The 115,343-nt window shown below is 35.5% G+C and carries 127 protein-coding genes, 1 tRNA gene, 1 other RNA gene and 1 CRISPR repeat array (1 of these 130 running past the window's edge); of the genes, 50 read left to right on the top strand and 79 right to left on the bottom strand.

What is annotated here, in order from left to right; all coding sequences use genetic code 11:
* From K0A91_RS00645 to cas1, 24 genes are all read left to right on the top strand, one after another.
* On the top strand, positions 1-92 hold the 3' end of the coding sequence (locus K0A91_RS00645) for a conjugal transfer protein TraG N-terminal domain-containing protein (RefSeq protein WP_295007118.1). It extends 3,601 nt beyond the left edge of the window; 92 of the gene's 3,693 nt are visible here — the last part of the coding sequence; its start codon lies beyond the left edge, outside the window; the stop codon is at positions 90-92.
* A 32-nt stretch (positions 93-124) separates the two neighbouring features.
* Positions 125-1,195: a hypothetical protein gene (locus tag K0A91_RS00640; protein WP_295007116.1), complete on the top strand. Its 1,071-nt coding sequence runs from the start codon at positions 125-127 to the stop codon at positions 1,193-1,195.
* Position 1,196: 1 nt separating this feature from the next.
* Positions 1,197-2,972: a conjugal transfer protein TraH gene (locus tag K0A91_RS00635; RefSeq protein WP_295007114.1), complete on the top strand. Its 1,776-nt coding sequence runs from the start codon at positions 1,197-1,199 to the stop codon at positions 2,970-2,972.
* The gene (locus K0A91_RS00630) at positions 2,969-3,673 is read left to right on the top strand and encodes a hypothetical protein (protein ID WP_295007112.1); all 705 of its coding nucleotides are present in this window, start codon (positions 2,969-2,971) and stop codon (positions 3,671-3,673) included. Before K0A91_RS00635 ends, K0A91_RS00630 begins: the two co-directional genes overlap by 4 nt.
* Entirely contained in the window at positions 3,648-4,181 is a 534-nt protein-coding gene (locus tag K0A91_RS00625) for a hypothetical protein (protein ID WP_295007110.1), read from the top strand. The genes K0A91_RS00630 and K0A91_RS00625 overlap by 26 nt, the downstream gene beginning before the upstream one ends.
* Positions 4,178-4,636, top strand: a complete 459-nt coding sequence (locus K0A91_RS00620; protein WP_295007109.1) for a hypothetical protein — start codon at positions 4,178-4,180, stop codon at positions 4,634-4,636. Before K0A91_RS00625 ends, K0A91_RS00620 begins: the two co-directional genes overlap by 4 nt.
* On the top strand, positions 4,633-5,124 hold the full coding sequence (locus tag K0A91_RS00615) for an SH3 domain-containing protein (protein WP_295007107.1): 492 nt from the start codon (positions 4,633-4,635) through the stop codon (positions 5,122-5,124). The genes K0A91_RS00620 and K0A91_RS00615 overlap by 4 nt, the downstream gene beginning before the upstream one ends.
* 40 nt (positions 5,125-5,164) lie before the next feature.
* Positions 5,165-6,328: a thioredoxin fold domain-containing protein gene (locus K0A91_RS00610; RefSeq protein ID WP_295007105.1), complete on the top strand. Its 1,164-nt coding sequence runs from the start codon at positions 5,165-5,167 to the stop codon at positions 6,326-6,328.
* Between the two features lie 47 nt (positions 6,329-6,375).
* On the top strand, positions 6,376-7,110 hold the full coding sequence (locus tag K0A91_RS00605) for an EAL domain-containing protein (RefSeq protein ID WP_295007103.1): 735 nt from the start codon (positions 6,376-6,378) through the stop codon (positions 7,108-7,110).
* 88 nt (positions 7,111-7,198) lie between these two features.
* Entirely contained in the window at positions 7,199-7,804 is a 606-nt protein-coding gene (locus K0A91_RS00600) for a hypothetical protein (protein WP_295007101.1), read from the top strand.
* Position 7,805: 1 nt separating this feature from the next.
* Positions 7,806-8,435, top strand: coding sequence for a hypothetical protein (locus K0A91_RS00595; protein ID WP_295007099.1), 630 nt, complete (start codon positions 7,806-7,808; stop codon positions 8,433-8,435).
* The gene (locus tag K0A91_RS00590; RefSeq protein WP_295007097.1) at positions 8,432-9,412 is read left to right on the top strand and encodes a TraU family protein; all 981 of its coding nucleotides are present in this window, start codon (positions 8,432-8,434) and stop codon (positions 9,410-9,412) included. The genes K0A91_RS00595 and K0A91_RS00590 overlap by 4 nt, the downstream gene beginning before the upstream one ends.
* Entirely contained in the window at positions 9,409-10,176 is a 768-nt protein-coding gene (locus K0A91_RS00585; RefSeq protein ID WP_295007096.1) for a TrbC family F-type conjugative pilus assembly protein, read from the top strand. The genes K0A91_RS00590 and K0A91_RS00585 overlap by 4 nt, the downstream gene beginning before the upstream one ends.
* Positions 10,177-10,179: 3 nt before the next feature.
* The gene (locus tag K0A91_RS00580; RefSeq protein ID WP_295007094.1) at positions 10,180-12,630 is read left to right on the top strand and encodes a hypothetical protein; all 2,451 of its coding nucleotides are present in this window, start codon (positions 10,180-10,182) and stop codon (positions 12,628-12,630) included.
* Between the two features lie 101 nt (positions 12,631-12,731).
* Positions 12,732-14,045, top strand: coding sequence for a hypothetical protein (locus K0A91_RS00575; RefSeq protein ID WP_295007092.1), 1,314 nt, complete (start codon positions 12,732-12,734; stop codon positions 14,043-14,045).
* Complete coding sequence (locus K0A91_RS00570; RefSeq protein WP_295007091.1) at positions 14,035-14,631, top strand: hypothetical protein; 597 nt, start codon at positions 14,035-14,037, stop codon at positions 14,629-14,631. Before K0A91_RS00575 ends, K0A91_RS00570 begins: the two co-directional genes overlap by 11 nt.
* Positions 14,628-16,691 (top strand): hypothetical protein, encoded by a 2,064-nt coding sequence (locus K0A91_RS00565; protein WP_295007089.1) that lies wholly within the window; start codon positions 14,628-14,630, stop codon positions 16,689-16,691. The genes K0A91_RS00570 and K0A91_RS00565 overlap by 4 nt, the downstream gene beginning before the upstream one ends.
* Positions 16,692-16,705: 14 nt before the next feature.
* Positions 16,706-18,841 (top strand): conjugal transfer protein TraN, encoded by a 2,136-nt coding sequence (gene traN, locus K0A91_RS00560; RefSeq protein ID WP_295007087.1) that lies wholly within the window; start codon positions 16,706-16,708, stop codon positions 18,839-18,841.
* 5 nt (positions 18,842-18,846) lie between these two features.
* The gene (locus K0A91_RS00555) at positions 18,847-19,218 is read left to right on the top strand and encodes a hypothetical protein (RefSeq protein WP_295007085.1); all 372 of its coding nucleotides are present in this window, start codon (positions 18,847-18,849) and stop codon (positions 19,216-19,218) included.
* A gap of 152 nt (positions 19,219-19,370) precedes the next feature.
* Entirely contained in the window at positions 19,371-20,129 is a 759-nt protein-coding gene (locus tag K0A91_RS00550; RefSeq protein ID WP_295007083.1) for a hypothetical protein, read from the top strand.
* On the top strand, positions 20,122-21,300 hold the full coding sequence (locus K0A91_RS00545) for a cytochrome b/b6 domain-containing protein (protein WP_295007081.1): 1,179 nt from the start codon (positions 20,122-20,124) through the stop codon (positions 21,298-21,300). Before K0A91_RS00550 ends, K0A91_RS00545 begins: the two co-directional genes overlap by 8 nt.
* A 68-nt stretch (positions 21,301-21,368) precedes the next feature.
* Positions 21,369-22,358, top strand: coding sequence for a hypothetical protein (locus K0A91_RS00540; protein WP_295007079.1), 990 nt, complete (start codon positions 21,369-21,371; stop codon positions 22,356-22,358).
* Between the two features lie 49 nt (positions 22,359-22,407).
* A complete protein-coding gene (gene cas9, locus K0A91_RS00535; protein ID WP_295007077.1) occupies positions 22,408-25,437 on the top strand; it encodes a type II CRISPR RNA-guided endonuclease Cas9 in 3,030 nt (1,009 codons plus the stop codon).
* A gap of 1 nt (position 25,438) precedes the next feature.
* Positions 25,439-26,341 carry a type II CRISPR-associated endonuclease Cas1 gene (gene cas1 / locus K0A91_RS00530; RefSeq protein ID WP_295007075.1) on the top strand — a complete coding sequence of 301 codons (903 nt, stop codon included), beginning with the start codon at positions 25,439-25,441 and terminating at the stop codon, positions 26,339-26,341.
* Positions 26,342-26,354: 13 nt separating this feature from the next.
* Positions 26,355-26,786: direct repeats of the CRISPR family, unit length 36 nt; unit sequence ACTGTATTGACCTGCCACACTTAGATACGGTATAAT.
* Between the two features lie 128 nt (positions 26,787-26,914).
* On the opposite strand, the gene cas2 is transcribed toward cas1, so the two are convergent.
* From cas2 to K0A91_RS00495, 7 genes are all read right to left on the bottom strand, one after another.
* Positions 26,915-27,208, bottom strand: coding sequence for a CRISPR-associated endonuclease Cas2 (gene cas2 / locus K0A91_RS00525; protein WP_295007073.1), 294 nt, complete (start codon positions 27,206-27,208; stop codon positions 26,915-26,917).
* A gap of 8 nt (positions 27,209-27,216) precedes the next feature.
* Positions 27,217-28,164: a tyrosine-type recombinase/integrase gene (locus K0A91_RS00520; RefSeq protein WP_295007071.1), complete on the bottom strand. Its 948-nt coding sequence runs from the start codon at positions 28,162-28,164 to the stop codon at positions 27,217-27,219.
* Positions 28,161-29,321, bottom strand: a complete 1,161-nt coding sequence (locus K0A91_RS00515) for an NYN domain-containing protein (protein WP_295007069.1) — start codon at positions 29,319-29,321, stop codon at positions 28,161-28,163. Before K0A91_RS00515 ends, K0A91_RS00520 begins: the two co-directional genes overlap by 4 nt.
* Positions 29,322-29,464: 143 nt before the next feature.
* A complete protein-coding gene (locus K0A91_RS00510) occupies positions 29,465-30,001 on the bottom strand; it encodes a hypothetical protein (protein ID WP_295007067.1) in 537 nt (178 codons plus the stop codon).
* Positions 30,002-30,016: 15 nt separating this feature from the next.
* The gene (locus K0A91_RS00505) at positions 30,017-30,370 is read right to left on the bottom strand and encodes a hypothetical protein (protein ID WP_295007065.1); all 354 of its coding nucleotides are present in this window, start codon (positions 30,368-30,370) and stop codon (positions 30,017-30,019) included.
* Positions 30,367-30,558, bottom strand: a complete 192-nt coding sequence (locus tag K0A91_RS00500) for a hypothetical protein (protein WP_295007064.1) — start codon at positions 30,556-30,558, stop codon at positions 30,367-30,369. The genes K0A91_RS00505 and K0A91_RS00500 overlap by 4 nt, the downstream gene beginning before the upstream one ends.
* Positions 30,548-30,817 (bottom strand): hypothetical protein, encoded by a 270-nt coding sequence (locus K0A91_RS00495; protein ID WP_295007062.1) that lies wholly within the window; start codon positions 30,815-30,817, stop codon positions 30,548-30,550. The genes K0A91_RS00500 and K0A91_RS00495 overlap by 11 nt, the downstream gene beginning before the upstream one ends.
* A 331-nt stretch (positions 30,818-31,148) precedes the next feature.
* On the opposite strand from K0A91_RS00495, the gene K0A91_RS00490 reads away from it, so the two are divergent.
* The 9 genes from K0A91_RS00490 (at position 31,149) to K0A91_RS00450 (ending at position 35,809) form a co-directional block, all read left to right on the top strand.
* The gene (locus K0A91_RS00490; RefSeq protein ID WP_295007060.1) at positions 31,149-31,394 is read left to right on the top strand and encodes a hypothetical protein; all 246 of its coding nucleotides are present in this window, start codon (positions 31,149-31,151) and stop codon (positions 31,392-31,394) included.
* A 10-nt stretch (positions 31,395-31,404) separates the two neighbouring features.
* Positions 31,405-32,082: a dUTP diphosphatase gene (locus K0A91_RS00485; protein ID WP_295007058.1), complete on the top strand. Its 678-nt coding sequence runs from the start codon at positions 31,405-31,407 to the stop codon at positions 32,080-32,082.
* Between the two features lie 26 nt (positions 32,083-32,108).
* Positions 32,109-32,783 carry a DNA/RNA non-specific endonuclease gene (locus K0A91_RS00480; protein WP_295007056.1) on the top strand — a complete coding sequence of 225 codons (675 nt, stop codon included), beginning with the start codon at positions 32,109-32,111 and terminating at the stop codon, positions 32,781-32,783.
* Positions 32,784-32,835: 52 nt separating this feature from the next.
* Positions 32,836-33,030: a WGR domain-containing protein gene (locus tag K0A91_RS00475; protein WP_295007054.1), complete on the top strand. Its 195-nt coding sequence runs from the start codon at positions 32,836-32,838 to the stop codon at positions 33,028-33,030.
* A gap of 90 nt (positions 33,031-33,120) precedes the next feature.
* Positions 33,121-33,534, top strand: coding sequence for a hypothetical protein (locus tag K0A91_RS00470; RefSeq protein ID WP_295007053.1), 414 nt, complete (start codon positions 33,121-33,123; stop codon positions 33,532-33,534).
* Complete coding sequence (locus K0A91_RS00465; protein ID WP_295007051.1) at positions 33,531-33,728, top strand: hypothetical protein; 198 nt, start codon at positions 33,531-33,533, stop codon at positions 33,726-33,728. Before K0A91_RS00470 ends, K0A91_RS00465 begins: the two co-directional genes overlap by 4 nt.
* 103 nt (positions 33,729-33,831) lie before the next feature.
* Positions 33,832-34,116, top strand: coding sequence for an HU family DNA-binding protein (locus K0A91_RS00460; protein WP_295007049.1), 285 nt, complete (start codon positions 33,832-33,834; stop codon positions 34,114-34,116).
* Between the two features lie 84 nt (positions 34,117-34,200).
* A complete protein-coding gene (locus tag K0A91_RS00455) occupies positions 34,201-34,425 on the top strand; it encodes a hypothetical protein (protein ID WP_295007047.1) in 225 nt (74 codons plus the stop codon).
* Between the two features lie 52 nt (positions 34,426-34,477).
* Positions 34,478-35,809, top strand: coding sequence for an AAA family ATPase (locus tag K0A91_RS00450; RefSeq protein WP_295007045.1), 1,332 nt, complete (start codon positions 34,478-34,480; stop codon positions 35,807-35,809).
* 128 nt (positions 35,810-35,937) lie between these two features.
* Here the strand turns inward: K0A91_RS00450 and K0A91_RS00445 are convergent, their stop codons facing one another.
* The 52 genes from K0A91_RS00445 to K0A91_RS00190 form a co-directional block, all read right to left on the bottom strand.
* On the bottom strand, positions 35,938-36,099 hold the full coding sequence (locus tag K0A91_RS00445; protein WP_295007043.1) for a hypothetical protein: 162 nt from the start codon (positions 36,097-36,099) through the stop codon (positions 35,938-35,940).
* Entirely contained in the window at positions 36,092-36,289 is a 198-nt protein-coding gene (locus K0A91_RS00440) for a hypothetical protein (protein WP_295007042.1), read from the bottom strand. The genes K0A91_RS00445 and K0A91_RS00440 overlap by 8 nt, the downstream gene beginning before the upstream one ends.
* Positions 36,290-36,303: 14 nt before the next feature.
* Positions 36,304-36,435, bottom strand: a complete 132-nt coding sequence (locus K0A91_RS00435) for a hypothetical protein (RefSeq protein WP_295007040.1) — start codon at positions 36,433-36,435, stop codon at positions 36,304-36,306.
* A gap of 180 nt (positions 36,436-36,615) precedes the next feature.
* Complete coding sequence (locus K0A91_RS00430; protein WP_295007038.1) at positions 36,616-37,095, bottom strand: hypothetical protein; 480 nt, start codon at positions 37,093-37,095, stop codon at positions 36,616-36,618.
* Between the two features lie 41 nt (positions 37,096-37,136).
* Positions 37,137-37,397 carry a hypothetical protein gene (locus K0A91_RS00425; protein WP_295007035.1) on the bottom strand — a complete coding sequence of 87 codons (261 nt, stop codon included), beginning with the start codon at positions 37,395-37,397 and terminating at the stop codon, positions 37,137-37,139.
* A gap of 18 nt (positions 37,398-37,415) precedes the next feature.
* Positions 37,416-37,658, bottom strand: coding sequence for a hypothetical protein (locus tag K0A91_RS00420; protein WP_295007034.1), 243 nt, complete (start codon positions 37,656-37,658; stop codon positions 37,416-37,418).
* A 9-nt stretch (positions 37,659-37,667) separates the two neighbouring features.
* Positions 37,668-39,683, bottom strand: coding sequence for an AAA domain-containing protein (locus K0A91_RS00415; RefSeq protein ID WP_295007032.1), 2,016 nt, complete (start codon positions 39,681-39,683; stop codon positions 37,668-37,670).
* On the bottom strand, positions 39,640-39,834 hold the full coding sequence (gene nrdD, locus K0A91_RS00410; RefSeq protein ID WP_295007030.1) for an anaerobic ribonucleoside-triphosphate reductase: 195 nt from the start codon (positions 39,832-39,834) through the stop codon (positions 39,640-39,642). The genes K0A91_RS00415 and nrdD overlap by 44 nt, the downstream gene beginning before the upstream one ends.
* Positions 39,827-39,958, bottom strand: coding sequence for a hypothetical protein (locus K0A91_RS00405; protein WP_295007028.1), 132 nt, complete (start codon positions 39,956-39,958; stop codon positions 39,827-39,829). Before K0A91_RS00405 ends, nrdD begins: the two co-directional genes overlap by 8 nt.
* A 248-nt stretch (positions 39,959-40,206) precedes the next feature.
* Positions 40,207-41,142, bottom strand: a complete 936-nt coding sequence (locus K0A91_RS00400) for a hypothetical protein (protein WP_295007026.1) — start codon at positions 41,140-41,142, stop codon at positions 40,207-40,209.
* A gap of 10 nt (positions 41,143-41,152) precedes the next feature.
* Positions 41,153-41,422 carry a hypothetical protein gene (locus tag K0A91_RS00395; RefSeq protein WP_295007024.1) on the bottom strand — a complete coding sequence of 90 codons (270 nt, stop codon included), beginning with the start codon at positions 41,420-41,422 and terminating at the stop codon, positions 41,153-41,155.
* A gap of 9 nt (positions 41,423-41,431) precedes the next feature.
* Complete coding sequence (locus K0A91_RS00390; RefSeq protein ID WP_295007022.1) at positions 41,432-42,532, bottom strand: hypothetical protein; 1,101 nt, start codon at positions 42,530-42,532, stop codon at positions 41,432-41,434.
* 398 nt (positions 42,533-42,930) lie between these two features.
* Positions 42,931-43,203 carry a hypothetical protein gene (locus K0A91_RS00385; protein WP_295007020.1) on the bottom strand — a complete coding sequence of 91 codons (273 nt, stop codon included), beginning with the start codon at positions 43,201-43,203 and terminating at the stop codon, positions 42,931-42,933.
* Between the two features lie 97 nt (positions 43,204-43,300).
* Positions 43,301-43,501, bottom strand: coding sequence for a hypothetical protein (locus K0A91_RS00380; RefSeq protein ID WP_295007018.1), 201 nt, complete (start codon positions 43,499-43,501; stop codon positions 43,301-43,303).
* A gap of 9 nt (positions 43,502-43,510) precedes the next feature.
* Positions 43,511-44,869, bottom strand: coding sequence for a hypothetical protein (locus K0A91_RS00375; protein ID WP_295007016.1), 1,359 nt, complete (start codon positions 44,867-44,869; stop codon positions 43,511-43,513).
* The gene (locus tag K0A91_RS00370; RefSeq protein ID WP_295007015.1) at positions 44,866-45,423 is read right to left on the bottom strand and encodes a hypothetical protein; all 558 of its coding nucleotides are present in this window, start codon (positions 45,421-45,423) and stop codon (positions 44,866-44,868) included. Before K0A91_RS00370 ends, K0A91_RS00375 begins: the two co-directional genes overlap by 4 nt.
* Entirely contained in the window at positions 45,416-45,670 is a 255-nt protein-coding gene (locus K0A91_RS00365; RefSeq protein ID WP_295007013.1) for a hypothetical protein, read from the bottom strand. Before K0A91_RS00365 ends, K0A91_RS00370 begins: the two co-directional genes overlap by 8 nt.
* Positions 45,667-45,840, bottom strand: coding sequence for a hypothetical protein (locus K0A91_RS00360; RefSeq protein ID WP_295007011.1), 174 nt, complete (start codon positions 45,838-45,840; stop codon positions 45,667-45,669). Before K0A91_RS00360 ends, K0A91_RS00365 begins: the two co-directional genes overlap by 4 nt.
* Positions 45,837-46,136: a hypothetical protein gene (locus tag K0A91_RS00355; protein ID WP_295007009.1), complete on the bottom strand. Its 300-nt coding sequence runs from the start codon at positions 46,134-46,136 to the stop codon at positions 45,837-45,839. Before K0A91_RS00355 ends, K0A91_RS00360 begins: the two co-directional genes overlap by 4 nt.
* 75 nt (positions 46,137-46,211) lie before the next feature.
* The gene (locus K0A91_RS00350; RefSeq protein WP_295007007.1) at positions 46,212-47,228 is read right to left on the bottom strand and encodes a DUF6094 domain-containing protein; all 1,017 of its coding nucleotides are present in this window, start codon (positions 47,226-47,228) and stop codon (positions 46,212-46,214) included.
* A gap of 317 nt (positions 47,229-47,545) precedes the next feature.
* Positions 47,546-48,259, bottom strand: a complete 714-nt coding sequence (locus K0A91_RS00345) for a hypothetical protein (protein WP_295007005.1) — start codon at positions 48,257-48,259, stop codon at positions 47,546-47,548.
* A 284-nt stretch (positions 48,260-48,543) separates the two neighbouring features.
* Entirely contained in the window at positions 48,544-48,798 is a 255-nt protein-coding gene (locus K0A91_RS00340; RefSeq protein ID WP_295007003.1) for a hypothetical protein, read from the bottom strand.
* Between the two features lie 173 nt (positions 48,799-48,971).
* Positions 48,972-49,955, bottom strand: coding sequence for a toprim domain-containing protein (locus tag K0A91_RS00335; RefSeq protein WP_295007001.1), 984 nt, complete (start codon positions 49,953-49,955; stop codon positions 48,972-48,974).
* Positions 49,952-50,119 carry a hypothetical protein gene (locus tag K0A91_RS00330; RefSeq protein ID WP_295007000.1) on the bottom strand — a complete coding sequence of 56 codons (168 nt, stop codon included), beginning with the start codon at positions 50,117-50,119 and terminating at the stop codon, positions 49,952-49,954. The genes K0A91_RS00335 and K0A91_RS00330 overlap by 4 nt, the downstream gene beginning before the upstream one ends.
* Before the next feature lie 107 nt (positions 50,120-50,226).
* Positions 50,227-50,532 (bottom strand): hypothetical protein, encoded by a 306-nt coding sequence (locus tag K0A91_RS00325; RefSeq protein ID WP_295006998.1) that lies wholly within the window; start codon positions 50,530-50,532, stop codon positions 50,227-50,229.
* A gap of 89 nt (positions 50,533-50,621) precedes the next feature.
* Positions 50,622-50,888: a hypothetical protein gene (locus K0A91_RS00320; RefSeq protein ID WP_295006996.1), complete on the bottom strand. Its 267-nt coding sequence runs from the start codon at positions 50,886-50,888 to the stop codon at positions 50,622-50,624.
* The gene (locus tag K0A91_RS00315; protein WP_295006994.1) at positions 50,881-51,276 is read right to left on the bottom strand and encodes a hypothetical protein; all 396 of its coding nucleotides are present in this window, start codon (positions 51,274-51,276) and stop codon (positions 50,881-50,883) included. The genes K0A91_RS00320 and K0A91_RS00315 overlap by 8 nt, the downstream gene beginning before the upstream one ends.
* Positions 51,273-52,862: a hypothetical protein gene (locus K0A91_RS00310; RefSeq protein WP_295006992.1), complete on the bottom strand. Its 1,590-nt coding sequence runs from the start codon at positions 52,860-52,862 to the stop codon at positions 51,273-51,275. Before K0A91_RS00310 ends, K0A91_RS00315 begins: the two co-directional genes overlap by 4 nt.
* A gap of 156 nt (positions 52,863-53,018) precedes the next feature.
* Entirely contained in the window at positions 53,019-53,210 is a 192-nt protein-coding gene (locus K0A91_RS00305; RefSeq protein WP_295006990.1) for a hypothetical protein, read from the bottom strand.
* Positions 53,211-53,233: 23 nt separating this feature from the next.
* On the bottom strand, positions 53,234-53,638 hold the full coding sequence (locus tag K0A91_RS00300; protein ID WP_295006989.1) for a hypothetical protein: 405 nt from the start codon (positions 53,636-53,638) through the stop codon (positions 53,234-53,236).
* Between the two features lies 1 nt (position 53,639).
* The gene (locus K0A91_RS00295) at positions 53,640-53,879 is read right to left on the bottom strand and encodes a hypothetical protein (protein WP_295006987.1); all 240 of its coding nucleotides are present in this window, start codon (positions 53,877-53,879) and stop codon (positions 53,640-53,642) included.
* Entirely contained in the window at positions 53,876-54,358 is a 483-nt protein-coding gene (locus K0A91_RS00290; protein WP_295006985.1) for a hypothetical protein, read from the bottom strand. Before K0A91_RS00290 ends, K0A91_RS00295 begins: the two co-directional genes overlap by 4 nt.
* The gene (locus K0A91_RS00285) at positions 54,355-54,678 is read right to left on the bottom strand and encodes a hypothetical protein (protein WP_295006983.1); all 324 of its coding nucleotides are present in this window, start codon (positions 54,676-54,678) and stop codon (positions 54,355-54,357) included. The genes K0A91_RS00290 and K0A91_RS00285 overlap by 4 nt, the downstream gene beginning before the upstream one ends.
* Positions 54,679-54,984: 306 nt before the next feature.
* Entirely contained in the window at positions 54,985-55,221 is a 237-nt protein-coding gene (locus K0A91_RS00280) for a hypothetical protein (RefSeq protein ID WP_295006982.1), read from the bottom strand.
* Between the two features lie 81 nt (positions 55,222-55,302).
* Positions 55,303-57,753 carry an SNF2-related protein gene (locus tag K0A91_RS00275; protein ID WP_295006980.1) on the bottom strand — a complete coding sequence of 817 codons (2,451 nt, stop codon included), beginning with the start codon at positions 57,751-57,753 and terminating at the stop codon, positions 55,303-55,305.
* 413 nt (positions 57,754-58,166) lie between these two features.
* Positions 58,167-58,517, bottom strand: coding sequence for a hypothetical protein (locus tag K0A91_RS00270; protein WP_295006978.1), 351 nt, complete (start codon positions 58,515-58,517; stop codon positions 58,167-58,169).
* A gap of 15 nt (positions 58,518-58,532) precedes the next feature.
* Positions 58,533-58,676, bottom strand: a complete 144-nt coding sequence (locus tag K0A91_RS00265) for a hypothetical protein (RefSeq protein ID WP_295006977.1) — start codon at positions 58,674-58,676, stop codon at positions 58,533-58,535.
* Between the two features lie 85 nt (positions 58,677-58,761).
* Positions 58,762-59,142, bottom strand: a complete 381-nt coding sequence (locus K0A91_RS00260) for a hypothetical protein (protein ID WP_295006975.1) — start codon at positions 59,140-59,142, stop codon at positions 58,762-58,764.
* Positions 59,142-60,074 (bottom strand): Dna2/Cas4 domain-containing protein, encoded by a 933-nt coding sequence (locus K0A91_RS00255; protein ID WP_295006973.1) that lies wholly within the window; start codon positions 60,072-60,074, stop codon positions 59,142-59,144. The genes K0A91_RS00260 and K0A91_RS00255 overlap by 1 nt, the downstream gene beginning before the upstream one ends.
* 265 nt (positions 60,075-60,339) lie before the next feature.
* Entirely contained in the window at positions 60,340-60,573 is a 234-nt protein-coding gene (locus K0A91_RS00250) for a hypothetical protein (RefSeq protein ID WP_295006971.1), read from the bottom strand.
* Between the two features lie 4 nt (positions 60,574-60,577).
* Positions 60,578-60,712, bottom strand: a complete 135-nt coding sequence (locus K0A91_RS00245; RefSeq protein ID WP_295006969.1) for a hypothetical protein — start codon at positions 60,710-60,712, stop codon at positions 60,578-60,580.
* A gap of 809 nt (positions 60,713-61,521) precedes the next feature.
* Positions 61,522-62,682, bottom strand: coding sequence for a hypothetical protein (locus tag K0A91_RS00240; protein WP_295006967.1), 1,161 nt, complete (start codon positions 62,680-62,682; stop codon positions 61,522-61,524).
* 401 nt (positions 62,683-63,083) lie between these two features.
* On the bottom strand, positions 63,084-63,371 hold the full coding sequence (locus tag K0A91_RS00235; RefSeq protein ID WP_295006965.1) for a hypothetical protein: 288 nt from the start codon (positions 63,369-63,371) through the stop codon (positions 63,084-63,086).
* Between the two features lie 92 nt (positions 63,372-63,463).
* Positions 63,464-63,994, bottom strand: coding sequence for a hypothetical protein (locus K0A91_RS00230; RefSeq protein ID WP_295006963.1), 531 nt, complete (start codon positions 63,992-63,994; stop codon positions 63,464-63,466).
* A gap of 821 nt (positions 63,995-64,815) precedes the next feature.
* Complete coding sequence (locus K0A91_RS00225) at positions 64,816-65,715, bottom strand: hypothetical protein (RefSeq protein WP_295006961.1); 900 nt, start codon at positions 65,713-65,715, stop codon at positions 64,816-64,818.
* A gap of 1,021 nt (positions 65,716-66,736) precedes the next feature.
* On the bottom strand, positions 66,737-67,495 hold the full coding sequence (locus tag K0A91_RS00220; protein ID WP_295006959.1) for a hypothetical protein: 759 nt from the start codon (positions 67,493-67,495) through the stop codon (positions 66,737-66,739).
* A complete protein-coding gene (locus K0A91_RS00215) occupies positions 67,488-69,374 on the bottom strand; it encodes a TraM recognition domain-containing protein (RefSeq protein ID WP_295006957.1) in 1,887 nt (628 codons plus the stop codon). The genes K0A91_RS00220 and K0A91_RS00215 overlap by 8 nt, the downstream gene beginning before the upstream one ends.
* A gap of 2 nt (positions 69,375-69,376) precedes the next feature.
* Positions 69,377-69,556 carry a hypothetical protein gene (locus K0A91_RS00210; RefSeq protein WP_295006955.1) on the bottom strand — a complete coding sequence of 60 codons (180 nt, stop codon included), beginning with the start codon at positions 69,554-69,556 and terminating at the stop codon, positions 69,377-69,379.
* 45 nt (positions 69,557-69,601) lie between these two features.
* Positions 69,602-70,015, bottom strand: a complete 414-nt coding sequence (locus K0A91_RS00205) for a hypothetical protein (protein WP_295006953.1) — start codon at positions 70,013-70,015, stop codon at positions 69,602-69,604.
* Entirely contained in the window at positions 70,015-70,353 is a 339-nt protein-coding gene (locus K0A91_RS00200) for a hypothetical protein (protein ID WP_295006951.1), read from the bottom strand. Before K0A91_RS00200 ends, K0A91_RS00205 begins: the two co-directional genes overlap by 1 nt.
* Before the next feature lie 48 nt (positions 70,354-70,401).
* Complete coding sequence (locus tag K0A91_RS00195) at positions 70,402-71,319, bottom strand: ParB/RepB/Spo0J family partition protein (protein WP_295006949.1); 918 nt, start codon at positions 71,317-71,319, stop codon at positions 70,402-70,404.
* Position 71,320: 1 nt separating this feature from the next.
* The gene (locus tag K0A91_RS00190) at positions 71,321-72,205 is read right to left on the bottom strand and encodes a ParA family protein (protein WP_295006947.1); all 885 of its coding nucleotides are present in this window, start codon (positions 72,203-72,205) and stop codon (positions 71,321-71,323) included.
* 171 nt (positions 72,206-72,376) lie between these two features.
* Here K0A91_RS00190 and K0A91_RS00185 point away from each other — a divergent pair, with 171 nt between their 5' ends.
* The 8 genes from K0A91_RS00185 (at position 72,377) to K0A91_RS00150 (ending at position 80,137) form a co-directional block, all read left to right on the top strand.
* A complete protein-coding gene (locus tag K0A91_RS00185; RefSeq protein WP_295006945.1) occupies positions 72,377-72,712 on the top strand; it encodes a hypothetical protein in 336 nt (111 codons plus the stop codon).
* A 23-nt stretch (positions 72,713-72,735) separates the two neighbouring features.
* A complete protein-coding gene (locus tag K0A91_RS00180; RefSeq protein WP_295006943.1) occupies positions 72,736-73,005 on the top strand; it encodes a hypothetical protein in 270 nt (89 codons plus the stop codon).
* A complete protein-coding gene (locus K0A91_RS00175) occupies positions 72,998-73,897 on the top strand; it encodes a hypothetical protein (RefSeq protein ID WP_295006941.1) in 900 nt (299 codons plus the stop codon). The genes K0A91_RS00180 and K0A91_RS00175 overlap by 8 nt, the downstream gene beginning before the upstream one ends.
* 466 nt (positions 73,898-74,363) lie before the next feature.
* Complete coding sequence (locus tag K0A91_RS00170; protein WP_295006939.1) at positions 74,364-75,992, top strand: hypothetical protein; 1,629 nt, start codon at positions 74,364-74,366, stop codon at positions 75,990-75,992.
* Positions 75,993-76,002: 10 nt separating this feature from the next.
* The gene (locus K0A91_RS00165; protein ID WP_295006937.1) at positions 76,003-76,209 is read left to right on the top strand and encodes a hypothetical protein; all 207 of its coding nucleotides are present in this window, start codon (positions 76,003-76,005) and stop codon (positions 76,207-76,209) included.
* Positions 76,199-78,154 (top strand): DNA topoisomerase, encoded by a 1,956-nt coding sequence (locus tag K0A91_RS00160; RefSeq protein ID WP_295006935.1) that lies wholly within the window; start codon positions 76,199-76,201, stop codon positions 78,152-78,154. The genes K0A91_RS00165 and K0A91_RS00160 overlap by 11 nt, the downstream gene beginning before the upstream one ends.
* Before the next feature lie 9 nt (positions 78,155-78,163).
* Positions 78,164-79,609 (top strand): DUF87 domain-containing protein, encoded by a 1,446-nt coding sequence (locus K0A91_RS00155; protein WP_295006933.1) that lies wholly within the window; start codon positions 78,164-78,166, stop codon positions 79,607-79,609.
* 39 nt (positions 79,610-79,648) lie between these two features.
* Positions 79,649-80,137 carry a hypothetical protein gene (locus K0A91_RS00150; RefSeq protein ID WP_295006931.1) on the top strand — a complete coding sequence of 163 codons (489 nt, stop codon included), beginning with the start codon at positions 79,649-79,651 and terminating at the stop codon, positions 80,135-80,137.
* On the opposite strand, the gene K0A91_RS00145 is transcribed toward K0A91_RS00150, so the two are convergent.
* The 3 genes from K0A91_RS00145 to rnpB all read right to left on the bottom strand — a co-directional run bounded on the left by K0A91_RS00145 (position 80,091) and on the right by rnpB (position 82,287).
* Positions 80,091-81,011 carry a tyrosine-type recombinase/integrase gene (locus K0A91_RS00145; protein ID WP_295007357.1) on the bottom strand — a complete coding sequence of 307 codons (921 nt, stop codon included), beginning with the start codon at positions 81,009-81,011 and terminating at the stop codon, positions 80,091-80,093. The two genes, K0A91_RS00150 and K0A91_RS00145, sit on opposite strands and share 47 nt — an antisense overlap.
* The gene (locus tag K0A91_RS00140; protein ID WP_295006929.1) at positions 81,011-81,364 is read right to left on the bottom strand and encodes a cation-transporting P-type ATPase; all 354 of its coding nucleotides are present in this window, start codon (positions 81,362-81,364) and stop codon (positions 81,011-81,013) included. The genes K0A91_RS00145 and K0A91_RS00140 overlap by 1 nt, the downstream gene beginning before the upstream one ends.
* Before the next feature lie 552 nt (positions 81,365-81,916).
* Positions 81,917-82,287, bottom strand: an RNA gene (gene rnpB / locus K0A91_RS00135) — RNase P RNA component class A.
* 174 nt (positions 82,288-82,461) lie between these two features.
* Between rnpB and K0A91_RS00130 the strand changes: the two genes are divergently transcribed.
* On the top strand, positions 82,462-83,079 hold the full coding sequence (locus tag K0A91_RS00130) for a TetR/AcrR family transcriptional regulator (RefSeq protein WP_295006927.1): 618 nt from the start codon (positions 82,462-82,464) through the stop codon (positions 83,077-83,079).
* Positions 83,080-83,183: 104 nt separating this feature from the next.
* Here the strand turns inward: K0A91_RS00130 and K0A91_RS00125 are convergent, their stop codons facing one another.
* The 10 genes from K0A91_RS00125 to mltG all read right to left on the bottom strand — a co-directional run bounded on the left by K0A91_RS00125 (position 83,184) and on the right by mltG (position 94,166).
* A complete protein-coding gene (locus K0A91_RS00125) occupies positions 83,184-83,738 on the bottom strand; it encodes a 2-oxoacid:acceptor oxidoreductase family protein (protein ID WP_295006926.1) in 555 nt (184 codons plus the stop codon).
* A 9-nt stretch (positions 83,739-83,747) separates the two neighbouring features.
* Entirely contained in the window at positions 83,748-84,605 is an 858-nt protein-coding gene (locus K0A91_RS00120) for a 2-oxoglutarate ferredoxin oxidoreductase subunit beta (RefSeq protein ID WP_295006925.1), read from the bottom strand.
* Positions 84,605-85,759: a 2-oxoglutarate synthase subunit alpha gene (locus K0A91_RS00115; RefSeq protein WP_295006922.1), complete on the bottom strand. Its 1,155-nt coding sequence runs from the start codon at positions 85,757-85,759 to the stop codon at positions 84,605-84,607. Before K0A91_RS00115 ends, K0A91_RS00120 begins: the two co-directional genes overlap by 1 nt.
* Positions 85,759-86,094, bottom strand: coding sequence for a 4Fe-4S dicluster domain-containing protein (locus K0A91_RS00110; RefSeq protein WP_295006920.1), 336 nt, complete (start codon positions 86,092-86,094; stop codon positions 85,759-85,761). The genes K0A91_RS00115 and K0A91_RS00110 overlap by 1 nt, the downstream gene beginning before the upstream one ends.
* A 190-nt stretch (positions 86,095-86,284) precedes the next feature.
* A complete protein-coding gene (gene sucD / locus K0A91_RS00105; RefSeq protein ID WP_295006918.1) occupies positions 86,285-87,160 on the bottom strand; it encodes a succinate--CoA ligase subunit alpha in 876 nt (291 codons plus the stop codon).
* A 17-nt stretch (positions 87,161-87,177) separates the two neighbouring features.
* Positions 87,178-88,353, bottom strand: a complete 1,176-nt coding sequence (gene sucC / locus K0A91_RS00100; protein WP_295006916.1) for an ADP-forming succinate--CoA ligase subunit beta — start codon at positions 88,351-88,353, stop codon at positions 87,178-87,180.
* Between the two features lie 156 nt (positions 88,354-88,509).
* A complete protein-coding gene (fumC, locus tag K0A91_RS00095) occupies positions 88,510-89,901 on the bottom strand; it encodes a class II fumarate hydratase (RefSeq protein ID WP_295006914.1) in 1,392 nt (463 codons plus the stop codon).
* 3 nt (positions 89,902-89,904) lie between these two features.
* Positions 89,905-90,861 carry a malate dehydrogenase gene (gene mdh, locus K0A91_RS00090; protein ID WP_295006912.1) on the bottom strand — a complete coding sequence of 319 codons (957 nt, stop codon included), beginning with the start codon at positions 90,859-90,861 and terminating at the stop codon, positions 89,905-89,907.
* Between the two features lie 81 nt (positions 90,862-90,942).
* Positions 90,943-93,138, bottom strand: a complete 2,196-nt coding sequence (locus K0A91_RS00085) for an NADP-dependent isocitrate dehydrogenase (RefSeq protein WP_295006910.1) — start codon at positions 93,136-93,138, stop codon at positions 90,943-90,945.
* Between the two features lie 140 nt (positions 93,139-93,278).
* Positions 93,279-94,166: an endolytic transglycosylase MltG gene (gene mltG, locus K0A91_RS00080; RefSeq protein WP_295007355.1), complete on the bottom strand. Its 888-nt coding sequence runs from the start codon at positions 94,164-94,166 to the stop codon at positions 93,279-93,281.
* On the opposite strand from mltG, the gene K0A91_RS00075 reads away from it, so the two are divergent.
* Positions 94,153-97,314, top strand: a complete 3,162-nt coding sequence (locus K0A91_RS00075; protein WP_295006908.1) for an AsmA-like C-terminal domain-containing protein — start codon at positions 94,153-94,155, stop codon at positions 97,312-97,314. The genes mltG and K0A91_RS00075 overlap by 14 nt on opposite strands.
* A 2-nt stretch (positions 97,315-97,316) precedes the next feature.
* On the opposite strand, the gene K0A91_RS00070 is transcribed toward K0A91_RS00075, so the two are convergent.
* Positions 97,317-98,519 carry an ABC transporter permease gene (locus K0A91_RS00070; protein WP_295006906.1) on the bottom strand — a complete coding sequence of 401 codons (1,203 nt, stop codon included), beginning with the start codon at positions 98,517-98,519 and terminating at the stop codon, positions 97,317-97,319.
* A complete protein-coding gene (gene secA, locus K0A91_RS00065; RefSeq protein WP_295006904.1) occupies positions 98,516-101,089 on the bottom strand; it encodes a preprotein translocase subunit SecA in 2,574 nt (857 codons plus the stop codon). The genes K0A91_RS00070 and secA overlap by 4 nt, the downstream gene beginning before the upstream one ends.
* A 174-nt stretch (positions 101,090-101,263) precedes the next feature.
* On the opposite strand from secA, the gene lolA reads away from it, so the two are divergent.
* Positions 101,264-101,779 (top strand): LolA-like outer membrane lipoprotein chaperone, encoded by a 516-nt coding sequence (gene lolA / locus K0A91_RS00060; RefSeq protein ID WP_295006902.1) that lies wholly within the window; start codon positions 101,264-101,266, stop codon positions 101,777-101,779.
* On the opposite strand, the gene K0A91_RS00055 is transcribed toward lolA, so the two are convergent.
* The 5 genes from K0A91_RS00055 to K0A91_RS00035 all read right to left on the bottom strand — a co-directional run bounded on the left by K0A91_RS00055 (position 101,769) and on the right by K0A91_RS00035 (position 111,695).
* On the bottom strand, positions 101,769-104,144 hold the full coding sequence (locus K0A91_RS00055) for a diguanylate cyclase (protein ID WP_295006900.1): 2,376 nt from the start codon (positions 104,142-104,144) through the stop codon (positions 101,769-101,771). The two genes, lolA and K0A91_RS00055, sit on opposite strands and share 11 nt — an antisense overlap.
* A gap of 124 nt (positions 104,145-104,268) precedes the next feature.
* Positions 104,269-106,818: a bifunctional aconitate hydratase 2/2-methylisocitrate dehydratase gene (gene acnB, locus K0A91_RS00050; RefSeq protein WP_295006898.1), complete on the bottom strand. Its 2,550-nt coding sequence runs from the start codon at positions 106,816-106,818 to the stop codon at positions 104,269-104,271.
* 121 nt (positions 106,819-106,939) lie between these two features.
* Positions 106,940-107,332: a DUF3820 family protein gene (locus K0A91_RS00045; protein WP_295006896.1), complete on the bottom strand. Its 393-nt coding sequence runs from the start codon at positions 107,330-107,332 to the stop codon at positions 106,940-106,942.
* Positions 107,332-109,527 (bottom strand): DNA translocase FtsK, encoded by a 2,196-nt coding sequence (locus K0A91_RS00040; protein ID WP_295006894.1) that lies wholly within the window; start codon positions 109,525-109,527, stop codon positions 107,332-107,334. Before K0A91_RS00040 ends, K0A91_RS00045 begins: the two co-directional genes overlap by 1 nt.
* Before the next feature lie 71 nt (positions 109,528-109,598).
* Positions 109,599-111,695: a flagellar biosynthesis protein FlgL gene (locus K0A91_RS00035; protein WP_295006892.1), complete on the bottom strand. Its 2,097-nt coding sequence runs from the start codon at positions 111,693-111,695 to the stop codon at positions 109,599-109,601.
* Positions 111,696-111,846: 151 nt separating this feature from the next.
* Here K0A91_RS00035 and K0A91_RS00030 point away from each other — a divergent pair.
* From K0A91_RS00030 to K0A91_RS00005, 6 genes are all read left to right on the top strand, one after another.
* Positions 111,847-111,930: transfer RNA gene (locus tag K0A91_RS00030), tRNA-Leu, on the top strand.
* Between the two features lie 80 nt (positions 111,931-112,010).
* Complete coding sequence (gene flgA, locus K0A91_RS00025) at positions 112,011-112,880, top strand: flagellar basal body P-ring formation chaperone FlgA (protein ID WP_295006890.1); 870 nt, start codon at positions 112,011-112,013, stop codon at positions 112,878-112,880.
* Positions 112,877-113,407: a UbiX family flavin prenyltransferase gene (locus K0A91_RS00020; RefSeq protein ID WP_295006888.1), complete on the top strand. Its 531-nt coding sequence runs from the start codon at positions 112,877-112,879 to the stop codon at positions 113,405-113,407. Before flgA ends, K0A91_RS00020 begins: the two co-directional genes overlap by 4 nt.
* Positions 113,404-113,895, top strand: a complete 492-nt coding sequence (gene coaD, locus K0A91_RS00015) for a pantetheine-phosphate adenylyltransferase (protein WP_295006886.1) — start codon at positions 113,404-113,406, stop codon at positions 113,893-113,895. Before K0A91_RS00020 ends, coaD begins: the two co-directional genes overlap by 4 nt.
* Positions 113,880-114,455: a dTMP kinase gene (tmk, locus tag K0A91_RS00010; RefSeq protein ID WP_295006885.1), complete on the top strand. Its 576-nt coding sequence runs from the start codon at positions 113,880-113,882 to the stop codon at positions 114,453-114,455. The genes coaD and tmk overlap by 16 nt, the downstream gene beginning before the upstream one ends.
* Before the next feature lie 121 nt (positions 114,456-114,576).
* Complete coding sequence (locus tag K0A91_RS00005) at positions 114,577-115,104, top strand: HPP family protein (RefSeq protein WP_295006883.1); 528 nt, start codon at positions 114,577-114,579, stop codon at positions 115,102-115,104.
* Positions 115,105-115,343: the final 239 nt, after the last annotated feature.

Here is a 115,343-nt window from a genome sequence, read left to right as displayed (position 1 = left end):
ATGTGCCTGATGATTTTGATTTGAGTGATCCTGATGTTAAAAAATACAATAATGTTAAATTAAGAAAAGATATTATACTATTTTACACATAGTGATTTTTTTTAAAAGAAAACGAAGGAAGCAAATGCTAAAAAATATTGCGATAGGCATAATATCTTCTACACTTCTGATAGCTGCCCCTCATGATAGACCAAAAGCTAGCACGGCAGAGCGTGGTACACAGTTTTATGAATTTGAAGACACAAACTCAACCAAACAGCCCCAAAATCAAAACAAATCTTCTACAAACGGAATTAATTCAAGTGTGAAAACGGCGGATGTGGCAGGTGTTTTAAAAGAACTTCTTGAAGTTGCAAAAGAGCAAAGAGATATACAGCAGAAGATATTGGACGTTTTAAATGGGGAGTTTAACCCTACTCCGCAAAAAGTAGTTATTAACGGAAAGGAATGTGTTGCCAATTCTAGCGCAGACTGTTTCGTCATGCCCTTAACTAAAGATGCTCAAAAAATCCCCGTTATTAAAAATCTTCTTGTAAATCCAAGTCCCGAAACAGCAAGGGATTATCTGCAATGGCAAGCAAAATATCTAAATTCCGGTCCATTTAAGATAGGACGCTCATTTGAATACGCAATGAACACCTACGGAAATGAAGCGTATCCAATCAATTTGTCTCGCCCTGATGCTAATTCCAACACAAATCTACTATCTAAAAAAAGAGAGAAAGCCAGAACCATTTTATTAAATGAGATGTACAAGGATAAATCTTTGGCATTGTATATATTTTTACAAGCTGATGCATTAGATTATTTTTCAATCAGAGAGCTTTCAGAAATAGTAAGAAATACTGAACCAAAAACTTCACTCTCTTTCGTGTTTAAATCTGAAAAAGATAAAAAAGATTTTTTTGAAGCAACAAAAGGGAATCCTCTTATAGAAGGTGGATTTAATGGCGTGTCATCAATAGTTAATAGCGATTCGTTTGATGTAAATAATATTCATATGACACCGACTTATGTAGCAGCTTACAAAGAAAATGATATCTTAAAAGAAGAAAACCTAAAGAAACAGGCAGTTGCAATCGGAAGAGTCTCAAAAGATTCTTTAAATGAAAAAATATATGAATGGTTAGAGCAAGAAGAGTTTGTAAAAAGAGGTGCTCTAAGTGACTATAAAATTTGGAACATAGAGGAATAAAATGATTACAAATAAAAAAATATTGGCACCTATCAGTCTGTCTCTGTCTCTTATATTGATTACACCATCTGTTATGCAAGCAGCAAACCTAGATGATTTTGTATTAAGCACAAGCACATCAGCGGGAAGTTGGTCTGATCCGCTTGGCGGCGGTACTTATATCTATGGCGGAGATTTTAAGTTTAAACTGAAAAACAGTGTGTCCAATGCCCCCATTTTTCAATACAAACTTCCTTCGGCAAAAAGAGGCTGTAGTGGAATTTCGATAGAGGGGGGCTTTTTATCTTATCTTGGCTTAAGCAATCTGCAAGAGATGCTTAGTAACGCGGGTTCAAGTTTAGTAATGGGCATATTCTTGGGAATTGAGTTTTCACTTCCTGCTGTTGGCGCTGTGTTCGCAAAAATCAGGGCTTGGGCAAACGCTCTTCAAGGATTATTGCAAAATGGATGCAATATCGGAAAAGCAATCGCTGGAGCAAATGGGCTTTCAGAGGCTTTTCATAGTAGTACTTTAAGTGATGCTATAGAGGGACCTTTTAAAGCGATGAATACATACATTTCGGATGGGAATAGCGGACTTGAATGGCTTCAGGAGCTCGCAAATTGTAACGGTAATGAAGACGACCCGAATTGCAAATTAAAAGATTCGGCAAATAAAGCGCTAGGCAAAGAGATAGAGGAAAAGAAGAAAAAAAACAAAGATGTAGCAGCTTCTGCGAGTTCTGTCTCAGCCAACGTAATGCTAACACATGCATCTTCATCAGCGAGTCAAGACATAGCTCTTATCACAAGCCTAAGTTCTCTTTATAGTGGCACTGCCGGGAATGGATGTTCGGGGTTTACTATGGTGCAGCCAAGCAGTGAAATTAAGCTTTTTGAATCCTTAAAATATATATTTTTCGGAGACATAGGAACAAATGATGAAACAATACAAAGTTTTGAAAGTAAAATTGACAATGAAAGCTGTCGCATTAAGTATGATGTTATATCTGCCGACATAGCACAGGCAGTGACAACAGGAAATGATTCCATTTTCCCAACACCTGAATATGCAAAGATAGAGCCTGTTATCTCGGATCCAAAAGATGCAGCACAAATGCTAGTGTTTGGTGGAAGTAAAATTAATGAAAAATATTCACAAGTTACCGGCAATACGATATCTGTTCCTGATAGAAAAATGGTTTATTTAGATATTGCAAACGGAAGAGATGAAAATGGCAATCCGTTAAGTAAAATGCGCACTGTTTTGCTTTCCGAAAAGAAAGAAATATTTCCTGCTGATAATATCGTTTGGAACGGTGCTTTTCTTGAAAGTTTGAAGAACATCAGAGATGGCGTTCAGGCACAAACGAATTTCACTGCAAGCGGTATAAATTATGATGAATATGATACCTCTAGTGTTACGACTAGCAATCTGCCGCTTTTGGTTTCCGGTATTCAAAAATATATAAACGTAATTGTTTTGCTTGAAAAAAGGGCGGGACAATCAACCCCTTTTACAGAAATGCTTAAAGTAAATCTTGCAAAAACAAATGCAATACTTTATTCAAGAGAGCTTATTGGTGGAATGGAGTCCAGAGTTCTTTCTTTAGTGGATGGAACCAAAGGAGAGGTTACTGCCGTGAATGATTTTTCGAAACAGATAAGAACTATTTCAAGCGAGATAAGAAAGCTGCTTAAAGAGATGGAAGAGGAAATTGGAAGAACCGGCTTTATGGAAGAGTTTGAGAAGATTGAAAGAGAACAAAGAATTGAAAGCGTAAAGACAAACAGATGATAAAAAAAACAATATTTACAATAGGAAGTTTACTGTTGTTAAGCACTACTTTGTTTGCAAGCTTTAATTCTTTGAATAATGATGTTTTGACAAATAATAGTTCTGTGACTCAAAAAGAACTCAACACGAAAAAAGACTTTGATAAAATGATTACAGATTTGAAACAAGGGGCATCTCTTGGCGATGTGAACTCTCTTTTTTATCTAGGATTTATATATTTTGAAGGAGTTGAGCTCAAAGATGGCACAAAAACCAAAACGGATAAAGAACAAGCAAAGGAATTGCTAAATAAAGCAATTTCTTTGGGTTCAAAAGAAGCCGCTGCTTTTCTTATGGCAAAAAGCCTTGAACTAAAAGATGTTGAAATGATGACAAAAACGACAAAATCCATTCAGGCTTCCTCAGTGCCGACGATGGAAAAAGATTATTTCTCGATGATGCTCGCAAGCTTTATACTTGATTATAATGTTTCATCCGCAAATTCCATAGAGGTTGCAGCAAAGTGGCTTTATGAGGCAGAAAAAAAGCGCCCTACTCCAAAAATGCAACTTATCTTAGCTTTTATGTATCAAAAGTTACAGAACATGGACGCTGCAAACTTTTATTTAAACAAGAGTTGCACTCATGAGGAAATGAAAGAAACTTGTGAACAAATCAAAAAGCTAGGAAGTCAAGATGAACAAAGCTGCCAAAAGTTTTAGTTTTTCTTTGCTTTTAGCTTCCATGCTTCAAGCTGAATGCTTAGTTGATTATTCGGTAATGTATCTTATAGCGAAAAATGAGATGCACGAAAAAAGAGATATAGGATATCCTTATTTAATATCTTTTAATAATCCGAATGACTCTAAAAAAGCAAAAGAAAAAATATCAGACTTGAATTGGCTAGATGGCAGAACCGTAGACTGCAAAGGTATCGATATCTGTGAAAACACTCTTGCTTCAATTAATTTGCTTGATATTTATAATTTAGACTTAGGAGCATATCAGATAAATCAAAAATGGTATTTTTTTAAAGATAAAAATGAATACTTTAATTTAGAAAAAAGTTATAATAATGCTTGTAGAATTGTTTATGGGCATTACGAAGAGACAGGCACTTGGGATTGGAAAACGATTGCAAGATATCACTCTAAGACACCAGAGCACAACAAACAATATGCTGAGCGACTAAAGGCATCATATATAAAAATAAAAGGAGATCAATCTTGAAGAAAATTTTAAAAGGCACAGTGTTGTTAGCAGGAGCAATGTTCATAAATGGATGTAGTGGCTTAGAGGTAAAACCACAAATTGAAAAAGAAACAATAAGGACGACAAAAGAGGTTTTAATACCTCATGACGACAATATAAAAAAAGCCGTTGCAATTCTTATTAAAAAAACTAAGGATTTAGGAACAGAAGTGTCAAGCAATAGTGATAACGCTGCTCGGATAAATGACAAACTCGAATCAGTCACGCAAGATATAGCGGAACAAAAAAAACAGTCATTGAATATGACTAAAAAAATTGATGATCTAGAAAAAGAGATTAAAAAAGCTGAAGCTCTTCAAGCGCCTTGCTCTTGCGCAGAATCAAACAATGTAAGAACTAAGAACGTTGAGAACACTCCTTCCGAGTATGATGCGATTATAAAAGATTTTGCATACGAGGGTGACTTAAAATGATACTTAAAAAATTATCCGTACTATTGATAACATTTGCCTTTTGTGAGGCATCGGATTCACTTATTTACAATCAAGATGCGGTCGCTAATAATATTGAGATAAAGAGAGCTCTTGGTAAAACAATTTTAAATCAACAAGAGATGAAGGCAAATAATGATTATATACTTTCAGAAATCAAAAAAATGCAAAAGGAAATTAATAAGCTAGAAAAACAAATAAATCCTCAAGTTGCTAACGACATATTGAAACCACTATCAACGTCAGGCAAGAACAGTATAGTGAATTCTGCAATAACTAGATTTCCATATACAAATATAAGAGAGAAACCAAGTACAAACTCCAAGGTTCAACGAATCGTAAGAAAAAATACTATTCTTGAAATTGGAAGTTGTGCTACCAATGAAGAACATGAAGGTTGGTGTAAATTATCAAACACGAAGTCCTCTTACATTAGAGATTATACGCTCTCTTTTGGGCAACAGAAATAAAGTTGCGTGATTAACGCAACTTTTGAAATAAAGGAAAAAAATGAATTTATTAAAAACAGTAACAACACTTTCTCTTCTCGCTTGTGTGGCGCTTTCAGCTAACACGGAACTCGAAAAAATTAAAAAACTAAAGATGTTTGCTAGTCCAAATATAAAAATCGTGGGTATGCAGGAAAATAAAAGTACTTATCAAATTAAAGCTATCGTAAATAATCGAGGGCAAAATAGTTCATTCGAAGCTTTTATAACTAAAGACCTTGAAGAGATTATTATTGGCAAAGGTTTTGATGCTAAAACACAAACACAATTAAAAGTATCTATTGATATGAAAGAGCACTTAAGCAAAGCCGCATATAGCGTAGGCGATGGAAAGGAAGAGTATCTGCTCTTTACCGACCCTGAGTGCCCTTATTGTCAAAAACTAGAGAAGTTATTACCTTCTTTGGCAAAGCATGCAAAATTTCATGTATTTTTATATCCACTTAGTTTTCATAAAAATGCAAAACAGATGAGCTATCATATTCTTAGTCAAAACAGCTTAGGTAAAAAGCAAGAGGCAATGCATCAAATAGCAAATGGTTCTGATAATTATAAAACAAGTAAGTTCTCTGTTAAAGAAATGGCGGATTTGGATAAACAGCTTCAAGAACAAATGCAGGTAGCTTCGCTTCTAGGTGTAAGTGGAACACCCGCTGTATTTAACACTGATGGGCAAGACGTTCAGTGGGTAAGTCTTTTACAAAAATACAACATTCAAGAGGCTATAGATATGCAAGGCATAGATTTTTTAAAGAAAAATAACCTACAAATTGAATTAAGCTCTGCTAATCCACAAAAACCTCTTCATATTTTTGTGTTACCGGATGGCGAAAAAAACTTAAAGCAATTGGATGAGACTATTGAAAAGCTTAAAAAGACAAATTCATTATATCTGTACTTGATTTCAAAAGCAGAAAGTAAAAAGTCTATTGATGTGACTAAGGCGATTTATCATCAAAAAGACAATAAAGAGAGAGTTGCGTTAATCACGCAACTCTTAAAAAACCAACTTCCAGATGAGAAAATATTGCAAGAATCAAGCAAGATGAGTAAAGATGATGAAACAAAATATCTTCCTGTGTATTACATTATGCAGAAAATGAAGATTAAACCAGATGTTGAATTTATAACAATTGATGAAAACGGAAATATTATTGAAAATTAATATCGAAGCATGAAGATAAAATTCTTTTTTATGAAGGTTGAAAAAATATGACAAAAAAATTTATAGCCGACGCAATACGGGAATCAAATGTTTTAGTCTATTATCAACCCATCATCGATAATAAAACAAGCTTAATTCATAAGTATGAAGCTCTTGCTAGACTACAGTATTCAAATAAAATTCTTTTGCCTGATTATTTTTTCCCATACTCAAAAAAAATAGGTTTCTATAATATTATCGCAAAAAAAATACTAATGAAAATTTTCTCAGATTTAAGATTTTTTTCAAAAATGCATGTATCTATCAATATAGGCATGGAAGAGATGCTTGACCTAGAATACATTCGCCTGTTTATGAGCGAATTAAAGACTATTGATAAGGCGAGCCGTGTGACAGTTGAGATGGTTGAGCATGAAAAAATTGATTTTAGTAGAGTAATATTTTTTTTACAAGCATTAAAAGAAGCAGGAGTTAAGATTTCTTTGGATGATTTCGGAAGCGGTTATGCAAACTTTTCTTCTCTTTCCAAAATTAATTTTGATTATATAAAAATTGATGGAAGTATTATTTGCAATTTATTTCACAAAAGCAACATAGCAATTGTTAAGTTTATTACAGAATACTCAAAAGATAATAAGATAAAAACAATTGCAGAATATGTTGAAAATATTGATCTTCACAAAAAAGTTTCAAGAATGGATATTGATTATTCACAAGGTTTTTATGTTGGGGAACCAGAGCCAATGATGAAAGATATAAATAGGAAAAATATTATTTTATGAAATAATACAATAAGTATATTTTAAGTTAATAAAAATTAAACTTAAGATAAAATATCAATAACTGCGGCATTGAGGAGAAAATTAAAAAATGAGAAATCACATGAAGATAAGACAGTTACTAATCTGTATATTAATTATAAGTGAGACAACGGCAAGCGATATCTCTATTGTAGATGCCTACTTTAAGCAACATAAAGCTGGAAAAGCTCCTCAGGAGAATAGAAATTTTCTTCAAGATGAGTGTTTTATAAAAGCAAATGAATTTATATATAACACACAAAAGCAAAAAGATATTGAAATAAACGAAGGAGATCCGCATCAAAAAACAGAGCAGAAAAAAACAACTGTTAAATATCCTGATTACGAGAGTGCACTTAATGCTCTTTATGAATGCGTAAATCAATCGGAAAATCCAATTGCGGCATGGGAGGGTTTGTATATTATTAATACTTTTACCGCAGGCGCACTGGCTTCTAAAAGAATAAACGAATATACAAAATTTAGTAAAGTTTTGTATGAAGATCAGAGTTGCGATGGTTTTATCAACTATGGAGATATTTTTGGAAAAGGAATAGGAATAAAACCTGACTACGGCAGAGCTCTTGCTATATATGAGCAAGGCTCGGAAGTATGCGATGTGGGCTGGTATAAAACAGTACTGCAAATGCGAATTAACAACACAAAAAACAAATAAAATGATTAAAGTTGCATTTTTCGCTTCACTTGTTTTGAGTTCCATTTTTGCCCTAGAAGATCTAGGTACTTATGGCGCTACACATTCAATCAAAGAAGAGAATTTTATAAATAAAGTCGAAAAACATGCCAAAGATTTAAATACATCGTTAATTCAGGATCAGTTTTATTTAAGTCAAAAAGAATTTTTAAATATAAAAAAATTACTTCCTACGTGTACTGAGAGTAAAAAAAGATTTTTTACTCCAACCTTTATAGTTCCTGCTGATATTGTTTTGCCAAATGGAAAAGTTATCGCAAGAGCCGGAGAAGTTATGAATACGCTTGATGTGATGAAGAAAAATAACATTGTCATAAACAAGTATATGATGTTCATTGACGCAGAAGATCCTATTCAAGTGCAGCTTTCATATAGATATAAAAATCAAGGTTTTACATATATTACAAATGGTTCTATCGAAGAGTACGAGAAAATCACAACAACAAAGGCTTTTAAAGCAGACTTTTTGACAATAGGGAAATTTGACGCAAAGTGCGTTCCGTCAATTATTATTCAAGATGGAAATCAAATGGCTGTTTATGAATACAAACCAGATGATTTAGTAGAGTCTGCCACAAAGGATTCTGAATGAAAAAAATATTTATTTCAATATTAATACTCTCTACACTATCTTTCGCAGGTGCCGTAAGACCCGCATATAATCCATTCACAACGATAGATTGGGAATTTTTTGGAGATACATTTGAGTGGAAAACAAAACTATGCAGTTGTCAGCTTGGAGACACTGGATTGCAAAAAGCAGGTTTTGAGCTCTCTTTTTATGAGCCGATTGCGCTGATAGACGTAACGGCAACTCCTTGGAATTTTCCATCAATCGGTTTGAGTTTATCAAACAGTTTAGGAAGAAAACAAGGAACTACTAGAAGCTCTAAGAGTGGTGCGACTGCTTTTAGGTATACGCACTTTATAATTTATCCAATTTTTTCTATAATCAATCTCGCAACAGACTTTGTATGCTTTGAGCGATTATCTGCTTTAACTTTTGGATATATGGCGGAAATCAATCCTGCTCACAACAATGACACTATTGCTTCTTTCTTGAACCCTCATAAATTATTGTTTGCCCTTGCATCTCCCTCTTGTGTTTTAGACTGTGCAGCTTCAACGACGCATGAGTCTATGAACTCTTTATATTTTTGCGCAGGATGTTGGGAACCTTTGAGTACAAATACGGGGTGGACTTCCGGCGATCAACCTGTAACAGAGGCTGGAACACTAGCAACTAGGCTTCTTGACAACATGCATGCTACTTTTGCTCTTACAAAAACTTCAAATGCTTCTTTTAGTTCAACTACCTCTAATGCAATTTTGAAAAATTCCATGTGTAAAGAGACCTATTTTCCACTTGTTTTGAAAACTCAATATAGATTACAACTGGCATACCCCGTAAATTGGGATGCGAAACGAATAGGTGCGATGCGAGTCGATTGGGCTGATTATAAGCTTGGAAAAGACAAATCGGAAGACTTGGTTTTTTGGGTATGGAGAAAAAGAGATCAATGCGCTGGGGCATATGATTGTATGAGTACATTTTCAGGGGTACGATGATGCTTAAAGTTTTGATTGCTTTACTCTTCTTAAATTGCTCAATTTTATTTGCTGATTTCAATTCTTTTATTCAAGATATGAAGCAGCAGGTAAAGAGCTATACGGATATTAATACATCCAAGAAAACAAAAAATGATTTTTTACAAAAAATGGATTTTTCAAGCAACTTGACTGAAATAACCCAACAGCACGAGGAAGTGCTTGATGATTTAAAATATAAAAGTGATAAGGCGATATTAAAATCTCTGCCATGGATAAGTCAAAATATGCTCGACGGCGAATACGACAAAGAGATTCAAAAGGCGGTTGATGCAATAAATAAAAACAACTCACAAAACAATGAAAAAGTAGACACAATATTTTACCTCTTCTCTATGTCTCAAGATGCAACAAATTTATTTAATTTTGTCTCAGATGCTTCAAGCCTTGAAACTGTCGAAAAAGAGATTAAATATTATGGCGTTGTGCAAGGCATTCTAAACAATAAAGAGCTTGAATCTCTTTATAAGCCCTTTAAGTTCGATGAGGAACTTGGTACAAAAGCTATAATCAAGATGCATCCGCTTATTTTTAAAGATTTAGAACTTAACCGAGTACCTGCATATCTGTTTTCAAAATGCTCTTCCGGCGAATTTCAATATAAAAAATGTGAAAATAAATATTTAGTCAGAGGCGATATCCCATTACATGCTGCACTTGAAATTATTATCAGAGAGGATAAGTATTATGAAAAATTCATCAACGTGCTTGAAGGACGGGAGTAGTAGATGTGGCAAAAAACTTTTTTAACCTATTTATTTGTTTTTATAAATATTTTATACGCAGACCAAAACATAACAAACGATATATCTAGCACAAGAGTAACACACAATCTTCCGTCTACATCCGTAGTGGACCCAAACGAGTCTAATTGGAACATTAAAAATTGGGATGAAACGCTTAAGGGTTCAACAAATGGAGCGGTCGGAAACACAATGCTATTTATGAATGATAGCCCATTCCTGAAAAGAGGCATGACATCCGATACGTCAAAACTTACCGTAGAATCTTTTAATTCTGATGCCAATGCATCCGAAGCAGCTTCTGGATATACAGACAACTATAACTCCCAAGTCAAGTCTAACGTGGTATCTAATGCAACATATCAACCAAATCAAACACCTGATCAAAACACATTAAGATGTTTTACTGCAAGAGACCTCCCGTTTAGGTATCGATGTGAAGAGACAAACCTAGTGTATGGAGGTTCTACTGTTGCGCAAGTTGCTAATGGCGAAGTATTGAATATGGACGGAATGTCTGGTAAGGAGGCATTAAATCTTTGTCGTGAAAATTGCAAAAGAGAAGTTGACTGTTTGGAAGTTGAAAACAATCCTGCAAATAGCGTTGTTTTTGAAGACAAAATTTTTAATTTTGATTCTAGTATTACACATACTGAACAATACACACAATTAGACAGCACCAAGAAAATAAAATATCTAAACTTTGAGTTAAATGTGAGTTCAATCAGCAATATAGATAATAGTGATATAGAGAGTCCTAGAATTTACATGGATATCTCATATATAAATATAAAAAATCAAAATATTTTTTTAGTAAAAGATGTCTGGATAGAATTACTCAGAGGGAAAGAACAAATATATGTGGGAGAGGCTATTAATGAATTAACTTTTAGTTTTAAATCTCTTGATAACAATACAACATCAAATATGAAGCTAACAAGCGTGTTAATTGATTACGAAGATGGTTCCAAGTATATTTGTGCAGGACTTCAAGATGTAGCAATGCTTAGAGGCTCTGAAGAATTTGGCGACAGATGCCCCAGCGGAACAATTACAGGGTTTAATGGGTTTGAGATATGCTCAGAGGGCGTTTATGCAGGAGACAATCCTGATGGAACTTATTCAGACCGAAAAAAATGTAAAAGCACTTGCAATATTCCAAAAAAATGTAATGTCGAGTTCGGTTCATTTGATGCAACAATATTTGAACAGTTTAGAGAAGGAAGAATTGGAAGAATTACGAGTGACGGTGAGTATACATCTGCTGATATGAATGCAATAGTCGCAGATGTTGATTGTACAAATGCTAGACTAACTAAGGAAAGAGTTTTGAACGAGATTGTTTTTGATGCAAAAAACACACCTTTTCAAACTGTACTCAATGGTTCATTGGTACCAAATACCGACAGACCGAGAATATCTTCTGCTACAAATCTAAGTTATGAAATACAAAAAAGGGAAGAGTGGAAAGATAGTGCTTATGAAAATATGCTTCATTCTGGAACATATTCATCTAGTGTTGTTGGGTTAGGAGAAGAAACTCCTTCACGCTTCGCATATTATATTAATCTTGCTAACGGTGCGGCATATGGAAACATTACGGCAACATCTAGGCGTGAAATGGTTTGGAGGCTAAAACCAAATGCGCTTTTTTATAATGACGGAAATAACTACAAGCTCTATTCTGTTGTAAAAGTCGATATTGAAAAATATTATTACACTTTTACCGGGAATCAAATGGTTAGAGATCAAGTATGGTACATTAAAACATCTATTACTGATTCATTTAAACCTTTTATGAGAGCAAAAGATTATGCTACTGCATCTGTGGCAGATATTGGGAATGGGAAAATTAATCCAGTGTTAAATTATAATAATGCAACCACATTTAATCTTGAGACATTTAACGGAAATACGTGGATAGAGTTATCTGCATCCGGACTTGCTCCTTCTTTTGCAACAGAAGCTTTTGCCCCCGATAAATATTGGTATGAGTACAAGATATTTGATTCATTAGGGGAAATGCATTATGCACTACCCGGAATTATTAGAAGAAAAGAGTCTGCCGCTGGCGGGTATAATACAAATTATTATATAGGAGAGTTTGATGGCACCGGAGAAGGTGTGGCTTCATTTCAAATATATACTATGTTGTCACCAACAAACTTAACATACACAGATTTAATTAATCAAATAAATGCAATAGATAATAGCAATCCAAAAACCAATCAAGTTAATAACTATGGAGCTAAAATATATGAGATGGTAAACGGGCACAGTTATGATAAATTTATCAAGGGCGATAATGTTGAAACAAATAATGATATAGAAATTTTTCAATATGGACCAGCTAATAATAATAGTTTAAAAGTCAGGATAAAACCAAGAGCGGCTGATATAGGTAAAAACGGATTTATCTATATTTTTATGTACTAAAAGGATATGCAATGTTAAAAAAATCAATCTTTCTTTTTTTATTTTTTGTGTCGATAATACATTCATATACAATTCAGCAGTTGAATAATCCAACCTCCACAGTGTTTGATATAACGAAAGATCCAACTACCATAGAATCCTCTATTCCTATGATTATGATAGAAGTGAAAAAAATAACGGTAGAGATTGATAAGATATTGGCGGTGTACCCAAGAGACACTATCATACATCAATGTAAATCAGATTCTTACAGTAATATATATTGCCCCGAAGCCCTAGCCCCTGCTGACACCTATTGGGATTATAGTGATGCGTATAGTGTGGCGAAGACGGGAACTGTTGTTGATTATACGGCGAAGGTAAGTTATGTAGCAACAGAATATACTCCTCCTCCCACATATACGCTCCTATTGCGGCACATTGTTTATAGTGAAGACGGCATGGATGATGAAATTGGAGATTGGTACATAGGGAGTGTGTGGAAAGCAGGTCGAACTTCTAAAAAAGTATATAGCAGAAGTTGTAGATGCTATGTGACGCAATACACATATACATATAAAAGAATGTTATCGGACAGACAATTCCAAATTAAGAATTCTGATGGAACTTGGAGTGACATCCCGCCCGTAATAAAAAGTGATAATGTGATTACGAAAATTGCATATTGGAGTACCAGCAACAGAAACGGTAGCTGGAGTTCCACTACTCAGGGAAAAGTAATTAAAAATCAAGGAGCATCTACTTACTTATGCCCTAGTGGCGGAACTCTCTCAGGAACTACATGTACAACCTGCCCCACAGGCTACACCGATAACGGCACGAACTGTAAAAAGACAGTAAGTTACACATACTACAACTATCTATGCTCTACAGGAACGGTTATTGACGATGGCGGAGACTGCTTAAAAACAGATCCAAATCTTACACTTGATAATACATCTACTTTAGATGATCCTTGTAACGGCGAAACACCGCCAGATGATAACTGTAAAGCACTTAAATATACATGTAATTCTGATGTAAGAGAGCCTGCTTGGGTTGACAATCAATGGCAATGCAGTCCATATTTGTGTGATGCAAATCAAGAGTGCGGAATTGCACAATGCACAAATGGAGTGGCGCAACCAGGTGGGGTAGATTTTGATAATTCTCCTCTGATTGGAGTGGATTTATCTCAGATTTGTAATGACACTATCTGTGATGCCGCTGTTTTTGAAAAACTTGGAAGGTGTGGAGGAGAGTCTAGGTGTCCTACATCTTTTGGAGTTTATGAAGAAAATGGTAACTGCTATCAAGATGTATGCCCTCCAGAAGCAACTCAAAAAGATATAGGCGGTGGAGAAGTCACATGCCTTCAGCTTCAATGTCCTGATGGATATGTTGAAAATAGAGATGGGGCATGCGATGTTGAGTAGAGTTTATCTTTATATTAGTGTTTTTACACAATTCCTTTTTTATTTGCCGGGGACTTTCTTACATGAAGCAGCGCATTGGATAGTTGCAAAATTAACCTTTTCGCATACTCCGACAAAAGCAATCATCGAGGATGAAGATGAAAACGGTAATAAAATTCACAAAACCGTTTCAGGATTTACCATAATTCCGAAAATTAAAAAGGATCAGGTTGTTTACGGGCATGTTCTATCAATTCCAAAATTTGATATAGCTCTCGTTTTTATATCAGCAGCACCTCTGGTTTGGATTGTGGCTTTATATTATATTCTCTCACATTATGGATATATATCATTGGGCTTTGAAAATGGAAATATATATTTTAGTGCGGATTATTCTAGTTTTTTTTCACTAAGCAACTGGCTCTTAATATACATTGCTCTACAGTTAATTTGGGCAAGCACACTCTCTTCTCAAGATATAAAAATGTTTTTTAAAGGGGTGTTTTCCCCTTCATCTTTTATTTTACTTTCATTTATTCTTTTGATATGTGAGTTAAGATGTAATACAAAAATAATCAACTATCTCCCCATAGGATTTATGAAATGAAAAAAAATATAATTTTTAATTTATTATTTATTTTTACCTTTGCGCTAAGTGCTAATGATGGTGTAGAGTCAGTTGAAAGAGATTCTGCGTATTTTTTAAACTCCAAAGTTACATCAAATACGGCAGAGCCGACAGCATTGCAATATTATGAGTTTAAAGAGAATCTTCCTAATGAAATTTCAATCGATATTTATAAAAACAAAGACATGTCTGCCTTGGAAGGGAAAAAGATATTTGTAGGATATGGATCTATTGATCCCACGGGGGAAGATTGCAAAGTCTTTACTCCTGATGTCACAGGACAAGAGAACAATATATCAGTATGTCTGCCTTGGTGGAGAGTTGAAAGAGAATATGCTATCGAGAAAGATACGGGTGTTCAAGGAGATGATTTTAGAGCTTTTATTGCCACTATGCAAAGACCTAGACCTCCGAAAAACGTATCTGTTTGTAATGCTTGGCAGTCTTCAGCTCAACTCCCTAGCGGAAAAGTAACCTGCACAACATATTATGACAAAACAATCAGCGACGAGTGCTTTAATAATCCTATTCAAGCACAATGCAAAAAAAACAACTGCGGAACTTGGGTTGAAGAAAATTGTGAACGAAGCGGCAGGTCAATTGGATATGAAGTTGAATCGCTTTATAACGTAGAAATATCTTCAGCAACACCACAAACATACGAGAGCAAGGTTGATTTAGTCACAGAACAGTTTGTTTGTCCCGGAGGAAGCTTTACTAATTTTGCTAATTGTATCGATGAAGTTACAGTTGCTATGCATCCTTATGAATGTAAACCTGATGATCCAAGCACTCCACTGGATGATAGCATTATGAAGTATTGTGATGAGAATCAGCCCGTTAGAGATATTACTACCGGCAACATTGTCGGTTTTGTTGGTACATGCCCAGTGGAAGCATCAAACAACGGGCAAGCATTTGAAGTCACATGCAGGGTTGATAGTTTCAGACAAACTAGAAATGTTTGTACCGAGCAAGGAGCAACGATTACAAACACGACAACAGATATAATCGACCAATCTTATGACTTGCATTATACAGTTCATGATGCAAATGTTCTATCCGGTGCCGTTGATGTCTATGCCACAAGAGAAGATTGTGTTAGGTCAAACACGATAGAGGAAAGTAGAGAAGATGTAACATATATTATGGCAAAAGGATCTGGTTATCTTGATGATGATATTTATCTAACTGTACATCATGCGGATGACACTCATAGCGTTGTCTATTGCAATCAACAGCACAACGCAAATCAAGGGAGTAAATTGAATTTTGCTGAAATGGGAGGGGTTGTACAGTGTATACCAAATAGTGGGCATTATAGCTTTAACCAACAAGTAACTATTAACGAAGGAGATATAGTTTCGGTTCAGCAGGCAAGCGAATTCGAAGATAGTGGGTTAAATGGATTTGAAGGTTCTTTTAGTGCGAGAAATCATTATATCTCTTCCAAAGTTGTTATTGATAATATAGAGGCAACCCCATCCGTCTACAAAGAAGACTTCCCATATTATCCAAAATATAGCGAAACATACTTGAAACTATGGGACAATACCCTCGGTTCTCTAGCGATAATGTTTCCATACGTGGGCTATTACAAGCTTTATTTTTATAACAATGATGGAGAGTTGGTTGCACAACAAGATATTGCAGGTAGCGATTTTGATTTATTAACAAACAGTATTAGTTTTAAGCAATTGTTTTTAGCCGATCAATTTGAAACTGCACCAGAATTAAACGCAAACAACGAAGACTCTTTATGCCTTCAAGATAACTTTGTTGATTATGGTGGAGGTGTTTATGGGAATAAAGGTTCTAAAACCGGAGAATATTGCCAAGCGCAGGCAAGTGGCACTTACTCAAAATCAAAAGCAATTAAAAGAGTTATTATAAAAGACATGCTTACCAGTACTTATACAGTCATTCCTCTTGTCTATCCGCTTGGATATCCAAACCGTGTGTTTATTTCAAAATTAAAACTCTATGAGAATAGAGAGTATTTTTGTTATGAAGAGCCTGTTATTTCCGCACCATACTAACAAGGGGAAAATTGATGAAAACAGCCATAAAGTTATTAATATTTTTAACATTGACATTGAACTTAAACGCACAATACATATGTTCAACCGATCAGGCATTTCAAGATTGGCTTATGCAAGAAGAGGTTGATGTTAATGATGATACGGTTTTAACAAAATATGCAGATATAACATCCTGCAAAAGTGCATGCCGTACAACTGAAGTTTGCACAAACAGTGCTGTGGGAGGCTTTACATGCCCTTTGTACGAAGCAAACACTGATTTAGGAGGAGATGTAGATCTTAATGTTTTTTCAAATCAAAGTACCTGTAACACGAAATGTTACTTACAAAAAAACTGTATTCCATGGACGGACAATCCAGATTGTACGCCCGTCTCTTTTGATAAATCAAATCCTGTTTCTGATTGGACTGGTAAAACAGTTTTTACTAGATATAACATCTCTTGGGATTGCAAAAGCACAGAGACTCTCTTTGGAGGATGTTTGGCATATGAGATACAAATAATAGATGACGATACAACATTTGATTTGAGTCAAATTGGATGGGAGAGTAAAGAGTTTAATGGTCATGAGGAGGCAATGGCGGCGGTTGCAGGAATGGAGCAATTTCAGCACATCTGGAGTGGCTGGGATGGTATGTGTGAAGATGGGATTCAGTTCGATAGTTCGTTCTTGTCAGATCCGATGACACTGCTTTCCTTTGCTAGTATGGCTTATACAGGGGCGTTGTCTGGGGCTTATGGTCAAGCGGCAACAGACATGGCAGCTAATGCTACAAATACTGTATTATCAAATTTTGATGCAGCAGCAGCTAGCATTTCTGGAGCCGCTACATCGGCTTCTAATGCGGTAAGCAACGCTGTTTCTGGTGTCGGCGATGCGGTTTCAAACGCAACGGATGCAGTAGGGTTTTCTTCTCAATCTGCCGGACAACTCGTAAGCGATAGTGCCGAAGCTGTTGATACAGCGACAGAGGTTGGGCAGGCTGCGACCGTAGCATATAACGCAACTGAAACAGTATTAAATAGCGAATGGGCAAATATTCAAAATTTTCTCGATACAGAACTTATCGGTGCAACTAGTTATACAACCGCTGTAACATACGGAAGTGCAACAATGGATATCGCTGCTGTTGCTATGGCTGCTTTTAGTAAACCGACTGAAGATGATTTTCAAATCGCAGATGAATATATGCAAGCTCAACTTGGTGCCACAGATGCATCTATTGCAGCAGTGAATTATGCGCAATGTATGGCGGCGGTAGGTCTTAGTTTTCCAAATATGATGGGGCACGCAATAGATAGTGATGGAGCAATGTCTACGGAGCTAAGGGAGCCTTGGAAAAATATAATAACAATGTCTGATAATCAACTTGCATATTTAATGAACGCAACCAGCGAAGCTTTTGTTAGAGCGACCTATATTCAAATAAGTCATAATGGAGATATCGGAAATTATATAGCAATTACATCACTTGGGTATCAACAAGCAGGGCAAGTAATCTGCGGTAACGGTCGTATCGCCTTAGCAATCAATGTTAACAGCCAAATTGCAAACGATAACAGCGGCATAAATGTGGAAGCCATGGCAACTGCTGTACTAAATCAAGCGTTAACATATTTACCACCACCATACAATTTAATGGCAAGTATTGCGTTAAAAATATTTACAGCCATTTCAGATGGAGATGCTTGTCACGACGAAGATATAGCAATGAAATGGGGAATACAACAATATAAAACACAAAAAGCACTCGCTTTTAATCAATGCCACTATACTGATTCGGAGTGTGCTGCTAAGTGGTTTTGGGGTTCATGTATGAGAGATAAGCATTATTACTGTTGCTACGATCAAGAAATGACTAGAATATTTGTCGAAGGAACAAAGGCTCAAATTCCAAGGGGGTGGCGAAGAAACGTATGCTCTGATATAGAGTTAGGAGATCTAAAAAACATCTCTTTTAGAAAATGTCTCAATAACGAAGAACCTGCTAAAGACAAATGTTTTCCTGCTGACAAATGGGAAGAGTTGAATTTAGCGATAATGAAACAAACTACAAAAGGCTTTGATGCACAGTCATTAACAGATATGGCTATAGACTCGATGCCTGTTGGTGATGATCCATGGGGACCAAGAGTTGGAGATTAAAGAAGATGGAAAAAAATTTAAGAGAGATAGGCAGAAGCATACAAAAGGGTGAATATTCTTCTGCCCTCGTTCGCATAAGCAGTGTTTATAGCTCGTTTTATTATAGAAAGGTAGAGCTTTCGAGAATGAATCCAAGAAAAAGTTTTGGTCAAATTGCAAACACAGACTGCCCAAAAGTAAAAGAGTGGCTTAACTTGTTCTATGCTTTTGATAATAGGTGTGAAAATATGATTAAATGCATTGAAAATATTGCAAAAGATGAGAATAGGTTCAAAAGCATAGAGGGTGATGATATTTTTAAAAAAATGATGAGCTATAGAAATCATTGTAAAATGTTTGCAGACAAAAAGAACTTTGAGAAAATAGATATGGATTGATAGAAGGGGTTTGCTTGGTGCTTGTGATTGTTGTATAATACATTAATTAATATATAAGGTTATATATTTTGAATAGAAGATTATTTTTATCATTTGTTTGCACATCGGTACTTTTTGGCAGTAATTTAAAACAGAATAATTTTAAATTAAAAATGCATGGCGATCTTGATGATGATCTGATAGTCATTAAGGCAACCCCGCAAGATGTTCAAATTAAAGATATTTTTCAGATGCACAATCCAAGTAATAAGTTCCAGTACTCTGGAAGATTTTACAATTCAATCCATATTCCCGGCTTTATAGATTTTAAAAAACATTACAACATAACGGACAACGAAATCTATCTTGTAATGCTTGCGAATGAGCGTGAAGAAGCTCATTCTTCAAAACGTATTCGCACCCACTACAAAAGCGAAAGTTTGTATTTTAACAATCAGCTATTTCTCCCTGCTCTAATGCCGGAATACAATTCTGTTCCGAATTATCCGCTATGGTTTGCAGAAGACGAAATCCCTATGGTACAAAGAGAAGATATTAATGGTAGTTTATATAATTACTATCATCTATTTGACAATTCTGTTGTTCAGGCGGGATTGATTTTGCCGAGAGAAGGCGAAGCAACAGTAAGGCTCTATGACAACAATGATAATATCTTATACACATTCAAGCAGTTCTTCAAAAATAACACTCCTATGAGATTAAAGTCAAACGAGGAGTTACAAGGAAGCCTCTCTAGCCATTCTTTTGTCGAAGTTGGTAATATTCTTAATGACACAGAGGGCGAAGAAAAGGAGAATAACAACTATATAGCCAATATCACAATAGACTATAAAGACAGAGTGTATCTCGTTCCTTTGCCCTACCCTATGATGTACCCAAATCTAATATACGGAGTAGCAGCAAATGCATAAAAAAATTTCCACAACTGAAAAAATAATTCATTGGTCTCTATTTTTATCTTTTTTGGGATTGGCAGCAACTGCATTAGCCGCAGAATTCTTTTTTAGCAAAGAAGCAATTATGGATAGCTTTCAGAAATCCTTGCCGTTATTAAATATAGATATCGCTCCCGCTGATCAGTTCTTTATCGCAAGAATCGCAAGACGAGATACATGGGATGTTCACTTTTATTTTGGAGCTGCCTTTGGATCCCTTATTTTTTTATGGGCAATAATCTCTATTTACAAAAAACAATTTGGAAGATATTTCACACGAGCTATTTTTTTCACAAGCGGGATTATTTTAACGGTAACAGGCACAATGATGTTTCTTAGGCTCTATTATCCACTAGAAGAAGAGATTTTTGGCTTATTGAAGAAAATACACCAGTATGGCTACTGGATATTCATTGCTTCTTTGCTTCTCCATATAGTGACAGCAATATATCAAGAAAACAAATCAAGAGGAGTTATATCAAAAATGCTTAACTTTAAAACAAATAACATTCAGGTACTTGCTATTATTTTTTTAATTGCATTGTGCTCACAAGCAGCGTATGCTCAGGAGCAGAAAGAATCAGACTTTACAAGATGGAAAAACGATACAAATCTACTCGAGGGAATTATGTACCTTGAGGGAGAAAAAGGTGCGGAAATTTTAAAAATAGAACTAGCTAATTGTCCTTATGATAAATGCGCAAGCGAAGATACAGACAAATCAAGCGTTGCCATAAAAACTATTGATGTCAAAAAGCCTGACTATAAAAAAGCAATTGAATTATTGAGTATTTCATCGGCAAACGGAAATGCTATTGCATCCGACAAACTTTTAGATTTTCTGTTGAAAAGAACTAATTATAAATCTAAAAAACCTAATTGGTATTTAGTTGATCTTCTTAAAAAAGACACCTCTCTCTCTTATGAAGAGTATAAAAGCACAGTAATCAATGTTTTACAAAATGGAGTAAAAACAAATAAGGCTTGTTATAGTACATATATGATGGCAGAATTTTATAGTAATGGCTATATGGGAGTTCACAAATCAAGAGAAGAAGCAATAAGGCAATATGACCTTGCAAGTGAAATTTGTCCCGAAAATTCTTTTTATAAAATGATGGCGGTTTCAAAAAATAGAAAACAGTGAAAAAGTATTGACAGTTTTGATATAAAATGAAATAATACAGTCAAACAAAAAAAGGAAAAAATATGTTCATGAAAAAAGTTACTTTGTTATTGTTGGCAATTGGTGCGTTGTTTTTTAGTGGTTGTTCAGTTACAAACGGAGTTGTTGATTCAGTTGCATATTCTTACCATTCTATAAAAGGAATCCCTTTTCCGAAAAAAACCGGGAAAATATATTTGGAATCAACAACCGCAAAAGATACGCAAAATGTTACACCTCTAAATTCACTACTGTATGGTTTTGATACGGAGGTTGCTCAAAACATTATGCAGTGTGATTCACTTCCTGAGCTTACTGATGTTTTAACGGAACATGGATGGGAGATTACAAAGAATAAAGAAGAAGCAGACTATCATGTTTATACATCGGTTCTTTATTGTGGATACGCAGAAAAGTGGTTGAAAAAAAGTCACAGGAATATACCTTTAAAAGATAGGGTTTATTACAATGCTTTTATTATTAGTAACGACAAATATGAGCTAAATATTACACCTGAGCAGATAGAAAAAGAAGACGAGGAGTCTTTAAAGAAGCTACAAAAATATTATGATGCAAAAAACATTAAAAACTATTTTAATGTTTTTGAACAAAAATATAAATACAAATATGTACCAGAGCATATAAAAACACTTCTTACCGAAGAAAACCTTGTGGCAACAGATGAAGAAGTTGTCGAAAACAATATCACAAAAAATGAAAGAAAAACAGGAAATCTTAGTTCGCATGGTATACAAACTGGTGCAACAATGTCTCAAACTGGAAATGCAAAAGCAGGAATAGCTCTTGCGACCGTTGGGGTAATGATAGATGTCTTGAGTGGTAGTGGGAGCAAGAAAGCTTCAGAACTTTCAGGATATAAATCAGAGGTAAAAATCTACAATCCTGCAACCAAAGAAACTAAAATTGAATATATTAGTGGTATAACTGGAGTAGATAGTTACTATGTATATGTCGGTGGTGTTTATAAAGATTATAAATATGATGCTGACGTGATGGCAAGCGGGTTGTTTTATAAGTGACATCTTCTAAGTTATTACACTAATGTAAAAAAACTATGGAGACAAAAGTATGACAGAAAGAATCTTAGGATTAGACATCACAAAAAAAAGAATTGGATGGGCTTTAATAGAGCATAATCCAAAAGATACAAGTGAAAATCTAATTGTTGACTGCGGTGGTTTTGATTTTAATGCGGGGGAGATTCCAAAGACCGGCGAATCCCCAAACAAACCACGCAGAGACGCAAGACTTGCACGTCGAACAATTAAGAAAAAACGCAAACGCAAAGCTGCTATGCGTTCCCTTTTTGTTGAATATGATTTACTTAACAAAGACATTGATTTTGAGGTATTTATCTCTCAAAACATCTCTCCTTGGCATCTTAGAGCCAAGGCCCTTGGTGAACTGTTAGATGGTGAAGAACTTGCAAGAATACTATATCATATCGGCGGCAAAAGAGGATATCAATTCACGCGTGCAGAAGAAATAGACATGCATGATGGAGAGAGTGGAAAAATTAAAGAAGCTGGAAGAGCATTGGTTAGTGCCATCGAGGAATCTAGTAGCAAAACAGTTGGGGAATATTTAGCCAAACTGGACAGAAAAAGAAATACACACATAGCTGTTGTTGATAAAAAAGGGAAGACTTCCAAAGAAGCAACCTATGATCGTTCTACTCCTCGTTGGCTACTCAAACAAGAAATTGATGTAATTTTTACAACACAGCAATCACTTGGGAGTAAAATAACAACAAATGAACTTAAAAAAGAATTTAAAGATTTAGCGTTTTTTATGCCTGATCCGCAAAGCACGGAAAGACTGCTTGGCAAATGTACATTTTTTCCCAATGAGACAAGAGCAGTCAAAGCTTCTTTGGATGCCGAAGAGTTTGTTGCTCTTACTCGTTTTATAAATTGTGTACTTGAGATGTCTGGAACAGGTATTGAAAAAAAAATAACAGAGCTAATGCCATTGGATGAGCTAATGACGATGGCAAAAGAAAAAGCTTCAATCTCTCATTCTGACATTAGAAAACGACTATCTCTCGGCGATGAATGGATTTTTAAAGGCGTTAAATATGACACAAAGACTAAAAAAGCTTCAAAAAAAGCTGCTATAGCAAAAACAGGACTGTTCAATGAAGAACCTGAGGACGAGATAGTTTTAGATTATAAATATGAGAAAAAAGCTCTTGTTGAGATGAAAGCATATCACACTCTCAAGAATGCTCTTATGGATGACTTTAAGGCTATTGAGGGTGTTTATAATGATGTGGCATTTGTCCTTACGGTGGAGCGTGGAGAAAATAGCATCAAAACTCGCTTGCAAAAGTTAGGTTTAAAAGAAAGCATTATCGAAAAGCTTATTGAGAAGGCAGACCCTAAAATTTTCAAAGAGACAATAAATCTTTCTCATAAGGCACTTGATGTTGTTTTGCCAAAAATGAGAGAGGGCATGCGTTATGACCAATCAGTTCTCGAACTAGGGGTGACGACATTTGATAAAAGTCATTTTTTACCTGCCTTAATTAATACAAATATTGAAGTTAATAACCCAATAGTCTTACGCGTTGTTGCAAAGCTTCGTACCATCGTGAATGAAGTTATTCGTTTTCACGGCTCATTTCATAAAGTACATATAGAGCTTGGTTCCGATATGAACACCAATGCAGAAAAAAAGATGATTGACGCTGCACAAAGGGAGCGTGAAGCACAAAAGAACATAGCTAAAACCAAAATAAAAGAGCTGTTTGGAGAAAAGATCAATCATGAAAATCGAAGAAATATTGAGAAGATGATGCTCTTCACTCAACAAAACGAAATGGATTTATATACAGGTAAAAAGTTTGAAATTGAGCGTCTCTATGAAGATGGCTATGCAGCAGTTGATTACATACTTCCTAGAAGTCGCAGTTTTGATGAAACATTCGGCAACAAGGTATTAACCTTTGCGGAACAAAAAATTGACAAAGAGGATAAAACTCCTTTTGAGTGGCTTGGTGATAACAGCGACAAGTGGGAATCGTTTAAATCACTTGTCTCCTCGCCTATGTTTTTTGCAAAACTTGGCAGGGGGAAAGTCAATCGCCTATTAAAAGAAAATTTTAATGATCAAAGTGCAGCAGATGCGGCTTCAAAACGACTTGAAAAATCAAGACAATATGCAGCAAGAGTCATTAAACAGCTTTTTGAAGATTATCTTGATATGCCAAAATCTCCACTGGGTGGCAAAATACAAGTATTTACTCGAAATGCTTGGCTTACGGCAGAATTACGCAGACAATGGATTGGATTTGAGACATATCAAGAACATGCCGATAGGATAAGTGTCTTAAACGCTATTCTTGTTGCATTTAGCACTGAGCATATGATTAAAAATTTAACTCAACATTTTAAATGGAAAGAGACAAAATGGACTAAAGAGTGGCTTCAATCAAAAAGAGACAAAGGAGAAGAAGCGGTTAGTTGGGAAAAAGAAAAAAAGCGTTTTGACAAGCCTTATCCTGAATTTAAAACAGATGCTATAAAGCTGCTTCAATACGATAGAAGCGAATATGATCGAAACGGGGTGCTTAGAAAAAGGCTACTTATAGCAAAAACTCCAAGAAAGAGTACGACTGGTCCTGCGCACGATGCGGGAGTTTCTTCGATTAAAGGTTTTGGAGAAAATGCAAAAGGTGTTGTTGTTAGAGATGGAACAGCATTAGCTGCACACAAGTCTATATTCAGATTAGATGTATTCAAAAACGGAAAGAAAAATGCCTTTATTCCAATATATATAGCTGACACAAAAAAGCCTCTTTCTGATGTAGCTTTGATTGATTCAAGAGGCAATACCGACGTTGTTAGCGGCGAGGAATTTAAGTTTACCCTGTATCGAAATGATCTGATAGGGATAATGCAAAAAGGAAACATGAGAATAGGATATTATACAAGTTTCAACAGAGCAACATTGGCTCTTGATATCATAGCGGACACGCCGCTTACTATTGGTGGTGGTACGGCCGAGATTGTAAAATACACAGTTGATCCACTTGGCTTTTACTATCCTGTAAAGTCAGAACCTCGTATGCCAACACTCAAGCAAAAAAGAAAATAGTTTGGGTTGGCGGGTTCTCCTTCTTTCTGAACCAAGCAGAGTTAGCTTGGCGAATAATAGTCTCGTAGTCAAAAAAGAATCCAAAGAACCAATTTTGCTTCCTCTTATTGATATAGATATAGTTGTTATCGAAAATCAACAAATATCTATAACCTCCGCACTGCTTGGTAGGTTGGCATCTCAAAATATAGCTGTAGTAGTGTGCGACAACTACTATCAGCCGTCAGGAATCATCAACCCCATTGGTACAAATATTCGGCATGGTCAATTTGCAAAAGCGCAGCTTCAATTTTCACAAAAGAAAAAAGATGAACTTTGGCAAGCCATATTACATCAAAAAATATTTAATCAGTCTTTTGTATTGGCTACATACAATCACAAAAAAGAATCCCAAGAGCTCATAGAAATTGCAAACAGAATCTATCATGGCGACACAGTAGCGCTCGAAGGATATGCTGCTTCCCTCTACTTCAAGACACTTTTTCCAAATCTGATTCGCAAAAGCAATACCGAAATAGATGCGAGAAACGATGCTCTCAACTACGGCTACGCGATACTAAGAGCCGCGATTCTCCGCTATATTGCTGCAAGTGGACTTCTGCCAGTGGTTGGTATTTGGCACTCAAGCAATCTCAACTCTGGCAATCTCGCAGATGATATAATTGAGCCATTCCGCCCTTTGGTGGATATAATAGTGCAAAATATATTTCATACAAAACCAGACCAACCCACCATCTACAAAAAAGAAAAACTAGAGCTACTTGCCATTTTACAATCAAAAATTTCAATAGATTCAAAAACCCACACAACCTCCGATGCCATCGGCATTTGCGTTGATTCACTTAGGAAAAGTTTTTTAAGCGGTGAAAATATGCTGAAACAGCCCATTTTGGGCGATTTATAGCTGAAATTTGGCTACTGTATTGACCTGCCACACTTAGATACGGTATAATTAAAAGTCAAAGAAATAAACTAGCTAGCGAACTGTATTGACCTGCCACACTTAGATACGGTATAATCAAACAACCACACACTCATCATAACCATCAACTGTATTGACCTGCCACACTTAGATACGGTATAATAAAAAATAAATTGCCCTTTATTGACATGTTTACTGTATTGACCTGCCACACTTAGATACGGTATAATGGATAGGATCGGTATTCTGTCAAAGTGATAACTGTATTGACCTGCCACACTTAGATACGGTATAATATATTGTGTAAAAGGAATACTCCTCAGTTGCTGCATTGACCTGCCACACTTAGATACGGTATAATCGCATCATGATAAATAATAAAGGTTTCAACACTGTATTGACCTGCCACACTTAGATATTTTTTCGCAAAACTCTTGCTTTTTTCTTTTTCTTTTGCTATGATTTCAGGTATCTAACTGTGGCAGGTCAAATACGACAATGAGTTTTCGGTCTCAGCGGAGCACTAATCCAAGGGTTATCTCCTCAAAACCGATTCTATAAATCTAAAATTCCTCGTTTTCCTATTTTTTTAATTTCCGTTTGTTTCCCAATTATAATATCCATTTTTTCGTAAAAGCTGTTTGGAACTGGCAGAATTCTTACATTCCCTTTTTTTGGCGTGTTTTCTTTGACTCTTCGTTTAAAAGTATCAACACACGCCCTTCCTTTACAAACTCTCATATACACCGAAAATTGAAGCATATCAAAACCATTTTTTATCAGAAAAGAGCGGAATTTTGCTGCATCTTTTCTATTCTTCTTTGTCCTCGTTGGCAAATCAAAAAACACCAAAATCCTCATAAACCGTATAGCTTAACTCCCGACATTTGTTTCTTAACCATATCTTCCGTTGGATTGATGTAGATAGAAGTTGTCTCAATTGAACTATGCCCCAACAAATTTTTTAGCACCTCAAGAGGCACTTGTGTTTTTAGTTTTTTTGCTGCTGTGTGCCTTAATATATGAACGCCAGATATATCAACATCTGCTCTCTTATAAACAGAATTTACCATCTTACTAAGCTGTATTCTATCCATATGCTTGCCGGTAGATGTTTTTGAGATAAACTCATCTTTTGATAACTTGAAAACGTTTACGAACATATTTATTTCATCTTCTATCGCATCAACATCAATATATGTGAATCTGCTTTTATCTCCTTTACCTTTAAAGGTAATTTTGTACAAATCACCCTCTTCCGTTAAATTTATATCAGATAACTTAATAGATACCGCTTCGCTTGCCCTTAATCCTCCAAAGAGCATTAATTTAAAAAGCATAATGTTTCTAAAGTTCGTGAATATTTCTTTTTGTTTTAGACTCTCAAGATATGTCAATATTTTCTTGACTTCTTTTCCATCTATCCCTTTTGGCACTCTTTTTGGTTGCTTTAGTTTTATGTCTTCAAATACCTTATCAAAATTATATGCCTCATCTGTTGCATTTCTCTCGATATGTTTAAATAGTCTTTTTAAATGCGAGATGATGCCGTTGGCTGTACTCGTAGCAATATCGCCCTGTTTGTTCATCGTGGCAGACTTGTACTCTATAAAAGCGTATATATCATCTTCTCTGAGGTTCTGAAAACTTAGCTCTTTGTAGTGCTGTTTACAGAACTCTATAAAGCTCTTGTATGTTTGCATATAAGAAGAAATTGTGTTCTTTGACTTCTTTTCTATCTTTAGCTTTGTTTGTAATGACTTAGCATAAGTTTCGATCTGTTGGCAAAAGGTTGTATTAGTCATTGTATCTCCCATTTTAACATACTGGCAATAGAATATTTATTTATCCCCCTCTTCTCGCCTTTTGAAACGGCGTTAATAAAAGTTGATAAAGTAGCTGACAATATTGATTGGTAATTTTGAAGAGATATAACATCCTTGTCTTTTTCACTCAGAAGCGATATGGTTCTTGCCACTCCTTCGATATATATTGTTTTCCGTTTTCTGTCCTGCGCAAGAAAATCCATAATCTCTGCTATTGATTTATATAAACACTCCTCCTTGTTCAAAATAACCTCTAAAAACAAACCAGCTGATATGGAGTAAGTCGAAAAAGCTAATCCATACTCCTTGCAAATCTCTCTAACCTCCTTGTCTGTAAGAGCTATACCCTCTTGCGCCTCTTCCTCAACTTCCTCGTTTGTTTGACTTTTAGGAAAAATAATCCCATCTTTTTTGCTATATGAAAGTTTGATTTTCCGATCAAGAAATTTTTTGAAGTCTTGTGATAATTCTCTTTGCTTTGGATTGCCATAGCATGTTTTATAGTAGGTCTTTTTAAGATAGGCTATGGATAACCCATGCTCTTGGATACGTGTTTTAATTTCTTTGCTTTTAAAAATATTTGTTACTGCTTCATGCCCGTTTTTGCTACTGCACATGATAGCCCATATAGTTTTTTGATAATGCTCATACTCATTTGTTGTGGGTTGTGCTTCTTGTTCACTAGGTGCTAATTCATCTTCTTTATCAATAATAAAATAGTCATTAACATAGCTGATAATGTTTTTACTCATATTTTTATTTAATGCAACAATACTTACTCTTTTTCCATATTCTCTAAGTTTCATAACCAAAGGTATAAAGCCCCCATCACCACTGACTAAAATAAAATGGTCTATTTTTGCATTTTTAAAAAGAATTTCTATGACATCAACAGTAATTGCAATATCAGAAATATTTTTAATATTTGCATAATACCCTACTCCATTGACTACTTGCTTCATACCTATACCATTAGACACAAATAGCTCTCTTGAAGCATTGTCGAATCTCCCCCACTCCGCATAAGCGAATTGAATAGCTTCCAAATTTGCTACTATTTCTTTAACTTTAGATATTGCTAATTCGTAATTTTTACATTCCATTAGATTTTCAACATCATAATATACCGCTACCATTTATTACTCCTTGTCAGTAGTTTCTGTGTGTGGCAATTAAGCCACTAGTTCTTTGGCTATTGCATCAGACGCAAAGCTTCCAAAGCCCACTAAAGAAACGGTTTCTTTTTCTTTAGCGCTTCTGATATACAATTTCAACTCCTTCATTTAAGTAGATTTCTTTTAAATTTAGGATCAGGTACTCCGACACTCATCTGGAGTATTCTTTGTATCTCTGCTTGCTCCTCTGGAGTGAGTGGTTTATCATCTTTTGGCTTTCTCTCTCCAGAACTGTAATATGTAAGTCGATTTGCAACTATAAAAGCACTTTGAGCCTGCTCAAGATACTTTCTCCAGCTCTCCGTGTAAGCTTCTCGTTGTATCTCTACTTCGATGTACTCATAAGCCGTCAATTCAAAGCCGATTTTTCTTCGTCCTTTTCTTTGAAGATATGAAAAATTCGACTCCTCTTTGATATTTGATACAATTCTAAAAAGTATATCTTTCTCAAATTCGGTTTTATAGTTAAAAAAGTATTTTTTGGTTTCGGTATCGATGAGCATATCTAAAGTCATATCGTGCTTTTCAAGCAGATCCTCTAAGAGCTTTTGAGCATTAATAGCTTCACCACCTACTCCCTGCTTTGCAAGAACATAAAGTTTTTTGAGTCTTGCTTCTAATCTTGGATCTATATTTCTCATCTATTCCCCCTCTTCTTAAGATAGGGCATCTGCCAATAATGGCATAGCTATTACAATAGCACCCCTCATGTGTATATTACTTAGAGACCGTGTTATTCTTTTTAGTAACTGTTGATATGCGAATACGATCCTCTCCATACCTTTTTCTCTGTTCTCAAACATCTCTTTTTTAAACTCTTCGTATTTATGCTTAGAGAGCCAAAAAAGCTCGGTAGCCTTTGCAAGAGCTGCAATCTCATTGATGAGCAATTTATTCTCTTGTAGCAGCTCCACAACTTCTTGATTTGTTGCATTGCTTTTGAGCTTGCTCGTCTCAAAAAAGAACTCATCCATTAAATCCATATAGTTTTTTTGTGTTGAAGTGCTCATTGCTCCTTCTCCCTTCTTTTTAGTTCTTCTGAAAACTTTTTATCTATTTTTCTAAAAGCCCTATTGAATACTTCTTTGCTTTTATAGTTCTGCTTCCACATTGAAAAACCCTCCTTGCTTTTTATTTCGATACATTTATTGGAGAAATCTTGAATAACTTTACCAACTTTTGTAATATCAACTTGCATAGCTGAACTTGTCACTATAGAACTCTTTTTTTTCAAGTTCATCTATTTTTAAAGATATAGACTTTTTTGTTTCTATTGCAACTTTTTTTACATTTTGCAGATATTTTGTGTCTGTAGTGGCATAAGTTTTAATTTCTTCAATTAATTTGACAATTTCTTCTTTTTCTTTATTTAATGCCGAAACATCATAGTCTTTGCAGAAACTAACAATTTCATTGAATGTTTTATGTAGTAGTGTAATTTGAGCTTTTTTTGTCATTTTTGTAATTATCCTTTCCTTGTTGCATATATTGAATTTTTAATATATGAAAAAATACTATATATATCCATTTCTGAATTAGCATTTTAAATATATTATATTGAATGGTACATAATGTATATTATGTACCACTGCTAAAAGCGTTTAACACTAGCATAACTACAGATAAAAAACATAAAATCAATCCTAGAGAAATAATTTTATGTATCATTTAAAATATTAAGTTCAATAAATTGCAAAAAAAGCCTATCTATTGACATTTAATTAAATAAACTGTATTATTGTATCTGAATTTAACTTAAATGTATTTTATAATACAAAAAGGGCAAAAATGGAAGATAAAGATTTAAAACAAAAAAAAATGGCTAACAAGGATGTTGTTTCAAAAAGGTTCCAGATTTCACAAGAATCTTATAAAGCAATAAAAATTAAAGCTATAAAACTTGAGCTTGATGAAGATGGTAAAATTACTCCAAAAATATTAGGAGAGACAATAGATGCAATTATTGCGGAAAATGAGTTTATGAATAAGTTTCGTGAAGAAAGAGAGAAAAATCTTCCTCTTAATGATTTATAGGAAAAAGAGAATGCATATAGAAAATATACAAAAACTTCAAAGAATGCTGGATTTACAGCAAAAACTCAATGATGAAACAAATGGCTTAGATTGGGAAAAAGGTATTACTAAAAATGGTAAAATTATTAACTGGCATCGTTGTATATATATGGAAGCAGTGGAATTTATTGACTCCTTCCCATGGAAACATTGGAAAAATATTGATGCCGAGCCCAATATAGAAAATGCAAAGATAGAGCTTGTTGATATCTGGCACTTTCTTTTGAGTGAAATGCTTAGAGTTGATTATCAAAAGCGTATTGATAATTTATATAAGCATGTCATTGCTGTTTCTTATTCGCAATATAGTTATGATGAAAAACATGAGAATACAATCAAAATGGCTGAGGAGATGCTAAACGAAGCAACAAAAAATTGCCCTAAAATTAATGCGATTGTGTCTCAATTTTTTAACACATGCGCTTTGATCGGGTTAAGTTTTGATGAACTATATATTAAATATTTGGGAAAGAATATCTTAAATAAGTTCCGTCAAGATAATGGTTATAAGGATGGTACGTATATCAAAATATGGAATGAAAAGGAAGATAATGAAGTGATGCTTGAGATTATTCAATCTAATCCAAATTTGTCAAGTGATGAAATTTTAAACAGGTTACAACAAGAATATCCTAATGGAAATACTTGAGTAACTTAGTGTAGAGGAAAAACAAAATGAAAAAAACGCTATTAATATTAATATTTGCTACATCATTAACCTTAGCAACTGATACTTTTTTACATCAATTTTTTAATAATAAAGTATGCGATCAAATCCTTGAAAATAATGGCTATTTCAAGACTTGTTATGACTACAAGGTAAAGGGTGCAAAATATGTTGCTTATACAATAAAGGGCGATTTGGTAAACAAGAATAATATTAAGGAACGTCCTCGCTTTTATTTAGACAAAAACATACCGAACCAATACAGAAGTGAGTATTCCGATTATACGAATAATCGCTACAAAATGGATAGAGGACATATGGCGGAAGATGCGTCGTTTGACTATTCTCAACGAAGCCTAAATGCAATTTATGTTATGAGTAATATTATTCCACAATATTTCACAGTAAACAGAGATAAAAAAGCTTGGGCAGGTTTAGAGCGATTTGGAAGAGTCATGGCAACAAAAATGGGTAAAGTTAATGTTCTTAATGGCGTAATCTACTCTAATAATCCTAAGCGCATAGGACATAATCAGATTGCCATTCCTACTGCTTTTTGGAAAATATATTACAATAAAGAACAGAATTTTCAAAGATGTTTTTATTTTGAGAACAAACCTATTGTAGATTCAAATAAAAATGTTAGCGATTATGAAATTGCATGCAAGAGATTGATGAAATAAAATGCATATCATAAACAACCAAAAAACAATATATCGAAGAATAGGAAACAGAGTGCGTTATTACAGCATTAAAATTCGCCCTACTCTCTTTGGAGATTTTACGCTAACAAGGGAGTACGGAAGTATTAGAAACAGTAAGCCTACTGGCAAAATCGATGAGTACTTTGATGCACTTGATGTTGCTGTTTTGCGGTTAAAAAAGCTTGTAGAGCTTAAATTCAAAAAAGGATATTGGGATGATATTTAATGACAAATGAAAAAAAGAGTTGATGACTATTTGCAAAATGTGTGAAGAGCGCATCATCGAAGAAAATAAAATTATAAAAGGAACAAAATAATGAAAAAAATAATCGTTGGAACATTGATATCTGGTTGTATGCTTTTAGCATCAGATAAAGCGGTAAAGTTTGAAAGCAAATTGTTTGATTTAAACAAAGTAAAAAGTGAAGAGATGAGAGGCTTTTTAGCTGGGTTTGAGAATTTACTTCCATCCGCTGCAAAAGTCGTAAAAGATTATTACGAGGCAAAAACTTGTAATAAAGAGTTTTACAATGAAATTACTATGTATGATGTGCAAGAGTTTGCATCATCAAGCCCTACATACGGTGTTTTAATTGCATTAAGCACTCTAAACAGTGATAAAAAAGAAGATGCAAGAGACAATGGATACAACGAGCTAATTAATACTTATAACTTTGTGAACTGTGGCAAAGGTGCTCTTCCTAGTCCAGAAAGGTACGGTTTAAAATGACGCTAGAAGAAGCGAAAGCTAAGATAAAAATCGAAAAAACAGAAACGCATCCTTATGGCATAATTGATAATGTAGATGAAGTTTTAACAGAGGTATTTGAGCAAAAAGAAAAAACGCTTGATGATTTTTCTATAGAAGAGATTTTAGAACACATAGGAATGAGTGAGTATATTTACAATGAATATCGTAATTAATCTATTGTTCTTAAAAAAATCAATAGAAGCAAACTTGCTCCCTGCCAATGGGTATAGCAAAAAATAAAAAAATCAACTAGAACCCTGACAAGGAGAGATATTAATGACAAAAGATCAGTTCATAGAGCTAGTGCAAGATACAGGCGAATACAAAACAAAAAAGGAAGCGGAAGTTGCTGTTAAAGCTTTTACGGAGGCAGTCACATCTGCACTGGTAAACAAAGAGTCCGTTTCTTTAGTAGGCTTTGGAAGCTTTGAGACAGCATTGCAAAAAGGCAAAAGCGGTAAGGTTCCGGGAACGGACAAAACTTATACGACTCAGGACAAAATTGTACCAAAGTTCAAATCTGGTAAAACACTTAAAGATCGTGTCGCGGCAGGCAAGTAGCGAATTTTCGCTACTTGTTGCAGTGAGTTTTTACCACAGTGCACTTCGGCGCATTGTATAGAAAATTTAAAATTAGGAAAAAAAATGTTGATAATAAAAAAACACAATATGGCGATCAAAAAAGACGAAGAAAACAAACTACTGCTTGCGTATGATTTTAAAGACAATGAAATACAGGAACATACAGAGGGTATTTTAAAAGAAGTCAATCAAGAAATTGGCGATGCAATTCAGCAATATTTTAATGTAAATTTGACGGATTATGGCTTGATTGTTATCAATGAAGATGAATTAACCATGTCTATGTGAACTACCCAATCCTTAAAGAGGATTGGGGCTGAAGCTATTTAGAGGAATAAATATGACAATAAAAGAAAAAACCCAAATAATAATACAAGAGATGAACAACAAGCTCATTGAGAGAGAGCATATTGTACCTATGATTTTACTTACGCTCTACTCTCAGCAACACATGCTGCTTTTGGGACCTCCGGGTGTAGGTAAGACATATGCTATTGAGCTTATTAAGCATTTTGTGGAGGAAGTAAAATATTTTGAATATCTTATTACTCCCACAACAACAATAGAAGAGCTGTTTGGCACAAAAATCACAGAGTCTGACGGTAGTGTCACATATAATATTGAGCAGTCAATGCTTGATTCGCATATAGTTTTTAATGATGAGATTTTTAAAGGACCATCTCAACTTTTAAATTCTCAACTTGGCATTACTCATTCAAGTAGAAGTTTTTTTCAAAGAGGTAGAGGGAAATTAAGATCTCCTATGCTATCAATGTTTGCTGCTTCAAACGAATTGCCTGACAATGATGCTGTTGACGCATTTGACGATAGATTGCTTTTTAGATTTTGGGTTAATGAAATCTCTGATTCTGAAAATTTTAAACGCTTTGCGAAGAGAGAGTTTGATAGAACTCAAGATTTTTCAGCTTCTATGACAATAGAAGAGATTAAAGCCATAAGAGTAAATGCTTCTGAAGTCTTTATTCATGATGACTTTGTGGGACTTTACGCTTTAGTTAAAGAAAAATTGAAAGCTGAAAAGGTAAGAGTTTCTGACAGGAAACTACAAAGTTCCCTAGATATATTTCAGGTATCGGCGTATATTAATGGTAGAGATTATGTTGATTTATCTGATTTGTTTATCTTGCTTGATATCGCATGGAAGCATTACGACGATATCAGCAGAACCAAGAGAGTTATCTTTGATACCATTTTTGGAAATCCATCTGAAGTCGCAGAAGTTCTAAAAGCAAATCAAGATGCATATAAACATGTTGTATCAAAAATGCGTTCTCAGATATCTAATGTTTTGAATTATTCTTATAATTTTTATGGCAACAATGCAGATGAAGAGTTTCAAAAAAGCAGGCAAGCAATAGATGAAATCAAAATATCTATCTTAACAATTAGTCAAAACATCAAATCGCTTAAAGATAATTATCTTTTTGCCAAGAATATTGAAGGGCGAATAGAGCGCAATATTTTTTTACAGAACTACAAAGACCACATATATCATAGAGAAGACACTGTTGGAGAAAAAAAAGTTAGCAAAGACGAAATATTCGAGCTTGATTCTGACATTACATTGGTCTTAAGAAAATTAGAAAAATGGTTGAATGAAACGAACGAGCTTTATGATTACAACAACCAAAGAGCGTTGAAGGGAAATTGAAAAAAAAGAAAAAACCGCTTGGGCGAAAACCGTAAAAACTTTAAGTTTTTTGGTTTTTCTCTAGGTTGATGTGCTTGCTTTTTTCAAGCAAGAACAAAACTGTACTGTTGACAATTTAAAGCTTTGAATCATCTTGATGTCACAATTTGCTCATATTGCTTTTGGCTTAGATTTACTAAGCCCATGCCAAGAAGTGTTTCAATTTCACGTTTAGTAAGAGCGCGATTATTGCCCTCTACAAAGAAATAAAAATCATTTTCAATGATTGTATATTGAACTACTTTAACCATGACATCTTTCCTCTATTGCTTTATTGTTGTCAATAGCAAACATCGCACTATTTTCGTAGTAACAATCTGCTCTCAAAAAACCATCATTTTGCATCAAATCTTGATACTTCAAAAGATCGATTTTCGGAGATTTCAACTTGCTACTATGAGCTAGTGCGTTTTTTACATCTGTATTAATTGCTGCTTTCACAATCTACTCCTTGCCTAGTTAATCAACGCTAGCGCATTATCAATGCGTTCAGCGTGAGCTTTTTTGGTTTCAACAGTTTGCATTAATGCTCCAACTGATGCGTAAGCAAATACAGAAAGTACAATTACCGTGATTAGTGTTTTCATGGGGTATCCCTTTGTGTGGTTTAATATAGTCTGGTAGCCATCCAGACCATTTAGCTAAATGACTCCTTTGACTATATTAAGTGCCACACTTAGGAATACCAGCCACTCTTCTACATTATTGCAAATGCACCTATTTCGAGTGGTTAGTTATGAAATGCCCGCTAGGAGGGCATGGAGTAGTTAATTGCTTGCTAATATACAAGTAGATGTATCAAAATCAGCATCTATAAACTCATGCGGAAGTTCTTCTACCGTATATTTTTCTTTTTCTTCATCAAGAGTTTTTATTGTTACTCTTTTTCCAACAAACTTAATTATCGGATCTCCTTCTGAAAAATCAGCGTCTTTGTTTATTACAACACTATCGCCAACTCTGAAAAACATATTGTTTGCGGAGAGTCTTTGCTGTAGAACATCAGAGAGCTTCTGAAAAGAAGTAGTTTTATTTTCTTCTGCCACCTGCCAATCAGCAAGGTAGTCTTGAATATATTGCTCTACATCAATATCGTCCAATTCTCCGTTAACAGTCAACACTACGGCGTTAAGACTTCCGAGATAAAAAGAGCTTTCATTTGTGTGTTCATTGTAGCTAACACTCATAAGTCCAAGTGTATCGCCCACAAACTCTTCCCCTGTTCTTTTATTGATCCATTTTTTCATTGTTTTTTCCTTTGTTTAATTTGGTCTGCTTTTTCGGCAAACTATTTGCTGTCCTGCTCAACAAAGCTAATTGCTCCATCAACAGCCGTTTTTCCAACTACAAGCGTTCCTACGGCTAATGTCTTTGCCAAGGCTGCTGCCCCAAAAACAACATAAAGCGGTGATAAAACTACATGCTTTGCTACATTACCTGCGGTTGCTTCTGAGCTATTGCTTTCCGGAACTACAGAAACATCGGTATCTGCAAAACAACTTGTTCCAACTAACGATACTACGATTAGCACACTTATTGTTTTTTTCATTGTTTTTTCCTTTTGTTTTTAAAATAATGACAATTGAACACGAGCCTTTTTTTGCTGTTGAAAAAAAGGCTTCGTATTTGCTTGTATGTATTTTTGTGGATTTGTTAATATGTCAATATCAAATAATTCCACTCCTCCTGTTATTATCGATGGTTGCACTCCAGCTTTAATAGCGTTATCCTTATATCGATTTACTTGATGCGATTTAGATAAGCCCAATGCGGCTGCAACTCCTTCTTTGTTATAGATGTAATGATTCATACCATCTCCCTATTTTAATTCATTGATTTCAAAAACCCAATCTTTAAGGACTAGCCCTCTGTTTTTAAGATTTAAAATTCCCTCAACATCTCCCACAACAATAAAAAAGCTTTCTGCTCTTGTCATAGCGACATTAAGCAGTTTCGCGGTATCTGATGCTATGTCTCCATCGTAAGCAGGCGGGATGTAATCGCTTTTTTCAGATGGCGAAAAAGTTAAATCATAAATTATGATTTCAGCTTCTTTGCCTTGAAAAACGTGTACGGTGCCTGCTTGGATATCTGCATCTGGATACTCTTTTTTTAATGGGGATAGTGCCTCGTCTATAAGAGCGGCTTGTTTTTTATAAGGGGTTATTATCCCTATGCTTCTTCTGCCTCTCTCAAGAGCTTTGGTTACTTGCTCCACTACAATTTTCATGTTTCCATGGTTTATAAAGCTACCATTAGAATGGACCATCTTAGATGTGCTTTTTCTAATGTATAGGCTCTTTGTAGCGGAATCCTCTTTACCACTTTTCAGCATGCCCCCGTAAAAGAGTTTTGATGATAAAGACGTGATATGTGGATGGTTGCGAAAATTAATGTCAAGTAGAACAGTGTTTTTTACTGCATTCCCTTTAAACATTTCTTCAATACCATAGAATGAAAAAACGGATTGTTTTAAATCCCATGTTTTTGCTATGGGCTGAAGTTGTTTTGGATCTCCGACGAGAACAAATTTTGATTTTAGAGCCAATGCAACTGCTTTGTTTTGAGCATCATACAACGAAGAGTCATTTGCACATGCAAAATCAATCTGTCGGTCATTTAATGCCTGCGAAGCAGTTATAAGTAAGGGCAATATAGCCATAGAGACTTCATCTACTATAACTATATCAAAATTTCCTTGTTGAATTTTTTGATTTAAAGCAGCACCAAAAAGCGTTGCGCCAACTATTTTAGCTGTTGCAAAAACGTCATTCTTTTTTAGCTGCTCCCTTTTTTTCTTAAGCTCTTGAAGCTGTTTATCAATCATTTGAATAAGCTTGTTTAGCTCTCCAAATTCTTTCATTACAGTATCAACGCTTTTCTTTGTAGTGGAAGTTGTGCTTTCAGTCTCTAAAGCTTTTTGATCAAGAGTGAGAATCTCTTTTTCCACTTCTTTTTTTCTCAATTCTTCTGCCTTTTTTTCACTATCAAGCTCTGTAAGTTTTCTGCCCATAATGGCACTAGCAACGCTCCTTAACATTTCATTTCCCGTCAAAACCTTGATTCTGAAATCTAGGTCAGACAAGATGCTTTTCACACTTTTTAAAGTGTGTTTTTTAGCTTCAATGTCTCTTTTGATGTTGCTTAGCGCAGTATGGTTAGATTCTTGCTCTAACTCAAGAGATCTCAGTTTTGGTTGATAATCTCTTTTTTGTTTTAAGGCATCTTGTTTTGTCTCTTCTAGTATTTGAATCTCATCTTCAATAGGTTGAAGTTTTTTTAGTTTCAAATTTTCAGGCGAAAGTTGCTGAATATCCTTGTGGTCTGTCGTTATGGATACAACAACATCCCCAAGGATCAAATCAAGTGCTTCAAGATCTATTCTCTCAAACACATTTTCAACAGCTTTATTTGTAGGTGAAACCACAAGGACCCTGAGATTATTTTCAACAGTCTTTTCAAGAATTTTTGTGATTACCTTTGTTTTACCTGTTCCAGGGGGACCAACTATAAAAGATGGCTCATGGCAAAAGTTATCGTTTGAAATAACACCCTTAATCGCTTTCAAGATAGCATTCTCATCTTTTGAGAGGAAAGCGTTAATTTGCTCTTCTTCGCTATCCAACTCTATTCTTATCACTCCATCTTCATATTCCAATACAACCGCCTTATCTTTTATAGACGAGCTATTGAGAATATATTCGCCACTTTCTATTTTAAAAGGAAGTAATGACCTGTAAGAGCCGTCTTCTTTTTTTGTTAAAGTGAGATGAATTGGTTTTTTGGTTTTTTTAGGTGCAGAGATTTCCGCATCTATTTTTTTGATTATATCCATAAGATTCCTTGAATTGTTTTCTTTGCTTATGCTCACCGACCTTACCAGTATTAAAACTCTCGGTAGGTCTGTGATAGCCCATAACTCTAGTGTAGACGATACACTTTTGTCTTTTGTCTTGCAGCATAATTAGTGCTTCATTTTTAGACATTAAGCACCTTCCAAGTAACATGAGCACTATCACACGCATCGTTATGCTCTTCTGAATCGTAATAGCCATCATAATGCTCTGTTTCAGAGTCATATTCAACATTTATTTCTTTTGCAATTGCCATAACAATCTCCTTTATGAGAATAAAAAAGACATACCAATCCCTACAGGGATTTAACATGGTATGTCTTGCCCCTGTTTGGGATTAGCTTCTATGAAGCAACTAAACTATTGTGTTCATTACCAAGATAGCTACACAAAAAAATAATGTAATCTCAATTCTTTTCTTATAGTAATCTCTTGTAATACAGATAGCTTATAAAAGCTACTCCCAGTGGGAGTAATAAAAAAATTAAATCCATAATTGTCCTTTTATACCGCCCACACGCCACGTTCTACATTCGTAAAATGTAGTTGTAACTGTTGACGAATTTTTGCTTGCCAGTTTTGATTTTTAGCAATCAAATGAGATGCTACTTTTTCTACTTCGGCATATATCTCTTGTAAAGATGCTTTACCAAGCTTCATCATCGCTATGCGTATAACAGAGCGCCAAGTCTGCCCTACTTTCTTTTGAATTTGTGATGCTGTCTCAAAGCCTATAGCAAAGAGAGAAGCAGCTTTCTTTTTCCAAATTAGTAAGTACTCATGAGTTATGGGAACAAACGAACCACCGTAGCTTCTGCCATTGCTTTGGCAATTATGTTGCATTTTTATTGCAACGCTAATCAACTCGCTTTTTGGCATCATTAATTGGTAGTCTGCTTGAAAGCTCCAAAACTCACCTTTGCGTCTCATATCTCCAATGAGGGTAGCGTATAAACCACCGTCTCTTGTGGCTTCTCTTTGGTTTAAAAGCATTACTTGCGACATTTCTAAAAACTGCTCTTTAGTAAGAGTCGGATTTGAAGTATCAGTTTGTAAGATTTTATTTCCCCATTGAGAGCCACTATACTGAATCATATCTGCATAAGGAGGGTGTGTGAACACCATTTCGACAGGACGGCTTAATTTATTGGTAATACTGTCTTTTGTAAAGTCGTTTTGAATTGTGGGAACCATCCCATGCAAGTCAAGACCTGTATAGATAATTCCTAATTCTTTTGCGACATCTCTACTTGTACCGGAACCCTCGTTTGCATCTACAAAGTAGAAATTTTGAGGAGTTGACTTAGTATTTTCGATTCCAAAAAGCATAACATCACGCATAAAGTTTGCGCCTGCATTACCTCTGTAACTGCTTTTACCGCCATTGCCACGCTCAGAGTGTGATACCACTGAGCTTTTTGAGAAATTAGATGTTTGCATTTTTATCTCCTTATATTATTTTTGTATAAAGAAAGACAATATCTATTGATGCCTCTCTTTTTATTATTTGATACCTAGTCTCTTCCGTACCATTGTCATAGTCGCAGCCATTATAAATCTTTGTAGGCTTTGTGTAGACAATTGATAAAGTATTTTTGAAGAGTTTCCAAGCACTGTTATATGTCCTATATCCGTATTTGGTTTTTCTAAATTTAGGAACAACTCCCTTTTTATTTAGAAAAAAACCAAATATTTTATTTAATTGGTTTTCATCAAACATAACCACTCCTTATGCAGCATCTTCTATTACTTCTTCCTCTTTTGTGTCAGCCATTATAATGGGCATAACCACTTCTCTATATGATGGACTAGCGATCAGCATAACAGGCAGATTTGCACCGTTAAAGCCAATTTGTACATTATCGTCATCAAAAGAGCCGAGGAAGTCAAGAATTGATTTAGCGTTCACCGCAAACATAATGTCCGCATTTTCATCACTAAAAGCATCTTCAACTTTTGTAGCGCCCTCAAAATCTTCTAAAAGAATCGTTGAGTCTTTTATTGTGATCTTGATTTGCTGATCGAAGAGTGAAGCTTCTTTGACAAGCTCTGAGAGTTTCTCTCTTCCCATTGTTATGGTTTGAGAAAAACTTTGTGGCATTATTCTTTGCCACTCTGGAAATTTGCCATTGATTAGTCTTGTTTGGAATGAAACATTTGCTGTATATACAGTAAGTATTGAATCGTCAATCTCCGCTGAAACATCAAAGCCCGCAAACAACTTTACGATGTTGCTAATTGCGCTTTTTGGAACAATAATGCTAGTGTTCTCAATATCTGTTTCAGACGTTATTGCCGCCAATCTTCTAGTGTCTGTACCAACGATATTAAACACACCGTTATTTACTTGCACCAGAACACCGTTTAGCTCAAACTTTGGATTATTTGTATCTACAGAGTGTAAAATCTGCTCAAATTGACCTATTTTGCTACCAAGATTAAAACTGCTTCCGTTCCCGGTAGCTATTTCAATGTTTTGGGTATTGGCTAATGTTTCAATTTTGATTTTACTTCTGCCGCTTTTAACAATAATATGTTCAGCGTGTAGTTCAATCATTGCTTCATCGGTCTTAGCCGCTCTTAACGTAGTTAGAAGCTTTTTGCCATCTATTGACATAGGAGCAAAATCAGCATCCGTTAGATCAGAAGAAACAAAGTCTATCTCCTTAAAGATAATTGCTCTTTCGTAATCAGAAGATTTAACTTCTAGCTTTCCGCTATTTCCAACTAGAACCAACTTACCAACAAAGTCGCCATTTGCTGGCATAAAATTGTTAGCTACTGCAACTGCGTTTAATAATCCGTTTGTGTTTACTGTAATTGTTTTCATCTGTTTTTCCTTTGATTATCCAATTAACCAAAACCACTATTTACCTGTTTAAAAGTGAGCCTACATTATTTCGGTCTCAGCATTATTAAATCGTTATGCTTTTACTTTTGAGGTGTTTGTGGAGGTGTTAAGAGGAAGTTTGATTTTTTTGATTAAGCTATATTAGAGTGTTCTCTAAAATAACTCTTTTATTTTTGGTATAATTCTTCAAAAACACTTAGGTTATTGATGAACTATAATCACTTTGCTTTGTTCGTTATTGCTTTTTGCTTCTTACTTCTTATTGGCTTTCAAGCCTATGGGCATATTCTAGTAGCAATCCTTTTAATAGGCTTCTACTCTATCGTTGTCCGAAGTGGAAAATTTCCAAAGCTTTATACTTTTATTGACGATGCGTTTTAAGACACTATAAGTATCAAATAGATCATCAATCCCGCAAAAACCACGCCTAGAGTTCTAAAGAATATCGTTTTTGATATATCTTTATTTTCCGACTTCATATAAATCCAACTAGCAATCAATACATAAAGTATCGGTGTTGCAAGCGAATATACACTTTGGCTTATGTGTGCAATCACAAACATAAATACAACTGGTATAACTGTTGCATGGATAAATCCTTTTAGCATAGCAATTAATATCAGTTTTTTAGTTTCTTTTTTTGTTGTCATAATTATCTCCTCAGATAATCTAAGAGAGAATACCTCCCATAAGGGAAGTGATTCCCTCATGGGTAAGCTCTTATGAGTAACTTGTTATTTATTAATTCTACACCAAGCTATCTGCAAGTTTTTCAAATTGCTTAATGTCGTGTATGCCACTTTTAATGACCTCAATGCGTACAAAAACTTCATAAGATTTGCTCTTGTTGTCATGGATGACCTTTGTTAGCCTCGCCTGTTGACTTTTGTTTGCAACCGCAACGCTGAACACTCTTCCGTTTTTTGTTTCAAGCTCATATATTTGCATCTCTTCTCCTTATGCTGCCATAAAATCAAACAGTGAAGTTTGTTTTATGGTTTCTTTCTTAAACACCCTAAAGGCTTCTCCATATATCTCATCGCCTTGTAAATTGAATACTTCGACATATCCATAATCGTCAAGCGTTGACTCATCCATAGCTCTGTTTAGAGTAATTCTTAGATCTCTGTTTTGTCTGACTACGATAGAGCCTTTGCTACATAGATCATAACTACTACTAAAGCCATCAATAGAGTAGCCACTTCCTCCGCCGTTGCTTTTATCAATATCTTTTTTCTTCAAAAAAGAAAAAATATCAGATTTGAACTGCTTCCAATCTTTAAAAGTATTGATTTTTGCTTCATAGTCATATTCATCTTTGGCATACCAAAGTATGGAACTAAAAAAGTGGCGAAGGTTTTGTTTAAGAACATGTTCATCACTCACAACGTCTTTATATGAAATGTTGAAATGATTTCTTAGCCAATCTATAAACTCTAAATCATAAAGTTCATAGGACGGTAAATCTTTCTCGCCACTCCAAGAGGAGCCTTGAATTTTTTTACCGTCAAACCAATAGCGATAGCGTGTTTGCTCTTCAAAAATCCAATGAGAGCAAGATAAATCTGTACTCACATGAAAATAGCTTGTATATGGCACAAGATATAGTCTAATTAAAGATTTAACTCTATTTATCAGCTCTATATTGCTTAATGCGCCATCACAAGTCATATAACCATATTCATCATCCCACCAAAAATCATCAAATCTTCCATGACCTTCATCAGTAGTAGTTCCTTTAATAATTGCATCTTTTACAAGCTCAATCATCTCTTTATTTGATTTTGGTAGTTGTTTCCTCCAACTATCAACAACCCAAGGCTCTTTATAGCTATACCAAGCGATAGTAAAGTCGCATAATTCAAAAAAGCTATATTGCTTCATCAAATTTCTTCTCCTTACATTGTAGCAATCCTTGAAATATTTATTCCAATTGCCGCTCTCTCCGCTTGGCATCTCCGGTTCTTTCTCAAACTCTTCTTCTGAATCATCCTCAAACAATGACAACTGTTTGCCTTTATCGGATTTTTCAAAATTTTTGAGTATTTCTACCCAATCGCAGATACTTCCGCACACTCCTTTGAGATAGTCATTGTCTGACCAAGAAGAACCATATCCGCTACTCTTTGAAGCATAGGGTATTTTTACTTCTAGCCACACAATCCAATCGTAATTAGATCTGTTTGCTTTATCTCTAAGCGTTAAGAGTCTATACTCTTGCATATTCTCTAACACTACTTCATCAAATTTTGACTTTAATATATCAAGCTCTTTTATTGACGAAGATATTTCTTTTTTAATTGTGCAACAGCTCATCTTTCGCCTCCGAAAGTCTCATACCAGATGCTCTCCAGCATTGTTTTTAGCTTTTCTGGCTCATATGCTTCTAGCACATATTTTTGAGATATTGGATGAATGTCTTGCTCTAAAGCGAACAACTCCCAATATTCTCTATTTGGCATAAGCCATAATGCTTCTGAAACCATTATGCTTCTGTCAAGATGTTTGATTTCATCGCTCTCCGCAGGATTAACTCCAAACGCTTCTGCGATAATTTTTAAAGCTCTTTTCTCTGCATCTTTATAGTCCGGAAGCATAGCTTTTAAAGGAGATGGCAGATCCACACCTGAGTAGGACTCAAATGCTTCATGGATGAGCCATTGCTTCTTTAAAAGAATGTCTGCCCCTATGTCATTAAGATATCTCCACCCGCCAATCAAATGACTGGCAACAGGATAAGCATAACTTGTTTGCCCCAGAAATCTATTGATTCTAATTGAACCTCTTATTATTACTTCTTTATCAACATCTTCTTTTTGAAGATTGAAGATGTCAGTAATTTTTCCATCATACATCATCAGCTTAGCCATTTTTAGCCTCCTTATTCCTGCTACCAACCCACCCTGTAATAAGATGGATGGTGTTGTTATCATCTACTGAATAAACAATTGTCGAAGTGCCGATACACCACTCATTTGGTTCATTTCTCCTGATAGAATCAAGATTTTTAGAAACAAACTCATAAATAGCGGGTATTGCACTTAACTCAAAAGCTCTCTTTAGACCTTGAACGAAAAAATGTTCTTTTGGTCTAATTTTTAATGGGTTGTTATTCATTTTATTCCTTCTCTTATTATTAAAATTGGTTGTAGTACAAAAAATAAAATTTGCTGCCACCAATTTAGTCTTTTCAATTTTTTATAGTTCGTAATTAATACAGCTATCGCCATTACAAAGGCAACTGCTATGTATACCACTACTAACCAACTAATCATTTCCATCATCATTCTGCATCCTCTTCTTTCTGCCAACAAGTAACCAATTCAAAACCATTTAAGCCTAACTTTTGCCCAACAACCGTAATCCCATAAGCCGGATGTGTGTATCTTATTTTAGATCCACATTCTGCTTGTAGAAATGCCTTTTCAATCGTTCTTTCAAGGCGAGGTAAATCCTCATCTTGAAATCTTTGTAAAAGCCTTTCTTGGAAGTGTTGTGTCGCCATAAAGCGTGGGTTTGTTTTGATTTTAGTTTTAAGGTTATTTGTAGCGGTAGTAAGGATGTCTTTTATTTTATTTAACATACTGTCCTCCAGTTAATAAGCAAGGAACAGTATTCTCCTATACAGGGAAATATGTTCCCTGCTAGGGTGTTTTATTTAAGCATATTTTACAAACTGCCCATGAGTTAAACTTAACCCATATACAACCGTTTTGTAATGATCGACAAGTTTTACTTTGTCAACTATTCCATCGTCGTTTGTCTGAGCACTTTGCGTCTTTTCTTTTGTCGAAGTACCTTTTAAAATTACTTCAGTGCCGTCAGCTAAGGTAAGCTTTTTATTTAGAGCGCCTGATGCGATAAGTATCGCCGCCTGCCCTTCGTTTGGATGTTCTATCGAAGAATTAATCATGCTTGCTTGTCTTAACTCATCAAAGAAAACTTTTTTGAGTTTTGATTTTGCAAGATGCTCTTCAACTTTCCATCTTGGAAGTTCGATCTCCTTAAACAGCTGAGGCTCTGCGCCTGTTTTGATAGAGATTTTTTCAAAATCAATATCATCATTTATGTTTAAAGGATTCTCAAAGAGAGAATAGAACTTCTCCAAACTAGCTCTAAAATTAGGTAGTTGCTGATGCAATACCATAAAAAACTGCCCGTAGTTTTTATAATCCTCATTTTCGGGATCATAAAAAGAAACTACAGGTCTGTACCCTTGCAGTCTAAGCTTTTCTGTCATCTTGTCATCTGCGCTCGATGGATTGATTACAAGAATCAAAGCCCCGCCAATCGAAGTTGTCAATCCCCATCTTTCGATAAAGTCCAACTCTAATCTAGTACCAGATGCACTAACATCATACGGAGGGTTTAAAAAATTCAGACCTACCCAATGATTGCTTTTTCTAACACCACTTAAAGCATCAGCGTTTAGCACCTTGTTAATATGTTTCGCCACTGCAACTTTAGCTCTGTTATCATCCAATTCAACTGCAAAAGTTTTGCAGTTGTAAGTACTTCCGATAAAATCTATCGCCTCACCTTCTCCTGCACAACAATCTAAAGCATAGACAACTTTATCTTCTGGAAAAGATATTGTTTTATCTATAACTTTTTGGATTGTTTTTGTGGAAGTGGGGTAATATCCCATTTTAGTTTCACATGCTAATCTTGCCATTTTAAGCTCCTATCGGACATTTGTAATCCGTATTGTTTACTGGTTGGCTAAGTTTAGCAACTGTTAATAACTCTATATAAGTCATGATAGACTCCTTTTTTATTTTTTATTAATAAATTACAAACTCTTCATCTTCATCAAAATAGACTTCAAAAGAGACCTTTTCAGAAACTTTTGAGACAGCAAATAAAACACAATCACATGTTTCATATACGCTCTAATTTCCACAGTCTCCTATATAATACCAGTGTGAAGTTTTTAGTTTTTTGTAACTTTTATATCTTGTTTTTCAGTCATAGCTCAATCCTTGTTTTGTATTAAGCTACAAAGTCAAATAGAGTTGGTTGCTCTTTTTGCGTTATTGGCTTTGATTGTGTTTTAACACTCTCTTTTACCAATGCAACTTCCGGCACTTTCTCTTTTGACTCTAGCTCTAATTTTTGAGTTTTGATTTTTTCTTGTTCTTCTCTTAGCTCTTGTACCTTTTGACCTGCATTGAATTTATCCCAAGCCTTAATAGCTTTTTTGATCTCTTCTCTCCAGATTTCCATATACTCACTAAAAGCATCTTTTATTGCATCATCTAAGTCTCTGTAGTCACCATAATTCATGTTTCCACAAATCTGGTTGTGAAACGCACCTAAGCTGTACCTGCTTCCGTTTAACTCTTCATAGATCGCATAAAACTGCTCTCCGTGAGATAATGTAGATTTGCTATTCAGATTTCCACCGCACTCGTGCATAGGATTTGTATAGCCATTTACATTAAAATGAAAGTTTGCGGCAGTTTCAAAATACTCTCCATAGAACCCATGAATGTTGTTGTGGGCAATAAAGCCACAATGACAATGGAAATGTTCGTATAGATTTTTCTTAAAGAGAGTGCGTTTAAAATGGTTGTTTAGAAGTTTTACAAAGTTAATGTAAATCTTTTTTTTCTCTAAATCAGTCATAAATTCAACTGATTCAAAACTTAGCGATTTCGCTTTGATGTTGAAGTTCTTTGGCTTCAAAAAGTTTCTTGAATTCATAATAAGTTCCTCCTAACGAAACTAAAAATTTTAGGCATAGGAGTCCATACGGAGTCCTATGCTAGTGCATAAACTCCGCATGGAGTTAAACTTATGTTATAATCCAGATAAAAAAGGATTTTAAATGGAAACCATTGTAATCACTCTCTTATCATCTGTTTTTTTATTGGCAGTTGTGCTCTATCAGGCAAATAGCATTAAGGCTTAATTGTAAAAATAACCTTGCGCCAAGCTGATAGCCAATAGTGTTAATGACACTAAAACGACATTTGCTCCAATTTCCATTACTTTTTCTCCTTCTTCTTTTCTCTTATCATAATTGATAGTTCTTCTATGACAACTCCAAGTATCATCATAAATGCGCCAAGTATAAAAACATTGTCACTTATAACACTCCAAGTTGGGTTTGTGTAAACAGCAGCACCAGAAACTGAAATACCTAATCCCCAAGTAAGTTTTCCAATCAGTTCAGAAACTCTGAGACTAAAAGGATGTTTGAGAATAAATACTGCAAATTTTCTAGTTGTACCGCTTAGCACCAGAAAGATACTCGTGATTATAATAAACTAAGAAGCAGGATCTATTGTAAAATAAATTTTAAAAATGAAATTTATCATAACGGTCCTCCCAGACTAAAAATTAGGCATAGGAGTCCATACGGAGTCCTAGCCACACATATTAAATATGCGGTTGAACTCCTAGTGGAGTTTACTTATTTATTGTTTTTCCATGCGAAGTAGTCGGCTATATCAAATTTCTTGTGCAATTTAAAACCATCCTGCTTTGATTTCTGCTCCCATCTTAAGACGGTTACAGATTTAGCAATAGGCTTTAGTTGCTCAAGAATGTTTTGATTAAACTCGATACCTGCTTTGTCGTAATCTCCTGCTATTATGATTTTTAAACCACTAAATAGACGGAGATATTCATTTTTTATTCTTTTGGAAGCGCCTGCACCGCCTATACAAATAGCTCTTAAGCCGTTGGCATTTGCAATAAGTGCGTCTTTCTCGCCCTCTGTTATTAAAACCGGAATATCAGGAGTTTTTGCAAACTCTATCGAGTCCAATATCGCAAAAGGAGGACGAGGTCTATTTTTTGTGTAGAGGACTTTACGATGTTTAATCACCTTTCCATCTTCTTTAACAAAATCAGCACCGTTTTTCTTATACTTCCAAAATGTTCGTATTTTGCCGTCAATATCTCTAATTGGCATGATTAATCGACCAGACTTTTTGTTAAAGCCTATGTCGTATTTTTTTGCCACTTCGAGAATTTTTTGCCACTCTACCGCTAAAAGTTTTCTACCATCATAATCTCCTAGAAATAGTTGCTTTAACTCCGCAAGATAAACTTGACGATTATTTTGTGCATCTATTCTATGGGGGATCATAAAATCATCGGGTAAAGGTCTTTTGTCAACTTCTCCATTTGATGAATCAAACTTTGTGAAATCAATTTGAACCTCTATCCCTAATAATCTATTGGCTTCATCTTTTGCAGCTTTAAAATCCATATTGTGATACTCTTGAAGAACATCAATAAGATCGCCGTGAAATCCACTTCCAAAGTCGTGAACTCTTCCATCTGTATTTATTTTGGCAGACGGTGTTTGTTCATCCCTTAGCTTGAATTGCCAGGATCTATTGATTTCATAACCAAGAGAAATTAAAGCCGAAGCCATCTGTTCTCTCATGATACTCTCCTCATTTTTCGATTGCCACAAACAAAAGCGTTTAGACCGCACTCCATTTTATAGCTTTGGCTATTTTTCTTTTCACTCACCAAAGGAGCAGAAGTAACCTTTGTTAAATCGCAACCAATTTGTTTATTAGATGCTTTTTTTACAATTTTTAGCATAGTGCCTCCTTTAGTTTTGAAATGCTTCTGTAAAGAGCCAGTTGATTTCATCAATTGCCACTTCGTTCAAGAGCTCGTTTAGTTCTTCATAGTCGGAGTTCATGTAATCATACATTTGAGCCTCCTGTGAACATATACGCAACAACAAGTAATCCAAAAACAAAAAGGTATCTCAAATGCTCGAAATACATTCTGCTTTTTTCCTCTACGAAAGCGTCATCGCTGAAGCTTCTATGGAGGTTTATTGCCGTTGCCAACAATGTGTAGGTAAGTCCTATGATAATAGGATCTGCGCTAACTAGATATGAGAGCATAGCCATAAGTACAGGAGCCACTACTGCATGAAAAAATGCAGTCGCCTCCGCTTTGTCATATTCCACAGAACTGATGTTTAATAATTTCTCTTTTTTCATAATAATAAGTCCTCCCAGACTAAAAATTAGGCATAGGAGTCCATACGGAGTCCTATGCTAGCGCATAAACTCCGTATGGAGTTAAACTATTATTTTGCTACTTGTTCAATCGCCATCTCAATAGCATCTTCGGGAGCACCTTCACAAAGCCCGCCGTCATATTCGACTGCATCTTCGCCCTCAGATTCAAACTCTTCAGTATCAAAAAGGTTATACATATAATTCATATAATCCTCTCCTCTGATGTTTTCGTCTCCTTGGTCCGTTTCCCAAATAGAGATAGTTGTACCGTTGTGCTTAAACACAATCTCTCCTTGCTCATCGAGCTGTTTTTCCAACATTTCTAAATCAAGCACCTGAAACCTCCTCAAAATACAAAGCCTCAATCTTGCATCCATCATCTGTAAAAAACAGATGTTGTTTTGGTGTTTTTACACACAACAAAGTTTTGCTGTTAAGAGTGCCCCAACCAACTTTTTCAACATTTGGTATCTGCATAGAGTTTATAATCTCTTGAATCGCATAACCTTGTGAAAAAGGTAGATCAGAGAAAGGAGGTGTTCTCCATTCGTCTATTGACTTTTCTAAATAAAACAAAGATGGCTCTTTGGTCAAAGTAATATCACCAAGAGTGCAAGAAATGCAAATTTTTTCTCCTATTTCGATGTATCCCATCTCATTATTAAGATAATCTTGCGCATGTTCTTTGTCATAAAACTCTTGAGTTGTTACTACCGTAGTCATGCTGCCTCCTTAGCTAATTCTTCTAGTCTGCCGATAGTTTTGCCTTTGATATACATATCATCAAAGTACAAATCCATTTCAGCACCAACCGAAATAACATCTTCTATATTTATGTAACCCCATTCACTACACCATTCGTCAGCTTCATTTTTAACATATCCGAAAGCTTGTGGATGCAAACCTGTAAACTCATCATCCTCACTACCCTTATCCGCCTCAACAACGTACCAAGTCATTCCGCTTGTGAATAACTTTAATCCAATAGGCTTGATTGCCGTATCTTCTGTTTCTTTTGTCTTTGGCATTTTTGAGAGGGTTTCATAAATCAACTCTACTTGCTTTTCAGAAAGTATCGGAGATTTAGGAAGAGGAGCTTTTTGTTTCATTGGTTCTGCATTTGGGTCAATCAATCCGTTTGTTTTACATACCTCCAAGATAACCTCTTGCAAATCATGATACTCATCTTCTAGGATAGACAAATCAATCTTAACAGCCTCGATATTGAATGTTGTAAGCTCGATTAGTTTTTCTTTGTTTTGAAGAGAAACAAAAATTTGAGAGGTTAGTTCTTTCGGGTATGGCAACGGTTGACTCTTTTCCATCCATGTAGAAAAAGAAACCATTATCTCATCTTTATCTCTACCTATAAGAACACTAAAATTTGTATCTTGTATTGACGGAGAGTGATAAAGTATTGCATGAGCAACACCATCTTCAAGAGAGACTATTTTTCTTCTGTTTCCGGCTTTGTTAATGGAAAAATATCCAAAACTTGCATCAACCGTGTGGTTGTTCATTTGCATACGACCTTGCATCAAAACAGAGGTAACAGATTTAACCATTGACTCCTGACCTACACATTCTACATAAAGCAAAGTGCCATTGTCTAATATATAGGCTTCCATGTCTGCAACTGCGCCGTTGTATCTAATCTTAGGTACATGTTTTTTGAAGTCTTGTATCTCTTCTATATCTTCAATAGGTATAGTGTTATACACTATTTGAATACAGAGACCTTTCCAACTATCTTTAACGGTGTACCATACTCCCTCTACTTTTATCTCGTCCTTCTCTTCGACAATCGACATATCAAACGTCTCCGCCTCCGGTTGAGATAATAGAGAATAGTATTTATTATATAGTTCGATCACATGCTCTTTTGAACTTGTTTTGCCGCTTAGAAGCTTGCCGTCTTGAGTAATGCGCTTCATTTGCTCGATAGAGAAATAATGCCCATCTTCACTAAAAGCGCAAGAGTGAGCGTAATACTTCATTTCAAATCGCTTGTTCAGCTCCTCGAAAATCTGCGTCCACATCTCAAGCAGTTTTTCTTCATCATAACCTGCTTCATCTGCTTTGAAAGAGATGCCGCCAGAGGTTTTTAAATCTCCAGTTCCGAATTTTTGCGCTTCAAAATCCAAAAGATCAGGTCTGTTTTCTTTTACCCATTCAAGATGTTTTCCATCTACAACAAATATGCCCTGCTCATCCAATTCAGATAACTTTTTTTGAATAACATTTGTTTCCAAATAATCATTAACCTCGTCTGGATTAGAAGTTGTTTTAAAATATAAATAAGCACCCATAGTTTCTCCTTATGTGCTAAAAAATAATGTAAATTTATTGCTAAATTAAATATTGATAGCCACAAAAAAAAGAGCACTATAGTAGGCATTAGCCACTATAGATTTAACTCTAAGTTTGCGGCTAAATGCCTAATGTGAAGTTTTATACAAGCAGATTTATAAAATCATATCGTAGTAAACCTCTGCCATATTTCTTGTTTTTGCCTCTGTAGCGATATACATAAATTTTTGTATTTCATTAACAGAAGAAACTTTGTCTATTCTAGGCTTCTGCCCTTCAATTTCGACTTTAAATACAAGCGTAGGAAAAAATTCACTGCCACTATCTCTAAGTCGAGTAATTTTCATACCGTTTCTTTCATAGTAGACGCTCATCTTAAAACCCCCACTTGGTATTCTTCTTCTAACGGGCAATCTGGCTCATCCCAATCGGTCATTGAGTGCATTGGCTTCCCCTCTGAATTTTCTTCAAGAAAAACAGCAGGAAACAATCTTCCTGTTTTTGTATTTCTAATTCTGAAAACAGGGCGAGACCAATCATCAAGACCGACAAAGACTGCCTTTTTTCCATTTTTTTGAACGAGGTTTCTTTTAAAATTCTCCACGATTTCAAATCCTGCACCCTCAAGCAACAAAGTTGTTACACCATTAACATTAGTCATTAGTGTTCTTTTGCCAACAAGATGAGCAAGACTTAGTTCGTTTCTAATATTTTCAAAGATACCTTTGTAATCGCTATGTTTTTTGTTATAAGATTTTTCTATGATGTATGTCATTTTAAACCTCCTCACAAAAAATGTCTTTATCTACTTTAAAGCCGAGTTCGATTATCGCATCTGCAACCTGTATAGGTAAGGCAAACACACCATCAAAATCAACCAACTCATTGTTTTCAAACCAAAGTCCGCCGGCTAATTCATCGCCATAAACATCATGCTCGAAATAGCCATACTGATCGGCAGTTGAAATCTCAACAGTAAACTTTTTTGTTTGTAGTTTTTTATCATATTCTCTCATTTTAAAATCCTTTTGGCAGTTTCACCATTGCTGAATGTTCTGATATATTCAGTCGGTATTGCATTATATGCTACATAATGCTCTTCAATTTTGATAGGAATTAAATCCATATCTTGAATGTCCAAATCCAAACCTACTCTCATAAATTTTTCCTCAGCCATTCTATAAAGCTCATCTTTCCCATACCTAGCTATATCAAAAGCCGAGAGACTTAATTCGCAAGCGATACGATCATCGTAAGCCACAACATCATCAACAGAATAGTCGTCAATGTTGTACTCGCAATCACTATGAATGTGTTCTGTAATCTCAACAAACTCACACTCTTCAAAACCAAAGTTAACTTGTATAGAGTCTCCTCTTGCAACTACCTTTTTTACTTTGTTAAGTGCAGCTTGCGCTGATTTTGCTTCAACTGTTATGAGGTATTTACACCAAACTGTTTCTTGTTCCTCGAATGGTACTAAAAACTTTTTCATAGTACGCCTCCTGTTGTAGCAAATATCACAAATTCATTAGAAATAATTACCTTAGATGAAGTTTGTATTTTTTTTTGTAATTCAAGCATAGAATCTAGTTGATTTACCATCAATCCTCTTAAGCTTTCGACCGTTTCGTATTCATATTGCTCACAAACCATAAATCCCCATCCCGCTAAAGCAGGGTGTGAAATTGGCAAGTCAACATCAATACCATATGTCATAAAAAAGTCAAATGGATGCTGTCCTAGATCTGTTGGGAATTCGCTGAAAATCTCTCCGCATACATGCGTTTTTATAATGTCTTGCAAAGTTGTCATTATTTCTCCTTCAAAAGAAAAATCAGAACATACCAATCCCTACAGGGATTTGACATGGTATGTCTTGCCCCTGTTTGGGGATTGGCTCTTATGAGCAACTTTTTTTGAATGTAGAAATCCCTCTGAACTTAATCAGTGTTAAAAATTAACATTGAGATGTTTTTTGGGGGGGATTTAATTTAGTAGAGGGAAAAGAGGCTTATTAAGCTCTTCTTCCTTTTTTGTATTCATTGTGTCCTACATGATACATAATAGCAACTAATGTAAAAAGTGCTAAAGGTATCATTCCAATTAAATTTTCCATAGCTACTCCTTTTTCTCTAAGCTACCAATTGCTAATAATATTATACCTAACAAAAAGGACAATGACAAACCAAGCCTATCAAAATCTTTATCTGTTGTTAAGACAAACATAACATTAGCCACAACACCCGTACCGACACCGAGAAAAACACTTGATATCGCATTTGTGTTTAATTTGTATTTAGAGAAAAATATATAGAGTAGCAGCGAAATATGTTTAAACATTTCTAAGATATTCATTTTTCCTCCTTAATGAGTTAAAGAGAGAGCATTCCCTAGAGGGAAACTATTCCCTCGTGGGTAAGCTCAAAAAATGAGCAACTAAAATAAACTCAACTGCACTCCATTTTTAAGCGCATCTTCTGGAATATAATCAGCAATATTTGAAGCTTGAACTTCAATTTTTTTCTGATTTTTTCCTTTGCCAGAGTAGTAGAAAAATGTATTTGATGTTATTTCTCCGTCATAGTCAAGAAGAGAATCAAAGACGATTTTTTCATCTTTGTCTTCCTCGAAAGAGGTTTTATTCACATCCCACCAAAGCTGAAATGCTCTTGTGGTAACAAAATTGTGTGACTTTTCATATTGACTCCAAATCTCTTCAAAATCAATATTTAGATCAACAAAAGAAGCTTTTGCTTCTTCTTTAGTGGTGATCTTTTTAATATCAGAAACAACAACTTCCTCCTCTTGATTTGCTTTATATTCATCGAGTTTAGCTTGATAATAAAGCTCAAAAACATCAAAATCTCTATCATTACCAAAATTGGAAATAGTAGCCGTCTTGATCTCCTTTGAAGCGGATTCGTCATTTAGAATTGCCTTTGCAAGAGCGAGTTGGATATTCTCCTCATCTTCTCCCATCGCCGACAAATCATCGTCTCCGCTTAATCTACCCTCTAAACTATTAGCCGCTGCAACCTTAGCACCTATAAGCTCTAAAGCTTTATGCTGTGGAGTATTCTCATAAGCCATAAAAATAACCTTTACAGGATATTTCTGACCTATTCTCCAACTACGGCGACTTGCTTGCTTCAAGGTAAAGATGTTGTAAGTTGTTTCATAAAAGATTATTGTAGGAAATTGTAGTAGAGTCAATCCCGTTTTAACCAACTCAGGGTTAGCGATAAGAACATCGCAAGGATTTTTCTCTATCCATTCTTTCCTTTTTGTCGGAGCCACGGAGCTAGGAAGGAATTTGATAACTTTGCTTGGAAATTCGTCTTGTAGAATTTTTGTTATGTCAGTGGCTACGACTTGGTTCGTAAAAGTAAGGTAAACCAAACAGTTTCTTCCATCATCAAGCTCTGCTCTAACATTCTCTACAAGTCTATTTTCTTTTGCCGTTGTACCAAATTCTTCTCTTGTGAACTCTGGTTCATAAAACACCTTGTCTTGTGCACTTCTAGCCATAAAAGGCATATCGGGAATTGCAATAGCATCGGTAGCTAAGTTTCCTAACAGTCTTTTATCTTTTCGTATTTGCAAAGTAATCTTTTGAAGATAGCTAATATATGGACTTTTCAACTTTTCTTCCATTGGAACGAGATCAATGATTTCTGTATAGTCAGGCAACTGTAAGTCACTTGGCATTTTAATCTCATCAAGTCTTAAGAAGATTGTCATATCTAGCAATACAGACAAAAGATATGGAGAAATTTTTGCTCTCTCTCTCACATTAATTCTTCTGCCCATACGAGTTACAACTCCTTCACACGTTACCTCTTTAGCTTCAACTATCTCTTCATGAGCACCATAGGTACTTACGAATTGTTGAACTTGTTCATAGTCAAAACCTAACTTAACTTTCATCAAGTGTGGGTTTAATCTATAGAGAAGATAAAATAACGAAGAGGCATACCCGTTCATCAAAGTACCAGTAAGAGCTATTGTCTTTTTAGCACCAGAAACGAGTCTAGCCATAGCGTTGCCCTGCCCTGTATTTCCACCTTTGTACTCATGAACTTCATCGAGTATGACATTATAAGAACCTTTTGTAAAGTTCTTAAAAACGTAATCCGCAATCGCTTCACGAGTTCCCATTTTTTTAGAAACACTTCTGTCAGGTTGTCTTAAGACACACCCACATTCACACTTCATTGGTACCGTAGAAGTATCAATTCCGTGCTCACTTCCTTCTTTGACTGTAGCATTACAATCAGGACACTTTGCTACTTTGATTAATTGCTTAACTAACAATGATTGTCCGTCAAGCTCCTTTTCTGTGGTTATATACTCTCTTTTGATTCTAACCGCAGGAACTTTTGGATACGAGAGCTTTAATGTTTCTCTCGCTACTATAAAATAGTATTTAATTCCATCGTTCCACAAGTTGCGCTTAGCGTAAGGTGCTAGATCTTCAAATCTTTTAACAACTATTGCTTTATAAGCAGATTTGTCTTTATAGTTGATCTCTAGTTCCTCTTGCCAAGTTTTAACCAAGTGTGGCGGGCAAGCTATAAAATACACCGGACATAGTTTTTGGCTCATGCTCATCTGCACTGCCATAGTGGTTTTACCACTCCCCATTTCCGCAGAAATTATAAGAGACTTATTCTTTCTGTTTTCTATATACTCTGTTCCTGCCGCTACCAGTCTTGATTGTCTTAACAAAAGATCCCTGCTCGATTGAGAGACAATGTTATTTATTATATTGGAGTATCTTATAGGATTATCTAAACCATCAAAAGATGGCTTGATAACCTTTCTTAACTCTTTCTTGAATACTTCAGCATTTGAAGTTATTAATTCATCTAGTTTTTGAGTTATCATTACTTTCCTCCTAGATAAATTTTTACTTTGAGTCCTGCTGCTAATAATTCAGCAATATATTCTGCCGAACCATTGGTGCATTTTTTTATTTTTAAATTTTTCATAATAAGCTCCTCAGCTATGCGGAAATAGTCCGCTTATTTAATTAAGAAAGCCTATAGGTACGAAAAAATTTACATAATGCGCCCTATGGCACAAAGTAAATGTTCGTGCCATAGGCGACAAAAAAATGAATGTAGAAATCCCTCTGAACTTAATCAGTGTTAAAAATTAACATTGAGATGTTTTAGGGGGATTTATTTAGTGTGTAGGTTTATGGTTGTGTCTGTCTTTTTCAAGGCTCTTTATTGCCCATATACTAAGGGCTATAAATGCCACTATACTGCCGAGTATTAAAGTTCCGATAAAAGCGTTCATTGTGAACTCCTTTTCTCAATTTCGGAGTAGAATATATTTTTAAATTCTCTACTCATCTCCTTTATCATTATACCCGCAAAAAAGATTACAGTCAATATCAAACCGTTTTCCTCGCTAGTAATAAAGAGTGCAATTATTGAAAAGGAAGAGACATTAGGACCCATGTCCGAAAAGAAAAATATAACAGAAGCAATTCTGTTTTTGTACTTTACGTCATTAGCACATCTTGTCAATACTTTATCCCACTTTTTCTTTACTTTTATCGACAATATCTTTGCCAGTTCATAAACCATAAATCCAATAGCAAATAGCTCTATTAAAAATAGAACTATATATATGTGTTTCATAATTAAGCCTCCTGCCTATTTGTTTTGCGATGAGGCTAAAAACTTCATGACATCTTTTTTTGCGATAGAGCTAAAAAAGTTTTTATCCGCTTCTGCAACTCTGTCTTTTTTTTCTTTTTCTTGAAACTCTTTTTCAAGCTCAATAACTAATTCAAGCATAACAAGTCCTCCCAGGCCAAATAAGACATAGGAGTTCCTTGCGGAATCCCACGTCTAAACGTGAAAACTCCACTAGGAGTTAAACTTATATATAATTTTTTTTCATTGCCTCTTCAATCTCAACCAAATCTTTACCGTTAGGCAAAGAGCTATCAAAGCAAAGAATATATTTTTTACCATGTTTGGATAATCTCTCAGAAACATTATGAAAAGCCCAAAGATACTCTTTGGCAAAATCTATCGCTTTAAAGTTTTGAGCTTTTTCCGTTTTGAAATAAAAGATGCCTTTTTTAGAGATTACCTTTTTTATTAAACCTAAATCTACAAGTCCGTCAATGACATTTTGAGCATATCTGCCACATTGAGACAACAAGTTCTCTTTGCGGTATATGTATGCCAAAATAGCCACCACGGTTGCAGATGTTGAACATTCGAGAGAGCTAACTCTTCTTTTCAAATATCTCATTACACAACCTTTATATACGAAAACCCTTCTCCGTCACACAAAACATTTGCGTAGATATCGGGGGCAAAGCTTTGAAGCAGTTCAAGATCAACACTCTTTTTTCCCTTGTTTTTAACAAGAGAGACTGTTTTATCTCCTGCTTTTGCCATGCGTGTATTAGTTGCTTCAAAGAACTCTTGAAGTTGCTTTTTAGCAGCTTTAATCTCCTTTTCTATAGAAGATTTTTTCGCTATAAAATCTACAACTTCTTGAACATCCTTTGGAAGCTGTTGCGCTGTTATATTTGTAATTGCCGGACAATTGCCCTTAAAAGCACACTTTGAACAATACAGTTGTACGTCCGCTTCTGGCTCGCTAGACTCTACAAGAGCATTTGCTAGAATATTGGCATTATCCATTGCAACATCAAACAGTGCTTTATTTGGCAAAACCTCAAAGGTTTTAAACCAACCACTGTTGACATCTATCGCAACTACATAGCCTCTAACATTTTTACCCTTGCATTGAGACTCTAACAGACCCATCTGCATTTGTACTTGCAAAGTCCAACTCTCATAAGGTTCATCTACCGGGATAGATGTGGATTTTGCTTCAACGACTACACACTCTTTTCCAAAATCAACAACAAAATCCAAATGAGCTTTAATATCAAAACCATTACTAGCCTTGCCGCTTACTTCAACTTGTTGCTTGTATGGAGTGCCTTGTAGCATTAAAGCTACTATCTCTTCTGCAATATGCCCTCTCTCAAAGACTATATGCTGCGCAATGTCATACTCAACTTTTTGTATCTTAGAGAGATATGATTTTCGCAGACAAGAGCCTATGTCGGAAGCTCCAATATATGTGCTTCTGTCTCCTAATGAACTAACTGTTTTTTTAGCCAGTACTTTTGGTAGGTTTTGTTTTATAAATGTTTCTAGCTTACTCATAATAAGTTCCTCCTAGCGAAACTAAAAATTAGGCATAGGAGTCCATACGGAGTCCTAGCCACACATATTAAACATGCGGTTGAACTCCTAGTGGAGTTTACTTATTTTTTGTCATTGAAAATCCCTCTGAACTTAATCAGTGTTAAAAATTAACATTGAGATGTTTTAGGGGGATTTATTTAGTGTGTAGGTTTGTGAATTTTCTTAGATTTTTCATCTAATTTGTAAACCCAGTAAGCAAGGCTTATTGTAATAATGAATACTACTATTTCACCCATTGTTTGCTCCTTCTAATTATTTTATTTGAAGTCATTATACCATAAAAAGAAGTGACGGTAATTAATATTGACACTAAACTAATGTCATTTAAAATTCCATAAATTCCATTAACCCACAATCCTAAAAACATATCTCTAGTATTCTGTGGATTTTTCATAATATGTCTAACTTCTGCGATATATCTTAAATATTTTATCTGCATATTAAAACCTGTCTGCACATAATTACTCCTCCAACATAGCAATTGCTTTGTTAAGCTCTTGATTATAATGGGAAGTGCTAGTTTCAACTTTTTTAATCATACCGATACCTGCATATAGTGCAGTGCATACCATTATTATTGTAATTAAAGTTTTCATAAGAAACTCCTTATATCCGCACTTTCAAAATCAAAAAACATAACAAAACATTCGATCCCTTTCATGACAAGCAACTTAATTGCTGTTGAAAGAATGTTTTATAGGGCTATGATTTTGTTAGATTGATTGTGAGGATGAATTTAATAATCCAATATAAGGAGCGGAATTATCCCCATAGGGATAAAAGCTCCCTATGGAGGATAAATTGAGATAGCCAATCTCGAAGATTTTTAATACGACAAGCTGGCTAGTGCTTGAATTTTAAAAATTTATAAGGCATAATAATGGTTATAGTGATGTTAACTAGCAGGCCTGTAGAAAACCTACTAGGTGCCACGCATCAGGCTGGTATATCGGGTTAGGATACACTAGAATCAACATGACTATCACTAATAACAGCTTCATAAATCCTCCTGTCGAAAGATTGGGGGAAGCTTAATCTGCGTCCAACATCCCCCGCAAACAATTTAATGTTCACTATTTCACTGTTAGTAATCCAACCATAATGCTATCCGTTTTAACCCGAAGCAATTATAGTTTTCATGCAACCACTATTGAATTTTAAAAATTTATAAGTTATAATTTTGTTAAAGTTTAGTTTTGTGGATAAAGACAGCAAGAGCTGGTACTCTTACTATCTAGTCGCCTTATAGCTTATTGAACTTTCGTAACAATAAGCATTAGCAGTACTACCCAAAGCAAAACTTGCCTTAACATGATTCCGCACCTCCTTTCAAGCTATTTCTAGCAGAAGTTTTACCGCTCACCTCGTCAAAGGGAGGGCAGAATACAAATTACAACTTTTTTGTTTAAAACATACTCTCGGGAACTTCATTGTCGCTTGTAGTTAGAAAACTTTGAATTTTTTCATTCAGTGTTCCCATATCTAACAATACGGTTTCAATTCCTTCGACATCTTCACTACTTAAACCTAGTTCGTCTTTTACAAATGAACCGATCTCGTCTTTATGTAAACCATTATCTTTAAGATATTGCATTAGACGATATGCAGGAGATTTTTGTTTTGATTGTTCTGGCTTAGGCAGAGACTCTTGTTCCTGATACTGCATTGCATAAGTTCCGTTTTCATACACAAAACCCATATTTACCAATACTTTATCTTTTCCAAAAGTCTTACCCTCTACTTTTGCTATACCGTCGTTTTTTGAAACCGATAGACCTAACTGTTTTACTCCATCCTCAATTTCTTTTGTGAGAAATTTTTGAGGAAGCACTTCTGCTTCTCCAAGAATAGAGTCGTTAAGATGTTCTATCTCTTCAAACGCTTCAATTTTACGATCCCGTGGAATCATAAAATCTCCATAAGCTCTGCGAACAGCCTTATGTCTCCACGTTTGAAGTTTCCAACGCTCATCTTTAATAGTCTTAGTCGCTTCTTTGACGTAATTTAGATCTACGAACTTTGTTTGAGTCGGTATCTCGTTTTTCATGTCCTTTAAAACAACCTCAAACCCGATAAAGTGAGTATCAACCCATTTGGCATTAGCCGTCTGGAGTTGACTTTGCTGTAGGCGGGATAGCTTCGATTCTGCTTCACAAGTACCATCATCAAATTTCCATACAGCATCAAGCTGTAGAAAGAAACCTTTTTGATATGCTAACTGTTGCATACCATTTAAAGGGATGATTGCTTGTGGAAGCATTGTTTTAACCTTGTTGACCAAGGTATCAAATGGGATGATATATACCTCTTTTGAAGAGGGTGCTATATCAAGCCCTGTTTTTGTCACATTTGTTGCAAATCTTATCAGCTCTTTTGTATCAATGATACTTAAGAGGTAATCTTGCGTGCATAGCTCCAAGAAGTTTCTTTTGAATTGTTCCTGCTTATTTACAGGTATAACCTCAAGAAACTGTTTATATGTAGCTAATCCATTTGCAAGCTCATCTCTGCGATCATCTAAAATCTGCAAATTAGTTCTGCGTCCATTATTTTGTTCATTACTCATGCCAAGCTCCTTATAAACCAAACCCCACAAATCAATTTAAATTCACGACACAAATATCCCTTTCAAGGTAAAGCCTAAAGCTGTACTGATAATGTGTTTTGTGTGAAGATGAATTGTTAGATGAGAGAATTGATTAGTTTTTTTGTGGAATATAGATTCCCACCAAGAAGTTTATTGACATAAGTATCCCTTTGAGGGAGTCAAAAACTCCCTCGTGGGAATGTAATTTATAGTAAGTTGAAAAAACAAAGCTCTTAACTCTAGGTTAAAATACTTTGCCTGTATAGACCGCTTATGCGGAATGTTTATGTTTTTGGGTTGTTAATTTTAAAGCTACAATAAGCATAAAAATCGTAAATATTCCAAAAGCAATTTCACCTAGACTTTCCATTTCTTATCCTTTATTTTCTATTGTAGTCTTTTAATATAACACCTATCATTATCCAAATTATACCACAACAAAGGGCATAAATTACAACCTTGTCGTCTAAAAACCATTGATATACAGCTGCGCCAACAATACTTATAGAAACTCCTTCGATGGTAGCCCCTAAAATTCTGATAAATTTATCATATTGTGGGTGAGTATATATCCATAAAAAGACACCAAGTTGTTTGAATAGCTCATAGATTATAAAAAAGGCAATAGAAAAAAATATGCTTACAGCAATAGCTAGAACTGTTTCCATTATTTTGTCCTCCCAGGCCAAATAAGACATAGGAGTTCCTTGCGGAATCCCACGTCTAAACGTGAAAACTCCACTAGGAGTTAAGCTAACGATCAGAAAGGAACTTCATCTCCATCGTCATCATATTGCGGCTCATCGTTTTGATAGTTTTCTTCTTGCGAAGAAGCACTATTATTTGATGTAATATCATCTTCGATACCGAAACGACCAGAGATATACCCTACCTTAACAAGACCACTATCGCCAAGAGGCTTGTTTTCTTTCAACTTGTGAGTTGTGATAAACAAAGCATCAGAAGAGTCAGTGAGCTCTTTTTTCTTTTCACTATCGTAGCGTTTTAAAAGCCCAAGAGTGCCTTGAGTTAAACCATCTACGACAGAACCATCTTTTCGTTTAGAAGGAAAAGTTTTACCTATACAAACTACTTGCTCTTGACCATTATGATCCGTATAAGCTTTCATTAAATCATAAGCACCATCATCTTGACGTTTAACAAGAGTAACGGTAGTTTTTCCGAAGAAACCTAAGTTGATTGAACAAAAAACGCTCTTTGTTTTAGGATTATAAATAATATCCCCGAATGTGCGCTCTTTTCCGTAACTTCTTTTTGTTTGAGTTGCCATAATAGCCTCCTTGTAAATCTCCCCTCTAAATCAAAACAACAATTCAAATCACGATGCCTTTCAAGGTAAGCCCGAAGCTGTACTCAAAGTGATATTAAAGAAGTGTTGATTGTTAGATAGATTGAGAGATTAAATTTTTTATTGGAATATAGATTCCCATAAAAAGACAAGAGACTAGGCATAATACTCCCTTTGTAAGGAAATAAAAAATAGTTCTTATCTCCTTATGGGAGTTTATATTCAAATTGTTTATTGGTATATTCAGTAAAAACACTATCAATTAAGTAATTAATGCTTTATTTTACATTCAATATTTCAAAACAATTTGCCTGAATTTTTAAGAGAATCCTTGCGAATTCATTTTTTTCTTAAAAATTTAGGTTTTTTTTGTAACAAAATCATTTTTTCACTTTTTACAACTAAATAGTTGCAAGAAAGAATACTGCGCAACCGCTAAATAGCTAAATTGATTTTGATGCAATATTTTTCATGAAAAAAATCTTTTTATTCCTTTGTGTTCATTAGTTCCTGCCAAAGAATTAACCGTTTTTATAGAAAATAGCTATGCAATAATAGATATCTCCTATAAAAACTGCCATACATCGCTATATGGAGCGGACTATATTTTCAATATGTTACAATATTAGTAAAATGTATTTACACTTCATAATATTATATGCTAACGACAAAAATCCAAAAGAGCACTAGATTCCATAGATTTTTTATCGTTATACATAAAGCTTCCCGTTTCAATCACTTTTTATTTAAATTTATTTCTACACATTGATTCAACTTCTTTTAAGCTGTATTCGTAATTTTACTTACACGGCAGCGTCCGCTTTTTCAATCTTTACTTCTTCAGCGGCAGCTTTTGCAGCTTCTCTAGCTTTAGCTTTTTCAATCTTTACTTCTTCAGCGGCAGCTTTTGCAGCTTCTCTAGCTTTAGCAGCTTCTGCTTTTTCTCTCTCTTTTTGATCAGCGTGCCTCTTTTCAAAACCTGCATCCAAAACTTTTTCAGCTTCTGCTTCTAGCTCTTCTGCTTTTACTAGCGCTTCTTTAGCTTTTGCTAGCTCCGCCGTAGCTTTTGCTAGCTCCGCCGTAGCTTTTTCCAAGGCTTTCTCTTGTGCTTCGCGCTCTTTAGTCTCTTCCGGAGTTTCACTTTCAATTGTCTTCTCTCTAAAGAGCTCTTGGGCTACAGCTCTGTTTTTCTCTTTCGTTTGCACCTCTTTATAAAGAGCCAATGCTCTTCTTGAACCGATTCCTTGTGAGTTTGCCAACTTAATATAGTCTTCGATTGTTTTTGCGACACCTTCTTGGAATGTATTTATTAATAAAATTCCAAGATCCATTGGAACTCTTGAACCCAAGTTGCTACGAACATATTCTGCGATTGTGTTGACTTCGCTAACATTGTATGCCAATGTTTTTGCTTCAGTTGCTTCGGCGATTGAAACGACTGCGTCTTTTGGATTCATTTCGATTCTTTTTGATTTGAATTCCAATTGCTGTTTCGCATACTCTTCGTTAGAGAGTCTCGCTCTTCGTTCTTGCGGTTTTTTCTGAGGTGCTTTCACCGGCTCTGGATTTTCTTTCAGAGGCTTATCATGAAGAGTTTCTTGCAATTTTCTAGCTCTTTGTCTAGCTCTTTTTACACGATTTTTTTCTCTTCTTTGTTCGGTTTGCTCTAGTGTTAATGTTGTTTCAGTGTTTTCTTCTGCCATTTTATTTTCCTTAGTATTTTTATTTTCCTAGGAATCAATAATGTAAAAAAGTTTAAATAAGGGCTTGTGACTTACTCTACTAGGTTCAACATTTCTGTTGCTTTTCGATAGTCTCTGAACGGCTATCTTCAATAAAGTAATTATGTTGAAATTCAAAGAATGAAAGAAATTGCTATATAAGAGGGCAATTTTTTAATAAAATGATTATGAAGATAGCTCGCTGCGGATTGTCTTATAGCAGTTTAAACAACTGCTGTACTTTTTAGCCTTTTTACTATGCCGATTAAAGTAGCTACTAAGGTGGGGAAGAAACAATGGTACAAAAAGCACTTATGTCTTATCGTATCCACTGATGTTCCCCACCTTAATAGCTACTAACGCATTACCGTTCGCCCTACCCTATGTTACCATGGATAGTTAGTAGCTAAAAAATCTCTTAAGGTTTCCCCGCAATTAGGGAAGTTTTATAACGGCCGAGTGTTAACCGTTAATGTCAACAGTCCTTCGTTTCATCCAAACGGGGTTGACCTTTGGTCGAGTAATGTGCGATACACATAGTCTCTTGAAACCAAACTCCGCAATGGGATGCAATACAAAGGCAAAAGAAGCTTTTGTTTTGGGAGATTAGTTTTTAATAATATAAAATAAATTATCAAACTTTATCTACTTAATGCTTAATTTAAAATAAAATTGGTTGCGTCCATTGATACTCCACCCCTTAAAAGAGGTGGTTTTACGCTAGGTTTTGATAAAATCCCAAGCTGGGGTTTTATCATCATTTGTTGGCAATTTTATAACATGCTTATTAAAGATTTCAAAAGGCTTTTTAAAATTTAAATTAGCTTAAATTATTGGTTGTTTGTGGGAATCTGCAAGTGGCTCATACAACTTTATTTTTTCGATTTTGTAATTTATCTTCTATTTTTTCTTGCCAAGTCATATGCTATTCCATTTTTAAGTAAATTATTATATCCATTTTCTACTTTCAAACTCAATGATGATGCTCTACCTAAATTCCATTTCATCTTTTCTTTTTGATGAAAATAATTTTTACCCCAAATATTTCTTCAAATCTTTTTTTGATATATTCCACAATTTCGCCTATAGTTTTGTATGGCAAATGAAGATAAGCCTCATTTTTCAAGATATTTACTGCCAATACTTCAATCCAAATTTTTTTCCCTATTTTTTCATATATTTCACGACTTAAATCTTTTGTCATCTCTTTGAGGTTTCTTAATGTTCGAATCTCTTTGAGTTCACTGAAAAATAAAGTTTCTTTATGATAAATTGCCGTCGTAAAATCTATATATACTCTCTTTTTAACTTTATCGTCCTTTGGGGTTTTTGCTTTAACCCTCTGGACCTGATATTTAAAATTTTTGTCATAGAAGAGATTATAAATCTTATTTTGACTATCTGTGTACAGGTAAGATGCATGGAGATAGTTTTTTTTAGTCTTGAGAAATTCCACTATCTTATCTCTTTGCATATTTAAAAAAACTCTATTTGCTCTCGTTTGAATATCTTGAACTATTGCTTTGCTTTTTTGCTTAGAATATTTTAGTTTTACAAATTTTAATTTATCTGCCTCTTTTTTATCATCATAAACAGCATATATTCCGTCTTCTTCAAGAACAATGGGATAGCCTGATTGATACGCCGCTGCTATAGAATCATTTATAATTTTATGGGCATCATTTTTTTCTAATCCATGTTGAGCTTGTATTTCACTTACAATCTCTTCAATTTTTTTATTATAGAGCGGTTCTTCATCCATCAATTGAAAGCCCATGAAGATTTTGTAAAAAATGACTTTCGTATTCAGCGATGCTTCTTCTTGCCCTTTCGTTCTCAAGTGTCGGCATCTTTATTGGATAGTTGCTTAATCCTTTCATGTATGGAAAATCTACAATATAGGTATTACCATCGTGTCGCATAAATCCAGTACCTACGGGAAGTTCAGAGATATCTTCCGGCAGTGCAATCGGCTCATCTTCACTTCCAACAGAAAATCTACTGCCCCCTGTAGAATTTGACATATACATACTCTGGTTTTTTCTTATAGTTCCAAGAGATTCAGCAGCTCTTTTACAAGACTCCGGATGATTCATTCTCATTGTTATAGGAGTATTAACATTATCCATTATAACATTCGCATTTGTCGGTCCAAGAGACAAAGAGTAGTCTTCATAACTCTGCGTATAAATAAAAAGAGTTACACCAAGTCCCCCTGCCTTATTGAACAAATCCTCTATCCCTTTATACATTACTGCACCTGCTTCATCTATCATAATGGCTAGTCTTCTTTTATTTCCTCGTCCTGAACTTCCAACTAAGCCCATCATTGATTCTATCGATTTTAGCATTGCCATTACCGATACGTTTGAGACTGTCTTAAATCTCATTGGGTACGGTTGCATTACGCAAATCAAACCTTTATCCTCAGAGAGAAGTCTATTGGAAATTATATTTATTCCGCTTCCACTGAAAACCTTGCCGATATCGCCATATACTAATTGCGAAAGCAATACCGAATGTGTTTTTGCAATCTTTGAAAAATTTGCCTTATCCGTAGAGAGAACTTTATCCAGTATGCTCAAGGCTTCTTCCCGAAGATGCGATATATGTGCATATAGCTCATGCCCTAATCTATCAACCGGTGGTATTGCGATTGTTTTAGAAATTGTTGTTTTCAATCTCTCAAGACTGTCGTATGTTGTATAATTACTAAGTGTCTTAAAAGTAACCATGCTTCTGTTGCTATAAAGAGTTCCAGACGCTTCTTTTTTTAAAATTTGATTTTCGTTCAAAGTTTTGGGTTTTAATGTTGAAATATGAAGCTCGTTAGGATTAGATGTTCTATTCCATTTATCCATTGTGACATTTTGAGAAAAGTTTTTGAAATTTTTGAGTTTGATATATCTCTGAATCTCTTCTTGTTCTAATTTTTGAGTATATGTTCCAAAAGGATCGGTTGCCGCTTGAATAAATGTCAACGCCTTTAGCGCAGCAAGTGTGTTTTCATAAACAACACCTGTGAAGAAGTTATCATCACTAATAGATTCTGCAAAGGTTTTAATCATAGAAGCGGCTTCATCGTCTCCCATTCCAAACATAAGATTTACAAGTTCGGATTCGTCCGGAAATGCAGGAGAGAGAAACTTAAAGTCCTCTGCTCTGTTTGATTCAAGAGATGCTTGAATTGTTTCTGTCAATATCTCCTGCCCCTCCCCTCCTTTTGGATCAACAATAATTACATCCCACCCTTTTTGGATAAGTTGTTTCGCATCGCTTATCATATTCTTTGTTTTACCTACCCTAGTGGTTCCCGTATAGCCAACATGATTATTTAGGTTTGCAAATTTTAAATAAATTGGCATTTTTGCATATTGTTTATCTCTCACATCAATGCCAATACCTTTATACAAACCACGGTCTAGGTTTATCATTTTTTTTTCAGCAGCGACAAGGGCAGTCTCTAAAGCATTAAATCCGGAAATATGCAGATCTAATTCTTTTTGAAGCCTTTTGAACTCTTTTTCATCCGGTGTTTTATCAATTTTTCTACGGACATTCTCTTCTTTTTTTAGAAAAGATTTCATCTGCAACTTTAAGTCAATTAAAATTTCAAAGTCTGTTTTTTTTTCTTTTGCCATAGTTAATCCTTGCTTTGCTCAATATGTTGTTTTGCAAAATGATAAAAAGATGAATAGCTCATTTTTGCATCTTCCGATAAGTAAGAGTTAATAATTTTCCATGTTGACCTAATTGATACACCTTTATCTATTAAGTCTTGTATCTCGTATCTGTATTTTTCCAATTTACTTTTTGCTGCCATTGTTTCTACTTTTTTTAAAGTTTTTTATAAGTAAAACCGTACTACTCATTTTTTTTCTTTCTTGTCACAAAATGGTATTTTTATGGATAGTTTTTTCGCCACAAACAACAAGACCCAAAAAAAGGCGAAGAAGCTGTAGAAAATATTTGCTATTGGATATTCCGGTTTGTTGTTATAATACACCACCAAAACAATGAGTGTTGCAAATATACTTATACTGATGTTAATAATTAGACATTTATAAAAAAAACCCATTATGTTATCAAATTTACTATCAAGCATGCAATCTGCCGCCTGCTCTATATGCTTGTGCTGAAATAAAACATAAGATGTCAAAAAACCTATTATTGCCAATAATGGTACATATTTAAAGCCTTCATTTAAAAAAATATTTACGAATATCGCAAAAACAAATGATAGAACCGCCCTCCAATAGAGTATCTTGTTTTTCTTAATCATTAAAAACTCCCCCTCATGTATTTAAACTCTCTTTTCCTTCTGGCACCTTTTACATAAGTAACCTCTTCTGCGATAGACTTCCTCGTTAATATGGTTGCAATGTAGATCGTCTCTCTTTCTATATAAAAAATTATGCTGTCACCTTTAAACAAATTAACTGCTTTTATTGCTCCTCTTTCGATATTTTTTTGAATCGTCTCCCCAAGCTCAATAGCTTGAACAACATATCTCTTTATTGCCTTCCTGTTTAGTCCTTTGCGTTCTTTTAATCTTTTTTCCATGTGTTTACTAATAAATAAGGGAAGCCTCCCCTCTCTTTCAATTATTAAGTTTTTCATACTATCATGCCTCCTCGTGATTAAAATATTCTTTCCGGAACTCTTTTATTACATCTCTTTTTGAGACAACACTTCTTCTATCTTTTTAAGGTACTCTTCTATCCGTTGTAGTTTTTTCCCCGGTATCTTGGAGAGGTTTTTTAGAAAACTTTTTGAAAGGAACTTTGAATATGTTTTGCTATTCTCTTCTTTTGGTTTCTCGTCTTGCATCCCAAGAACTAAATCTTTAATCTCTTTGAGGGTTAATTCTTTTTCGTCAATTTGTTTGAGTAGCGCTGTAATTTTTATATCATCGTTAAGTTTATTGATAGCAATCGCTTCTTGATAAGTGATTTTTCTTTTTTGTATTGCTTCTATCAATAATGGATTAATGCCCAAGACTTTTATTTTATCCGATAAGGTTCTTAGGTTAATGGAGAGATTTTTGGCAACTATATTTTCTAGCAGTTCAATATTTCGCTCCTCTGCTTCATTTTTTTCTTTACCCGCTTTAAATTTATTTAACAATTTAATTACTTCAGAGCTTTGTGTTTTTAAAACAATTGATGCATAGTCAAGAAATGCAAGTGTTTGGTCATACGCATTAGGATCACTTCTAAAGAGGTTTTCCGAAATTGTAATAAGTGAGGCTTGTTCATCTGTAATGCCGCTTAAAACGATTGCTTTAATTGTTGTCTCATTATTTAGTTTTGTAGCCATTACTCTTTTAAATCCAATGAGGCGCTCAAATTGATTTCCTATTTTTCTAACAATGATTGGTTGTAAAAGTCCAGATGTTTTTATGCTCTTTGCGAGTTCCACAATTTCATTTTCATCAAAACATTTTCTATCATGTGTCTTTGGAGAAAGAATTAAAGACAAAGGAATTTCGGCAATATTATTTTGCGATTCAATCATGTTTTTTACTAAATCTAATTCGTTTGTTGCTTCCTGAAAAGCTGATTTCGGTTGTGGTCTTTTTTTCATTTTATTTCCCTCGTATTTTTTGATTATTAAATTTTACACCTGTGATAAGATTAAAGATTTCATTATATGCTTCAAGAAGTTCTTTATTGCTTTTTGTGTTTGAGTAGAGCCTTATATACTCCCTTAAATAAATTCCATTTCCTGTTGCATCTTTAATTACGGTTCTAGTTGGAATTTCTTTTGATACAAGGAATTCCATACCCTCAAAATTTCCAAGTTTTTTTTGTTTCTCTATATAAAGTGGTATATCCTTTTGAATAATTTCCAATTGCTCTTTGTCGTGTGTTGCAACCTTGTTATACATATTTCCGAATGCAATAATTTTTTCTAATTTGTTTTCAAATTGTTCTTCGAGTGCTATTAATTCTTTAAAGAATGGTTCGGTAGCATCAGTTGCAGCTTTTGCAGTTTGTATAGGCAGCACAACTATATCTGCACTTAGCATTGCGTTTGTAAATAGAACTCCAAGAGAGCCGGGTGTATCTAAGATTATGTAGTCGTAGATTTTTTCTTTTGAGATTTTTTTAATGTAGTTTCTGAGTTTTACTTCTCTGGCACTCATTCCGGATTGTGCGTATTCCATTAAAGAAGAACTAGCAAATAGCATATCTAAAAAAATATCTCCGCTTTCATGTATTGTTACTCTTTTGGGTTGAGGGAATATACCATCTGAAAAAACAGATGAGCTATCGTGTGGAGTATTTTTTATATCATTGGAGTTAATGCCAAATTGAGCCGTGAGAGTTTTTTGCGGATCCCAATCTATAACTAAAACACTGTAGCCGTTCGATGCCAAATCTCTAGCTATAATGTCTGTAGTTTTTGTCTTGCCAACGCCACCTTTTTGGTTGGCTATTGCTATTACTTTTGTAGCATTATTTATCATTACATTGTCCTTAATGTATTTGTATTACAAATTTTAATGTCCTTATACTTAAAAACATATTATACTAAATAGAACATCGTCAAAAAAGCATATCTTTACTAAAATAAATATTACTTTAATATTATATTAAGTATATTATATGATAATTTTATTTTAATTAAAAGGAATAAAGTGAAGTTGTTAAAAAATAAATCAGCTAAAAATATTAGTCTTTTTTTATTTGGTTCTATATGCGAATGGGTTTCAATAAAACTTTATTCTATTATGAAAAAATGTGAACGCAATAGTAAAAGAGGAGAGGAGATTGAAAATAAAGTTAAGAGAATTCAAGATGATGTTGCTTTTGCAAGAAATGCTCAGGAAGAGATTTTTTATTCAAGGGATGTGCTGTCCGAAAAAGAGATTCAATTAGAAGCATGTCATAAGTATATAAGATTTATTGCGTTTCATTTTAGGAATGGGAATTATGGTGAGGTTGATAAAGCCTTAAGTGAATTAGGATTATAAATTTTTAAAAAAGGATGTAGAACATGGCAAAGAAAAAAACGCCAAAAGATTTGTTAGAAGAAGCTAAAAACATAATGGTAGAAGCTAGAAAAAAACAAGCAGTTTTGATGCAGCAAGCTAAAGATTTGGAAGAGAAAAAGTTTGCTGAACTTGGCAAAAAATGTATTGAGTTTTTAGAGGATAAATGTACAAAAGAAAGCTTAGAATATTCTGCTAAAAAGATTGGGTTACTTGAAGAAAGCGAGAGAGAAAGTGAGAACAAAAGTGAAGATAGGATGACAACAAATGTATAAATTTCCAGAGGGATTATACCCATTAGATATTACTTATCACTATTCAAGAAGTTTGTTTAATTTTTTTCAGACAAACGAGCAGACAAAAGAATTTTTCAAATATCTTTTTAGTAGGTTGAACGAAGAGTATAAGCGAAGAAAAAAAGGCGAAAATGTTTGTGCGCATGTGTTAAAAAATGATAGCGACAAATATCCGCTTGTTGATTTGAACTATAACTTTTTTGTGTTAGTTTTAGCTGAATGGATTGAATATTATTCTTGTGAAGATAGAACAGTTTATGAGTACAGTAAGTACAAAAAGATAGCCTATAAAAAAACAGATAAAGAGAGTGGTGAAGAGAAAAATGTTGTCTACAATCAAAAGAGAGATTTGAAAATTGAGTGCTCCACCAAAGAGAGAGTTTTATTTGATTATTCATTTTCCGGATGGCTGACTACGAACAGAACACACAAGAATTTTAGATTTGATTTGATGCAAATTTTGCTTAACAATATTTTAGGCAAACACACTTTTATACCAAATTATAATTATAGAAACAAGGCTGTAACTGTTAAAAATATACTTGTTTTTGATGAGAAGAAAAATACAAATATGTTATTTGCAGCAACTTCTTTTTTTAGATCTACTCTTGCAAACTATTACTCAAATAGTCAAATGAATTTGTTGAGAGAAATGAGCGGAGAGTTACAAAAACTTGGTTATAAAAAAATGAGTATAACTGACGATGACGAATTTGAGATTGATGGAAAAATAGTTCAAGTTTGTAGCTATTTTGACATTAAAAATATCGAAAAAAATCGAGACCAAAATGATGGGCAATATTATGATTTTGAACCGAAAGAAAAAGGTGGAAGTGAGAATAAAGAGATGTCTGATGATGTGGATTATTAAGTAGTGCCCTATTTATATATATATTAACTCTGTAGAGTTATAGAGCATAAAAAAAATATCAATTTTATTGATGCTCTAATATATATATATTTAGCAACTCTGTAGAGTTGTAGAGGTAGTTTTCAAAAATAGGATTTTTAAGACGGTCTATATATATTTATTTAAAGTGACTGATGTCTCTTAGGGAAATAGCTTTTTATGGGTGTCTATTTTATTTATATAGCTGTAGGCTTCTTGGCTATAGACACACACTTTTTTGTGAGATTCCAGAGATCAAGCTTAAACGAGGAATAAAAAAATGATAAAAAGCGAAAATACACTCAAATTTAAAACTATAAAGTGCCTTAAAAATCAATTTAAGGCACTTTCTGGGCATTTTAACATTAAATTAATAGTCAGGTAAGGGTTGAGTGTTTTTGATGCGTTCTAGCTATTTTAAAATGATTTTGAATGAAAAGGATAAAAAATGGGATTAGTGGAGATGTTTTTGGAGTACTGGTGGGTTATTGTTTTGGTAATGATTATACCCTATTTCACCTTGTTTTTTTCTAACTTGTATAAAATAAAACAAGATAAAAAAAATAAAAAAGTAGATCCAAGATTGGTTCAATCTGATGAACAAATTCATCTCGGCATTTCTATCAAAAACACAGATACAAAAATCTACAAAGAGCGAATTGAAAATCTCATAATTCTTTTGAATGAGTCTAAAGAAAAAATTAGCGTTAATGCGGTTGAAGCAATTTTAATTGTAGAGCTTTTTTCAGATTCTGTTTTAGTAAACGAGCAAGGCGAATTAGTTATCAGTATCCAAACCGCAAAAGCTTTCTCTAAAGAAATTTATCACGATCCGATGAAATTTATTACTTATGTTAAATCAGTTGAAAATAGAATCGACATGACCAACTCCCAAAATAAAATTGAGTTAAGTGACGTTCTCTATATGATGCGCAATGCAAAAAAGTTTGGACTCTATATGAACGAAGATGATTCTGATGTAGTTTTCAAAATTAAGTCTGCAATTCATGAATCTAATTACAAAGATGTAGTTGTGAAGATTGTTGAAGATATAAATCAAATTGTACAAAATGACTACGCTATCAACAATATTGTTCTCAACAATACTTATCGTCCTGAGAATTTAGACGAGCCTGAGCGGGATAGTCCAATTGAAAAAATAGAAAAAATTAATGAAAACGGTAGAGTGAAATTGACAATGAAAAATGGTACATTAATCGAGAAAGATGATTATGTTTTTTACAGTGTCCAAACATTAGAACAACGACAAGAAGCAGAACAAAAAAACGTGAAAAAAACAAATCATAAAGAGGAGCATCTCACACAAATTTTAGAACAAGCCAATGACACATTTGTGCAAGAGTATATTGCTAGATTTGGTGAACTAGATTTACATGAAGAGGCAAATAAAGAAAAAAGAATTTTTAAAGACAGGGCATTGAAGTTTTATGATGAAAATATTTTTGCATTTAAAAATTTTACGCCTAAAGATTTTCAGACAAAAAGTTTTTTCGAGGATGAAAAGTTTTATTTATATTTTATTGCGATGTTGTTTAAAAAAGAATTTGCAGTCAGTGATGACGGAATACCATTTGTCTTTATTGGAAGCAGTGAATTAAAAAGCGGAAAAGTTATTCGCTTTGTTTCTGTGGATGTTTATTATTTTTTAATTTTGATTTACAGCTCAATAAAAAGAGAAGATAGAGAAAGTTTTTTTAATTTTATTTTTGATGGTAAAAAAATTAAAGATGGTAATGTTAATCTTTTTTTTGAAAATATAAATAAAACAACTAATTTTTTTCATCCAACACTCAACGTTTTTATTTTTGATATTGTTTATGAGTTTTCGGGTAAAACAATTGCTACAAAAATTATTAATGTCAGCGTAGAAGCTCTTGAAGATTTACTAGATAAAGATGAAGACATAAGAAACGCATATGCTATGCTAAAAAAAGAAATTGATGGGAGTATCTCTGTAAAAGCTTTTAATAAGGCTGCCCTAAAAATTACACAAACAGATATCAAATATTCACATGATACTTTTTTTAGATTACCGAGAGATGAGAAAATATTTTAGGAGATAAAAAATGATGAACGAAGATGATATTTTACAGGATGCATGTATGAAAGAAATTCAAGATATTTGCGAAAATTCTAGTGACTGGCAGGAGGCGATTGAATTTCTTGCTGTTGAACACAATTACCTTGGAGATAAAAAAATTATACAAATTGTGATGAATTATTTTTTCCCAAAAGAAAAACATTTGATAGAGGATTTAAAAAATGCTAACTAAAGAAAAAATAGAATCAGAAATAAATAAACTTTTGCATGAAAAATTATTTTCTGCAATTAGAAAAATTATAGTTGAAAAGCAAAAAGAAGCTCTCAAGAAAACTTCTGAATATAAAAATAGCAGTAACAAAAAAGAAATGCTAGAAAATAGTTATAAGATTTGGTTTGAAAAGATTTCTAAATTTTTTTTATCATTCAGAACAGTATATGCACTCGTACCGCTTGTAGAAAGAGAATTGAAAATCAGAGAATTTTCTTCCGAAGAAATTATAAGAATTAAAACAGACTATTCTTATGATGGTATTGAATTTAGTGCTTATTATCCAGCACACTATAACCATTCCTTACAAAAAGAGATGGAGGACTGTATAGATTATTTAAAAGAAAACAAACAATCGCATATTGTTGATAATTACATTCCAAAAAAAGATACAGAGAGGAGCCCACACAAACCACTGACTACCGCCGAATTAAAATATAGTGCATTTTATCTTTTTGGTTTTGAACCAAATTACGTAACAGTTCTTGCACAAAAATTACATCAAGCAAACTTAATAACTGAACCAGAAACTAATGGATGGAATATTGATGATGCTTTTGCTGAGGAGATGATAACAATTTTAAATCAGACATTTAGTGAAGATATTGTTTTACAATACAAAAGAAGATATACCGACAAAATAGTTGATAGAACTCAAAAAGAGTGTATTCGCCCTATTCATATTTCTTCCAAATATTTTCCAAAGGTAGTTTCTTCCTCGTTAGAATTTAATTCAATTTTTTTTGAAGACGAACAATTGTCGGTAGATGTTCAAAAGCTTTATGAGTTTATTTTCTATATAACACTTTCGACACAATTAAAAAATAGCGTTTACGACACTTCAAAAATTGAAATAGTAGTGGGAAATAAAAAATTATATGAACAAGCTAACGCTATAATAGATGGGCAAGAAAATTGGGAAATTTTAACGGGTGAATTAATAAAAAGGATTTCTAATAATGATGGTTCCTTTAGTGGAAATATAGTTGTCTTGCCAGAGATTCAACCCGGTGAAATTTTAAAACCTATCGACATTTACCCATATTCATATCAGAGCAAGAGACCGCCTAGATTTGGAGTTGGTCGATTCGTTACACAAATATTAGAAAAAAATAATATTGGAAGCAACAAGGAACACGACAAAATAATTAATGAGCTTATAGACTCAAGAGCCGTAAATCAAGTAAAGTCAATGCTTCATCCACAAGAAAGCGCAATAATTTTAATTCAATGGCTAACACAGCACCTCCCCTCTTTTGTAGATTTGGAATATTTAACTGAATTTGAAGAAAAAATAAAAATGGTTGAAGTCGGAAAAATAACACTCAATTCTTTACTTGAAGAGTTAAAAAGAATAATTGAAACTGCATTTAAAATGAGTGGCTATATTGAAAAAGACGGTAAGCCAAGTCAAAGTAAAATCAATCTTATAAAAGCAATCGCACAAAAATATAATTTAAAACTTGACAATGCTGTTTTTGACAGCAACATAAAAATAGACATGTTGTTGGCTCAATATAATATGCCGGAGCCTATAAAAGTTGGTTCATGTCCGAATTGCAATGCCCTAATCTATCAAAAAGAATTTATCAACAGAGAAAGCGGCGAAGTTAGTCACTACTTTGCGTGCGAGAATTTTAAAAAAAATGGTGGATGTACTTTTTCGATGTGGGATAACTACGTGTATAAATTCTTCTCAGATAAAGCGATGGAATTTCACAGTGTTGAAGAGAGAGCAGACGCACTTAAAAAAATACTCTCAAAAAAAAGAGGTTATCTTTTTAACGATTTTATAGCAAAAAATCAAAAGCCGTACGACGCAAAGGTTCTTATTGAATCTTATAAAGATAGAAAAACACAACAAGAAAAATGGGGTTTTACCCTTGCTTTCGTAAATAAAAAGTAAGAGGACTTAATGGATTATATATTCGGAAAACTAGCAAATAGACCAGAATTACCTCCAATTGTTTGGAATCCCGATTCAAGAAACTCTCTCAATCCCCACATGTTGATATGTGGAGGTTCTGGGGCGGGTAAGACTACGTTATTATTGAGAATAGCAGAATACCTTGCTATGTCAAATAAACATATCTTTATCTTTGATTTAAAGGGCGATATGGTTGTAAAAAACGATAATGGAGAGGTAATCGGAAATTATATAGAATTTACTGCATGGAATAGTAAGTATGGTATTAATCCGTTTGAGTTTGACACAGGCGTACCGGAAGAAGAGCTGAAAGAGATGATCTCCACAGGGAATATGAATGATGGGCAGAGATTTAAAGTTCAAAACTCAGGTCCAAAAGTACAGGTAGAAAGAATTATTGAAATTATCAAAAAGAACTTTTTGCCAAACATGGGAACAAATCAAAAAGACATCCTCATGTATCTATTTTCAGATACATATCTCTGCAAAGATTTTAAATATGATGATATAACAACTTGGTTAAATGAATTACCAAGCCTAGAGGACACGCTAGAGCTTGTAACTAGAATTAAGTCATACAGCAACAACTACAACGGTACTGTTATAGATGAGCAGAGCAGCGATTTTATAATGAACATGCAAAACCATATAGTCGGGCTTAAAAGCTTAGAGGCGAGACTTGAGGAAGAAGATAAAGATGAAGTTGAGAAAGTAATTAAGGAGCTAAAAGAAAAAATTGAAACAGAAGTAGGCGAATACATTGAATATGGTAAAAATAACTATACCAAAAAGAATGTTTCTCCCAATAAAGAGTGGTTTGAAGCAAGAGGTATAAATGTTGAAAAATACATGACGAAAGATGCTTTAAGAACTATAGATAAAATGGCTTCTTACATCAATGCCTTGGTTGATTCGGGAGTGTTTCACTCAACAAGACCACCAGTGAAAAGCGGCTTAAATATTGTTAATATAAGTGGGCTAGATGTAGCGATTCAAAGGTTTATAGTTGATGTATGGATCGGGAAAGTTTTTAAATCGTGTAAGATTAGAGGTACTTATGCTGAGCGTCCAAATAAAACAAGAGGTGAAAAGTGCGACACCTATGTAATAGTTGATGAGTCAAAACTTATCGCAGGTACTTCAAGAGACAAGAACGATCCGTTTAGTTATCTAAACCGAACGGCAACTGAGGCGAGAGGTTTCGGAATGGGCTTGATAGTTGCAGCTCAATCGGCAGAACACTTTCCGGCAGAATTTTTAAAAAATTTCGATGCACAAGTTATTTTGAATACAGGCATAGCAGACTTTGATTCTGTTAGAAAATCTTTTGGCATAGACAAGGCAATGCTTGAATATACTCAACATGGCTATGGCAATGCTCTTGTTAAGACAGGCAGAAGTTTTAGTAAAGTAAAATTAATTGAAAAGTTATGATAAAATTGTATTATCAGTTTTAAAAAAAGGTTAAAATTTATGGAAAACAAGAACGGAGGTATTGTTAAAACTTTTCGCTTAGATATTGAAACTTCAAACAAAATTGATTTGCTGAAAAAAGCAAACAATACCACAATGCGACAAATTATGACGGATGCACTCAATGAATATTTCAAAGTGCATTTAGACGATGCGCAAGAAGCGATTAATACAGTCTATAAAGCTAAACAACATACAGATTTAAGTGAGCATATGTATATTCCAATTGATTACTATGCCTTATATAATGACACAAACAAAGCAGAAATAAACAGGATGATAAGTAAAAATGAATTGCAAAGTGTTGTTCTTGGAGACATAACTTTAATCATGGTTGATATTAGCGAAAGTGCTTACAAACGAGCTGAACTTTTAATTATGCGCAGCAACATGATTAAAATAAAAAAAGAAATGCAAATTATAAGAAGAGAATTAAATAAAATTAAGAAGACTCAAGATTCGGAGATAGAGGGTGACACTTCTCAATAGTTTTTTTGAGATGTTTTGGCTTGATGTGTGTGTATATGCTCGTAGTAACCAAACTACTGTGACCTAAAAATTCCTGAACAGTTCTTAAGTCACACCCATTTAAAATAAGGTGTGTCGCAAAAGCATGCCTAAAATAGTGAGGAGAATATCCAAACATTCTTTTTATTGCTGCTGAGGCAGCATGTATTGTAAGTTTTTTTCCTCTTTTACATATCCACAAACACTTAAATAAACAAAGGGGGCATTGCTCCTTATAGTTGTTGATCGCAATGTGTACATGAATATTAACTGGGACATATCTTGTTGTTTTATTCTTTGTTCCCTCCAGCCTAATCCATTTATCGTCCATGTCTATGGAAGTTGTATTTAGTATTTCTGATATTCTTGCTCCCGAAGAATAAATTAACACAGTAAGTGCAAAATCACGGCAGGAAACCCAGCTCGCTTTTCTATCAAAAATTGGATTTTTTGTTTTTAGAAGAATTAGCATGTCCTGCTCATCTATTATATTTGGTATTTCAGAGATATACTTTAATTGTTTTACTTTGCGCAATTCGCACGAATAATATTTTTTACATAAGAATTCAGAGAAATTGTTGATTGCAGCAATTTTAAAATTAACCGTTCTATTGGAAATCAATTTTTTAGTTTTTGCCCTATTTTTTACAAAACTAATATATTTGTAAAAAGTATTTTTATCAATTTGCGAAAAATGATAATAATCGCTATCCTGTAAAAAATATACAAACTCATCAACACAAGAGATATATATGTTGACAGTATTCGTTGCATAATTTTTAAGGACTTGTAGATAAATCTTATATTCTTTTAGAATGAAATGAATGTTAGATATTTTAAGGGAATCGTCAATCATCACTTCATGAGCTTTTCATATTCCTTAACTTCCTCAGCCTCAATTTCATTAATATCTAAAGTATAAGTAGTTATGTTCAGCGCGAGCAATAATCTAACAAAACTTCTTAAATTTAACGTAGATCTATAAACCATCAGTTTTAATGCTTCAACTTTTGAATAATTTTTGCCATATTTTTTTAGTCTATCCATTATTTCATCTTCTGATAAGCCGGAAGTTTGAATAATTGTTTCTAAGTGTCTTCTAACAATTTTGCCAACAGGATCTGCTCTCTTTTCTCTATATTTTTTAGCAGTCTTTGTTGTTATTTTTCTTTTTCGCATTTTTATCTTCTTTTTTATCTTTTTTGACAACTTTAAGCTTTAAGATTGTAAGATTGTAATCTCTTTATTTTTTTAGAGAATTGTATCAAAAATACGATAAAATTAATGAGAGACTTTTAAAAAAAAATAAAAAGGATGAAGATGTCAACTCAATCGCCAAATTTCGTTATGCCTTCATCTCTTTTTAAAATAGCAGAAAAAAACATTCATTCGCCTCGTTACAGTTACAGTTACAGTTACAGTTACAGTTACAGAAAGAAGGTCCTAAAATGTTAACAGTGGTATTTTATACTCTTTTTCTTAAGCCTAACCTTAAGCGAAAAAACTACTCTATTTTCTCGCCACTAAAACAAAAAATAACATACTATTTATTAAAAACCCTAAAAAAGCCCTTATTTCGTGTAATATTAAATAATGTAAATTCTCTTGAATATGCTTTTCTCTCTATTCGATTAAAAACATGATTGTATCTAATATCAATTTAAGAAAAATTGATATTTTTAGTTGATATTTTTTAGTATGAACATGTACACGGTATCATACAGCTTGTGTGTAGATTGAAAAATAGGCAATTATTTTATGTAATTAGGTACAACGTAAGCCGAGTTTTGTTTTGATAGCATTAATCTACTTTACTATTTACATAGTAACTCTAGCGAAACAGTAGCATAAGCTCAGCAACGGTTTTAACGCCGCAACCTTGCCATTAAGACGCTGACCACCTGTTTCTTGCTGCCATGTTGGGTTTACAAGCTCTCTATATTGCTATAGAGACTGGTGGGCTCTTACCCCACCCTTTCACCTTTACCACTTTTAGTAAACTAAAAAATGGAAGTCTGCTCTCTGTTGCACTTTCCCTCGCATTACTACGGCCATTAGTTAAATGGAACACTGTCTTATAGCAGCTCGGACTTTCCTCTTGAGGTTAATCAAGTCACTATCTGTTGTACCTGCGAAATAGTACAAAAATATTCCTTTATATCTCTTTTTTTCAGTATGAACAATCGTTCACTTGATTATTTTATTATATGAACGTTTGTTCATTTCGCATAAGAATAAATTAACAGTTGTTCATATATAATTCTTTTTAAATTAACAAGTGTTCTTATATGTAAAAAGGTTGTAGAATGTCGAAAAATACGGTAGTTCAGAAGAAATCAAATACAAAGCAAAAGATACTGAAAGTATCATCATCCCTCTTCTCAGAGTATGGATTTAAGGCTACAAGTGTGCGAAAAATAGCTTCAGAAGTTGGTATAAGAGAGAGTGCTCTGTATAATCACTTTAAAAATAAAGAGGAGATATTTTTGTGTGTTGCAAAAGAGATATTTACCTCCCCTTTTGCTGAAAAAAACAGTGATATAAAAGAGTCGGCATTAAAAGGAAAGGCTTTTTTACAAAAATTTGCAATGCAGTACAAGCTTCTTACTTTTGATAAAAACAACGAAAACATGTTCAGGCTGCTTATGATAGAGCTATTTCAAAACAGAGAGCTTAGAGAGCAGTTTATGAACGAATTTCACAATGAAAATATAAAAGTGCTCTCAGAAGCTTTCTTTATTATGATGCAAAACTCACTTATACGTTCTGCCGATCCAATGATGGTCTCATATGAGTTTCTATCCACTCTATTCTACATAAGGCTTCAGATAACACTTCTGCGATTTGACAGCAGCTCCACCAATAGTCTATCAACACAGTTTGAGAAGCATGTAGAGTTTTTCTGGGATAGTATCAGGGTGTAATATTTTAATTAAAAAAGAGAGAAAAGCAGTAGATATTGTTTAATATTAAGCATAGAAATAAAAAAAAGACAGCCATTTGGCTGTCTGATAACGCAATAAGTAGCTTAGTTAGTCATTGCTTCTTTAGCGTATTTCTCGCCAAGTTCATATGCTAGCTTATTTGCCGCATGAACTTTGGCCGGTACTTTAGAAAGCATTGTATCAATCAATGACTGCTTAGGAAGCACATTTGTCATTGTATTTGTAATTGCTAGCGCAACAACAGATTGAGTAATAACGTTACCAACCTCTTCTTTTGCAATAGTAATAATTGGAATCTCATGGATAATCCATTTTTTGCGATCTTCAGCAGTCGGAGAAACCAAGTTAGGATCTACGACTATTATTCCGCCAGGCTTAACACCATTTTTGAACTGCTGATAAGATACGTTTGCAACTGAAAGCATGAAATCAATCTCGCCCTCATTTGCATATGGGTAGCGAATCTCATTGTCATCAAGCGTGATGTCAACAACTGTTGGACCACCACGAACCTGAGATGTATAGGTGGCAGTTTTTAAACCGTATCCACCATCTTTAATTTTACAAGCCGCCATAATTTCACCAGCTAATAAAACACCTTGACCACCAACACCCGTAAATCTTAAAGAATTTCTCATGCCAGCTCCCTATATCTTTTTCGCAAAATCGTCTTGAGTGATTTTACCACGCTTGCCTTGAGCAGCTTTGATTACTTCTTCGTACATGTCAGTGTATTCGGGTTGTTTGATTTCTCTTAAAACTCCGGTTGCAAGCTTATTCATCTGCTCTTCTTCACTTAATTCATCCCATTTTCTCTTAGGAACTGTTATGCTGTCAATCCAGTTTAAGTTTTCCATAGCGTTAGCCATCTTGTTTTTACGGCCAAGGTTGATATGGCAGTTAGATAGAACTTCTATAAAACTAAAACCTTTGTGCTCAAAACCTTTAACTAAAATTTTCTCTAATTTCTTAGAGTCAATCATAGATTCACGAGCAACAAATGTAGCACCTGCTCCCATAGCCAGATTTGCAACATTAAAAGTCGGGTCAATATTACCGTTTTGTGCAGATACACACCACATACCCCGAGGAGTAGTTGGAGAAATCTGTGAATTTGTAAGACCATAAATAAAGTTATTAATTAGAATAAAGTTAAGGTCAATATTGCGACGACAACCGTGAATTGTATGGTTACCACCGATTGCAAGACCATCACCGTCACCGGCAACAACGATTACATTTATTTTAGGGTTGGCAAGCTTTATACCAGTTGCATAAGCGATCGTACGACCATGAGTCGTGTGAACCGTATTACAATCTATGTATGAGCTAAAGCGTCCAGAACATCCGATACCTGAAACAACACATACTTCAGTATTCATATCCCAGCCCATTTTTTCTATAGCACGGATAGTAGCTTTCAAAATAACACCATCACCACAACCCCAACACCAAAGTGTCGGCATTTTATTTACACGTAAATATTTATCATAATTAAATGCCATTACATCATCTCCTTAACTTTTGCTACCATTTCAGACGGCGCTATTGGGCGACCATTTGCTTTAAACAGTGTAGTAAAATCATCTCTTTTGATAACTCTTTCGATTTCTTTAGAGTATTGACCCATATTAAGCTCTGTAATAAAAATCTTATCTTTAAATCTTGCACCGATTTGGGCAATTTTTTTAGCTGGAGAAGGCCACAACAAGATTGGTCTGAACATGCCGGCCTTAATTCCCTGTTCACGAAGCTTGTTGACTGCTTCATAAGCGCCAAGACCAATTGAGCCATAAGCAATGATACAAACTTCTGCATCATCCATCATATACTCTTCATAATCAGGCTGATCGTCAAGACCGTCATTCTCAGCTGCAACTGTGTTGATTTTACCGACTAGACGCTCTATATTGAATTCACACTGGGTTGCGTCTTCAGTAGGGAAACCTTCATGTCCGTGGTGAAGACCTGTAATATGGTACTTGTACCCTTTAAACATAGGGTTAAGAACTGCAGGCTTGTTCATAGGAACATCATACGGTTTATACTCTGTAGGAGAGCCACTAAACGTTGCACGATTAACAACACTGGCCTCAACTTCTGCTAAATCAGGGATTACAGCCTTTCCGTGCATGTGACCGATTGTCTCATCTAGAAGGATAAATACCGGAGTCATATATTTTTCAGCCAAGTTAAACGCACGTACGGTTTGAGTATAGCACTCAGTCAAACTGCCTGCGCATAGAGTAATTGAAGCATAATCCCCATGAGTCGGATATTGTGCTTGACCTATATCTGCTTGAGATACACGAGTTGGAAGACCAGTTGATGGACCACCACGCATAACGTTTACTATAACCAATGGGATTTCTGCGATAAAACCAAGACCGATTTGTTCAGCTTTAAGTGAAATACCGGGACCTGAAGTCGCAGTATAAGATTTTACACCTGTCATAGATGCGCCTAAAGCAGCACAAATACCGGCAATTTCATCTTCCATCTGAATAAATTTTCCACCGACTTTCGGTAATAAATCAGATGCCACGTGCATTACTTCAGATGAAGGAGTGATTGGGTATCCGCTAAAAAATCTAGCGCCGGCGTCAATTGCTGCCATTGAACATAGTTCATTACCTGTTGAGATTTCTTCTCTTGCCATTATTTAACTCCTTGTTCGCTAAGTGACATATAATTATTTGCAATAACAGCTACTTGTCTATTTTTTGAGTCATCAGTTAATTTTGCAAATTTATACTCTTTTTTATCAGCTACATATATAGCAAAGTCTGGACATGATAATTCACACTCCATACAACCAATGCAAGACTCTGGATGTTCAATGGATATCATCGCACCAAGGGTTGACTTGTTATCATATCTCATTCCGAGTACGCCAGCTGGACATACAGAAACACAAATATCACATGCTTTACAGTTATTTGTATTTACCCATACAGGTTGATTGCCTGGGTTTTCAGTCTTAAAAGTTCCCATTTATTCTCCTCTTTTTTTAAAGCACGAAGCAAGCTTGTACTATTTTAACATTAATTGTTAAATTAACGCCAATTAAATTTTCACAAACAGATTAACTAAGTTTAATTAATATGACCCTGAATTGTGCTAATAACGCCTCTTGAATAACACTGGATGTTACCTAATGGGGCTCGCACCAAGGCCGTTTTTTTTATCTCTTAGCTAAAACTTCCGCTACAGCTTTTCCGATATCCGCAGGTGAAACAACAACTTTTACGCCTGCTGCGTCAAGTGCCGCCATTTTCTCGGCCGCTGTACCTGCGCCTCCGCTTACGATTGCGCCAGCGTGACCCATCCTTTTGCCTTTAGGTGCAGTTTGACCTGCTATAAAAGCAACAACAGGTTTTGTAATATGTTCTTTTATATATGCTGCTGCCTGAATCTCAAGATCTCCGCCGATTTCACCAATCATAACGATTGCATGAGTCTCTGGGTCTGCTTCAAACATCGGAAGAAGCTGCTTGTATGAAAGACCAATAATCGGGTCTCCTCCGATACCAACTGCTGTAGATATTCCAAAACCCTCTCTGCAAACTTGGTTTGCACCCTCATAAGTCAGAGTGCCTGATTTTGAGATTAACCCTACATTTCCTTTTTTGAAAATCATACCAGGCATAATTCCAATTTTACACTCTTCTGCCGTAATAATTCCAGGACAATTTGGCCCGATAGTTTTCATGCTGTGCTTAAGGGCATAAGCTTTAGCAGCTTGCATATCTCTAACCGGTGCACCTTCCGTTATGATAACAGCTAGTTCGATTCCTGCATCTGCAGCTTCCATTACCGCATCAGAAACGAATGCAGGCGGAACAAAAATCATAGAAACAGTAGCGCCCGTAGACGCAACAGCCTCTTTTACCGTGTTAAATACAGGCTGGCCTAAATGCTCAGTTCCGCCTTTATTTGGCGTAACACCGCCAACTATCTTTGTTCCGTACGCCATACACTGCTCAGCGTGGAAAGAACCCTCTTTCCCTGTAAAACCCTGAACGATTACTTTTGTCTCTTTGTTTACCAATATGCTCATATAAATCCTCCCCTCTCTTACTTTGCTTGTTTTGCGGCTGCTACTGCTTTTGCGGCGCCATCAGCCAAGTCCGTAGCTGCTATAACGTTTGCAATATTTGCGTTTCTTAAAATCTCTGCGGCTTCAGGTGCATTTGTACCATCAAGACGTACGATTACAGGAACATGTACATCTACAAGTTTTGTAGCTTCCAAGATACCGTTTGCAATACGGTCACATCTAACGATACCGCCGAAAATATTTACAAATATAGCTTTAACCTTAGGATTTTTAAGAATAATCTCAAATCCCTTCGCAACAGTCTCTGCATTAGCTTTTCCGCCAACGTCAAGGAAGTTTGCAGGTGTTCCGCCCATATAATTTATTGTATCCATGGTACCCATTGCAAGCCCTGCTCCATTAACCATACAACCGATTTCACCATCTAGCGAGATATATGAAAGACCGTACTGTGTAGCTTCACGCTCATCAGCATCTTCTTCAGAGATATCTCTCATCGCTTCGATATCAGGATGACGCCCAAGAGCAGAATCATCAAATCCCATCTTGCCGTCAAGTGCCAAAAAGTCACCGTTACCAGTTTTAACTAAAGGATTTATCTCTATCATCTCTGCATCATTTTCAATGTAAAGTTTATAGAGTTTTGAGGCAAAGCTTATAAATTTCTTCTGCTCATCCGGATTAGTAATTCCTAGACCAAAAACAAGCTCTCTTCCGTGAAAACCTTGAAAACCGATAGCAGGGTCAACCGCAACTTTGATGATTTTTTCAGGATTGTCATGTGCTACGTCTTCTATCGCCATACCGCCCTCAGTTGAAGCCATAATAACAGGCATTTCACGTGCACGGTCAAGAACAACGCCAAGGTATAACTCATCTTTTATATCTGCACCCTCTTCAATGTAAAGCTTTTGAACAAGTTTTCCCTCGGGTCCTGTTTGGTGAGTAATAAGGGTCATTCCTAAAATCTCGCGAGATAGTTTTTCTACCTCCTCAATTGAACGAGCAAGCTTTACCCCGCCGCCAAGTCCGCGACCGCCAGCATGTATTTGAGCTTTAACAACCCAAACAGGTCCGCCTAGAACCTTTGCATTTTCAACCGCCTGCTCTACGCTCTCGGCCATTAAACCTTTGGGTGTAGGTACATCATATTTAGCAAAAATTTGTTTAGCTTGATATTCATGTATATTCATTAAATTTTTCCTTTTTTTAATTTTGTCATTTTACGCATTTAAACGAACATGTTCGTTTTAGTGACAGGGACAATTTGTCCCTTGTAACCCCATAAAGTTACAAAACGAAGTTTCTTTAGAAAAAACTCTGTTTTTTGAGAATTATAGGGTTTTTGATTACGCTTTTGGCGATATCATATCTTCTGGGATTACGTACTTGTCGAACTCTTCGGCAGTTAAAAGCCCTAGCTCAATAGCGGTTGCCTTTAGAGTAGAGTTGTTTTTATGTGCCGTTTTTGCTATTTTTGCTGCATTTTCATAACCGATATAAGGGTTAAGCGCCGTAACAAGCATTAGAGAGTTTTGAAGATAGAAATCTATCTTCTCTGCAACTGGCTCAATTCCAACCGCACAGTGATCATTAAACGAGACTATCGAATCACCTAGCAGGCGGCATGACTGCAAGAAGTTGTATGCAATTACGGGTTTAAATACGTTTAGCTGGAAATTTCCCTGACTTGCCGCAAAACCGATAGCCGCATCATTTCCCATGACCTGACATGTAACCATTGTTACTGCTTCGCTCTGAGTTGGGTTGACTTTACCAGGCATAATAGAAGAACCAGGCTCATTTTCTGGGATAGTAATCTCCCCTATTCCGCATCTAGGACCTGAAGCAAGCCAGCGAACATCATTCGCGATTTTCATCATATCCGCAGATAGTGCTTTTAGAGCTCCATGAGAGAAAACCAAAGCGTCATGCGATGTTAGTGCATGAAACTTATTTGGTGCAGTGATAAAATTGTGCCCTGTAAGCTCTGTTAGTTTACGAGCTACTCTCTCGCCAAGTTCAGGATGAGCATTAAGCCCTGTTCCTACTGCTGTTCCGCCAAGTGCTAACTCACGGACGCTCTCAAGTGAAACTTTAATCATTTTTTCACACTTGTTTAGCATCTCTACCCAGCCGCTAATCTCTTGACCAAGCGTTAAAGGAGTTGCATCTTGAAGGTGTGTACGTCCTATTTTAACAATAGAATCAAATTTGGCCGACTTTTCAATTAATGTCGCCTTTAGCTTCGCTATTGCAGGAAGAACACGAGTCTCAACGGCAATTACGGAAGCTACATGTAGAGCTGTAGGATAAGTGTCGTTTGAGCTTTGAGATTTGTTTACGTCATCGTTTGGATGAACAAGCTTTTCAACTCTAAAATCTCCGCCTAAAATCTCAGTTGCACGAGAAGCAAGAACCTCATTATTGTTCATGTTTGACTGCGTGCCTGAGCCCGTTTGCCATACAACAAGCGGATAATTTCCGTCAAGTTTTCCAGCCAACATGTCATCGCAAGCCTGTGCTATTGCTTCTGCTTTTCTAGCATCTAGTTTGCCCAAATCTTTATTTACGAGCGCTACGGCTTTTTTAAGATAAGAAAAAGCTCTAGTTATCTCATACGGCATAGTCTCTTCGCCAATAGCAAAATTTTCTATTGATCTTTGAGTTTGTGCTGCCCAATAAGCATCTATTGGAACTTTTATTTCACCCATTGTGTCTTTTTCGATACGACTACTCATAAATCATTCTCCTTCAAAAAAATTATTTTTATTTAGTGTGTCAATCAAACTTCTAACAGAGTTGCAAGAGCCTTCAAACATCTTTTTTTCAGACTCATCAAGCGTTACTTCTATAATCTTCTCTGCTCCATTTGCGCCAAGCATAACGGGTACGCCAGAAACTACGCCAGAGTAGCCGTACTCACCCTCCAAGAAAACTGCACACGGATGAATCTGTTTTGTATCTTTTAAAATTGCTTCAACCATGATGGTTGTAGATCTTGCAGGTGCATAATATGCTGAACCTGTTTTAAGATGCCCTACTATCTCCGCACCACCGTTGCGGGTGCGCGTAACGATTTCGTTAATTTCTGTGTCAGTCAAAAGGTTACCAAGAGGAACACCCGCAACCGTTGAGTAGCGAGGAAGCGGAACCATGTCATCACCGTGACCGCCCATAACTGAAGCACGAATCTGTCCGCCGCCATATCCAAGTTTTTCCTGAATAAAACTAGCCATTCTGGCACTATCAAGTATTCCGGCCATTCCAATAATACGGCTTCTCTCAAATCCGCTCTCTCTTAATGCAACATAAGTCATAACATCCAGTGGATTTGAGACCATTATTATTATTGCATCCGGAGAGTATTTTGCAACTCCCTCTATAACCTCTTTTGTAATTCTTGCGTTAATCATAAGCAGGTCGTCACGGCTCATACCAGGAAGTCTTGGACTACCCGCTGTTACTACTACGACGTCACAGTTTGACAAATCCGACATATCCTCAGCAACGCTAACTATGGTATGACTTCTAACAGCTGCAGCAGCCTGACTCATATCAAGCGCTTTACCTTTAGCAACATCTATCTTGTTATCACGAAGAATTATTTCATGACAAGAACCAAGCATTGCCAGAGAGTATGCTACTGTTGCACCGACATTTCCGGCACCAACTATTCCTACTCTTTTACCTTGATTCATACACACTCCTTGAAATAAAATTATAAAGTTTTAGTGAAATATATTTTCCCAAAACATTACATTAAAGACATTTAAATATAACTAGATGCTGTCGATTATGGCATTTAGAGTTTTAGACGGTCTCATAGCAGCTTCAGTTTTAGCATCATTTGGGTGGTAGTAACCGCCGATATCTTGAGCTTTACCCTCGACTGACATCAATTCTTCCATAATTTTAGCTTCATTATCCTTAAGCGCTTTTGCCACTGGAGCAAACTTAGCTGCAATAGATGGGGCTTTTGTCTGAGACGCTAAAGCTTCTGCCCAATACTTTGCAACAAAGAAGTGAGAAGCTTTATTATCAGGCTCTCCTGCGTTTCTTCCAGGTGAATTATTGTTATCTAAATAACCGGCGTTTGCAATGTCAAGGGCTTCTGTAATAGCCTCTAACTCTATTGAGTTATTTTTCTGAGCTACAAACCTAAGTGATTCAGCAAGCGCCAAGAACTCACCAAGAGAATCCCATCTTAAATGCCCCTCTTTAATAAATTGTTCAACGTGCTTTGGAGCTGATCCGCCTGCACCAGTCTCAAATACACCGCCGCCCGAAAGAAGAGGAACAATTGAAAGCATTTTTGCAGATGTTCCAAGCTCTAAAATTGGGAAAAGGTCTGTTAAATAATCTCTTAAGACATTTCCTGTAGATGAAATAGTATCAAGCCCTGCCCTAACTCTTCTTAAAGAGTATTTCATAGCCTGTTTTGGAGCTAAAATTTCATACTCGATTGGAGTCTTAGCTAAATAAGCCGGCAAGCTGGTCATAAGTTTTTTGATTAGGTTTGCATCATGCGGTCTGAATGAATCTAGCCAGAAAACAACAGGATTTCCAGTTAAAACGCCTCTCTCATGAGAAAGTCTAATCCAGTCTTTGATAGCGGCATCTTTTGTTCTGCTCATTCTCCAGATATCGCCTTTTTCAACATTATGGCTCATTAACACTGCACCGTTTTCATCTTTAACTTCAACAACACCGTCTTCGCTGATTTCGAAAGTTGTAGGGTGAGAACCGTACTCTTCAGCTTTTTGTGCCATTAGACCAACGTTTGCAACATTTCCCATCGTTGTTACATCAAATTGACCGTTTTTAACACAGTCATCAACTATCTCTTTATAGAAAGTTGCATAAGTTCTATCTGGAATAACAGAAACGCACTCTTGAACTTTACCCTCAGCGTTCCACATTTTACCGCCGTCACGCACAACAACAGGCATAGAAGCATCGATGATAATATCATTTGAAGCGTGAAGGTTTGTGATTCCTTTTTCAGAATCAACCATCGCCATGTTTGGCTGAGTTTTGTAAGTAGCCATGATAGCTGCCTCTATTTCAGCTTTTTTAGATGATTTTTCAAGCTTTTTGTATAAATCTCCAAGACCCATATTCGGGTTTATACCGAGAGCTTTAAACTCATCTGCATACTTAGCAAACAGATCTTTGAAGAAGACTTCAACAGCATGACCAAACATAATAGGGTCGGAGATTTTCATCATAGTTGCTTTTAGGTGTAGTGACCAAAGTACGTCTTTAGCTTTTGCTTCTGCTAAAGTCTCTTGATAGAAGGCTCTCAATGCTTTTGCAGACATAAAAGTACCGTCTAATATTTCACCCTCAACCGCTTTAATATCTTTTAAACACTTTCCGTTTAGGTTAATTGTAACTGTTCCGTTGCCAGACTTTATAACTGATTGCTCATTTTCATAGAAATCATTGTTTGTCATATGAGCTACGTAAGCTTTTGAATTTTCAGAGAACGCTCTTAATTTATGAGGGTTTTTCTTTGCAAAGTTTTTAACAGCTATCGCTGCACGTCTGTCAGAGTTTCCTTCGCGAAGAACAGGATTTACTGCGCTTCCCAGACAAGCAGAATACTTCTCTTTTATGGCTATCTCTTCGGCAGTTTTAGCATCTTCAGGATATTGAGGTAAATCGTACCCTTGTGACTGAAGCTCAGCTATACACTCTTTTAGCTGTGGAACTGAAGCCGAAATATTTGGTAGCTTTATAATGTTACAATCCGGCTGCTGAACAAATTCACCAAGCACACCAAGAGCATCTGTCTGTTTTTGCTCTGGTTTTAATACACTAGAAAATGTAGCAATAACTCTTCCTGAGAGCGAAATATCACTCAACTCTACATCTACGCCCGCATTCTTTACAAAAGCTTTTACGATTGGTAAAAGTGAATAAGTTGCTAAAGCTGGTGCTTCATCTATTTTTGACCAGATAATTTTTGACATTTTTTTGTCCTTGGTTAATATTTTATATTTTTGCAATAAGGTAACACTTAGAGCGAAAACTTATAAAATGTATATTACCACTAAGATTAAACAATATAGGACTACAACGTCTAACTATTCACTTTTATTTTAGATATGTTTCATTTGGTAGCACGCTTTATATTGGTCAAATGTGTAGAATAGTTACTACTAAAATCATGTGTTCCGTTTTTTGATTTCATAAAGTAGAGATAATTGGTATCAGCAGGAAAGATTGCCGCTCTAATTGCATCTACGCTCACGTTGCACACAGGAACCGATGGAAGACCGCTGTATAGGTAGGTATTGTATATAGACCTGTCCTCTTGTATCCTGCTTGGAGTAACTTTTACATGTGAATATTTTCCATAATTCAGAGTTCCATCCATCTGCAGTTTCATCCCTTTTTTGATTCTGTTGTATATGACGGAACTTACCAGAGGCATCTCCTCTATTGAGGCAGACTCTTTTTGAATTATAGAGGCAACTGTTACGAAATGTAACCATTTCTTCTCATTATATGTGCCAAATATCTTTTTAGAGAGCTTTTGCATCTGAGATGAAGACTCGTTTAGCAAAATCCTAATAACCATCTTTTCAGTTATTCCTATTGGCAGGCTATATGTATTTGGAACAAATGCTCCCTCTGCCCAGCCTGATTGCATCTCATACTCTTTTTGCAAAAGCTCTCTGTCTAGCTTTAGCTCTTCTCCCAGCTGATCTAAAAAGATATATGTTGTCTCGCCCGGAATCAACATAATATTTTGCAGTGCGGCTTTTGCTGTTGTCAGCTTATATAGAAAATCTGCTCTGCTGTTGTGTGTTGTTCCTATATTTATCCACCCGCTTTGAGGGGAGCCTATAACTCTTAGCAAGAGTGTGTCAAGTTTGCTTACATTATAATTTTTATTACACATTTGTGTTATAATCTTGCTTATCGAACCTTCAGGAATGTATATTACTTTAGGGGAATTTACAGGCTGATTTAGGTAATAAATGAACGACAACATAATTATTAGCACAATTTCAAAAATCCACTTCGTTATTGTCAGCGCTTTATCATTCATATTTTTGATACTCTTTACTGTTTTTGTGTTTTTACAAAATGGAATATATTTAGAAGATACATCATTCCAGAACGTTAAAATTAAGAAATTATACATTAAATGGGATGAAAAAATAAGCCTCATCGCCAAAGAGATTGAAATTAGCGAGAAAAAAAGCAAAACAGATTCACAAGATGATTATGAAAAAAATATCAAAACAATCAAAGAAAATCTTCCATATTTAAACTGGTTTAAAGAGATAACGCTTGAGAGAGCAGCTTACCGCGATATAGCAGTAACTCTACACTATATTGAAAATGAGAGCGGCTTTGTAAATCTCTCTTCGAACGATTTTTCCATAAACGCTACGCTACTCTCACAAAATGGTCTGCTTCACCTAGATATTGAGGATTTTTTGCTTACAAACAAAAATACGAAAATTAACGGAGATGCAATCTTTAGCCTTTATAACGGCTTGGAGCTCACAGCCGCGCTCTCTATTTATATAGGCGATGAGACAAAGCTTAAACTATACGCAAGCGGAAACAGGGATAAACTCCTATATAAAATAGAATCTGACAAAGATATCAAAGATACAAGAGAGATAGTTGATCTCTTTAACATTGATCCAAGAGCCAAATATTGGATGTATGACGCAATAACTGCATCAGGGCTCTCGATAAATAGATTCTATGGATGGATTGATTATAAAAACATCGATGAGGCATACCTAAATCTACATGTAAAAGCTACGGCACATGATTTAACATATGTTTATGACAAAAAAGTGGACTCTGTTCGTACAAAGAGCACGGAGTTGGAGTTTAAAGACGGTGTGTTATGCATAAGACCCCAAGATGCGTATTCGTACGGGTTTTTTCTTGACAAAAGCTGGCTGAAGATTGATTTTACAAAAAAAGAGGAGCTTTTGACGCTCTATCTTCTCTTTAAAGGTCAGGCAAACAAAGATTTGCTGCATCTTCTGGATAGATACGGCATTAATCTTCCGTTTATTCAGACAAATGGAGAGATGGATGCAAACCTAAAACTTGATATCAATCTTATATCTGCAGATGTTGCAGCCATAGGTGACTTTTACGCAAAAGAGGCGCAAATAAACTATCTTGGACTCGATATAGATATATTTGACGCACATATAACTATAAACAACTCTAACGTCAAAGTAGAGAATATGGGTGCAAAATATGGCGATATCGCCTCAGCATATGTAGATTTGGATTTTAGAGCAAAAGAGTCAAAGGGAGAGCTCTCCTTTAGGTTTGAGAGCATTAACTCAACAGACAACTCCTTGATGCTTCTTAACGACAAAACACCTCTTGTTGCACTCTATACTATCTCTAATGAGCAGGATTACCTAGAGATTGAAAAATCCCGGTGGAGTTATAAAGGTGAAAATCTACTTATAGATGCAATGAAAATACCATTTGACATAGACAGCATAAGCGCAAAAATTCCTCCAACAAAGATAAGATCGGAAAAAACTCTCTCGGCAATATTTTTTGGTGAGCTTCTTTTTAAAGAAAAAAAAGCAAATATTGGAATAAATCTTTTGTCTCTAAGCCTTATGGGAATCGAGCTTGACAAATCAAAGCCACTCTTAAATCTTCTCTACGACAAAAAGAGGCTTTATATATCTTCAAAAAATTTAGTAAAACTAAAAACCGACACAAGCAAATTTACTATCAATAACCTAGCTGCAGATATAAAGCAGGATATACTCAAAGTAAATAATTTAGCTCTAAAGTATGAAAAGAACCTGAGTGCAAAAATCAACTCAGAGTATAACCTCAAAAACTCAGTGGGGTTTGTGAAAATCCATGATTTGAAATACATTGACGCAAGCCTTGGCGAAATATTTAAAAATGAAGATGATATTGAGCTTCTGCTTCAAAGCAAAGAGAATAAAGTTTTTATCAACTCAAAGAGTCATGATTTTGAGTACGCATTTTGGGATAAAGAGTGGAAGCTTAGCGTAAACTCCATAGATAAAATAGCTCTACACTCTAAAATACTGACAGACTATAATTTAACAAACGGCAGTTTTGAGATCAGCAAAACAAAAGATGAAAAAAATGCAAAATTTTCACTAAAAACAGACTACCAGTACAGATTTCTTGCAACAAAAGAGGGACTGATAGAGAGCTATTTTATAAATGGTGAAGTCGATACTAAAACAAAAGATATATTTTTAAAAATAAATGATGCGGTTGATGTAGAGATAAAAGATGACATCATTGTAAAAGCGGAAAATATTGGAATAAACCTGCACGAAATAGCAACCTTTTTTAACGACAGAAACAGCAGCAGTGATAAAAACAGTACACCTAAGGTTTTTGTCGACACACAAAACTGCTTTATTTTTGTCAGCAAAAATCGACATGTAATTTCTGACACTATCAATTTTAGGTTTCTTAATAAAGTGGCGCATGGTGAGCTTTCACATAAGCAAGGCAGAGCGGTTTTTAATCTAAAAGATAGCGTATTTCACCTATACGGAGAGAATTTCAACGATGAGTTTATGGGAAGGCTCTTTTATCTCTCAAAATTCAAAGGCGGCTCCTTGGAGTTCTATATCAACGGCCCTATTGATGAGTATGAGGGAATGATTTACGTAAAAGATACCACTATTCTTGATTATAAGATTTTAAACAATATTCTTGCCTTTGTGAACACCGTTCCCTCCCTTGTAACCTTCTCTCTTCCCGGGTACAATAAAAACGGAATAGCTGCAAAAAATGCTTATGTTAATTTTAAATTTAAAGATGATGTGTACAACATCAGCGACATCTACCTCAAATCAAAAGAGATTGAAATTGTTGGATTTGGCGAAGCTAGTACGGAGAAAAACAGCATAAATTTAGACTTGAACTTAAGAACAAGCCTTGGGAGCTCATTTTCAAAGATACCGCTTCTTGGACATATCTTAATGGGAAAAGAGAATATATCTACAACTCTAAAAGTAACTGGTGCGCTTGATGACCCCGACATTGACACACAAATAGCAAAAGATATAGCGGTCGCTCCTTTTAACATAATAAAAAGAACGCTTATGCTTCCGTTTGAACTCTTTAAAGATAAAGAGAACAAGTAGAGCTACTCGTTTCTAAGAACGGTTAAAATATCTACCTCGCTCGCCTTTTTTGCCGGATAAAAAGATGAGATTATAACTATCACAAATGCCCCGACTACAATTGAGATAAAATCTTTAACGCTCAAATCAAGAGGCAGAGTCGATGTCGGATAGACATCTTTTGGCAGATTCACTATGTCAAATGTGCTAAGAACCCATAATCCGCTCATTCCAAGAACTATTCCTGCCAAAATACCGCCCGTTCCTATAACCATACCAAGATACAAAAAGACCTTTTTTATCTCCGCTGGAGTAGCTCCAAGAGATAGAAGCAGCGCAATCTCGCTTCTTCTGTTCATAACGGTCATCAGAAGCGAAGATATAATGTTTATCGCAGCAATAAGGATTATAAGCATCAGCACGATAAACAGAGAGACCTTTTCAAGTTCAAGAGCCGCAAAAAAGTTAACATTATCTTCCCACCAACCTTTTATAATGACACTCTTAGGCAGGAGTGCTTTTATTTTCAATATATCCTCTTGAGAATTTGTGGAGTAGATATGTATCCCGCTGTATTGATTGCTAGGCAGATTCAGCATTGATTGAAGCGATGAGAGGGTTGTGTAGTTATAAGCCTTATCATAAGCTGAGAGACCAGAATCAAACACTCCCTTGACACTGAATCTTTTTATTTTGGGAGTAACGCTCATGCCACCCGGTTCAACATGCGTAAAAATATACATCAGTTTATCGCCATCTTGAAGCAAAAACTCATCCCTTAACGTCTTACCAATTAAAACGTCAAATCTATCAAACTCGTTTTTTGCTATCGCCTCGCTTAAAACGCTGTTTACTTTGGCTTCACTCTGAAAATCAACACCGAAAATATATCCGCCTTCAAGCTTAGAGCCGCTTCTTGCCATAATCGCAGATTGCACATACGGGCTGAAACTTAGATTTGGAAACTGTGATTCCAGAGTAAGCAGTAAATCTTCATTGACGGCTCCGTAAAATTTCGGAAGAATTGTCATAGGATAGTTCATGATTGTCAATTTTTTTCGAAACTCGTTGTCAAAGCCGTTCATAAGCGCCATGGCAATCAAAAGAACCATTACCCCAAGCGATATCCCCATAAACGCTAAAAGAGCGGATAGGAATATAAACGGTTGCTCGTTATCAAAACGTAAAAATCTTTTTACTAAATATGGAACAATTGATGTTTTCAAGAAGCAAAAACACCTTTTTTAGGACCGCTTTTACCGCAGCACTGTTTATATTTTTTGCCGCTGCCGCATGGACATGTATCATTTCTTGAGATTTTCTTTGCAGAATTTTCCTGTTCATTTTGATAGAGGTTAAACTGAATCGCCGCTTCGTTGATTTTTCTCTGTATATCCAGCTGCTCTGCAACACGTCTCGCTTCCTCCTCTGAATCTTGAACCCTAAACTGGATAATCTGAAGAGTTTTTATAGTGTTAAACTTGATATCTCCGACAAGCTCGGTAAAGAGGCTAAAGCTCTCTTTTTTATACTCTACAAGCGGATCTTTTTGGTTATAAGCTCTTAGTCTGATACCTGTTTTCATATTATCCATTGCATAAAGATGCTCTCTCCAAGCATTGTCAAGCTCTTTTAGGTATAGCTCCCTCTCTATTTCACTTCGCACACCCTCGTCAAGCACGCTCATTTTGCTGTCGTAAACACCTTTTACATTCTCTACAATAGTCTCAAGCAGCTCTTCATACTCGTAAGATAAGAAATTTTCAGCACTTAGCTCGAGGCTAATCTCCTCATGCAGTGTCTTAAAGACTTTTTCTAAATTAAAGTCCTCTCTTGCTCCGCCGTTAAAAATAGCTGCATTGTTTAGTACATGCTGGATATATTCTGCCCTAATTTCATTGATTTTTGATGAGATATCAAACTCAGGGTCAAGCAGTTGATTTCTAAATCTGTAAACTATTTTTCTCTGCTCGTTTGCAACATCATCATACTCAACAATATGCTTTCTGCCATCATAGTGCATATTTTCGACTTTTTTCTGAGCCTTTTCAACTGCGCGCGTAACCATTTTTGACTCTATATACTCGCCGTCTTCAACGCCTAGTCTCTCCATTATGCTCTTAATCTTGTCGCTTCCGAAAATTCTAAGAAGACTATCTTCAAGCGAGAGATAAAATTGTGTAGTTCCAGGGTCACCTTGGCGTCCGCTTCTTCCGCGAAGCTGATTATCGATGCGACGGTTCTCGTGTCTCTCTGTACCCACGATGTACAATCCGCCAAGATCTCTTACTTCATCATCAACCTTGATGTCAACACCGCGTCCTGCCATATTTGTGGCAATTGTAACTGCGCCTTTTGCACCGGCATTTTTAATAATCTCGCCCTCTTGCGCGTGATTTTTTGCATTTAAAACTGTATGCGGTATCTTCTCTTTTTTAAGCACTTCATGAAGTATCTCCGACTTCTCTATTGAGGCTGTTCCAATTAGCACGGGCTGACCTGTTGTTGAGAGTTTTTTTATCGTATTTATTACGGCTTCAAACTTCTCTTTCTCTGTTTTGTAAATCAGGTCGTTTAAATCTTTTCTTTGAATAGGTATGTTTGTGGGAATAGAGATAACGTCAAGTGAGTAGATTTGTGCGAATTCAGATGCTTCAGTCTGCGCAGTTCCCGTCATACCAGCCAGTTTGTTATACATTCTAAAATAGTTTTGGAACGTGATATCTGCTAATGTTTGCGTCTCCTCTTTTATCTCAACGCCCTCTTTAGCCTCAAGGGCTTGATGCAGACCCTCCGAGAAACGACGTCCCTCGCTAAGGCGTCCTGTAAACTCATCAACAATTACAACCTCACCGCTGTTCACAACGTAATCAACATCTTTTTCAAAAAGATAGTTTGCCTTAAGTGCTTGGTCAAGGATATGCGAGAGTGAAGCATTCTCAGGGCTGTAAAGATTTTCAACTTTAAAAAGCTCCTCTGCTCTTGTAATGCCCTCTTCTGTAAGCAAAACTGTCTTGTCTTTTTCATCTACACTAAAGTGCTTATCTTTTACAAGCAAGAGAGCTATACTGTTTGCATCTTTAAAATCTCTAAGTGTTCTATTTGTCGGTCCTGAGATGATTAGAGGAGTTCTTGCCTCATCTATTAAAATACTGTCAACTTCATCAACAATAACAAAATTGTGCCCTCTTTGAACCATATTAGCGCGAGAGTAACTCATATTGTCTCTTAGGTAATCAAATCCAAACTCATTATTTGTTCCATAAGTTATGTCGGCGTTGTAGACTTCTCTTTTAGCCACCGGGTCATTCATATTTTCTAGAATAACACCTACACTAAAGCCTAAAAATTCATACAGAGGACGCATCTCATTGCCGTCTCTAGAAGCTAGGTAGTCGTTCACGGTTACAAGATGTACACCTTTGCCCGTAATTGCATTAAGAACTATTGGCAAAGTAGCAACAAGCGTCTTACCCTCTCCCGTCTTCATCTCTGCAATTCTGCCCTCATGCAGAACTACCCCGCCTATAAGCTGAACGTCGAAGTGTCTCATGTTTAGCGTTCTCACGCTAGCTTCTCTCGTAATTGCAAAAGAGTCAACCAAAACATCCTCTAGCGTTTTTTTACCTGATAAAACACTCTCTTTTAGCTCAAAAAAAGCACTCTTCAACTCATCATCATTTAATGATTTATATTTACTCTCTAAATTATTTATCTTCTCTACAGTACTAAAATATCTCTTTAATTCACGATCATTTGTAGTACCAAAAATCTTACCAATTAATGCCTGCAGCATCCGCAACCTTATTATAGACAGCTCCTCTTTATGAGCCTGCCACTGAAATTCTTTTTATTTTATCATACATATAATAATAATTCGCATATATTCTAAAATGATTTTTTTTTACTATTAATACTAAGTAATATGTAAACAACCGCTTGGATATAATTTTCAAAAACAAGGATAAAAGTGAGATATATTTTTTTAGCGATTTTAATAACCGTGGAACTTTTCGCCTCCCTCGAAGATATAGTATCCTTTGAAGCTGACTTTACGCAAAGCATAACTGACGAAAAAAACAAAACTATAAACTATTACGGTCACATAGTAGCTTCAAAACCGCAAAATGCAAGATGGAGTTATATAAAACCGGTTAAAAAAGAGGTTTATATAAATGATTTTGAGGTAACGATTGTCGAGCCTGATATTGAGCAGGTGATAATAAGAAAAATAGAGTCGAATTTTGACTTCTTTAAGATGATAAGCAATGCCAAAGAAATAGAAACAAACAGATATGTTGCATACTACAGAGAGTCAAAGTTTACGATAGTCATAAAAGGCAGACTCATAGAATCAATCTCATATTTAGATGAGTTTGAGAATAGCGTTAAAATAGTTTTTAAAAACCAAAAGCAAAATCAGAGCATAAATAAAGCTATTTTCAAGCCCTCTTTCTCAGCGGAATTTGACATTATCAGGGATTGAGTACGGCTATTTCAACCCTGTTTCTTCCGCCGTGCTTAGCTCTATAGAGAGCTTGATCCGTTATTTTATATATCTCGTCTATCCCCATATCGCACTCTTTTGGAATAAAAGATAATCCTATTGAAATTGATACAAATTTTGAGACATTGCTCTCTTTATGCTCTATCCTCAGCTCCTCTATATTTTTTCTCATAACCTCTGCCCGCTCAAATGCAATCTTGTTGCTGTTTGAATAAAACGATATAGCAAACTCCTCTCCTCCAAGTCTGTAAACATAATCATTCGCGCGCTTGAAAAATGATTTCATCTCCAGCGAGATAGCCTTAAGCGCTTCATCACCCTTTTGATGTCCATAGCGGTCATTGTACTGTTTAAAGTAGTCGATATCTATGATAAGAAGAACCAGATTTTTATTTTCACGCTTTGAAATTTTATGCTCTTTTGCAAAATTTAAATCAAAAAAGCGTCTGTTATAAAGACCGGTCAAAGCATCGGTGATGGAGTACTCCTCTATTTTTTTCTTATCCGTAATATCGTGCAGTATGGCAGAAAAGCCCAAAATATTGTTATATTTATCAGTCTGAGGCGTCACGGTTATTTCTACCCAGTACTCTTCACCGCTCTTGTTAAGGTTTTTAAGCTCACCTTTAAATATTTTTCCGGCTAATATAGTCTCCCATAAATTTTTATAGAGCTCTTTTGAGGTGTCAGGATGCGAAACAATAGAGTGCGATTTTCCGATAACCTCTTTTTTTGAATATCCAGATATCTTTGTAAAAGCATCGCTTACGTCGGTAATAATTCCTTTCGTATTTGTTTTTGATGTGATTACATACTTATCTATCAGCTCTATATATTTTTTATTGGTATCAAGATATTTTGCATCACGCAAAAAGCCGATAATCATATCAATAAAATATGTAAAATCCTCATTATGGATTATCTCGTTTTTTTTGATAAATCCAAGCTGCAGGACGCCAAAAAGTTTCTCATAGCTTATAAGCGGAATTGTGCATATATTTGTCGGCTCAATTGTAATAGACTCGATAGTGAAGCGTCTTTTTTTCTCATCACTAATCTCTGTATATATATACTGCTTTTGGACTGCAACCTCCCCAATCATCCCCTCTCCCAGCTCTACAATCGGCTTCATCTCGTTTGTTGCGTATGACGATGCCAGATAGAGTTTGTTGTTCTCTTCGTTAAAGAGATATATGGCACCTTGAACAATATTGAATTTATTTGCAAAGAAGTAGAGTGCGGATGAAGATATCTCCCCTGTTGTCTTGCACTTTTCCAAATCGTTTTTAAGTTTTATAATAGAGGTCAGATTATTTTTTATCTTTTTTTCACTCTTCATATAAAGCATATAGCTTCTAACCATTGAAATGATGGTCACAAATATAAATAGAACAACAAAGGCACCGACAACTATCCCGTACATCTTCGTCTTTTTCACCTCAAGCAGTTTTCTGTTTAATTTTTGATTTAAAAATTCAGCGTTGGTGCTGTATAGCTCAAACATTTCATCTATTATATTGGTAGATATTGTAAAAAATTCCAGCGCGTCGATATCTATATTGTCAGAGATAACTGTTTTCTTAACATACTCTTGCATCTTTTTTGCTTCACTATTAATGTTATCAAACATAGAGAGCAATCTTGTTTTTTCTACGTCATCTTCTATTTCATTGATGGTTCTGCGTATCTGTTTTGCATACTCTTCATATAATAGCCAGCTGTTTTGGACTGAATACCTAAACTCTGCGTCAGATAAGTTGTCCGAAATAGCTTTTGTTGTTTTTGCTCTGATTTTTCCGGTAATTTCTATGAGATTTGGAAGGTGTTTTAGCATAATTTCTATCAAAAAATATTTCTCACTATCGGACTCAAGCAGAAGTTTGGATTTAAATCCCAAATAGTACATCTTATCCTTTAATTGTTCAATAATATATGTATATTTTTGATACAGAAGTGTTTTATCATCATCTGTGTTTTTAAGCAGACTCTCAATTTCATTAGCAATGTGGTTGTAGTCGTTGTCGTAAAGAGTCGGATATAGTATTTTGATATCTCTTATAATAGCCATCTCTTTATTAACGTCTACTCTTATAAATTCGACGCTGTTTTTTATACTGCCGTAATTTGATTGACCCATCGAGATTTCGTCAAACTGGCTGTAACCTCTTAATTTCTGGATTTTCAGTATAAATTTTTGAATCTTTTGCGCGAATTCTACTCCGCTGATTTTATATTCTGTTTTTTCTATCTGATTATTATAGTTTGCAACAAAGTTGTTAAATAAAAATAGTGCCCCGCCGATTAAAAGCAGAACCAATACGGCTAATTTGTATATTTTTTGCATTAATATCTAACCTGATTACTAAATTTTAGATATTCTAGCATAAGAAAATAAAATAGCTATTGCCGTTTTAACATAAGATGGGATTTTTGGAGACAGTGCAAAAATTTTTCTGCACTGCTTTTTTTTAGAGTTTATAGTTTTTGATAAGGTTAAAGTTAAGATATTTATAAATCTTATCCTCTTTCCCGCCTATTTTCTTAGGAACTATATTTAAATACTCCTCTTTTGTCGGCAAATATCCAAGCATAGCACACACAGCAGCAAGTTCAGCAGAACCTAGATAAACCTGAGCACCTTTACCTAAACGGTTGTCGAAGTTACGCGTAGATGTTGAAAAAACAACTGCACCATCAGCAACACGTGCTTGGTTGCCCATACAGAGTGAGCATCCAGGAATTTCAGTTCTCGCACCAGAGCCGCCAAATATAGCATAGTAACCCTCTTCTATAAGCTGTTTTTCATCCATTTTCGTAGGAGGGCAAACCCATAATCTCGTCGGAACGGCACCCTCGCCTCTTAAAACTTCTCCAAGTGCGCGGTAGTGACCGATATTTGTCATACATGAACCGACAAATACTTCATCTATCTTTGTAGGACGTTCACTTGCCAATACTTCGCTTAGAGTTGCAACATCATCAGGATCGTTTGGACAAGCTAAAATTGGCTCGGTAATCTTATTTAAATCAATCTCGATTATCGCTGCATACTCTGCATCTGCATCAGGCTTCATAAGTGATGGGCTAGCCAACCACTCATTCATCTTATCAATACGGCGCTGAAGTGTACGCTTGTCTTCATAACCGGCTTGAATCATAGCTTCTAAAAGAACAACGTTTGATTTAAGATACTCGATTACAGGCTCTTCATTTAAAAGAACAGTACATGCGGCTGCACTTCTCTCAGCTGACGCATCTGAAAGTTCAAACGCCTGCTCGCACTTCATGTTTGGCAGACCTTCAATCTCTAAAATACGGCCGTTGAAGATGTTTTTCTTATCTTTTTTAGCAACAGTTAAATGTCCCTCTTTGATAGCTTGGTGCGGAATCGCATTAACAAGGTCACGAAGTGTGATACCAGGTTGCAACTCTCCGCTAAATCTAACAAGTACCGACTCTGGCATAGTTAAAGGCATAGAGCCCGTAACAGCTGCAAATGCAACGATACCTGAACCGCCTGGGAAGGATATACCGATTGGAAAACGTGTATGGCTGTCTGCACCTGTTCCAACTGTGTCCGGCAGAACCATTCTATTTAACCAAGAGTGGATAACACCGTCACCCGGACGAAGAGCAACACCTGAACGCTTAGATATAAAATCAGGAAGCGTATGGTGCATTACGACATCTGAAGGCTTTGGATAAGCTGCAGTGTGACAAAATGACTGCATGACCAAATCAGCACTAAAACCAAGGGCAGCAAGCTCTACAACTTCATCTCTTGTCATTGGTCCAGTTGTATCTTGGCTTCCAACAGTTGAAGTTACAGGCTCAACATACATACCAGGACGTACGCCCGCCATTCCGCAAGCACGACCTACCATCTTCTGAGCAAGAGTATAGCCCTTGCCGGTATCAGCAGGCTGCTCGGCGGTCAAGAAAGCATCAGAAGCTCCAAGTCCAAGAAGACCGCGTGCTTTAGCCGTTAAACCGCGGCCGATAATCAGTGGTATTCGTCCGCCTGCTCTAACTTCGTCTGTAATTGTGTTTGGGTTTAGTTTGAATGTAGCGATACATTTGCCCTCTTTATAGGCTTCACCCTTATATGGATAAATAGTAATAACGTCACCGCTCTCCATCTGAGTAACATCAAGTTCTAGCGGAAGTGCGCCTGAATCTTCACATGTGGCAAAGAAAATAGGAGCGATAATTCCGCCAAGAACAACACCGCCCGTACGCTTATTAGGAACACCCGGGATATCTTCGCCTATGTGCCACTGAACGGAGTTAACGCCTGATTTTCTTGAGCTTCCTGTCCCTACAACGTCACCTACGTAAGCAATAGGATTGCCTTTTTCTTTTAGCTTTTTAATTGTATTAATCGGGTCAGCCATTTTTGCAACAAGCATTGAGTTAGCATGAAGAGGGATATCTGAGCGAGTAAATGCTTCAGAAGCCGGTGAAAGGTCATCCGTATTTGTCTCGCCCGGAACTTTAAATACCGTTACGGTAATCTTATCTGCAAGCGCAGGTTTGTGAGTAAACCACTCTGCATTTGCCCATGATGTGATAACTTCTGTCGCATGCGCATTGCCAGCTCTGTGAAGCTCCTCTACATCATTAAACGCATCATATACAAGAAGTGTGTGCTTTAGAGCCTCTTTAGCGGCATCAACTACTTTAGGATTTTTAGAAGCAAGAGCGTCAACCATCGGTTTTACATTGTATCCGCCAAGCATCATTCCCATCATTGAAACTGCATTTTCAGGTGCAATTGAAGCCACACTGATTTTCTCACTTGCGACATCATTTAAAAATGCAGCTTTTACGTACGCAGCATCGTCAACACCAGGAGATACACAATTTGTAAGAAGATTGACATTTTGAGCCATGTCGCCCTCACCTGCTTTTATCATCTCAACCAATGCAACAGCTTGCTCAGCATTTAGCGGCAGCGGTGGAACACCAAGTGCCTCTCTCTCTAGCGTATGCGCTTTATAATCTTCTATAAATGCCATTATTATTCCTGTGTTTAAAATTTAAGTGATTATAACCAAATAAAGAAACGCAAAAAATAGAATGTTACTATTAGAAACAAAAGCTATCTATTTTATTTTAAAAGTGTATATTTTTGTAACATTACATGGACCTGAATTTCAACTCCGCCTCAACAATATCTCTATCTTTTCCCATGTAGTTACTTTTTAGCCACAAAAGATATGCATCTGGAAGGTCACAATATAGCATTCCTTTGTATTTTCCAAACTCAACTCTCTCTCTTTGCTGTATGTTTATGATTTTTTCTTCACATGCAGCGTCTAGTGAACTGCTTTGCAGAAGCGAAATAAATTCGTTAAATTCTAATCTTTTTTGGATTGTAAAGGTATATGAGTTAAAATCAAAAATGCCTTTTCTTGCCTTAACAAAGGCTTCAATATTCTGTATCTGGGCGACTGAGAGCTGCTCTAAATTTTTAACATGTACACTTATTGAGTTTGCAAATTTTGTAAAGAGAAAGTGCGGCTTGCTCATTAGAGGATATCACGGATCCCTTTAGAGTTTGGAGCCGACAAGATTCCCTCGTTTTCAAGCTGTTCAATGAGTCTTGCAGATTTGTTATATCCGATTTGAAGCTTTCTCTGGAGATATGAGATAGAGGTTTTTCTATCGCTTAAGACAACATTTTTTGCTTCATCAAACATAGGGTCAAGCTCTTCATAAGAGTCGTTTGAAGAGTAGCTATTTTCACTCTCTTCAACAAGGAAACTTTTGTCGTAATTTGGAGCTCTTTGAGACTTGATAAAGTCAACTATCTTCTCTATCTCTTCTTCTGTGCTCCAAGGTGCATGAAGACGCACCAGACCAGTTGAGCCTGGAGGTGTAAAGAGCATGTCGCCCTTGCCAAGGAGTGATTCTGCACCTTGCTGGTCTAGTATGATTTTGCTATCAACCTTCTGCCCTACTCTGTATGATATGCGTGAAGGCAGGTTTGCTTTAATAAGCCCAGTTACAACATCAACAGAAGGTCTTTGAGTCGCTACTACAAGGTGGATTCCGGAAGCTCTTGCCATTTGAGCCAGTCTTGCAATAGAGTACTCGACATCTTTTCCGCTCGTCATCATCAAGTCGGCAAGCTCATCTATGATTACAACGATATACGGAAGATGTTCACCGCCCTCTTTTTTAACCTTTTCATTATAACTCTCTATATTTTTCGTTCTGTTTTCGCTCATAAGGGAGTAGCGCCTCTCCATCTCATAAACCATGTTATTAAGCGCTACAATCGCCTGCTTAGCCTTGGTAATTACAGGAGTCAGGAGATGCGGGATATCATTATAGATAGAGAACTCAAGCATTTTTGGGTCAATCATAAGAAGTCTTAGCTGGTCTGGCGAGTTTTTATATAAAAGCGAGAGTATCATGGCATTTATACCGACACTTTTTCCGCTTCCCGTTGTTCCTGCTATGAGGAGATGCGGAAGCTTTTTAAGGTCTGTAATAAAAGGTTTGCCAACTATATCTTTGCCCAAAACAATAGTCAGAGGTGAAGATGACTCTTTAAAAAGTTTGCTATCAAGCAACTCTCTTAAGTATATGGTATCTACGGTTGCGTTTGGTATCTCGATACCTACAACATCTTTTCCGGGAATTGGAGCCTGAATACGGATGCTCTCGGCACTTAGCGCCATTGCCAAATCATCTTGAAGGTTTAAAATGCGTGAGACTTTTACATTTGCGGCAGGCTTAAACTCAAAAGTTGAGACAACTGGACCTGCATAAGTTCTCACAACATCGCCCTCAATTTTAAAATGAGCTAGCTTTTCTATAAGAAACTTTATCTTTCCGTCAAGTTCGCTCTCATCTACACTGTGAGCCTTGTTGTTTGGTTTTTGTAAAAATTCAACAGATGGAAGTTTAAAGTTCTTTGGTTTTTCAACCTCGCCTCTCTCTATTGACTCTAAAAGCTTTGCATTCTCTTCAAGCTCATCTACGATAATTGCATTTTTTTGCTCTTTTAGCTCATTTACAAGCTCTACAATATTATGCTGTTTTGGAGTTTGAAGCTCTGCAGTTTTTTTTGAATCATCTTTTCTAAGATATGCAGGCTTGTCTATTTCACTCTCAAACTCTTCTTTTTCCAATAGAGACGGCATTTCTATGCTCTCTTTTTCTTTTTCTTTCTCTTTATCTACATGTAGATTTGAAACGGTTGTGCTTTTGCTCTTAGTTTCAATACTTTTTTTAGGTGTAAAATCCTCTTTGCCTGCACTCATCTCTTTTAAGTTTTTATATAAAATATCAACCATCTCATGTGCGCTTTTGTCAAAGATGATAACCGTTGAGAGCAGCGTAATCATAAGCCAAAACATCCAAAGTCCAAACGAGCCTATAAACGGAGATAAGAAGTCCACAAATCCGCCACCGATATCTCCTCTAAATTCCCCTGCAAAGAGCATTGCTTGCGCCAATAAAAATGAAAACAGAATCAAAAACGAAGCTACACTGAGCTCTAAAGTCCTGATGTCAAAAGTGGTTTTTTTATAAAAAATATAGAGCGGGATTAAAGAAGCAAAAATGTACGCGTAAGATATATAACCGAAATATTTATGATTATATGATGCAAAAACAGCCCCATAACTGCCCATAAGAGCAGTATCGCCAAAGATAGTAGCAAATCCCAGATAGATTAGTAAACCAAAGCTTATAATAAATATCGTATCTTTCAAACTAAAACTTCCTTTTTTGTCACTAATGAAATAAAAAAGAAAGTATAGCTAAAACTGTTCCATAAAGGCTATTATAAATAATTAACCAGACTCAGCTGGGAAATTTTTCCAACTATCGAGAGCATTGCCTGATAGTTTGTATTTAACTGTGCCAGAGTTAAAGAAGCTTGTGCCAAATCCGTATCTACAACCGAAGATCTTAAACTTTTTGAACTTATCTCCAGCATTTCGGTTCTTTGCAATGAAGTATCTAGCGCATTTGACTGAGCACCGACTTGAGAATGGGCTCTATAAACGTGATCTTGGAGGTCGTCCATCATTGCTATCGCATTTTCAATACCAACATTTCTTATATCACCGGAATTGCTGTCGGGATAGAGCTTGTAGTTTTCTACCGACTTAATTATCTCATCAAGTGTTTTGAAAAAATCAGTCTTTGGATCACGCACAGTTATTGCATTATTTGTATTAAATGTCATAACAGAAGCGTCGGCCGCAAAGTTACCGCTATTTGCGTCGTAAATTGCGATTGCTGCCTTGGTAACGCCAGTGTTTATCTCTTCAAACTCTATCTTTCCATCATGAGTTAAAAATACTCTTCCTCTAAGGTCGGCTGATGCAATTGCACTATCGTACTGAGCAGAAGTTCCAGGAGCCGCTGCAGGAAGATTGCCTGTAACAACCATGTTCATAACATCCATCAGCTGTTTATATCTCATCTCATCTGCATCTACGGCAGTTCTTGGAGTAGCTACATTAAAAATATCATACGTATTACCGCCGACCGTAAAAGTCGAACCCGCTGTTGCCAAATCAATCTGTGCACTATATGCCACTCCGTTTACATCTGTACCTTCCAATATAAATGAAGTGCCATCAAGCGTACCGGCTGTTCCCTGCGAGAGGTCTGCCACATCAGACAGCTTTGTGCTTGGTGTTGCAAATGCGTTTGTTCCTCTTATTATCTGCGGAGATGCCGAAGAGACTCTAGCACCCTCTTTACTAAACTCTGTTCTATCATACAGAGTCCCCTCGATACTGTTTGTCGCCAAAACACTGTCCGCAGCACTCAAAGAAGACTTTATAAACTCTTTTACATGTAAGTTTTGATTTGTAGCGGTTGAAGTGCCAAGCATAATTTTGTCAAAGTTGCTCTCCCCATCACCCAAATCGTCAATATTAACAACATCGGCCGCAGCTCCGCCGCTCAGGTCGGTCGCTCCTACTATATGAAAATCTATCTTGCTTGAGCCTTTGATTTTATCTTCTATTACTATTTGACCGTTTGAATTCATGCTGACATTTACAACATTCACCTCAGGCGTATTTCCGTATATACCACCGATTTTACTCAAAAGGTCGCTAACTTTGTCATCATCGCTCATCGATATTTTTTCTTTAAATGAGGTTCCGTCACTTTTAGTGCCGCTTACATAAAAAAAGTGTTTTAAAACCCCGACGTCAACTATGTTATCGCCATCGCCCATCAAATCACGAATTGTGCTACTGCTTGATATTAGAGCACTGTTTCCTGCAACAGTAGCATCTGTAAAATCAGGATATTTTGCACTCAGATTTGCTTGAACAACGTTTGTTGTCACCTCTCTTTTTACAAGTTTCTTCTCTCCAAGGAAAAGCTCATCGCCGCTTATGTTATATTGCTGTGAAGTTTTAGAGCCTGTAAAGGCTTTTAATAACCCGTCATTGCCCATATATGAACCATCATCCGCAATTGGTCTAACATCTACTGCTGAGCCTGAGAATAAGTACTGTCCATTTATAGATGTATTTGCCAAATTTTTAAAATGATCCTCGATTGATCTTAGCTCTTGCGAAATTGCATCAAGAGAAGCTTCACTATTGGTTCCGTTTGCGGCATTTAAAAGAAGTGTTCTGGCACGGTTCATAGATGTCGAAAACTCGCCTAGTACGGCATCCGTCTGATCTGAGACTTTAAATGCACTTTGAACGCTCTGCTTTATCTGCCCTAGAGTTGCTATCTCATTGTCAAGTCTCATTGTTTCAGCAAATGTTCTTAAGTTATCTTGGGCATATTGAATATTTAATCCAGAGGCTATCTGCTTATTCACGTCAAAAAGGTTTTTACTAAGCAGCGCATTGCTCTCGCCATATATGTTTTTATAATACATGCTGGTTGTAACTCTCACAATGCACCTCCACTCTCTTTATTCAATTTTTCTTAGGAATTTTACTCTATTAAGCAACATAAGTTCCATATGCAACAATATCGGCTAAAAGTGATTTACTTTTTATTTCACAATCTTTTAAGCTATAAACCACTATTATTTCAATCTTCAAGCCTGCGTGGTGAAATGGTAGACACGGCGGATTCAAAATCCGCTAACGCAAGTTGTGGCGGTTCGAGTCCGCCCGCAGGTACCACACATAGATTTTTCATACTTATCAAACCGCATTACTTTTATATGATAAAATACATAAATCTTCTAGCTTAGGCAATGTACATGTTTGTAAAAATTCTTTTTTTATTATTAGCACTGCTAAACCTGCATGCCTCCGATACTCTAAAAGATATCTATTACGTAAATTCAAAAGATATAAATATCTCCTCAATAATTCCAGAAGCAAAAGATGACTATCAAATCCTTAGAATTGAAGAGAGCAGATACTCTCTAAAAATCAAAACAAAAGATTTAATAAAAATACTAAGCGAGCATGGATATAAAAATCTGACCTCAAAGAGCAACTATACAAATTTTATTTTAAAAAGCCCGATTGACACCTCTTACATAGAGCAGAAGATACAAGATTACTACAAAAAAGAGTATGAGGAGATAGATATAAAAAGCATTTCAGTAAAACCAAGAGGATATATCACATCCATACCCCAAGATTTCGTAGTAAACATTAGAAATAACGATTTTTTGTCAAGCAGCGGAATTGTAAATATAAAAACTCCGCAGAATAAAAAACTTTTTTTTGACTATTATATAACAGCAAACCTGCCGGTATATACAAGCAGAGACACAATAAAAAAAGAGATGCGCATTTCTCACTCAAATTGCATAAGAAAAAACATTCCGCTAGAGAGCTTCAGAGCAAAACCGCTTCAAAATATAGATAAAAAATCATTTCAGGCAAAGCGTCATATACCAAAGGGCATGATATTAACCTCAAGAGACGTTGAAGAGCTTGACGTCGTAAAGAGAGACGCTTCGATAAACGTAAGCCTGAACAAAGATGCTATTGCAATAACTTTTAGCGCAAAAGCTCTTCAAGATGGCAAAGTAAATGATATAATAAATGTTCAAAATAGCAGCGGAAAAATTTTAAAAGCAAGAGTTACAGGCTCAAGCACAGCGGAGATAGAGTGAAAAATCGTAAAATCGTAGTTGCAACTAGCGGTGCAAGCGGCGTTAACTTAGGCGTAAAAATACTCAAACTTCTTCCAAAAGAGATAGAAAAATATTTCATAATGACTAAAAACTCCGAAGTTGTTCTAGACAAAGAGATGGGTGTGACAATTCATGACAGCGAGAATATTGCTGCTGGCATCTCATCGGGTTCATTTGGAGTTGACGCTATGATAATCGCGCCTTGCAGCATGAACACTCTGGCAAAGATAGCATGCGGAATTGCAGACAACTTGGTTACAAGATGTGCGAGCGTTATGATAAAAGAGCATAAAAAGCTTATTCTTGCCCCGCGTGAGATGCCCTTTTCTGCAATAGCTCTTGAAAACATGCATAAACTTGCGGCTCTTGGAGTTATCATAGCTCCGCCGGTCATGGCGTATTACTCAGAGCAGCAGACATTGGATGAGATGGAAAATTTTCTCATAGGAAAGTGGTTTGATATGCTTGGAATCGAAAATAATCTTTATAAGCGATGGGAAGAATGAAAAAAATAGCAATATACCCCGGGACATTTGATCCCATCACAAACGGACATTTTGACATCATAGAGAGAACTTTGACACTTTTTGACAAACTGATAATAGCAGTTGCGATATCAAATGACAAAAAACCAATGTTTACACTTGATGAGCGCATAAATATGGTAAAAAAAGCAGTTGAGGGTATTGACAATGTTATAGTTGTAGGCTTTGATAATCTTACGGTTCAACTTGCCAGCACGTATAAAGCTACGGTTTTGATTCGCGGACTGCGAGCGGTGAGCGACTTTGAGTATGAACTCCAACTTGGATATCTAAATAACTCGCTAGATGACACGATTGAAACCGTCTATCTTATGCCAAAACTTCAACATGCGTTTATCAGCTCGTCAATAGTTAGAAATCTTCTTAAATTTAACGCAAAAACTGAACATCTGGTTCCAAAAGAGGTTCAAGAAATTATAGGAAACATGAAATCATGTACATTGCAGTAGAGGGAATTGATACAGCAGGAAAAAGCACACAAATAGAGCGACTGCGTGCACATTTTTCTGAAGCTATCATCACAAAAGAGCCAGGCGGAACAGAGGCTGGAAAAGAGATAAGAGAGATAGTTTTAAGCGCAAAAACAAAGAGTAAAAAGGCTGAGTTTTTGCTCTTTTTGGCTGACCGCGCAGAGCATATGAAAGAGGTAATTGAACCAAATCTAGAGAAGATGATAATCTCAGACAGAAGCGTTGTAAGCGGCGTTGCGTATGCGCTTGTACAGGGCGAAATCAGCGAAACAGCCATTCTCCACCTAAACAGATTTGCAACAGGCGGCATCTATCCGCAAAAAGTTTTTTTACTATCTCTTACAAAAGAGGAGCTCTCCTTTAGGCTCTCTCAAAAAAAACTAGACGGCATTGAGCTAAGGGGTGAAGAGTATCTTTTAAAAATACAAGAAGCACTCACAACTGCTGCAAACCTCCTAAATATAGAGCTCATTACGATAGATGCAACAAAAAACATAGATGATATAACAAAAGAGATATTAGATAATATTAGCAATTAAAGAGTTAATTATTTTATTTGGGATTGTTGATACGTATCAATAGATATTATTAAAAAAAGACTTATTATTCGACATATTTTAAACAAGAGAAGATATGCGATTAAGAAGATATTTCCAGAGAATGAGATCAAAAGATGTAAGACCTGCAAGAAAGTCAACAAGTAAGATATTGTGGTCTGTAGTCGGCGCGTTTATAGGGATTTATATGATGTCAATTTTCAGCAGCTCATTTTCCACACATGATAGCTTCTTTCTACTTGGCTCTTTTGGAGCATCCGCAGTTTTAATCTACGGAGCCCCTGAAGCACCCTTTTCACAGCCTAGAAATTTAGTTGGCGGACATGTTCTATCCGCACTTGTATCAGTTCTCTTAGTTAAGAGTTTTGGCAATATGTTAGATTTAGAGTTGTTGTGTGCACTTAGCGTTTCACTCTCTGTTTTGGTTATGCACCTTACACTTACAATGCACCCTCCAGGCGGAGCAACTGCACTAATATACGTTATCGGAAGCGAGCAGATTCAATCACTTGGCTGGATCTATCCCCTGACTCCAATCGGACTTGGTGCGATAATGATGCTTCTTGTAGCACTAATTATAAATAACATGTCAGAGAACAGTAAAAGGCACTATCCTCTCTACTGGTATTAGGTTTAAAAATCTAACTTGTCACCCTGTCTAGACTCTGAAGCTCATCTAAAATTTCGCAAAATGGGTCATATATATCATGACAAGGCTCAGTTCCGATAAAAACAGCGTTATCTGCAAAAAACGGTTCAAATCGGACACTAATGTCGGTTGAGTTCGGACAGTGATGTCGGTTCTAATCGGACAGTGGTGTCGGAAATGATTCGGACACTTTGGAGTAAAAACCGACACTTAAGTTTAAT

The sequence above is a fragment of the Sulfurimonas sp. genome, from assembly GCF_019429335.1.
Lineage (GTDB): Bacteria > Campylobacterota > Campylobacteria > Campylobacterales > Sulfurimonadaceae > Sulfurimonas.
Note: the sequence above shows the minus strand (reverse complement) of the source record. Positions and strands in the feature narration are given on the sequence as shown.

Excerpts from the sequence above, each read along its gene's own strand:
- K0A91_RS00640 (WP_295007116.1), top strand. The coding sequence starts at position 125 with ATGCTAAAAAATATTGCGATAGGCATAATATCTTCTACACTTCTGATA.
- K0A91_RS00635 (WP_295007114.1), top strand. The coding sequence starts at position 1,197 with ATGATTACAAATAAAAAAATATTGGCACCTATCAGTCTGTCTCTGTCT.
- K0A91_RS00630 (WP_295007112.1), top strand. The coding sequence starts at position 2,969 with ATGATAAAAAAAACAATATTTACAATAGGAAGTTTACTGTTGTTAAGC.
- K0A91_RS00625 (WP_295007110.1), top strand. The coding sequence starts at position 3,648 with ATGAACAAAGCTGCCAAAAGTTTTAGTTTTTCTTTGCTTTTAGCTTCC.
- K0A91_RS00615 (WP_295007107.1), top strand. The coding sequence starts at position 4,633 with ATGATACTTAAAAAATTATCCGTACTATTGATAACATTTGCCTTTTGT.
- K0A91_RS00610 (WP_295007105.1), top strand. The coding sequence starts at position 5,165 with ATGAATTTATTAAAAACAGTAACAACACTTTCTCTTCTCGCTTGTGTG.
- K0A91_RS00605 (WP_295007103.1), top strand. The coding sequence starts at position 6,376 with ATGACAAAAAAATTTATAGCCGACGCAATACGGGAATCAAATGTTTTA.
- K0A91_RS00600 (WP_295007101.1), top strand. The coding sequence starts at position 7,199 with ATGAGAAATCACATGAAGATAAGACAGTTACTAATCTGTATATTAATT.
- K0A91_RS00595 (WP_295007099.1), top strand. The coding sequence starts at position 7,806 with ATGATTAAAGTTGCATTTTTCGCTTCACTTGTTTTGAGTTCCATTTTT.
- K0A91_RS00590 (WP_295007097.1), top strand. The coding sequence starts at position 8,432 with ATGAAAAAAATATTTATTTCAATATTAATACTCTCTACACTATCTTTC.
- K0A91_RS00585 (WP_295007096.1), top strand. The coding sequence starts at position 9,409 with ATGATGCTTAAAGTTTTGATTGCTTTACTCTTCTTAAATTGCTCAATT.
- K0A91_RS00580 (WP_295007094.1), top strand. The coding sequence starts at position 10,180 with ATGTGGCAAAAAACTTTTTTAACCTATTTATTTGTTTTTATAAATATT.
- K0A91_RS00570 (WP_295007091.1), top strand. The coding sequence starts at position 14,035 with ATGTTGAGTAGAGTTTATCTTTATATTAGTGTTTTTACACAATTCCTT.
- K0A91_RS00565 (WP_295007089.1), top strand. The coding sequence starts at position 14,628 with ATGAAAAAAAATATAATTTTTAATTTATTATTTATTTTTACCTTTGCG.
- traN (WP_295007087.1), top strand. The coding sequence starts at position 16,706 with ATGAAAACAGCCATAAAGTTATTAATATTTTTAACATTGACATTGAAC.
- K0A91_RS00555 (WP_295007085.1), top strand. The coding sequence starts at position 18,847 with ATGGAAAAAAATTTAAGAGAGATAGGCAGAAGCATACAAAAGGGTGAA.
- K0A91_RS00550 (WP_295007083.1), top strand. The coding sequence starts at position 19,371 with ATGCATGGCGATCTTGATGATGATCTGATAGTCATTAAGGCAACCCCG.
- K0A91_RS00545 (WP_295007081.1), top strand. The coding sequence starts at position 20,122 with ATGCATAAAAAAATTTCCACAACTGAAAAAATAATTCATTGGTCTCTA.
- K0A91_RS00540 (WP_295007079.1), top strand. The coding sequence starts at position 21,369 with ATGAAAAAAGTTACTTTGTTATTGTTGGCAATTGGTGCGTTGTTTTTT.
- cas9 (WP_295007077.1), top strand. The coding sequence starts at position 22,408 with ATGACAGAAAGAATCTTAGGATTAGACATCACAAAAAAAAGAATTGGA.
- K0A91_RS00520 (WP_295007071.1), bottom strand. The coding sequence starts at position 28,164 with ATGACTAATACAACCTTTTGCCAACAGATCGAAACTTATGCTAAGTCA.
- K0A91_RS00515 (WP_295007069.1), bottom strand. The coding sequence starts at position 29,321 with ATGGTAGCGGTATATTATGATGTTGAAAATCTAATGGAATGTAAAAAT.
- K0A91_RS00510 (WP_295007067.1), bottom strand. The coding sequence starts at position 30,001 with ATGAGAAATATAGATCCAAGATTAGAAGCAAGACTCAAAAAACTTTAT.
- K0A91_RS00505 (WP_295007065.1), bottom strand. The coding sequence starts at position 30,370 with ATGAGCACTTCAACACAAAAAAACTATATGGATTTAATGGATGAGTTC.
- K0A91_RS00500 (WP_295007064.1), bottom strand. The coding sequence starts at position 30,558 with ATGCAAGTTGATATTACAAAAGTTGGTAAAGTTATTCAAGATTTCTCC.
- K0A91_RS00495 (WP_295007062.1), bottom strand. The coding sequence starts at position 30,817 with ATGACAAAAAAAGCTCAAATTACACTACTACATAAAACATTCAATGAA.
- K0A91_RS00490 (WP_295007060.1), top strand. The coding sequence starts at position 31,149 with ATGGAAGATAAAGATTTAAAACAAAAAAAAATGGCTAACAAGGATGTT.
- K0A91_RS00485 (WP_295007058.1), top strand. The coding sequence starts at position 31,405 with ATGCATATAGAAAATATACAAAAACTTCAAAGAATGCTGGATTTACAG.
- K0A91_RS00480 (WP_295007056.1), top strand. The coding sequence starts at position 32,109 with ATGAAAAAAACGCTATTAATATTAATATTTGCTACATCATTAACCTTA.
- K0A91_RS00470 (WP_295007053.1), top strand. The coding sequence starts at position 33,121 with ATGAAAAAAATAATCGTTGGAACATTGATATCTGGTTGTATGCTTTTA.
- K0A91_RS00465 (WP_295007051.1), top strand. The coding sequence starts at position 33,531 with ATGACGCTAGAAGAAGCGAAAGCTAAGATAAAAATCGAAAAAACAGAA.
- K0A91_RS00460 (WP_295007049.1), top strand. The coding sequence starts at position 33,832 with ATGACAAAAGATCAGTTCATAGAGCTAGTGCAAGATACAGGCGAATAC.
- K0A91_RS00455 (WP_295007047.1), top strand. The coding sequence starts at position 34,201 with ATGTTGATAATAAAAAAACACAATATGGCGATCAAAAAAGACGAAGAA.
- K0A91_RS00450 (WP_295007045.1), top strand. The coding sequence starts at position 34,478 with ATGACAATAAAAGAAAAAACCCAAATAATAATACAAGAGATGAACAAC.
- K0A91_RS00445 (WP_295007043.1), bottom strand. The coding sequence starts at position 36,099 with ATGGTTAAAGTAGTTCAATATACAATCATTGAAAATGATTTTTATTTC.
- K0A91_RS00435 (WP_295007040.1), bottom strand. The coding sequence starts at position 36,435 with ATGAAAACACTAATCACGGTAATTGTACTTTCTGTATTTGCTTACGCA.
- K0A91_RS00430 (WP_295007038.1), bottom strand. The coding sequence starts at position 37,095 with ATGAAAAAATGGATCAATAAAAGAACAGGGGAAGAGTTTGTGGGCGAT.
- K0A91_RS00425 (WP_295007035.1), bottom strand. The coding sequence starts at position 37,397 with ATGAAAAAAACAATAAGTGTGCTAATCGTAGTATCGTTAGTTGGAACA.
- K0A91_RS00420 (WP_295007034.1), bottom strand. The coding sequence starts at position 37,658 with ATGAATCATTACATCTATAACAAAGAAGGAGTTGCAGCCGCATTGGGC.
- K0A91_RS00415 (WP_295007032.1), bottom strand. The coding sequence starts at position 39,683 with ATGGATATAATCAAAAAAATAGATGCGGAAATCTCTGCACCTAAAAAA.
- nrdD (WP_295007030.1), bottom strand. The coding sequence starts at position 39,834 with ATGTCTAAAAATGAAGCACTAATTATGCTGCAAGACAAAAGACAAAAG.
- K0A91_RS00405 (WP_295007028.1), bottom strand. The coding sequence starts at position 39,958 with ATGGCAATTGCAAAAGAAATAAATGTTGAATATGACTCTGAAACAGAG.
- K0A91_RS00400 (WP_295007026.1), bottom strand. The coding sequence starts at position 41,142 with ATGCAAACATCTAATTTCTCAAAAAGCTCAGTGGTATCACACTCTGAG.
- K0A91_RS00395 (WP_295007024.1), bottom strand. The coding sequence starts at position 41,422 with ATGTTTGATGAAAACCAATTAAATAAAATATTTGGTTTTTTTCTAAAT.
- K0A91_RS00390 (WP_295007022.1), bottom strand. The coding sequence starts at position 42,532 with ATGAAAACAATTACAGTAAACACAAACGGATTATTAAACGCAGTTGCA.
- K0A91_RS00385 (WP_295007020.1), bottom strand. The coding sequence starts at position 43,203 with ATGACAACAAAAAAAGAAACTAAAAAACTGATATTAATTGCTATGCTA.
- K0A91_RS00380 (WP_295007018.1), bottom strand. The coding sequence starts at position 43,501 with ATGCAAATATATGAGCTTGAAACAAAAAACGGAAGAGTGTTCAGCGTT.
- K0A91_RS00375 (WP_295007016.1), bottom strand. The coding sequence starts at position 44,869 with ATGAGCTGTTGCACAATTAAAAAAGAAATATCTTCGTCAATAAAAGAG.
- K0A91_RS00370 (WP_295007015.1), bottom strand. The coding sequence starts at position 45,423 with ATGGCTAAGCTGATGATGTATGATGGAAAAATTACTGACATCTTCAAT.
- K0A91_RS00365 (WP_295007013.1), bottom strand. The coding sequence starts at position 45,670 with ATGAATAACAACCCATTAAAAATTAGACCAAAAGAACATTTTTTCGTT.
- K0A91_RS00360 (WP_295007011.1), bottom strand. The coding sequence starts at position 45,840 with ATGATGATGGAAATGATTAGTTGGTTAGTAGTGGTATACATAGCAGTT.
- K0A91_RS00355 (WP_295007009.1), bottom strand. The coding sequence starts at position 46,136 with ATGTTAAATAAAATAAAAGACATCCTTACTACCGCTACAAATAACCTT.
- K0A91_RS00350 (WP_295007007.1), bottom strand. The coding sequence starts at position 47,228 with ATGGCAAGATTAGCATGTGAAACTAAAATGGGATATTACCCCACTTCC.
- K0A91_RS00345 (WP_295007005.1), bottom strand. The coding sequence starts at position 48,259 with ATGAATTCAAGAAACTTTTTGAAGCCAAAGAACTTCAACATCAAAGCG.
- K0A91_RS00335 (WP_295007001.1), bottom strand. The coding sequence starts at position 49,955 with ATGAGAGAACAGATGGCTTCGGCTTTAATTTCTCTTGGTTATGAAATC.
- K0A91_RS00330 (WP_295007000.1), bottom strand. The coding sequence starts at position 50,119 with ATGCTAAAAATTGTAAAAAAAGCATCTAATAAACAAATTGGTTGCGAT.
- K0A91_RS00325 (WP_295006998.1), bottom strand. The coding sequence starts at position 50,532 with ATGAAAAAAGAGAAATTATTAAACATCAGTTCTGTGGAATATGACAAA.
- K0A91_RS00315 (WP_295006994.1), bottom strand. The coding sequence starts at position 51,276 with ATGACTACGGTAGTAACAACTCAAGAGTTTTATGACAAAGAACATGCG.
- K0A91_RS00310 (WP_295006992.1), bottom strand. The coding sequence starts at position 52,862 with ATGGGTGCTTATTTATATTTTAAAACAACTTCTAATCCAGACGAGGTT.
- K0A91_RS00305 (WP_295006990.1), bottom strand. The coding sequence starts at position 53,210 with ATGAAAATTACTCGACTTAGAGATAGTGGCAGTGAATTTTTTCCTACG.
- K0A91_RS00300 (WP_295006989.1), bottom strand. The coding sequence starts at position 53,638 with ATGACATACATCATAGAAAAATCTTATAACAAAAAACATAGCGATTAC.
- K0A91_RS00295 (WP_295006987.1), bottom strand. The coding sequence starts at position 53,879 with ATGAGAGAATATGATAAAAAACTACAAACAAAAAAGTTTACTGTTGAG.
- K0A91_RS00290 (WP_295006985.1), bottom strand. The coding sequence starts at position 54,358 with ATGAAAAAGTTTTTAGTACCATTCGAGGAACAAGAAACAGTTTGGTGT.
- K0A91_RS00285 (WP_295006983.1), bottom strand. The coding sequence starts at position 54,678 with ATGACAACTTTGCAAGACATTATAAAAACGCATGTATGCGGAGAGATT.
- K0A91_RS00280 (WP_295006982.1), bottom strand. The coding sequence starts at position 55,221 with ATGAATATCTTAGAAATGTTTAAACATATTTCGCTGCTACTCTATATA.
- K0A91_RS00275 (WP_295006980.1), bottom strand. The coding sequence starts at position 57,753 with ATGATAACTCAAAAACTAGATGAATTAATAACTTCAAATGCTGAAGTA.
- K0A91_RS00270 (WP_295006978.1), bottom strand. The coding sequence starts at position 58,517 with ATGAAACACATATATATAGTTCTATTTTTAATAGAGCTATTTGCTATT.
- K0A91_RS00265 (WP_295006977.1), bottom strand. The coding sequence starts at position 58,676 with ATGCTTGAATTAGTTATTGAGCTTGAAAAAGAGTTTCAAGAAAAAGAA.
- K0A91_RS00260 (WP_295006975.1), bottom strand. The coding sequence starts at position 59,142 with ATGAGATATTTGAAAAGAAGAGTTAGCTCTCTCGAATGTTCAACATCT.
- K0A91_RS00255 (WP_295006973.1), bottom strand. The coding sequence starts at position 60,074 with ATGAGTAAGCTAGAAACATTTATAAAACAAAACCTACCAAAAGTACTG.
- K0A91_RS00245 (WP_295006969.1), bottom strand. The coding sequence starts at position 60,712 with ATGAAAACTTTAATTACAATAATAATGGTATGCACTGCACTATATGCA.
- K0A91_RS00240 (WP_295006967.1), bottom strand. The coding sequence starts at position 62,682 with ATGAGTAATGAACAAAATAATGGACGCAGAACTAATTTGCAGATTTTA.
- K0A91_RS00235 (WP_295006965.1), bottom strand. The coding sequence starts at position 63,371 with ATGGAAACAGTTCTAGCTATTGCTGTAAGCATATTTTTTTCTATTGCC.
- K0A91_RS00230 (WP_295006963.1), bottom strand. The coding sequence starts at position 63,994 with ATGGCAACTCAAACAAAAAGAAGTTACGGAAAAGAGCGCACATTCGGG.
- K0A91_RS00225 (WP_295006961.1), bottom strand. The coding sequence starts at position 65,715 with ATGGCAGAAGAAAACACTGAAACAACATTAACACTAGAGCAAACCGAA.
- K0A91_RS00220 (WP_295006959.1), bottom strand. The coding sequence starts at position 67,495 with ATGGATGAAGAACCGCTCTATAATAAAAAAATTGAAGAGATTGTAAGT.
- K0A91_RS00215 (WP_295006957.1), bottom strand. The coding sequence starts at position 69,374 with ATGGCAAAAGAAAAAAAAACAGACTTTGAAATTTTAATTGACTTAAAG.
- K0A91_RS00210 (WP_295006955.1), bottom strand. The coding sequence starts at position 69,556 with ATGGCAGCAAAAAGTAAATTGGAAAAATACAGATACGAGATACAAGAC.
- K0A91_RS00205 (WP_295006953.1), bottom strand. The coding sequence starts at position 70,015 with ATGATTAAGAAAAACAAGATACTCTATTGGAGGGCGGTTCTATCATTT.
- K0A91_RS00200 (WP_295006951.1), bottom strand. The coding sequence starts at position 70,353 with ATGAAAAACTTAATAATTGAAAGAGAGGGGAGGCTTCCCTTATTTATT.
- K0A91_RS00195 (WP_295006949.1), bottom strand. The coding sequence starts at position 71,319 with ATGAAAAAAAGACCACAACCGAAATCAGCTTTTCAGGAAGCAACAAAC.
- K0A91_RS00190 (WP_295006947.1), bottom strand. The coding sequence starts at position 72,205 with ATGATAAATAATGCTACAAAAGTAATAGCAATAGCCAACCAAAAAGGT.
- K0A91_RS00180 (WP_295006943.1), top strand. The coding sequence starts at position 72,736 with ATGGCAAAGAAAAAAACGCCAAAAGATTTGTTAGAAGAAGCTAAAAAC.
- K0A91_RS00175 (WP_295006941.1), top strand. The coding sequence starts at position 72,998 with ATGTATAAATTTCCAGAGGGATTATACCCATTAGATATTACTTATCAC.
- K0A91_RS00170 (WP_295006939.1), top strand. The coding sequence starts at position 74,364 with ATGGGATTAGTGGAGATGTTTTTGGAGTACTGGTGGGTTATTGTTTTG.
- K0A91_RS00165 (WP_295006937.1), top strand. The coding sequence starts at position 76,003 with ATGATGAACGAAGATGATATTTTACAGGATGCATGTATGAAAGAAATT.
- K0A91_RS00160 (WP_295006935.1), top strand. The coding sequence starts at position 76,199 with ATGCTAACTAAAGAAAAAATAGAATCAGAAATAAATAAACTTTTGCAT.
- K0A91_RS00155 (WP_295006933.1), top strand. The coding sequence starts at position 78,164 with ATGGATTATATATTCGGAAAACTAGCAAATAGACCAGAATTACCTCCA.
- K0A91_RS00150 (WP_295006931.1), top strand. The coding sequence starts at position 79,649 with ATGGAAAACAAGAACGGAGGTATTGTTAAAACTTTTCGCTTAGATATT.
- K0A91_RS00145 (WP_295007357.1), bottom strand. The coding sequence starts at position 81,011 with ATGATTGACGATTCCCTTAAAATATCTAACATTCATTTCATTCTAAAA.
- K0A91_RS00130 (WP_295006927.1), top strand. The coding sequence starts at position 82,462 with ATGTCGAAAAATACGGTAGTTCAGAAGAAATCAAATACAAAGCAAAAG.
- K0A91_RS00125 (WP_295006926.1), bottom strand. The coding sequence starts at position 83,738 with ATGAGAAATTCTTTAAGATTTACGGGTGTTGGTGGTCAAGGTGTTTTA.
- K0A91_RS00120 (WP_295006925.1), bottom strand. The coding sequence starts at position 84,605 with ATGGCATTTAATTATGATAAATATTTACGTGTAAATAAAATGCCGACA.
- K0A91_RS00115 (WP_295006922.1), bottom strand. The coding sequence starts at position 85,759 with ATGGCAAGAGAAGAAATCTCAACAGGTAATGAACTATGTTCAATGGCA.
- K0A91_RS00110 (WP_295006920.1), bottom strand. The coding sequence starts at position 86,094 with ATGGGAACTTTTAAGACTGAAAACCCAGGCAATCAACCTGTATGGGTA.
- sucD (WP_295006918.1), bottom strand. The coding sequence starts at position 87,160 with ATGAGCATATTGGTAAACAAAGAGACAAAAGTAATCGTTCAGGGTTTT.
- sucC (WP_295006916.1), bottom strand. The coding sequence starts at position 88,353 with ATGAATATACATGAATATCAAGCTAAACAAATTTTTGCTAAATATGAT.
- fumC (WP_295006914.1), bottom strand. The coding sequence starts at position 89,901 with ATGAGTAGTCGTATCGAAAAAGACACAATGGGTGAAATAAAAGTTCCA.
- mdh (WP_295006912.1), bottom strand. The coding sequence starts at position 90,861 with ATGAATCAAGGTAAAAGAGTAGGAATAGTTGGTGCCGGAAATGTCGGT.
- K0A91_RS00085 (WP_295006910.1), bottom strand. The coding sequence starts at position 93,138 with ATGTCAAAAATTATCTGGTCAAAAATAGATGAAGCACCAGCTTTAGCA.
- K0A91_RS00075 (WP_295006908.1), top strand. The coding sequence starts at position 94,153 with ATGAACGACAACATAATTATTAGCACAATTTCAAAAATCCACTTCGTT.
- mltG (WP_295007355.1), bottom strand. The coding sequence starts at position 94,166 with ATGTTGTCGTTCATTTATTACCTAAATCAGCCTGTAAATTCCCCTAAA.
- secA (WP_295006904.1), bottom strand. The coding sequence starts at position 101,089 with ATGCTGCAGGCATTAATTGGTAAGATTTTTGGTACTACAAATGATCGT.
- K0A91_RS00055 (WP_295006900.1), bottom strand. The coding sequence starts at position 104,144 with ATGCAAAAAATATACAAATTAGCCGTATTGGTTCTGCTTTTAATCGGC.
- acnB (WP_295006898.1), bottom strand. The coding sequence starts at position 106,818 with ATGGCATTTATAGAAGATTATAAAGCGCATACGCTAGAGAGAGAGGCA.
- K0A91_RS00045 (WP_295006896.1), bottom strand. The coding sequence starts at position 107,332 with ATGAGCAAGCCGCACTTTCTCTTTACAAAATTTGCAAACTCAATAAGT.
- flgA (WP_295006890.1), top strand. The coding sequence starts at position 112,011 with ATGTTTGTAAAAATTCTTTTTTTATTATTAGCACTGCTAAACCTGCAT.
- coaD (WP_295006886.1), top strand. The coding sequence starts at position 113,404 with ATGAAAAAAATAGCAATATACCCCGGGACATTTGATCCCATCACAAAC.
- tmk (WP_295006885.1), top strand. The coding sequence starts at position 113,880 with ATGTACATTGCAGTAGAGGGAATTGATACAGCAGGAAAAAGCACACAA.
- K0A91_RS00005 (WP_295006883.1), top strand. The coding sequence starts at position 114,577 with ATGAGATCAAAAGATGTAAGACCTGCAAGAAAGTCAACAAGTAAGATA.